Origin of the sequence: Enterococcus avium (assembly GCF_002891025.1) — a bacterium.
GTDB classification, from domain to species: Bacteria; Bacillota; Bacilli; order Lactobacillales; family Enterococcaceae; genus Enterococcus_A; species Enterococcus_A avium.
The window spans coordinates 749728-862781 of the sequence record NZ_NBSL01000002.1 but is presented as its reverse complement, the minus strand read 5'-3'; the positions used below and the strand labels follow the sequence as shown (position 1 = coordinate 862781).

General features: G+C 37.0%; 129 protein-coding genes, 4 pseudogenes and 1 other annotated feature (2 of these 134 only partly in view). Of the genes and pseudogenes, 40 read left to right on the top strand and 93 right to left on the bottom strand.

Annotated elements, in window-relative coordinates; translation table 11 throughout:
• The 16 genes and pseudogenes from AUF14_RS04535 to AUF14_RS04460 all read right to left on the bottom strand — a co-directional run.
• A protein-coding gene (locus AUF14_RS04535; protein WP_102865903.1) for a nucleoside triphosphate pyrophosphohydrolase family protein crosses the window boundary here: on the bottom strand, positions 1-328 show its 5' portion. The gene continues 5 nt to the left of window position 1, outside the view; 328 of the gene's 333 nt are visible here — the first part of the coding sequence; it begins with the start codon at positions 326-328; the stop codon falls past the left edge of the window.
• A gap of 32 nt (positions 329-360) precedes the next feature.
• Complete coding sequence (locus AUF14_RS04530; RefSeq protein ID WP_193756240.1) at positions 361-666, bottom strand: hypothetical protein; 306 nt, start codon at positions 664-666, stop codon at positions 361-363.
• A 27-nt stretch (positions 667-693) separates the two neighbouring features.
• Positions 694-981, bottom strand: coding sequence for a hypothetical protein (locus AUF14_RS04525; RefSeq protein ID WP_102865902.1), 288 nt, complete (start codon positions 979-981; stop codon positions 694-696).
• 58 nt (positions 982-1039) lie between these two features.
• Positions 1040-1261 (bottom strand): hypothetical protein, encoded by a 222-nt coding sequence (locus tag AUF14_RS04520; RefSeq protein ID WP_102865901.1) that lies wholly within the window; start codon positions 1259-1261, stop codon positions 1040-1042.
• 47 nt (positions 1262-1308) lie between these two features.
• Positions 1309-1587, bottom strand: a complete 279-nt coding sequence (locus tag AUF14_RS04515; RefSeq protein ID WP_048720570.1) for a hypothetical protein — start codon at positions 1585-1587, stop codon at positions 1309-1311.
• 46 nt (positions 1588-1633) lie between these two features.
• Positions 1634-1944 (bottom strand): annotated as a pseudogene (locus tag AUF14_RS04510) (MazG-like family protein).
• Positions 1944-2300: a hypothetical protein gene (locus tag AUF14_RS04505; RefSeq protein WP_010743600.1), complete on the bottom strand. Its 357-nt coding sequence runs from the start codon at positions 2298-2300 to the stop codon at positions 1944-1946. Before AUF14_RS04505 ends, AUF14_RS04510 begins: the two are co-directional and overlap by 1 nt.
• 17 nt (positions 2301-2317) lie before the next feature.
• The gene (locus AUF14_RS04500; RefSeq protein ID WP_102865900.1) at positions 2318-2581 is read right to left on the bottom strand and encodes a hypothetical protein; all 264 of its coding nucleotides are present in this window, start codon (positions 2579-2581) and stop codon (positions 2318-2320) included.
• 4 nt (positions 2582-2585) lie between these two features.
• Entirely contained in the window at positions 2586-3524 is a 939-nt protein-coding gene (locus AUF14_RS04495; RefSeq protein ID WP_048720572.1) for a Lin1244/Lin1753 domain-containing protein, read from the bottom strand.
• Between the two features lie 39 nt (positions 3525-3563).
• Positions 3564-4412: a recombinase RecT gene (locus tag AUF14_RS04490; RefSeq protein WP_048720574.1), complete on the bottom strand. Its 849-nt coding sequence runs from the start codon at positions 4410-4412 to the stop codon at positions 3564-3566.
• A gap of 1 nt (position 4413) precedes the next feature.
• A complete protein-coding gene (locus AUF14_RS04485) occupies positions 4414-5355 on the bottom strand; it encodes a YqaJ viral recombinase family nuclease (RefSeq protein ID WP_102865899.1) in 942 nt (313 codons plus the stop codon).
• A gap of 105 nt (positions 5356-5460) precedes the next feature.
• Positions 5461-5790, bottom strand: a complete 330-nt coding sequence (locus AUF14_RS04480; RefSeq protein WP_102865898.1) for a hypothetical protein — start codon at positions 5788-5790, stop codon at positions 5461-5463.
• Between the two features lie 73 nt (positions 5791-5863).
• Positions 5864-6607, bottom strand: coding sequence for a hypothetical protein (locus AUF14_RS04475; RefSeq protein WP_070509299.1), 744 nt, complete (start codon positions 6605-6607; stop codon positions 5864-5866).
• A gap of 12 nt (positions 6608-6619) precedes the next feature.
• Positions 6620-7033 (bottom strand): hypothetical protein, encoded by a 414-nt coding sequence (locus tag AUF14_RS04470; protein WP_102865897.1) that lies wholly within the window; start codon positions 7031-7033, stop codon positions 6620-6622.
• A gap of 65 nt (positions 7034-7098) precedes the next feature.
• Entirely contained in the window at positions 7099-7290 is a 192-nt protein-coding gene (locus tag AUF14_RS04465; protein WP_102865896.1) for a hypothetical protein, read from the bottom strand.
• A 101-nt stretch (positions 7291-7391) separates the two neighbouring features.
• The gene (locus AUF14_RS04460; RefSeq protein ID WP_102865895.1) at positions 7392-7619 is read right to left on the bottom strand and encodes a hypothetical protein; all 228 of its coding nucleotides are present in this window, start codon (positions 7617-7619) and stop codon (positions 7392-7394) included.
• Positions 7620-7690: 71 nt separating this feature from the next.
• Between AUF14_RS04460 and AUF14_RS22465 the strand changes: the two genes are divergently transcribed.
• Complete coding sequence (locus AUF14_RS22465) at positions 7691-7852, top strand: hypothetical protein (protein ID WP_161349363.1); 162 nt, start codon at positions 7691-7693, stop codon at positions 7850-7852.
• Here the strand turns inward: AUF14_RS22465 and AUF14_RS04455 are convergent.
• The 3 genes from AUF14_RS04455 to AUF14_RS04445 are packed head-to-tail and all read right to left on the bottom strand — an operon-like array spanning position 7849 to position 8539.
• Positions 7849-8076 (bottom strand): hypothetical protein, encoded by a 228-nt coding sequence (locus AUF14_RS04455; RefSeq protein ID WP_102865894.1) that lies wholly within the window; start codon positions 8074-8076, stop codon positions 7849-7851. The genes AUF14_RS22465 and AUF14_RS04455 overlap by 4 nt on opposite strands.
• The gene (locus AUF14_RS04450; protein WP_102865893.1) at positions 8073-8336 is read right to left on the bottom strand and encodes a DNA-binding protein; all 264 of its coding nucleotides are present in this window, start codon (positions 8334-8336) and stop codon (positions 8073-8075) included. The genes AUF14_RS04455 and AUF14_RS04450 overlap by 4 nt, the downstream gene beginning before the upstream one ends.
• 11 nt (positions 8337-8347) lie before the next feature.
• Positions 8348-8539, bottom strand: coding sequence for an antirepressor (locus tag AUF14_RS04445; RefSeq protein WP_070558248.1), 192 nt, complete (start codon positions 8537-8539; stop codon positions 8348-8350).
• 282 nt (positions 8540-8821) lie between these two features.
• On the opposite strand from AUF14_RS04445, the gene AUF14_RS04440 reads away from it, so the two are divergent.
• The 7 genes from AUF14_RS04440 (at position 8822) to AUF14_RS04405 (ending at position 14007) form a co-directional block, all read left to right on the top strand.
• Positions 8822-9220, top strand: a complete 399-nt coding sequence (locus tag AUF14_RS04440; RefSeq protein WP_407643960.1) for a helix-turn-helix domain-containing protein — start codon at positions 8822-8824, stop codon at positions 9218-9220.
• A gap of 13 nt (positions 9221-9233) precedes the next feature.
• On the top strand, positions 9234-9911 hold the full coding sequence (locus tag AUF14_RS04435) for an ImmA/IrrE family metallo-endopeptidase (RefSeq protein ID WP_102865892.1): 678 nt from the start codon (positions 9234-9236) through the stop codon (positions 9909-9911).
• 81 nt (positions 9912-9992) lie between these two features.
• Positions 9993-10454 carry a DUF4429 domain-containing protein gene (locus AUF14_RS04430; RefSeq protein WP_102865891.1) on the top strand — a complete coding sequence of 154 codons (462 nt, stop codon included), beginning with the start codon at positions 9993-9995 and terminating at the stop codon, positions 10452-10454.
• A 33-nt stretch (positions 10455-10487) separates the two neighbouring features.
• Entirely contained in the window at positions 10488-11123 is a 636-nt protein-coding gene (locus tag AUF14_RS04425) for a DUF3221 domain-containing protein (protein ID WP_102865890.1), read from the top strand.
• Positions 11124-11229: 106 nt separating this feature from the next.
• Entirely contained in the window at positions 11230-12372 is a 1143-nt protein-coding gene (locus tag AUF14_RS04420) for a tyrosine-type recombinase/integrase (protein WP_102865889.1), read from the top strand.
• Between the two features lie 385 nt (positions 12373-12757).
• A complete protein-coding gene (locus AUF14_RS04410; RefSeq protein ID WP_016182140.1) occupies positions 12758-13444 on the top strand; it encodes a phosphoribosylaminoimidazolesuccinocarboxamide synthase in 687 nt (228 codons plus the stop codon).
• Positions 13445-13653: 209 nt separating this feature from the next.
• Positions 13654-14007, top strand: a complete 354-nt coding sequence (locus tag AUF14_RS04405) for a nuclear transport factor 2 family protein (protein ID WP_016182139.1) — start codon at positions 13654-13656, stop codon at positions 14005-14007.
• Positions 14008-14184: 177 nt separating this feature from the next.
• On the opposite strand, the gene AUF14_RS04400 is transcribed toward AUF14_RS04405, so the two are convergent.
• On the bottom strand, positions 14185-14400 hold the full coding sequence (locus tag AUF14_RS04400) for a hypothetical protein (protein WP_016182138.1): 216 nt from the start codon (positions 14398-14400) through the stop codon (positions 14185-14187).
• Between the two features lie 659 nt (positions 14401-15059).
• Here AUF14_RS04400 and AUF14_RS04395 point away from each other — a divergent pair.
• Positions 15060-15266, top strand: a complete 207-nt coding sequence (locus tag AUF14_RS04395) for a DUF378 domain-containing protein (RefSeq protein WP_016182137.1) — start codon at positions 15060-15062, stop codon at positions 15264-15266.
• An 88-nt stretch (positions 15267-15354) separates the two neighbouring features.
• Here the strand turns inward: AUF14_RS04395 and AUF14_RS04390 are convergent, their stop codons facing one another.
• The 14 genes from AUF14_RS04390 to AUF14_RS04325 form a co-directional block, all read right to left on the bottom strand.
• On the bottom strand, positions 15355-16188 hold the full coding sequence (locus AUF14_RS04390; protein ID WP_016182136.1) for an energy-coupling factor transporter transmembrane component T family protein: 834 nt from the start codon (positions 16186-16188) through the stop codon (positions 15355-15357).
• Positions 16175-17866, bottom strand: a complete 1692-nt coding sequence (locus AUF14_RS04385) for an ABC transporter ATP-binding protein (RefSeq protein WP_016182135.1) — start codon at positions 17864-17866, stop codon at positions 16175-16177. The genes AUF14_RS04390 and AUF14_RS04385 overlap by 14 nt, the downstream gene beginning before the upstream one ends.
• Before the next feature lie 16 nt (positions 17867-17882).
• Positions 17883-18434, bottom strand: coding sequence for an ECF-type riboflavin transporter substrate-binding protein (locus AUF14_RS04380; protein WP_016182134.1), 552 nt, complete (start codon positions 18432-18434; stop codon positions 17883-17885).
• 31 nt (positions 18435-18465) lie between these two features.
• Positions 18466-19314, bottom strand: a complete 849-nt coding sequence (locus AUF14_RS04375) for an SAM hydrolase/SAM-dependent halogenase family protein (protein ID WP_016182133.1) — start codon at positions 19312-19314, stop codon at positions 18466-18468.
• A 118-nt stretch (positions 19315-19432) separates the two neighbouring features.
• Positions 19433-19676: a binding site (T-box leader), on the bottom strand.
• A 123-nt stretch (positions 19677-19799) separates the two neighbouring features.
• On the bottom strand, positions 19800-20438 hold the full coding sequence (locus AUF14_RS04370; protein WP_016182132.1) for a bifunctional 4-hydroxy-2-oxoglutarate aldolase/2-dehydro-3-deoxy-phosphogluconate aldolase: 639 nt from the start codon (positions 20436-20438) through the stop codon (positions 19800-19802).
• 9 nt (positions 20439-20447) lie between these two features.
• Positions 20448-20990 (bottom strand): 6-phospho-3-hexuloisomerase, encoded by a 543-nt coding sequence (gene hxlB, locus AUF14_RS04365; protein ID WP_016182131.1) that lies wholly within the window; start codon positions 20988-20990, stop codon positions 20448-20450.
• Complete coding sequence (locus AUF14_RS04360; protein ID WP_016182130.1) at positions 20987-21613, bottom strand: orotidine 5'-phosphate decarboxylase / HUMPS family protein; 627 nt, start codon at positions 21611-21613, stop codon at positions 20987-20989. Before AUF14_RS04360 ends, hxlB begins: the two co-directional genes overlap by 4 nt.
• On the bottom strand, positions 21610-22572 hold the full coding sequence (locus AUF14_RS04355) for a sugar kinase (RefSeq protein WP_016182129.1): 963 nt from the start codon (positions 22570-22572) through the stop codon (positions 21610-21612). Before AUF14_RS04355 ends, AUF14_RS04360 begins: the two co-directional genes overlap by 4 nt.
• Before the next feature lie 78 nt (positions 22573-22650).
• Entirely contained in the window at positions 22651-23922 is a 1272-nt protein-coding gene (locus tag AUF14_RS04350) for a hypothetical protein (protein ID WP_016182128.1), read from the bottom strand.
• Positions 23923-23935: 13 nt separating this feature from the next.
• Positions 23936-24181, bottom strand: coding sequence for a hypothetical protein (locus tag AUF14_RS04345; protein WP_016182127.1), 246 nt, complete (start codon positions 24179-24181; stop codon positions 23936-23938).
• Positions 24181-24918, bottom strand: coding sequence for a sugar phosphate isomerase/epimerase family protein (locus AUF14_RS04340; RefSeq protein ID WP_016182126.1), 738 nt, complete (start codon positions 24916-24918; stop codon positions 24181-24183). Before AUF14_RS04340 ends, AUF14_RS04345 begins: the two co-directional genes overlap by 1 nt.
• A gap of 185 nt (positions 24919-25103) precedes the next feature.
• Complete coding sequence (locus AUF14_RS04335) at positions 25104-26090, bottom strand: LacI family DNA-binding transcriptional regulator (RefSeq protein ID WP_016182125.1); 987 nt, start codon at positions 26088-26090, stop codon at positions 25104-25106.
• 105 nt (positions 26091-26195) lie between these two features.
• Positions 26196-26771 carry a transglutaminase-like domain-containing protein gene (locus AUF14_RS04330; RefSeq protein WP_016182124.1) on the bottom strand — a complete coding sequence of 192 codons (576 nt, stop codon included), beginning with the start codon at positions 26769-26771 and terminating at the stop codon, positions 26196-26198.
• Entirely contained in the window at positions 26752-27282 is a 531-nt protein-coding gene (locus AUF14_RS04325; RefSeq protein ID WP_016182123.1) for an ATP-binding protein, read from the bottom strand. Before AUF14_RS04325 ends, AUF14_RS04330 begins: the two co-directional genes overlap by 20 nt.
• A 161-nt stretch (positions 27283-27443) precedes the next feature.
• Between AUF14_RS04325 and AUF14_RS04320 the strand changes: the two genes are divergently transcribed.
• The gene (locus tag AUF14_RS04320; protein WP_016182122.1) at positions 27444-28232 is read left to right on the top strand and encodes a Cof-type HAD-IIB family hydrolase; all 789 of its coding nucleotides are present in this window, start codon (positions 27444-27446) and stop codon (positions 28230-28232) included.
• 36 nt (positions 28233-28268) lie between these two features.
• Here AUF14_RS04320 and AUF14_RS04315 read toward each other — a convergent pair whose 3' ends face one another.
• A complete protein-coding gene (locus AUF14_RS04315) occupies positions 28269-29594 on the bottom strand; it encodes a citrate/2-methylcitrate synthase (protein WP_369905946.1) in 1326 nt (441 codons plus the stop codon).
• A 187-nt stretch (positions 29595-29781) separates the two neighbouring features.
• On the opposite strand from AUF14_RS04315, the gene acnA reads away from it, so the two are divergent.
• Positions 29782-32433 (top strand): aconitate hydratase AcnA, encoded by a 2652-nt coding sequence (acnA, locus tag AUF14_RS04310; protein WP_049219094.1) that lies wholly within the window; start codon positions 29782-29784, stop codon positions 32431-32433.
• A complete protein-coding gene (icd, locus tag AUF14_RS04305; RefSeq protein ID WP_016182119.1) occupies positions 32433-33668 on the top strand; it encodes an NADP-dependent isocitrate dehydrogenase in 1236 nt (411 codons plus the stop codon). The genes acnA and icd overlap by 1 nt, the downstream gene beginning before the upstream one ends.
• A 212-nt stretch (positions 33669-33880) precedes the next feature.
• On the opposite strand, the gene AUF14_RS04300 is transcribed toward icd, so the two are convergent.
• Positions 33881-34108, bottom strand: a complete 228-nt coding sequence (locus AUF14_RS04300) for a hypothetical protein (RefSeq protein WP_016182118.1) — start codon at positions 34106-34108, stop codon at positions 33881-33883.
• Positions 34109-34226: 118 nt separating this feature from the next.
• Positions 34227-34703 carry a GAF domain-containing protein gene (locus AUF14_RS04295; RefSeq protein ID WP_016182117.1) on the bottom strand — a complete coding sequence of 159 codons (477 nt, stop codon included), beginning with the start codon at positions 34701-34703 and terminating at the stop codon, positions 34227-34229.
• A 322-nt stretch (positions 34704-35025) separates the two neighbouring features.
• On the opposite strand from AUF14_RS04295, the gene AUF14_RS04290 reads away from it, so the two are divergent.
• Complete coding sequence (locus AUF14_RS04290; RefSeq protein ID WP_016182116.1) at positions 35026-36435, top strand: peptidoglycan DD-metalloendopeptidase family protein; 1410 nt, start codon at positions 35026-35028, stop codon at positions 36433-36435.
• Between the two features lie 146 nt (positions 36436-36581).
• On the opposite strand, the gene AUF14_RS04285 is transcribed toward AUF14_RS04290, so the two are convergent.
• Positions 36582-37898, bottom strand: coding sequence for an ISL3 family transposase (locus AUF14_RS04285; protein ID WP_102865887.1), 1317 nt, complete (start codon positions 37896-37898; stop codon positions 36582-36584).
• A gap of 150 nt (positions 37899-38048) precedes the next feature.
• Between AUF14_RS04285 and AUF14_RS04280 the strand changes: the two genes are divergently transcribed.
• Positions 38049-38765 (top strand): DNA alkylation repair protein, encoded by a 717-nt coding sequence (locus AUF14_RS04280; protein ID WP_225844258.1) that lies wholly within the window; start codon positions 38049-38051, stop codon positions 38763-38765.
• 73 nt (positions 38766-38838) lie between these two features.
• Here AUF14_RS04280 and budA read toward each other — a convergent pair whose 3' ends face one another.
• From budA to AUF14_RS04260, 4 genes are all read right to left on the bottom strand, one after another.
• The gene (budA, locus tag AUF14_RS04275) at positions 38839-39552 is read right to left on the bottom strand and encodes an acetolactate decarboxylase (RefSeq protein ID WP_016182114.1); all 714 of its coding nucleotides are present in this window, start codon (positions 39550-39552) and stop codon (positions 38839-38841) included.
• 49 nt (positions 39553-39601) lie between these two features.
• Positions 39602-41254 (bottom strand): acetolactate synthase AlsS, encoded by a 1653-nt coding sequence (alsS, locus tag AUF14_RS04270; RefSeq protein WP_016182113.1) that lies wholly within the window; start codon positions 41252-41254, stop codon positions 39602-39604.
• Positions 41255-41489: 235 nt separating this feature from the next.
• A complete protein-coding gene (gene tsaA, locus AUF14_RS04265; protein WP_016182112.1) occupies positions 41490-41954 on the bottom strand; it encodes a tRNA (N6-threonylcarbamoyladenosine(37)-N6)-methyltransferase TrmO in 465 nt (154 codons plus the stop codon).
• Between the two features lie 35 nt (positions 41955-41989).
• A complete protein-coding gene (locus AUF14_RS04260) occupies positions 41990-42838 on the bottom strand; it encodes a MerR family transcriptional regulator (RefSeq protein ID WP_225844257.1) in 849 nt (282 codons plus the stop codon).
• Positions 42839-42982: 144 nt separating this feature from the next.
• Here AUF14_RS04260 and AUF14_RS04255 point away from each other — a divergent pair, with 144 nt between their 5' ends.
• The 5 genes from AUF14_RS04255 (at position 42983) to AUF14_RS04235 (ending at position 45914) form a co-directional block, all read left to right on the top strand.
• Entirely contained in the window at positions 42983-43846 is an 864-nt protein-coding gene (locus AUF14_RS04255; RefSeq protein WP_016182110.1) for an SPL family radical SAM protein, read from the top strand.
• A gap of 80 nt (positions 43847-43926) precedes the next feature.
• Positions 43927-44199, top strand: coding sequence for a hypothetical protein (locus AUF14_RS04250; protein WP_016182109.1), 273 nt, complete (start codon positions 43927-43929; stop codon positions 44197-44199).
• A gap of 17 nt (positions 44200-44216) precedes the next feature.
• Positions 44217-45137: a LacI family DNA-binding transcriptional regulator gene (locus tag AUF14_RS04245; protein ID WP_016182108.1), complete on the top strand. Its 921-nt coding sequence runs from the start codon at positions 44217-44219 to the stop codon at positions 45135-45137.
• A gap of 130 nt (positions 45138-45267) precedes the next feature.
• Positions 45268-45471, top strand: a complete 204-nt coding sequence (locus tag AUF14_RS04240) for a helix-turn-helix transcriptional regulator (protein WP_016182107.1) — start codon at positions 45268-45270, stop codon at positions 45469-45471.
• Positions 45468-45914 (top strand): hypothetical protein, encoded by a 447-nt coding sequence (locus AUF14_RS04235; protein WP_016182106.1) that lies wholly within the window; start codon positions 45468-45470, stop codon positions 45912-45914. Before AUF14_RS04240 ends, AUF14_RS04235 begins: the two co-directional genes overlap by 4 nt.
• A gap of 38 nt (positions 45915-45952) precedes the next feature.
• Here AUF14_RS04235 and abc-f read toward each other — a convergent pair whose 3' ends face one another.
• Together abc-f and AUF14_RS04225 are read right to left on the bottom strand one after the other, a co-directional pair.
• Positions 45953-47449: a ribosomal protection-like ABC-F family protein gene (gene abc-f, locus AUF14_RS04230; protein WP_016182105.1), complete on the bottom strand. Its 1497-nt coding sequence runs from the start codon at positions 47447-47449 to the stop codon at positions 45953-45955.
• Positions 47450-47887: 438 nt separating this feature from the next.
• The gene (locus tag AUF14_RS04225) at positions 47888-48322 is read right to left on the bottom strand and encodes a GFA family protein (RefSeq protein ID WP_034876332.1); all 435 of its coding nucleotides are present in this window, start codon (positions 48320-48322) and stop codon (positions 47888-47890) included.
• Between the two features lie 275 nt (positions 48323-48597).
• Between AUF14_RS04225 and AUF14_RS04220 the strand changes: the two genes are divergently transcribed.
• Positions 48598-49806, top strand: a complete 1209-nt coding sequence (locus AUF14_RS04220; protein WP_049220023.1) for an IS110 family RNA-guided transposase — start codon at positions 48598-48600, stop codon at positions 49804-49806.
• 139 nt (positions 49807-49945) lie between these two features.
• On the opposite strand, the gene AUF14_RS04215 is transcribed toward AUF14_RS04220, so the two are convergent.
• From AUF14_RS04215 to AUF14_RS04200, 4 genes are all read right to left on the bottom strand, one after another.
• The gene (locus AUF14_RS04215; RefSeq protein ID WP_016182103.1) at positions 49946-50737 is read right to left on the bottom strand and encodes a MerR family transcriptional regulator; all 792 of its coding nucleotides are present in this window, start codon (positions 50735-50737) and stop codon (positions 49946-49948) included.
• 21 nt (positions 50738-50758) lie between these two features.
• Positions 50759-51949 carry an MFS transporter gene (locus AUF14_RS04210; protein WP_016182102.1) on the bottom strand — a complete coding sequence of 397 codons (1191 nt, stop codon included), beginning with the start codon at positions 51947-51949 and terminating at the stop codon, positions 50759-50761.
• Between the two features lie 162 nt (positions 51950-52111).
• The gene (locus tag AUF14_RS04205) at positions 52112-53002 is read right to left on the bottom strand and encodes an AraC family transcriptional regulator (RefSeq protein WP_016182101.1); all 891 of its coding nucleotides are present in this window, start codon (positions 53000-53002) and stop codon (positions 52112-52114) included.
• A 77-nt stretch (positions 53003-53079) separates the two neighbouring features.
• The gene (locus tag AUF14_RS04200; RefSeq protein WP_016182100.1) at positions 53080-53577 is read right to left on the bottom strand and encodes a GyrI-like domain-containing protein; all 498 of its coding nucleotides are present in this window, start codon (positions 53575-53577) and stop codon (positions 53080-53082) included.
• A gap of 205 nt (positions 53578-53782) precedes the next feature.
• Here AUF14_RS04200 and AUF14_RS04195 point away from each other — a divergent pair, with 205 nt between their 5' ends.
• A complete protein-coding gene (locus AUF14_RS04195) occupies positions 53783-54757 on the top strand; it encodes a serine hydrolase domain-containing protein (RefSeq protein WP_016182099.1) in 975 nt (324 codons plus the stop codon).
• A gap of 167 nt (positions 54758-54924) precedes the next feature.
• Here the strand turns inward: AUF14_RS04195 and AUF14_RS04190 are convergent, their stop codons facing one another.
• The 3 genes from AUF14_RS04190 to AUF14_RS04180 form a co-directional block, all read right to left on the bottom strand.
• Positions 54925-55464 (bottom strand): DUF1697 domain-containing protein, encoded by a 540-nt coding sequence (locus AUF14_RS04190; RefSeq protein WP_016182098.1) that lies wholly within the window; start codon positions 55462-55464, stop codon positions 54925-54927.
• A gap of 9 nt (positions 55465-55473) precedes the next feature.
• Entirely contained in the window at positions 55474-56223 is a 750-nt protein-coding gene (locus tag AUF14_RS04185; protein WP_016182097.1) for a GNAT family N-acetyltransferase, read from the bottom strand.
• A 118-nt stretch (positions 56224-56341) separates the two neighbouring features.
• Positions 56342-56761 carry a GNAT family N-acetyltransferase gene (locus AUF14_RS04180; RefSeq protein ID WP_016182096.1) on the bottom strand — a complete coding sequence of 140 codons (420 nt, stop codon included), beginning with the start codon at positions 56759-56761 and terminating at the stop codon, positions 56342-56344.
• Between the two features lie 417 nt (positions 56762-57178).
• Here AUF14_RS04180 and AUF14_RS04175 point away from each other — a divergent pair, with 417 nt between their 5' ends.
• From AUF14_RS04175 to AUF14_RS04160, 4 genes are all read left to right on the top strand, one after another.
• Positions 57179-57820: a DUF3796 domain-containing protein gene (locus AUF14_RS04175; protein WP_016182095.1), complete on the top strand. Its 642-nt coding sequence runs from the start codon at positions 57179-57181 to the stop codon at positions 57818-57820.
• A gap of 3 nt (positions 57821-57823) precedes the next feature.
• Positions 57824-58027, top strand: a complete 204-nt coding sequence (locus tag AUF14_RS04170) for a helix-turn-helix transcriptional regulator (RefSeq protein WP_016182094.1) — start codon at positions 57824-57826, stop codon at positions 58025-58027.
• Between the two features lie 209 nt (positions 58028-58236).
• Positions 58237-58533, top strand: a complete 297-nt coding sequence (locus AUF14_RS04165) for a hypothetical protein (protein ID WP_016182093.1) — start codon at positions 58237-58239, stop codon at positions 58531-58533.
• A 146-nt stretch (positions 58534-58679) separates the two neighbouring features.
• Positions 58680-59996, top strand: a complete 1317-nt coding sequence (locus tag AUF14_RS04160) for an ISL3 family transposase (protein ID WP_102865886.1) — start codon at positions 58680-58682, stop codon at positions 59994-59996.
• A gap of 92 nt (positions 59997-60088) precedes the next feature.
• Here the strand turns inward: AUF14_RS04160 and AUF14_RS04155 are convergent, their stop codons facing one another.
• Positions 60089-60580 (bottom strand): GNAT family N-acetyltransferase, encoded by a 492-nt coding sequence (locus AUF14_RS04155; RefSeq protein WP_016182091.1) that lies wholly within the window; start codon positions 60578-60580, stop codon positions 60089-60091.
• Positions 60581-60597: 17 nt separating this feature from the next.
• Positions 60598-61329: a TraX family protein gene (locus AUF14_RS04150; RefSeq protein WP_016182090.1), complete on the bottom strand. Its 732-nt coding sequence runs from the start codon at positions 61327-61329 to the stop codon at positions 60598-60600.
• A gap of 184 nt (positions 61330-61513) precedes the next feature.
• On the opposite strand from AUF14_RS04150, the gene AUF14_RS04145 reads away from it, so the two are divergent.
• Positions 61514-62989: a helix-turn-helix domain-containing protein gene (locus AUF14_RS04145; protein WP_016182089.1), complete on the top strand. Its 1476-nt coding sequence runs from the start codon at positions 61514-61516 to the stop codon at positions 62987-62989.
• A 52-nt stretch (positions 62990-63041) separates the two neighbouring features.
• On the opposite strand, the gene AUF14_RS04140 is transcribed toward AUF14_RS04145, so the two are convergent.
• From AUF14_RS04140 to AUF14_RS04130, 3 genes are all read right to left on the bottom strand, one after another.
• On the bottom strand, positions 63042-63803 hold the full coding sequence (locus tag AUF14_RS04140) for a BtrH N-terminal domain-containing protein (RefSeq protein ID WP_229078977.1): 762 nt from the start codon (positions 63801-63803) through the stop codon (positions 63042-63044).
• Entirely contained in the window at positions 63685-64089 is a 405-nt protein-coding gene (locus AUF14_RS04135; protein ID WP_102865885.1) for a BtrH N-terminal domain-containing protein, read from the bottom strand. Before AUF14_RS04135 ends, AUF14_RS04140 begins: the two co-directional genes overlap by 119 nt.
• A gap of 63 nt (positions 64090-64152) precedes the next feature.
• On the bottom strand, positions 64153-64974 hold the full coding sequence (locus AUF14_RS04130; protein ID WP_016182086.1) for a MerR family transcriptional regulator: 822 nt from the start codon (positions 64972-64974) through the stop codon (positions 64153-64155).
• Positions 64975-65136: 162 nt separating this feature from the next.
• Here AUF14_RS04130 and AUF14_RS04125 point away from each other — a divergent pair, with 162 nt between their 5' ends.
• On the top strand, positions 65137-65508 hold the full coding sequence (locus AUF14_RS04125; RefSeq protein ID WP_034876421.1) for a hypothetical protein: 372 nt from the start codon (positions 65137-65139) through the stop codon (positions 65506-65508).
• 25 nt (positions 65509-65533) lie between these two features.
• The gene (locus AUF14_RS04120; protein ID WP_016182084.1) at positions 65534-66130 is read left to right on the top strand and encodes a PadR family transcriptional regulator; all 597 of its coding nucleotides are present in this window, start codon (positions 65534-65536) and stop codon (positions 66128-66130) included.
• Positions 66131-66222: 92 nt separating this feature from the next.
• Here AUF14_RS04120 and AUF14_RS04115 read toward each other — a convergent pair whose 3' ends face one another.
• Positions 66223-66912 (bottom strand): GntR family transcriptional regulator, encoded by a 690-nt coding sequence (locus AUF14_RS04115; protein ID WP_016182083.1) that lies wholly within the window; start codon positions 66910-66912, stop codon positions 66223-66225.
• 223 nt (positions 66913-67135) lie between these two features.
• Between AUF14_RS04115 and AUF14_RS04110 the strand changes: the two genes are divergently transcribed.
• On the top strand, positions 67136-68359 hold the full coding sequence (locus AUF14_RS04110; protein ID WP_016182082.1) for a cysteine desulfurase-like protein: 1224 nt from the start codon (positions 67136-67138) through the stop codon (positions 68357-68359).
• A 15-nt stretch (positions 68360-68374) separates the two neighbouring features.
• A complete protein-coding gene (locus AUF14_RS04105) occupies positions 68375-69115 on the top strand; it encodes a cyclase family protein (RefSeq protein WP_016182081.1) in 741 nt (246 codons plus the stop codon).
• A gap of 38 nt (positions 69116-69153) precedes the next feature.
• Here the strand turns inward: AUF14_RS04105 and AUF14_RS04100 are convergent, their stop codons facing one another.
• Both AUF14_RS04100 and AUF14_RS04095 read right to left on the bottom strand, forming a co-directional pair.
• On the bottom strand, positions 69154-69618 hold the full coding sequence (locus tag AUF14_RS04100) for a VOC family protein (protein WP_016182080.1): 465 nt from the start codon (positions 69616-69618) through the stop codon (positions 69154-69156).
• Positions 69619-69720: 102 nt separating this feature from the next.
• Positions 69721-70308, bottom strand: a complete 588-nt coding sequence (locus AUF14_RS04095; RefSeq protein WP_016182079.1) for a DJ-1/PfpI family protein — start codon at positions 70306-70308, stop codon at positions 69721-69723.
• Positions 70309-70452: 144 nt separating this feature from the next.
• Between AUF14_RS04095 and AUF14_RS04090 the strand changes: the two genes are divergently transcribed.
• A complete protein-coding gene (locus tag AUF14_RS04090) occupies positions 70453-70869 on the top strand; it encodes an Lrp/AsnC family transcriptional regulator (RefSeq protein ID WP_016182078.1) in 417 nt (138 codons plus the stop codon).
• A 45-nt stretch (positions 70870-70914) separates the two neighbouring features.
• Here the strand turns inward: AUF14_RS04090 and rsgA are convergent, their stop codons facing one another.
• The 6 genes from rsgA to AUF14_RS04060 all read right to left on the bottom strand — a co-directional run bounded on the left by rsgA (position 70915) and on the right by AUF14_RS04060 (position 76540).
• Positions 70915-72255 carry a ribosome small subunit-dependent GTPase A gene (gene rsgA / locus AUF14_RS04085; RefSeq protein ID WP_016182077.1) on the bottom strand — a complete coding sequence of 447 codons (1341 nt, stop codon included), beginning with the start codon at positions 72253-72255 and terminating at the stop codon, positions 70915-70917.
• 406 nt (positions 72256-72661) lie between these two features.
• On the bottom strand, positions 72662-72988 hold the full coding sequence (locus AUF14_RS04080) for a carboxymuconolactone decarboxylase family protein (protein ID WP_016182076.1): 327 nt from the start codon (positions 72986-72988) through the stop codon (positions 72662-72664).
• A gap of 111 nt (positions 72989-73099) precedes the next feature.
• Positions 73100-73480, bottom strand: coding sequence for a VOC family protein (locus AUF14_RS04075; protein ID WP_016182075.1), 381 nt, complete (start codon positions 73478-73480; stop codon positions 73100-73102).
• On the bottom strand, positions 73470-74450 hold the full coding sequence (locus AUF14_RS04070; protein ID WP_016182074.1) for a LacI family DNA-binding transcriptional regulator: 981 nt from the start codon (positions 74448-74450) through the stop codon (positions 73470-73472). The genes AUF14_RS04075 and AUF14_RS04070 overlap by 11 nt, the downstream gene beginning before the upstream one ends.
• A 119-nt stretch (positions 74451-74569) precedes the next feature.
• A complete protein-coding gene (locus tag AUF14_RS04065; RefSeq protein ID WP_016182073.1) occupies positions 74570-75238 on the bottom strand; it encodes an MmcQ/YjbR family DNA-binding protein in 669 nt (222 codons plus the stop codon).
• 216 nt (positions 75239-75454) lie between these two features.
• Positions 75455-76540, bottom strand: coding sequence for a hypothetical protein (locus tag AUF14_RS04060; protein WP_016182072.1), 1086 nt, complete (start codon positions 76538-76540; stop codon positions 75455-75457).
• A 503-nt stretch (positions 76541-77043) separates the two neighbouring features.
• On the opposite strand from AUF14_RS04060, the gene AUF14_RS04055 reads away from it, so the two are divergent.
• The 3 genes from AUF14_RS04055 (at position 77044) to AUF14_RS04045 (ending at position 81299) form a co-directional block, all read left to right on the top strand.
• Entirely contained in the window at positions 77044-77547 is a 504-nt protein-coding gene (locus tag AUF14_RS04055) for an NADH-quinone oxidoreductase subunit NuoE family protein (protein WP_016182071.1), read from the top strand.
• Between the two features lie 113 nt (positions 77548-77660).
• Complete coding sequence (gene nuoF / locus AUF14_RS04050) at positions 77661-79538, top strand: NADH-quinone oxidoreductase subunit NuoF (RefSeq protein ID WP_016182070.1); 1878 nt, start codon at positions 77661-77663, stop codon at positions 79536-79538.
• A 12-nt stretch (positions 79539-79550) separates the two neighbouring features.
• On the top strand, positions 79551-81299 hold the full coding sequence (locus AUF14_RS04045; RefSeq protein WP_016182069.1) for an NADH-dependent [FeFe] hydrogenase, group A6: 1749 nt from the start codon (positions 79551-79553) through the stop codon (positions 81297-81299).
• Positions 81300-81396: 97 nt separating this feature from the next.
• Here AUF14_RS04045 and AUF14_RS04040 read toward each other — a convergent pair whose 3' ends face one another.
• The gene (locus AUF14_RS04040) at positions 81397-82095 is read right to left on the bottom strand and encodes a winged helix-turn-helix domain-containing protein (protein ID WP_016182068.1); all 699 of its coding nucleotides are present in this window, start codon (positions 82093-82095) and stop codon (positions 81397-81399) included.
• A 320-nt stretch (positions 82096-82415) separates the two neighbouring features.
• The gene (locus tag AUF14_RS04035) at positions 82416-83963 is read right to left on the bottom strand and encodes a helix-turn-helix domain-containing protein (protein ID WP_016182067.1); all 1548 of its coding nucleotides are present in this window, start codon (positions 83961-83963) and stop codon (positions 82416-82418) included.
• A gap of 451 nt (positions 83964-84414) precedes the next feature.
• Here AUF14_RS04035 and AUF14_RS04030 point away from each other — a divergent pair, with 451 nt between their 5' ends.
• Positions 84415-85950, top strand: coding sequence for a helix-turn-helix domain-containing protein (locus AUF14_RS04030; RefSeq protein WP_102865884.1), 1536 nt, complete (start codon positions 84415-84417; stop codon positions 85948-85950).
• A gap of 112 nt (positions 85951-86062) precedes the next feature.
• Here AUF14_RS04030 and AUF14_RS04025 read toward each other — a convergent pair whose 3' ends face one another.
• A complete protein-coding gene (locus tag AUF14_RS04025) occupies positions 86063-86608 on the bottom strand; it encodes a hypothetical protein (RefSeq protein WP_016182065.1) in 546 nt (181 codons plus the stop codon).
• Positions 86609-86939: 331 nt separating this feature from the next.
• On the opposite strand from AUF14_RS04025, the gene AUF14_RS04020 reads away from it, so the two are divergent.
• The gene (locus tag AUF14_RS04020; protein WP_016182064.1) at positions 86940-87545 is read left to right on the top strand and encodes a DUF1349 domain-containing protein; all 606 of its coding nucleotides are present in this window, start codon (positions 86940-86942) and stop codon (positions 87543-87545) included.
• 222 nt (positions 87546-87767) lie between these two features.
• Here the strand turns inward: AUF14_RS04020 and AUF14_RS04015 are convergent, their stop codons facing one another.
• The 14 genes from AUF14_RS04015 to AUF14_RS03955 form a co-directional block, all read right to left on the bottom strand.
• Complete coding sequence (locus AUF14_RS04015) at positions 87768-88946, bottom strand: site-specific integrase (RefSeq protein ID WP_028021254.1); 1179 nt, start codon at positions 88944-88946, stop codon at positions 87768-87770.
• 104 nt (positions 88947-89050) lie between these two features.
• Positions 89051-89359, bottom strand: coding sequence for a helix-turn-helix domain-containing protein (locus AUF14_RS04010; RefSeq protein ID WP_035019937.1), 309 nt, complete (start codon positions 89357-89359; stop codon positions 89051-89053).
• 435 nt (positions 89360-89794) lie between these two features.
• A complete protein-coding gene (locus AUF14_RS04005; protein WP_102865883.1) occupies positions 89795-90037 on the bottom strand; it encodes a helix-turn-helix domain-containing protein in 243 nt (80 codons plus the stop codon).
• Complete coding sequence (locus AUF14_RS04000; protein ID WP_016182060.1) at positions 90024-90452, bottom strand: RNA polymerase sigma factor; 429 nt, start codon at positions 90450-90452, stop codon at positions 90024-90026. Before AUF14_RS04000 ends, AUF14_RS04005 begins: the two co-directional genes overlap by 14 nt.
• A gap of 319 nt (positions 90453-90771) precedes the next feature.
• Positions 90772-90945 (bottom strand): hypothetical protein, encoded by a 174-nt coding sequence (locus AUF14_RS22460; protein ID WP_193756239.1) that lies wholly within the window; start codon positions 90943-90945, stop codon positions 90772-90774.
• Positions 90946-91169: 224 nt separating this feature from the next.
• Positions 91170-91286: a copper homeostasis protein CutC gene (locus AUF14_RS03995; protein ID WP_016182059.1), complete on the bottom strand. Its 117-nt coding sequence runs from the start codon at positions 91284-91286 to the stop codon at positions 91170-91172.
• Positions 91287-91313: 27 nt separating this feature from the next.
• The gene (locus AUF14_RS03990) at positions 91314-92489 is read right to left on the bottom strand and encodes an SIS domain-containing protein (protein ID WP_016182058.1); all 1176 of its coding nucleotides are present in this window, start codon (positions 92487-92489) and stop codon (positions 91314-91316) included.
• A 15-nt stretch (positions 92490-92504) separates the two neighbouring features.
• Positions 92505-93515 (bottom strand): Gfo/Idh/MocA family protein, encoded by a 1011-nt coding sequence (locus AUF14_RS03985; protein WP_016182057.1) that lies wholly within the window; start codon positions 93513-93515, stop codon positions 92505-92507.
• 19 nt (positions 93516-93534) lie between these two features.
• Positions 93535-94908 carry a PTS galactitol transporter subunit IIC gene (locus AUF14_RS03980; protein ID WP_016182056.1) on the bottom strand — a complete coding sequence of 458 codons (1374 nt, stop codon included), beginning with the start codon at positions 94906-94908 and terminating at the stop codon, positions 93535-93537.
• Positions 94909-94919: 11 nt separating this feature from the next.
• A complete protein-coding gene (locus AUF14_RS03975; protein WP_028021250.1) occupies positions 94920-95198 on the bottom strand; it encodes a PTS sugar transporter subunit IIB in 279 nt (92 codons plus the stop codon).
• Positions 95199-95214: 16 nt separating this feature from the next.
• Positions 95215-95673, bottom strand: coding sequence for a PTS sugar transporter subunit IIA (locus AUF14_RS03970; RefSeq protein WP_016182054.1), 459 nt, complete (start codon positions 95671-95673; stop codon positions 95215-95217).
• A gap of 26 nt (positions 95674-95699) precedes the next feature.
• Positions 95700-96095, bottom strand: a complete 396-nt coding sequence (locus tag AUF14_RS03965) for a PTS sugar transporter subunit IIA (protein WP_071875980.1) — start codon at positions 96093-96095, stop codon at positions 95700-95702.
• Between the two features lie 147 nt (positions 96096-96242).
• Entirely contained in the window at positions 96243-97688 is a 1446-nt protein-coding gene (locus tag AUF14_RS03960) for an IS1182-like element ISEfa7 family transposase (RefSeq protein WP_028021249.1), read from the bottom strand.
• 87 nt (positions 97689-97775) lie between these two features.
• Positions 97776-99797 carry a BglG family transcription antiterminator gene (locus AUF14_RS03955; RefSeq protein WP_016182052.1) on the bottom strand — a complete coding sequence of 674 codons (2022 nt, stop codon included), beginning with the start codon at positions 99795-99797 and terminating at the stop codon, positions 97776-97778.
• Positions 99798-99848: 51 nt separating this feature from the next.
• On the opposite strand from AUF14_RS03955, the pseudogene AUF14_RS03950 reads away from it, so the two are divergent.
• Positions 99849-99995 (top strand): annotated as a pseudogene (locus tag AUF14_RS03950) (ISL3 family transposase); the annotation flags it as partial.
• A 1252-nt stretch (positions 99996-101247) separates the two neighbouring features.
• A complete protein-coding gene (locus AUF14_RS03940) occupies positions 101248-102654 on the top strand; it encodes an IS5 family transposase (RefSeq protein WP_102865882.1) in 1407 nt (468 codons plus the stop codon).
• Positions 102655-102682: 28 nt separating this feature from the next.
• On the opposite strand, the gene AUF14_RS22760 is transcribed toward AUF14_RS03940, so the two are convergent.
• The 3 genes from AUF14_RS22760 to AUF14_RS03930 all read right to left on the bottom strand — a co-directional run bounded on the left by AUF14_RS22760 (position 102683) and on the right by AUF14_RS03930 (position 104123).
• A complete protein-coding gene (locus tag AUF14_RS22760; RefSeq protein WP_229078945.1) occupies positions 102683-102925 on the bottom strand; it encodes a hypothetical protein in 243 nt (80 codons plus the stop codon).
• Entirely contained in the window at positions 102859-103395 is a 537-nt protein-coding gene (locus AUF14_RS03935) for a helix-turn-helix domain-containing protein (protein ID WP_227656327.1), read from the bottom strand. Before AUF14_RS03935 ends, AUF14_RS22760 begins: the two co-directional genes overlap by 67 nt.
• Positions 103396-103982: 587 nt before the next feature.
• Entirely contained in the window at positions 103983-104123 is a 141-nt protein-coding gene (locus AUF14_RS03930) for a hypothetical protein (protein WP_174906124.1), read from the bottom strand.
• A 73-nt stretch (positions 104124-104196) separates the two neighbouring features.
• On the opposite strand from AUF14_RS03930, the gene AUF14_RS03925 reads away from it, so the two are divergent.
• Positions 104197-105359, top strand: a protein-coding gene (locus AUF14_RS03925; protein WP_102865879.1) for an IS3-like element ISEfa8 family transposase whose coding sequence is annotated in 2 segments (ribosomal slippage) — positions 104197-104473 and positions 104473-105359 — 1164 coding nt in all. Because the reading frame shifts where the segments join, the coding sequence is not laid out codon by codon here.
• 149 nt (positions 105360-105508) lie between these two features.
• Here AUF14_RS03925 and bsh read toward each other — a convergent pair.
• Positions 105509-106483, bottom strand: a complete 975-nt coding sequence (bsh, locus tag AUF14_RS03915) for a choloylglycine hydrolase (RefSeq protein WP_002287105.1) — start codon at positions 106481-106483, stop codon at positions 105509-105511.
• A gap of 162 nt (positions 106484-106645) precedes the next feature.
• Here bsh and AUF14_RS03910 point away from each other — a divergent pair, with 162 nt between their 5' ends.
• A complete protein-coding gene (locus AUF14_RS03910) occupies positions 106646-106903 on the top strand; it encodes a hypothetical protein (protein WP_002295273.1) in 258 nt (85 codons plus the stop codon).
• A gap of 231 nt (positions 106904-107134) precedes the next feature.
• Here AUF14_RS03910 and AUF14_RS03905 read toward each other — a convergent pair whose 3' ends face one another.
• The 7 genes and pseudogenes from AUF14_RS03905 to AUF14_RS03870 all read right to left on the bottom strand — a co-directional run.
• On the bottom strand, positions 107135-107566 hold the full coding sequence (locus AUF14_RS03905) for a DUF4231 domain-containing protein (protein ID WP_002308843.1): 432 nt from the start codon (positions 107564-107566) through the stop codon (positions 107135-107137).
• Between the two features lie 314 nt (positions 107567-107880).
• A protein-coding gene (locus tag AUF14_RS03900) for an IS3 family transposase (RefSeq protein WP_102865881.1) occupies positions 107881-109043 on the bottom strand; the annotation gives its coding sequence in 2 pieces (ribosomal slippage) (positions 107881-108767 and positions 108767-109043; 1164 coding nt in all).
• A 74-nt stretch (positions 109044-109117) separates the two neighbouring features.
• Positions 109118-109414 (bottom strand): annotated as a pseudogene (locus tag AUF14_RS03895) (transposase); the annotation flags it as partial.
• Positions 109415-109687: 273 nt separating this feature from the next.
• The gene (locus AUF14_RS03890) at positions 109688-109948 is read right to left on the bottom strand and encodes a hypothetical protein (RefSeq protein WP_002313174.1); all 261 of its coding nucleotides are present in this window, start codon (positions 109946-109948) and stop codon (positions 109688-109690) included.
• 1027 nt (positions 109949-110975) lie between these two features.
• A pseudogene (locus AUF14_RS03880) lies at positions 110976-111053 on the bottom strand (IS200/IS605 family transposase); the annotation flags it as partial.
• Positions 111054-111243: 190 nt separating this feature from the next.
• Positions 111244-112701, bottom strand: coding sequence for a manganese-dependent arylsulfatase (locus AUF14_RS03875; RefSeq protein WP_010818874.1), 1458 nt, complete (start codon positions 112699-112701; stop codon positions 111244-111246).
• A 318-nt stretch (positions 112702-113019) separates the two neighbouring features.
• Positions 113020-113054, bottom strand: the 3' portion of a protein-coding gene (locus AUF14_RS03870; RefSeq protein WP_014748785.1) for a PTS system mannose/fructose/sorbose family transporter subunit IID. It continues 784 nt past the right edge of the window; the window shows 35 of its 819 coding nt (coding positions 785-819); its start codon lies off the right edge, out of view; its stop codon occupies positions 113020-113022.

Here is a 113054-nt window from a genome sequence, read left to right as displayed (position 1 = left end):
ATTTCTTTCCGCCATGCTTGTACGGTCTACTTTTATTAAATTCATGTTTTTGTTCAATAATGTCTTGCAAATCAATTTCGTATCTTTCGCACATGTCCATGATCCTAATAACAACATCGGCAAGTTCGGACGGCACGCCTTCAAGTTTTCCGTTTTCGCCCAAGTAAGTTTCGTTTAATTCGCGACCATTTCTAGACTCTTCTAGCGCCTCTGATAATTCCGAATGGCAAAGGGCTACTAGTGTACCGAACTCTCTTTCTTCATCCCACCAACCGTGCTTCACCGCGTTCTCATGTACTTCAATTTGTAATTGCTTAATTGTTTTCAAATCAAATCCTCCTACTTTGCTGTTGTGGTCGCTTATTTACACCACAATTTTTGATATTTCAGTACCAGCTCCGTGTATTCTTCATCACTTTCAACGTTCTTGACAGCAACTAAAGCTGTTAAATCTTCTGGATGGAACAGTAAAGGACTTGGCTTTACAGCACTCCATCTGATATTTTCAACCTTCCCCTTAGAACGAACTACGCCTATTTGGATAATGTTTTCTCTTTTGTTATAGTAAAATGCAAATTTTTCAGGAAATGTTACTGCCCCGTTCAGGCGTTCCAACCATTCTTTTGATCCGACTTTCAAGCCTTGTGTCTTTTCCACTAAAATCATTCCTTTCCTAGTGTTTGATTTCCTCCGTTAGCTGATCATTCTAGTCTGTTCTAAAATACGATTGATGAATTTCATTGTTTCTTTGGAATCCAGTTTTTCTTTTTTTATTTGATCAGCAATTCCTTTTAGCAGTGTATTTTGTACTTCTAGTAACACTAACAGGCTATCAGGCATTTTCTCGCTTGATTCTCCGCTTAAAACTAACTCCAGCGATAAATCATTCTCTAGCGTAATGACTTCGATCCTAGTTCGTACCATTCCAAAAATGGACGCAATTTCAGCTAAATCATCTGGTAACTCAACTACTTCACTCATATTTTTTTACTCCTTTTCTATGCTAATGCTCCAGCTTCGGTTGTAGAGCTTGCTTTTTTTAAATCTTGTCAACGAATAACCGCCAATTGTTCATTTCATTGATACTATTTTGACGCCAATCTGTGTTATGTCTCCACACTTGATTTGGATATGTTAAATGAAAATCTTCACGAATTTCTCGATCAAACTCAGCATACCAACGAATGTCTTTTCGACAATGCTTGCCCTCAAGCCACAAAATTCGCCTCCATCTCCGTTTACCATTCTGTTTTTTAAACAAAATATTACCTCCTTTTTCCTCTGCTAATGCCCCAGTTAGCAGAACTTTTATTTCTCATTAACAACGGCTGTACTAGCACCGAGATAAATAATGTGAAGCTTACCCTTTTCATCAATGTACTTCACGCGATAATCGTTTACTTCAACATCGAACTTACCTGAGTCTTCATAAACCACTTTGCCTGTTTGGTCTGTAATGACGACCTCTCTTTCAAGACCGTTGCCTAATTCACTGGACCAACTCTTTTTCAAACGATCCCAACTAGCGCATCCTGATAAAGCCAAAGCGGTAATAATTAATACTGCTGTAATTTTTACTTTGTTCAATTCGTATTCCTCCTAATTTTTGTCCAAAAAAATACAAGGCTTACTGCTAACCGATCCTCATATCGTCAGATTTAACGAACATGCCGTTGATCATTTTGCCGTCTCGCCCTTTGATTTCTCCATAAGCGTGCATCACGCACTCATACAGGCTCATATCGTTCTGCAAAGCTAGATTGAGTAAAATGTTATGACCGAATCACCTATCGCGTCTCTGAGGGCTTCTTTATCGTCCCTGACGACAGCCGCTGACGTTTCACCGATCTCCTCGTACAGTTTAAGCATCTGTTTTTGAGGATCTGCTTTATTGATTCCGCGTTCTTTCGACCACTCTTCGATCATTTGTATTAGTTCGTCCATCATGTTCTCCTAACTCTTTTCGTACGTATTTTCGGATTCAAATTGTATTTTCTCCGACAAAATGCGATCACTTTAAAATCCATTTTTAATTCGTCTCGAATTTCTTTGCTTAACTTCTTTTCAAGCAACATCTTTACGACAGCAGCCTCTAAACCTGGGCGTTTGTCTAAATAGCGTTGATACTTTTCATCGTCGCTCATTACAACCGGTTCACGATATTCGATAATTCCCAGCAATTCATCCCGACGTTTTACTTTTTCTGGATCATTGAACCACTCTGGATTTAGTTCCTCGTCAGTTAGCATAAAAAGTTCACGTCTAGCCTGTCGTTGTTCTGGTGTTTTCTTACGCCTCATGCGGTCACCGCCTTACGTTACAATCTTTGTAGCATCTCTTTTGCACGTTTGCGCCATTCGGAATACTCTAGCTTTTGCAACGCACTGTATTCGTATCGCCCGTTATAAACCGCTAGCCAATAAATCTCCATGTATCGACAAAAACATTCGTTCGATTCTTTGGTGTCTAGTTTCGTTTGCTCCATGGTCTTTTCAAAGCGTTCTTGTGTTCCCCTCAACTTTTCTCGATAGTCATCGGGTAACAACGAAGTGATTGCGTCTGCCAATTCTAAATCAGTCATTCTATCACTCCCCCAGACTGTGAACGTATTGTTCTAATGCTTGTCGGTCACGCTCATTTAGGCGCTTCTTAGCGACATACTCATCGAACGTCATATTTGGCGAAAAGCGGAGTTCCTGCTCGTAATACGTGTACAATGTCTCGCCGTAGTTTGTTACTTGCTTGAACGAGTTGCGGCTCTTAGTCTTATTGCTTGGCTTAGCATAATGACTTTCAAGCTGGCGCTTCACTTTCTCAACGGTATCTAATTGCTTGTTTTCCCAGCTTCTTAGCACAGCGTCAAGATATTTATAGCTTCTAGCGCCATGCTTCAACATGTCATCAATCGCTAAAATGATAATTTCGTCCTGACCTCCAAAGTCATTTACCCAATGCTGAATGGATTGAGTAATGAATGGTGCTTCTGCTGGGTTGACTTGATTGAGCCAATAACGCACAGCACTATCTTCTGAATTTTTAGTAATACTAGTTTCAGAAGCTTTAGTTTTATTTACTTTAGTTTTATTTACTTTACTTTGTGGATTAATGTCTACATTAACTCCCTTTACTTGTGAGTTATTGTCAGCATTAATAACGTATTGTGTTGGTTTTGGCATTTTCCTTCTTTTCGTTGCTTCAAAATAGTTGTCTTGGATTTTTTTGCTGGTCAATACCTTAGCCGAGTTAAACAGGTCTTTATTAAAAAATTCCCATGTAACTAAGCGGTTGACAACTTGCTCTAACAAATCCTTGCTGGTGCCCGGTAGTCTTTTCAAAAGTTTAGCTTTGGTCAGGTCATTCCATACAACGAAGTATCCTTTTTCATATACCGCGCATAACAGTTTGATTACTGCAAGCTCACCTTTGATACCAAATTCACCAGCAATGGCTTCTATTTTTTCATCTTCAAAAATGTGAACATCAAGAGGAAAATAATCAAGACCGTTCTTTGTTGGTCTTGCCACAGCTTCACCTCCAATTCAGAGGGAGAATTATCTCCCTCGTTATTTAAGTGGTGGCTTTGTATCATCAAATAAAGCCGTCTGTTCTTCTGTTTGATCATTTGATTGATCAATAATAGGCTCCGCTTCTTTTCTTTCAGAGCCATCTTCTATTTCTGTCTCAGAAATGATGCTGCCATCTTCTGTAACATCATTAACAATCGTTTCGTCAGTAATCGTCGCTTTCTGCATCTCAATAGATAATATTCCCCATTTAGAAAGCATATTTCGTAATACTGTCTTCTTGGCCATAGCATCGTAATCGTTTTTCCATCCAAAATCTGATTTGCTAAACTTCTGTTTGTGCCGTTCGATTTCTTGCTTCGTCCAATAAACAGTCTTTTTGAATCCGTTTAGTAACTCAAAATATCCTACATAACCGATTACCTGATTTGACTGTCGTCCGCTTTGATCAAACTCAAATTCTTCTGTTAGACGATTCCAACCTTTCAATTCACCTTCATAGACTTCAATCACATTAAGTGCTTTATACTGTCCTGATCGTTGGGCTAATTGAATGTATCCTTTGTATCCGAGCTGAAATTGAGCTTTTCCACGATAAGGAACGATCCATGCATAACCTAAATTTTTATCTACAGGTAAATCTAATGATGCTGCTACCATTGCACTAGTTATAATGCTCATAGGTTCTACTGAAGATAAATAGGAATCATTGCTTACTAAATTAAGAACACTGGCCATAAAACCATCTGACTTATCTTTTAATACATCTTCAAATTTTTTTCGCATCGTCGGCGTATTCATTAATGCTTTCAGACCCAATTTGCTTGGATTAACTTGCTTCTGACTATTTTCTGCAAGCTGATTTTTTAACGAACTGTTCGTTGCCATATTAGCCAATCTCCTTTTCAACTAATTTTTTATAACTTGATGTTTTGTATATGCTGGAATCATTTGCAACTTCAGGGTATTTCTCAGTCAATAGTTTCTTGTCTAATGTCATTCTATTTTGTTGTTTCCAAGAGATGACATGTTTAGGAGAAATCCCTATTACTGCATTCCTTTTCCCTAGCTCTGATTTAATTTGATTATCAATTTCTTGTATTTGGATCTTGATTGATTTTTCAGTTTCTTTTAGTTGCTTTTTACTTTCAATTAATTCATCAAAATGATTTGAAAGAGTAATTTCGTTCAATCCTTCTTCGTTATAATGAGCATTCAAGAATTTTTTAGTGGCATCACTGCCATCAATAGATGGTTCTATGCCTTTAATTACATTTTCTTCCCAAAATCCAATTAAGCGTTTGGTGATTGAGTCAATCAATTCTTGATCTCGTTCAATGCGTTTCCAGATGAATTTTTGACCACCGATCAATACAGCAAAATAGCAATAATCTCTATCAAGAACATTCATATAATGTTGTACTTGACACAGATAACTGAGCGGGACTTCCTCACCATCCCATTCTTTGCTAAGAAATTGATTCGCTGTTTTGCACTCCAATATCGCATTTTCTCCTACTACATCACGATCAATATTCGCTCTAAGAAATGGATATTCTGGATGCTCAAATACTTGATTACGCCGACGGACTTTTTTTCCAGTCCGCACGGCGAATTCTTTTGCTACAACCTCTTCCAAAACCGTTCCCCAATAAGCTGGCTCGCTGTCTGATTCAGATAATTCAACCTGTCCTGTTTTTTCTAACCAAATTTGATAGGCAGATTTCCATTTATTTAACCCCAGAATGGCTGATACATCTGAACCGCCTATTCCTTTTCTGCGGTCTAACAACCAATCTATACGAGCCATTTTCATTGTTGAACTAATCATCAGCCCATCCCTCCATGTTCTCTGGCTTATCCTCTGACCCAGATTGACTGACATTTATGAAAACGTGGCTATCAGAATCAGCCATTGCAGTGTCATAATCGAAACTCATTCGAATTCACCTTTCCTAATACGTTCAAGGACATCTGGAATATCGTTTACATCATTAAGAACAAAGGTATGATCGGGCATAGTTTTCCCCGTTTCCATCCCCAATGCCTCTAATCCTGCATTCCTTAATAGTTTCACGGGAACCAGTAACTCGTTGTCTAATTCACTTTCTTGAATCGCTAAGAGTGCAGCTACATCGGGTAATCCACCAACAAGCAGTTGTAAAGCATTCGCTTCTTTATGGAGTGTACAAAGTGCTGATACACCTTCCTTTTCACATTCCCGTTGTAATTCCTTTAACATTCGTTGAATTTTCTCGTTAATCATGTTATTCTCTCCTTAGATAGGTAATCCTTTTATTCGCTCGCTTATGATCGTTGAATCAGGGCGAGTTTTTGGGTTACGCAATAATTGTTAAACTTCCACTATCAATCAATTCTTTTAATTCATTTACTAAATACTGACTCACGTTTTCCATTGCTTCGTGCTTCCAAATGCCGCCATCAGCTTCAAATAGAGCACATTCACCCAGTCTATTAATTCTAAAAACAAAAGGACTGGATGGTTGTTCCACTTCTAAAAATGTCCGATATGGTCTCAATTCTGCTGGGCTTGGTACTTCTGCTTGCATAAGCGTCGCTGCACCTTCTTTAACAGTCACCGTTTGAGAAATTCCGTTGTCTGTTAAATCGCCGCCACCTTCAATTCGAATAGAACTTGCACATGCCAAAATTGCTTCTGCGTCAAGATCACGTTGGATTAATGATTGAACATTGATAATAAAATCTTCGGAATTCATGAAACGACCATACGGAAATTTATCTAGCAACGCTGTTGCTTCAATTACACTTTCACGTTTTCGATCATCGTCCAATTCAGAATAAATCACTACTTTTGTTGGGCCTTCTACATGCAACAATAATTTTTTATCATTCTCCATCGAACGAAATTCTGATTTCATATAATCAACCAAACCTGATAAGGAATTAACCTCCAATGGTTCCGCTCTTTTTATTGGACTTAATTCAGCTAGTGTTGCCTTGTTCCGATCATAGAAAGTTTTCCCATCTTCATAAAAAATTACATCTTGTTTTTCCCGAAGCTCAACTGCATACTCTAAAGCTTCTCTACTTGTTTCTGTCATAAAAGATCACTCCTAATTCGTTTTAAATTTTTTTATTTTGTCAGTTTCTTGGATTTTTTCAATCTCAGTAACTGGCGTTCCTTTATCATCTTTTAGTTCTGAATCTTCTGGATCAAAATACATTTGGCCTCGCTGTCCACTTTTCAATTCGTTTGTCACAACTTCACCTTTTGCATTTTTCCCAATAAGCACTCTTGAAGATACATTCTCTCGTGGCGCAAGTTTGGATTTAATTTGACAATCAAACACCATATCTTCACGATATTCATCAGATAAAACAGTAATATCAATTGTGATCTTTCGCTTCTTATCTGGGTCTGTATTTGGGTCTAAGATGTTTTTTGTTACCTGTTCCAATTCAAAATCGAACCGTTCTTGAAGCGCTCCTTCGTTCAACTCACTCAGCAGAACTTTGTTTTTAACCAATTACTCCTACCTCCTATTTAAAAAATGTGATATACTTCCGTGTAGATAGACTTATTAACCTTTGCTTACTTCGGTTGCCGCCGAGGTAGGCTTTTTTGTTGTTCATACTCGAACTCTGCCATCAAAAGTAAGTAGCCGCCACCTCCAGCAATTAAAATGAATTTGATCCATGTAGGCGTTACTCCTGTCGCTGCAGCTCCGACTCCGAACATTGTAATAAGTAGCAATAGTCGTCGTAGCCAATAGATTTTTTTCATTTCCAGTTTCCTTTCTGTTGTATACTTTCCTTATCAGCAAGTGGCCTGCTGAAATAACTGATTCCTACTCTAGGATTTGTAAGTATAGGAGATACTGATGATTAACCGCGATCGATAATTCCTTTAGCGTACCCTTGTAAATAGCTTATTTGTACGCCTAAGTTGGAACGTTCTTTATCAGTCATTCCACTTTTTTCTCCTAAGCCATTCAAATAAAAACAAATACCAACTAATAGATTCATACAATCCTCTACAGAAGCATCATTTTCTTTCAAAAAATGTTCAGCTTCTGTTTTGCTTTTTAATACTTTTTTGTTAAATTCTGTCATTTTGGTTCCTCCTTTGTTTTTTGTTCATCCCACCTCGTTTGATATAATCAGACTGATTGGAGGTGAAAAGTATGAGTGTTGATGCTGAAAAATTTGCTCAATCTGTAGTTTCTTCTTCTGACTCAAAACTTGATCTACAGGAAAAATTAAACATGTATATCGAAGCTAAGAAACTTGCAGAGGAATTTAACCAGCGTGATGAGAATAATTCGAGTACGTTTATACCTTACTAACTATTAAGAACCTTCATCGACTCGATAAGCCCTGAAACTGCTGCAACAGTTTTTGGGTTTTTCTTTTTCTTAGCGTAATCAATTACCTCTGCTAGGTATTCGTTTAGAGCCACTACATTTTCTCTGTCAATTAACGAGGTAACCCGATTGCCATTGCTTAACAAGTTCAATTCTTTGCCATTTTCTTTTTCCATCCTCTTCACCTCCTCGTGTAGTTGGTTCATTTTGGTTCCTCCTTTGTTTTGTGTTTTTCCATCCAACTATCTAAATCCTTAATGTCATACTTTGGATTGCTGGTTTCTGAAAAAAGAATAATTCTCAGTCCATCATCTACCCACTGATTAATGGTTTTTGGTGAAGCTCCTGTATAGATAACTGCTTGTTTTTGATTCAGATATCTTCTTGGAATAAACCCCGATAAAAGAGAAGTTAGCTTTAATTCAAGATAATCATTAACCAGCTTTTTGATGTCCGACCAATTCATCTTTATACCTCCTATCTGATCTTGTAATCTGAAATTATTTGAAGGACAACTTGATTCGACTTTTTATTCTTTAATTTCCCATTCAAGTAATTTGTCATATCCTGTGGCGTTAGTCCGTAAACAACTGCCAAATCGCGAATTGAGATATTGTTTTCTTCAATAAAGCGAAGAATTTTTTCTCGACCTATGTCAGTACTCGGCATGTTTTCCAGCTCCTTTTCTGTTATTTATAAGACAAACAGTAAGAAATCAGCGGTAAACTATTGACATTTTTATAGAAAACTATAGAATGGAGTCATAGTTAAATAAGCGTAGTTAACCCTATAAAATTAACGTTCTAAGTTTGGCGACCTCGAATTGTTTATTTTTTATTAGGTGTCTTTGCTTCTGCTTTTTTCTTACTATTTATCTTACGAGGTCTATATTATAGCAAACTATAATTTATGTCAACAATATTCTATAGTTTTCTGTAAAATAGTTCCTCGATGAAAGGAATCGTTGATATGACAGTCTTTGATCGGATAAAAGAATTGGCTGACAAACAAGGAATTAGTGTTTCTAAGGTAGCTATTGATTTAGGTTTTAGTGAAAATCTTTTTTATCAATGGAAGAAGGCAAGTCCAAAATCAGACAGATTAGAAAAAGTAGCCGACTACTTTGATGTATCTGTCGACTATCTATTAGGAAGAACCGACGACCCGCATTTTAATCCTGCAACTGTTAATGATGAAGATGATTACGAACAGGAACTTATCATGATGTTTCGTAAAGGAGAGAAGGAAGTCGCTCCTGAGAAACGTGACCTTTACAGAAAACAAACTAAGGACCTAATGAGTTTTATTTCAAAAACCATGAAAGAATTAGACGATGAGGAAAATGAGTAACTCGGGAGTGTAAATGTTGGAAGATTTAAAAGGCAATCGTTTGTCACTTATTAACTTAGTAGTTAATCAATTTTTATTAAAAGAAAATATTGAGCCTGAAGAATATACTTTTTCTGACTTTATATCTTCTTATATTAAAAAAAACAGAATAAAAATAATTTCAGAAATTCCTGTAATTGATGAGGAGTTTTTTCTCGGAGTTACTGTTAGAAGTAAAAAAAGTATATGTATTTTTTTAAATCCTGATGTTTATAAAAGACGGTTTAACTTTAGCACTTGTCATGAGATAATTCACTGTATTTTCGACATGAATATGAAAAAAAGAACACAAAAATTTTTCAATGTAGATAACAATCCATCATTCTATAATGAAGAGGAATGGATTCTTGAAAAATTAGCAAATGGTGCCGCTGGTGTAATAATGATTCCAGATATAAAGTTAGTCAAATATATGAAAACGAACAAATCATTTCGTTTGATATCTGACGAATGTCAGATTAGCCAACAAGCTCTGTATAATAGATTTGTTGATTTCGGCATATATAGTTGCGGTATGAGAGAACTAACAGCAGTAAGAGCGACTAAAAATTTACAAAACTATGGCGATCGATCTTTATTCAGAATGTACCTTACAGGCGTGCATTCAACAAAAGAGAAGCAGATAATTTATGATTATGAGAATTCAATGTAAAAAAGCCCGTGCTGGCACACGGACTCTTTCCTCATATATGAGCTTCTACAAAAAAATCATATCACAGAAATGAGGAAAAAAATGGAAAAAGAGATTTTAATAAAATCTCCAGGAAAAACCTTGATTAAAGTAACTGATGATTCTATTTCAATTATTAGAAAAGGATTTATAAATTTAGTTAATCAAGGTATTAAAGGAGAAAAAACTATCCCCTTTAAAAATATATCAGCCGTACAATTAAAAAAACCAGGTATGAGTAATGGTTATATACAATTTACCTTGCTAGGCGGAAACGAAAGTCGCGGAGGTATATTAGCGGCCACGAAAGATGAAAACACCGTTATGTTTACAAAAAAATATTGGAATGAAATGGAAAATTTAAAAAAATATATAGAGAAGCAACAATCTATATTAGATAATAATTCCAAAGAAACACAAATTTCAAGTGTAGATGAAATTAAAAAGTATAAAGAGTTGTTAGATGAAGGGATTATTAATCAAGAAGAATTCGATTTTAAGAAAAAAGAATTGCTTGGTTTATAATATTCAATATCGAAAGAGAAAGAGGATCTATTAATGGACGGTATATTTGGTTTTACTGGTATTGTTTTATTTATTATAGGTTTAATCATGTTAATTGTAAGATTTATCAAAAAAACAAATAAGAAAACACCTATGATTCTCCTTATTATCGGGATTATTTTTACTACCGTAGGTTTCTCGCTTTCCTCATCAAACGAGGCAAATGACAATAACAAACAGGAAAGCTCATCATCTGAGACTCAAACTACTACATCTAACAGCAGCAATAAAAGCCTAACTCAATTTGAAGAATTTTTAGAGACAAATAATCATGACTGGGGTGCTTTCTTAGATAGTTATTATTCTATTACTCCAGCTACTGAGCAAAATACAGCTTTTACTAAATATATTAGTGGTAAAACATATACTTTTGAAGGAACTGTTATCGAATCAATGACTACTAGAATAGCCATTATAGCAGACAAAGAGTACGATGATAAAAGTTGGAATGATATTTCTGCAACACCTAAAGTTTCATATGTAATTTTTGCGAAGGACTTAAACAATGCGGATACCTTTACAAAGGGAGATAAAGTAACTTTTACAGGAGAAATTAGTTCAAGAGGATCGAACATAGAAAAATCCTATGCTCAATGGGATATGATTAATAGTAAAGTAAGTAAAAAATAATAAAAACACGCCCACCGTCCAAAGCTAGCGTGTTCTAAGAAAAAACAAACCTACACAATAGGCTTATTCACGTGTCTATTGTATCAGAGAAAGAGAGTAGATTCAATTGGCAAAATTTGAACAATATAAGAAAAAGAACGGTGAAAAAGCGTGGAAGTTCCAAGCTTATTTAGGAATTAATCCAGAAACAGGAAAGTCTGTTAAAACTACTCGTCGAAATTTTAAAACTCAACGTGAAGCAAAATTAGCGCTCGCAAGATTGCAAAGTGAATATGAAAACAATTTATTAAAAAAAGAAAAGCCGAAAACATATAAAGACGTATATGATTTATGGATGACTGAATACAAAAGAACAGTACGAGGATCTACATTGTTAAAAACAGAAAGAATTTTTAAAAATCATGTATTAGAAGAACTCGGCTACATATATATTTCTGAAATCACGCCTATCAAAATTCAAAAATTAATGGATAAATGGGCAAATAAATATGATACAGCTCCTAAAATGATGAATTACACAGGACTAGTTTTTAAATACGCCGTTCGATTTGGTATAATAGAGTCCAATCCTACAGATGCCATACGCAAACCGAAAAGAAGAAAAAAAACTACTACTGAAGAACCGTTTTATGATAAGAAGCAATTAAAATTATTTCTCGACGCACTATATGAGCAACCGAATATCAAAGTTCAGGCTTTTTTTAGATTACTTGCCATGACTGGTATGCGAAAACAAGAAGCAGGTGCTCTTGAATGGAGAGATATAGATTTCAAGGCTAAAACAGTCAATATCTATAAAGCCGTTACTAGAACAGCAAATGGACTAGAAATTGACACCACTAAAACGGTTGGATCTAGCCGAATAATTTCAATCGATCAAGGTACTTTAGATAAGCTTCTTGAATGGAAAGAAGTAGCACTTCCCCCATCTGATGATTGGTTGATTTTCGGTCAAACTAATGCTAAAAATCCACACGATATAATGAGCCTTGATACTTCACGAAAATGGCTTTTAAACATCCAAGATCAAATGGATAAAAAACAAAAGAAAAAACTTCCTAGAATCACCGTACATGGCTTCAGACATACTCAAGCTAGCTTATTAATAGAAATGGGCGCCTCGCTAAAAGAGGTGCAATTTCGTTTAGGTCATGAGGACATCCAAACTACTATGAATACCTATGCTCATGTATCTAAACTTGCTAAAGAACAATTAGCAGATAAGTTTAATAAATTTATAGATTTCTAGCTATGTGGCATTCAAAATGGCATTCAATTAAATTTAAGTATTGATATAATAGTATTTAAGCAACTCCCGCCGTCTCCATACTATTATCTTCATAGAAAAGCCAAAGTGTTGATTTAACAGCACTTTGGCTTTTTACTATAGATAAAAATGCGAAACTTTTTGTACTCCGATTAAGAAACAGTAGTTTTATGAATGCAGACAGTAGTGTTAAATTCTGAAAAAAGCACTTTATATTTAAATTCAAATGCATTTTACACCCTTTCCTCAAAGAAATCCGAACATTAGACGTGTTTTTTAAAATAAAATCCGAAAAATCATCGACACTAAAAATATCCAATGTTATCATTTTTTAAAACACTGGATATTTCAGAGAAGGCGGTAAAAAATGAAAGAATTGTACGATGGGAAAACAAAAACAGTATTACTAGATGAGGAAAACAAGGAAGTCTATTTACTATTTAAAGATAGCGCAACTGGTGAAGATGGCGTCTTTGACCCAGGCTCAAACACTGTTGGCGGAAGTGTTGAAGGAAAGGGGAAAATTGGCTTAATTATTTCCAAATATTTTTTTGAATTGATGGAAAAAAATGGTATTCCGACCCATTATCTTGACGCAGACATCGACAAAGGAATAATGAAGGTTCGGCAGTTAACCGTTCCTAATTTAGAATTTGTATTACGCTATTTCACTGCTGGCAGTATGTGTCGTCGTTTTACCCTGCCAGAAGGATTACCCTTCGATCCACCCTATTTAGAAGTTACCTTAAAAGATGACGAACAAGGTGATCCGCTAATTACAGATCGCTTATGTCAAATGAAGGGTATTTTGAAGCCCGATCAGTACGATGAAGGGCTGGATATCTTAACTAGAGTCGGTTCTGTTCTTAAAGAGGCATTGGCGGAAATGAACTTGACTTTGATTGATTTCAAAATTGAAATTGGTTACGACGATGAAGGAAAAATGTACGTCGTCGATGAGATCACTCCCGATATCTGGCGTGTGAAGGATGAAGCAGGCACTATTCCCAACCAAATTGATTGTGCCCAATTAATCTTAGACAAAATTCAATAATAAAAAAGGTGAGACTCGATTATGAGTACCTCACCTTTTTAACTAAATGTTCAAATCGATAAACTATAGATTTCAAAGACCGTGAACCTGTATATGTTTAATATATAGATTGTCTTGAAATTAAGTGCAAAAGTAGAATATATTAATACAATTAGACACTCGTTTTATATTGCAAATAGAAATTATTACATACCAAGGAGGTAAATTATGTGACACCAAAAGAAATACTTTGCCAATGGGTCGATGCGTTTAATAATGCAGATGTAGAAATCATTTCAGAATTATATGATGATAATGCAACAAACCATCAGGTTGCCAATGAGCCAGTTATTGGGAAAGAAGCTATAAAGAAAATGTTTGAACAAGATTTTTCTAACGCAAAAATGGTTTGTATCGTTGAAAACATTTTCGAAGATGGCCAATGGGCAATTTTAGAGTGGCGTGACCCATTAGGTTTGAGAGGTTGCGGTTTTTTTCAAATAGTAAATAATAAAATTTTATTTCAAAGAGGCTACTGGGATAAGCTATCTTTCTTAAAACAGCACAACTTGCCTATTGAATAAAATGAATATATACCTTATATAAAATAGTTTGCAAATTTCCTAAAAAGTACGATTAAGGGAAGTATAACAACTTCCCTTAAAAATTTGTTATAATACCAACACTGTATTAAAATATGACCTTAAATAAAATGCCCTTTCAAGACGAAAACTGCTTCTTTCTTAATTTAACCTCTTCTTTCACCGCTCTTCTTCATTTAGAGCCAGCTGCTCTAAGGCTTCTTGCTCCTGATCAACAAAAACAAATTTCAAGCTATTAGGATAGACATAAACAATCAAACGCTCTTTACACACATCGGTAGCAGTAGCAGGGTAAACTTGGCCAGTAGTGTATTTATCCCGAAAAAGGTCTTTTAAAGCAACTTCTAGTCCTGTATTGATAAACGGATTCAACATTTAGCTCGCTTCCTTTCTGCCTACAGACTCTCTTACTTACATTATACGCGCACAATCGCAAGATAGTTCCCATAATTTAAAAAAGTTCAGTTTTTAAACTAAATGGATTTGATTTCTCCAAAAAGGTACTGCCATCGGCCTGATTGACAAATTGATAAGACAACCATTTCTTTTAACATTATTCCTCCCTCGACACTTCTCTCTGAACAATTTGTTCCATAAGAATATCGGTAAAAGTCAATATATCACTGACGATGTCTGTGTGTTCTTCGGATAATCCAGTTTTATAGACTTTCTCTTGGAACAATTGATGCAATTTTGACTATGTTACTCCCATTTTTCAACTTTTCCTTCTTCGCTTTATTGATTTCGAGCAAACTTTTACATCTATAAGAGAAAGCGTTTCGCGAAAAAAACACCTCGTTTAAAATGCACAATATCTAAAAAGAATTTGTCTGTTGGATGCATCATTAAATGGAGTTCCTACCTCTTATCTATAAGATAAAAAAACAATTTTCAACTAGGAAAACAAAAGCTCTCATTTGTTTAAAGTATTTTCCCATTACATAAAATAAGAAAAAACAATTTTTGAGCAGATAAATATGGTAGGACATCCAACTATGGTACTGTTAAACAAATCAGAAGGGAGGGTTTTACAGATGAAATATCTAGATATTATCGCGCTTATTTTGTTGATCGTTGGTGGAATCAACTGGTTATTAGTAGGTCTTTTTGAATATGATTTAGTTGCAGCGATATCTGGTGGAAGCACAGCGATTCTCGCAAAAATCATCTATATCATTGTTGGACTATGCGCTCTTTACTGTTTGAAATTTATACCTGGAATTGCGAATCGTGCTGAATAAAATCAGTAAATTATGATCTGATAAGATCGTACAATTTATAATATAAAAAAACAGAGCTTTCTGCGTTTGTGCAGAAAGTTCTGTTTTTTTAGCGAAATGGATTATAAAAGCGGCCGCCATTGACAACTAATAAGACGATTCCAACCGAACACAAAATAACAACTAATAGTAACGCTAAATAATCATTACGTTTTAGCGGCTTAGCCAACAGCCACGTTCGCCCCTTTTTCTTCCCAAATCGACGCAGCTCCATAGCGGATGAAATGGTTTCGATTCGCTCTAAACTTGAAAAGATCAATGGCATCGCGATCGTTAAATTTCCCCGTACCCGCTTCATTAGTGAAGCCTTTTTAGAAAGCTCGTTTCCTCGGGCCTGCTGCGCTTTAGAAATCGTTCGAAAATCTTCTTGGATATCTGGAATGTAACGCAATGCTAGAGAAAACGCATAAGCGATCTTATAAGACCCGCCAACCCGATGAATACTTGAGGCAAGCTCGCTAGGATTCGTAGTCAGAATGAAGATTAAACCTGGCGGAATGGTCACAAAATACTTGATCAATAAGTTAAATTCATAAAAAAGCTGCTCTTGCGTCACGGTGTAGCGTCCAATCCCTTCAAAAATGACATGACGCGTGCCATAAATCGTTACTCCATATTCTGGTGCAAATAAATAAACCGTCAACAGATTTAGAAGTGAGAAAAAGGCGATAAATTTCACCACAAACGAAATTTCGCGGTAACTAATTCGCGCTGTGCGAAATAAAATTATTGAAAAAATCGCCAGCCCTAATAGAAAGCGTGTATCATAAGAAATCATCCCAACCACAGAGATCAGCAAAAAGCATAAAAGTTTAGTGAAACCGCTGAGTTGATGGATCACAGTTTTCTTCGGCAAATAGCCGATTAAATTACTTCCCTCCATAGGCTCCTCCCTTGTCGTACCGGATAAAGGCTGATACAAAACCAGTCGCATCTGTTAAATCATTATTTTTTGCTAAATGATAGAGACTTGTTTGACGCAAGCTCGCTGAATTGACAAGCTCTGCTGAAGATAACACTTTGGCGGGTGTTTCATCAGCGATGATTTCTCCCTCTTTTAAGACCAATGTTCGTTGCGTATGTTCAAGCATTAAATGCATGTCGTGGGTAATCATTAAAATCGTAATTCCCCGCTGATTCAATTTGCGCAAGAAGTTCATCATCTCATTATAATGATAATAATCTTGTCCCGCAGTTGGTTCGTCTAAAATTAATAGCTCCGGCTCCAACACTAAAATGGCAGCAATCGCTACACGACGCTTTTGTCCATGACTCAACGCAGAAATCGGCCAGTTACGAAACTCATAAAGACCACAAACCTTTAGCGTATCGAATACTCGCTCTTTGATCTTGTCCGCTTCAATTCCTCGATTTTCTAATCCTAAGGCAACTTCTTCAAAGATCATATTCTTCGACAGCATTTGATTACTATTTTGCAGCACGTAACCAATTTTGTCCGCACGTTCTTTGATGCTTTCATAGGCAATTGATTGATTTTTCCATAATAACTCCCCTGTTTGCAATGGGTAGAAACCAGTAATCAGGTTGGATAAAGTTGATTTGCCAGCACCGTTATGTCCGACTAAACTGACCATTTCACCTTGATAAAGCGTCAAATCAATCTCCTTAATCACTAGTTCTTTGCCAAAACCAAAGGAAATTTTCTTCAATGCTAATAATGGAACCTCTTTTATTGGGATAGGTTTAAATTCACCTTGCGACTTTGCCAAAGCAGCAGAAATTTCTGGTGAAACCAATTGATCGACTTGCGTTAGATCAGAAAAATCCTTCAAAGAAATTCCTGCACGCTTCAACGCGGTGATATAAAGCGGCTCACGAATCCCGTAACTGGCTAATAAATCACTTTTAAGTAATTCAGTCGGTGTCATATCCGCAACAATTTCCCCTTCGTTCATCAAAACAACACGATCGATGGGTGCCGCTAAAACCTCTTCCAAACGGTGCTCAATAATGATCGTTGTAAATTTTTGCGATTGATATAACTGATCAATCATTTGGATTGCTTCATAGCCGGTCTGAGGATCAAGATTGGCTAGCGGCTCATCAAATAGTAGGATCGGTGTTTCATCGATGAGCACCCCCGCCATTGTCACCCGCTGCTTTTGACCACCAGAAAGATCCTGCGGCCGTTTTTCTAACTGCGTTAATAAATTAGTTTTTTCCGCCCAATGATTGACTGCTTCTCGCATTTCTGCTTGTTGAATCATTTCATTTTCCAGAGAAAAGGCGATATCTTCTGCAACGGTCAAGCCGACAAACTGACTATCTGTATCTTGCAATACCGTACCGACATCAAGAGAAAGATCATAAATTGATGATTCGCTAAAAGTCTTCCCATTGATCATCAAACTGCCGGTAAAAGTGCCCTTTTCATTTTGCGGAATGATCCCATTCAAGCATTTTCCCAAAGTCGATTTTCCTGAGCCGCTGGGCCCCATGATCAAAATTTTTTCTCCCTGATTGATCGTCAAATTGATCTTTTTCAATGTCGGTTCAGCTTGGCTGTCATATTGAAATGTAAAATCACGAAACTCGATCATTTTATATCCTCACGTTCTAAGCTTCTTTGTTCAAACTGCCCTTTTTCGTCTTCGTTTGTGCGTACGCTTTTAATAAAATAAAGCCAATAATTCCTGTTACGATTGAATTCGTGATTCCGGCAACGACACCTTGAGTAAAGACTTTACTTGGTGCTTCCGCGTAGATCAAGATATCCCCAATCGGTGCGATAACCACCCAAGTGACTAAATTAGCAATCGTTTCACCAACTAAAAAGGTTCCGATTTCTTTCTTGCCGAAAATGCCTTGTTCAATTGGAATTCGCTTTGCTAACAAACCGAAAAATACACCTAAAATTCCTGAAGCAACGATCCAAGACCACCATGCTCCATACGTTGTTAAATCACCTAATGCATGACCGATAAACCCTGCCAATCCAGCAACAATTGGCCCATAAACGACACCTAATAATGCTAAGAAAGGATATGCCGTTGCAATATCCGTATTAGGAATGCCTGTAGGAATCGTCACGAATCGTTTTAAAATGAAGAAAACCGCCGCACCGATCCCAATTGCTACAATGTGTTTTACCGTAAATCTCTTATTCATACTTTATACCCCTTTTTTATTTGATAAATGCTTAATACCCTAAATTTTTAGTCAATTCAATCGTCCAATCGTTGCCAGTACCAATTTTATAAACTGCGGAGAATGAATCCAAATTAATCCCTAATCCAACATTTAATAATGAATTAATATAAAGAACTGCTTCATTCGGTGCCACTTGAGCGAAGGAACGCCCGAAAACAACTTCATCTTGATAACGGACCACACCTTGATAGTATATTTTTACTAGCAGGCTTTGTCCATATTCAACTTGCCAGTTTTTGAAATAATCCACAGGAATGTTCGTCCACAACGAGCCAAATCGAATATCGGTGATATCAATCGTTCCCGTAATTTTATCTTGTGTTTGTTCTGGAGCGATCAAGGGGAACGTCACTAATTCGCTGCTTGGAATAATCGTTCCTAATTCAGCAAAACCTACTTTACCGCTAGCTAATCGGGCACCGTTATAGACATAGACATCTCGACCATGGAATGTGTGACTTTCAGATGAGCCGGGCAGACGTTGACTCTCCTCATCAATTTGTCGAACTTCCTTAATTCCGACATATTGAGCTAAATACGTCAATGTTCCGTTATCTGGCGTAATTACATATTGCCCATCCTTCAACTCTGCGACGACACTGCGACGGGTTGAGCCAACGCCGGGGTCAACCACAGATACAAAAACAGTTCCTGCTGGCCAATAAGTGACCGCCTGTAATAAACGATAGCTTGCATCATGAATGTTATAAGGTTCAATCTCATGTGTTAAATTATTGATGTTTAGAGTCGGTTCAACTTGATAAGCTACTCCATACATCGCGTTGACTGCGCCATCCTGCAAACCAAAATCCGTTTGAACTACTAAAAATCCTGCCATTATTCTTCCACCTTCCAATTTTACACTTATTGTTGAAGTTATCAGTGATTCAATTTCCTACCAAGATCGTCATCCCAGTTAAGGAAGAAACACAAAAAAGCCCTCAGCAAATATAATTGCTAAGGGCATAGACTATGCGTTACCACCTTTAATCGTAAAATCCTCACAGATTCCACCTCGATCAGTACCCAAAATTTTTCTTGGAGACTGTGCCTGGTTAACGGGGGCATCCGTATTTCCTTAAATTTTCGGGAAATCCGCTCAAAAGCCATTTTCAAGTAATTGCTCTGCATCCCCTCTCACCAAACAGGAACTCTCTTTAACAAAGATGATTACTTTACTTTCTTTATCAACGCGTTTCATCAATTGCTAATAAAATATCAGAGATATTTCAGCTTGTCAATGGAGAAAAAATATCTGCAAAGTGATTCTTACCTATTTATTTCACGATTTATCTAAAAAAACGATAGAAGAATGTTAAGCAATTAGTTTTCTCGCCACACCTCAATATATTGTTTAGCGGTTTGAGAAACTAATTCGTAATTTTCATCTTTGACACCCTTAAATAGGTTGCCGCCAACACCAACAACAATTGCTCCCGCTTGCTTCCAGGCTGCTATATTTTCTAAATTCACTCCGCCAGTCGGCATAATGTTCACATGTGGAAGTGGGGCCTTTGCTGCTTTAATCATTTGGGGAGTAAAATTATTCGCAGGAAAAAGTTTTACAATATCTGCGCCGCTTTTCATTGCCTGCTGCATCTCAGTAATTGTCATACAACCTGGCATATAAGGAACTTGATAAAAATTACACATTTCTGCCGTAGCCTGATCAAAACAAGGGCTAACAATAAACTCTGCACCTGCTAGGATCGCTAAACGAGCAGTAACGGCATCCAAAACTGTTCCTGCACCAATCACTACGCTGGAATCATTTTGATATTCTTCTTTCAATTGAGCAATTACTTGATCTGCTTGCGGTACAGAAAAAGTAACTTCAATCCCCTTAATCCCGCCTTTTATGACGGCGCGTGCTGCCTCAATGGCACGTTTTTGAGAATCTTCCCTGACAACTGCCACTACACCAGCATGTTCAATTCGTGTTAATCGTTCCATTTTTTTCATCTTGCTCACCTACTCTACATTGACATGCTCATGAAGAGCATCTTCATTGGAAGTTTGATCACGCTGAGCAAGCTTCAAGGTTAAGGCATCCAAGGTGATGTGCACTGTCTGGTCAAATAAACTTGATAATAACTGAACAGATTTTACTCCAGCACCAGTCTTTGTTGCGCCAGGTACCACAATAACTTTGTCAGCAAGCTTGGCTAATGGAGACTCTTTGGCACTCGTTAACACAACAATATCAAGTCCCATTTTTTTTGCTGTTTCGGTATCTGAAACAATTCCTTTAGTGGTACCTGATCCGGAAATAGCCACCCAAGTATCTCCTTTTTGAATCGAAGGAGTGATCGTTTCACCCATTACATAATCGGTGTAACCGATATGCATCAAACGCATCGCAAAGCCCTTCGCTTGAAATCCACTGCGACCCGCTCCAATTACAAAGATTCGCTTATTTTTTTGAAACAGTGGCAAGGCCTGTTCCAGTTCCGTTTCATCAACTAGCTCCATTACTTGATTGATTTCTTGTATGATTGTTTCGATTGTTTTCATTTGTGAACAGCTCCCATGAATTCATTTACTGCTTTCAGCGGGTTTTCCGCTTTAGTGATTTTTGATCCGACAATGACAACTTCAATTAATCCTTGATCTGCTAACAACCCCGCCTGTGTCAAATCGATTCCGCCTGCGATCGCCAAGCGTTTGATTTCGGGGAATTTTTGGTGAAAAGCTTCGACACTTGCAGTCGCATCAAACGAATCTTTCCGATCAACTGAGTGATGCAAGGCATAGATAGCATTAGGAAATATCTGGATTTTTTTAATTTTTTCATCCGTTACTTCAAGTAAATCGATCATCATTGTTTTATTCTGTTTTTCGGCGACTTCATAGCAAACATTCAAAGTATCAATTGAGGCTGCGCCCATCACAGTTACAATGTCTCCACCGTGACGAAAAGCTTGATTAAATTCATACGCGCCTTCATCGATGGTCTTACTGTCTACAAGTAAATCGGTCTTGGTCAAAACTGTTCTTAATTTCTCGATAGCTAGATTGCCATAATCCTTAACTAAGGAGGTTCCCATTTCTAAAATGTCTGTTTTACCATCTAGTTGTTCGGCTAACGCAACCGCCTCTTCCAATGATACACGGTCAATTGCTGCTTGTAATCTCATGCTTCCACTTCCTGTTGTTGTAAAAATTCTTCTAATTCTTGCGGAGTTGGATATCCATCGTTATCTCCAGGGGATTGAACTGCCATCGCCCCAATGGCATTAGCACGAATAACCGCTTGTTTTAAAGATTTCCCTTCGATCAAGCCAGTGATCAACCCAACTGCAAAGCCATCGCCAGCACCGACGGTATCTACAACTTCCGCTACTTTAAACCCTGGTACAGTAAAGGAAGTACCATCCTTTTGTTTTACATAAGCCCCTTCAGTTCCTAACTTGACGATCACTGTTTTCGTTACTTCTCCATTGTTCAAATAGAAGTCAGCAATTGCTTCCGGATCACGACTGCCCATCAAAATTTCACCCTCATTGATTCCTGGAAGGACAATTTCAGCATGTGATGCTAAATCATTGATCGTTTCCACCATCTCTTCCTGACTCGCCCAAAGCTGCGGACGAAGATTAGGATCAAAGGTTGTACGGATATTGTTCTTTTCTAATAAATGAATCAAATAGCGGAAGGCTTCTTGGGCCTCAGCTGAAATAGCTGGAAAAATTCCGGATAAGTGGGCCATTTTCACCTCTGAAAAGTCAATTTTATCTAGTATTTCTTGATCAAAATGGGCGGCAGCCGAACCCTTGCGGAAGTAAAAAATACTTGGGTCTCCTTGACTAACGCGATCCTTTAATTGAAAAGCTGTCCAAAAGTCAGCCGTTTCAGAAATATAATCTGTCCCAATTTTATTTTCATGCAGGCGATCAATAATAAACTCGCCAAAGGGATCTTTCCCGACTTGTGTAATGTATTCACTGCTATGACCTAAACGAGAAACGCCGACAGCGACATTAACCTCCGCTCCTGCTAAAAATTTTTGAAAATGACAAGCATCCTTTAAGGATTTGTCGACTTCCTCAGATCCGAACAATGCAATTGGCTCACCAATAGTTAAAAACTCACTCATGTTAATTACTCCTTTTTTAGTTATTTTTTAACAGCTTACTATTAAAACTAATTTGCAACTAAAATTCATTGATTTCCTTTAAAGTAAGATATAGGCAACAATCAAATTCAAAACAGTTGCTGCCCACGCCCATGGCAGTCCTGTCATTAAGAACGTTTTAGTATCCAAACCGGCATATTGTACAGACCATAAATTCCATGATTGAGTAATACAAGCTGAGACACCCATCATAGATGGTACGACTAACAGACCGTATAAGAAATATTGGTCAAACATTCCCGTTCCAACTAAAATTGCTGCAGTTGCAGCACCAGCACCATAGAGCATTAGTGGGCCACGGAAATAAGAAAGCGGTGCGATAATCGCTACGATAATAATTAAGACAAGCTTGCTGCTTGGTATGACTTCTTGAAAGACACTCGTAAAACCTGACATTGCATGCACTGCTGCCGATTGAAACATAGTTAAGACAAACAACATAATCAATAAACCAGCAATATCGCTAATCGCATGTTTAGCCGTCTCATTCATCATCGTCACAAATTTGCTGTAGCGTTTCATATTACCTGTCGCAGCAAAAGCAATGATGGTCGAAAGCAAAAGGGCTGGTACAGCGTCCCATTTAGCAAAAATACTTAAGGCTACAGGCATAACTGGCAATACATACGTCCAAATCGGAACTTCCACTACCTCTTCTTTCAAATCGCTTTCGACAATTTCAGGTTTGCCGTTTCGAATTTTCTTCGCGTTAAACAAAATGAACAGTATCAGAATCACCATTTGCACACCCATCGCCACAAAACCGAAGCGTTGGTAATGAGGGCCCCATGCTACTTTCGGAAAGAACACTTGAAATTGTACAAACAGCACATTATTGACATACATTGCGGCACCAATAGCAATCGTAAAAACGGAAACAGCAATATTTTTTGGTACCCCAATCGAAAACATAATTGGAAACAGAATGACTCCAACCGCAATAGCCGATCCAACTCCATAAGAGCTTGTAAAGATTAAAGCGATTACAAGAGTGATCAAAACAGTGGCTAAGACAGGACTTTTCTTTCCGACTTTTTCAGTGCGACGACTAATACTTCCTGCGATTCCAGTATCAACTAACACTCGTCCAAACCAGGAACCAAAGATAATATACGCAGCCGTTTTTCCATAATTTAAAACAGGCTCGGTAAAGATTTCTTTTACAGCTATGTTAAACGGCACCATTCCGATGATCGTCCATAAGATTGCCATTACGAAGAACCCAACAGTCAAGTTACCGCCCTTCATCGCATAGAGTACAAAAATAATGAAAGTTACGGCTAATAATATTCCTGTTATCGCGCTACCCATGTTCCTTCACCTCCTAATATTTGTTTAGCTCACTTAAGATGCGCTGGTATTTTGAAATTGGTTTTGCATGATCTTCAACAAAGAAATCATTTTCCAAATGATTGAATTTTTGGATCAAATAATAACCAGTCAGATAAGCAGCTAAAGCTTCTTTTGCCGCTACCTCCATATCTTCCTTATCTATTTCAGGTCGATGAATCGTTTCCATAAAATGATAAGCAAATGTTTCTGGATCGATTTTTGTTTGTTGTTCAGTCATTAGAATTCACTCTCCAATAATTCTTTGGCTTCTAAAATTTCGTCATTTGCGGTTGTAGGATACTCGATTGCAACCGGTACATCCTGAGGTAGTATTTGTAAAACTTTACGCCAATCAATATCACCATGATCAAGTCCTATTGCTTGTGGCTGTCCCTTTTCAACTTCTACATCCTTTACATGAATATAGCGAACATAGTCTTTTAATAATTCTGCAGCTTTTATTTCATCCTCACCAACAAACCGCCAGTTACCAAGGTCATAAACGTAACCAATTGATAAATCAGTATTTTTAATAGCATTCATAAAAGTATTGATAGCACTAATCGTTCCCGAAGTTTGAGTTTGATCATTTTCAATTGAGATAGCAACTCCAGAATCAACAAGCGTTTTCAATTCTTTTTCATGAAGTTCTCCATTAAAATCGCCAATATTCCATTTGATATGCTGAACATTCATTTGTTTAGCTTCAATCAAATATTGTTGCAACTTAGGATTGAGTTCTCCATTCACATAGACCTCATCAGGAACACTGTAAAATAACTTCAAATCCAATCGTTCTGCCTCTGATTGGATAACAGGAATCTCTTTTTTAATATCTTTAAAGTACTCTCTCCGAATCTCAACTTGGGTAAAACCTAAATCAGATATTTCCTGTAATAAATCGCTTTGTAAAGCACCATTAGCTACTCTATCTGCATAAACTAAAAAATTAAGCACAAGCTTTTTATCTCTCATAAAATCGCGTCCTTTCAGTTAGTTAACCGGTTTCTATATTTGTATAGTAAACCGGTTCCCAAAAAATGTCAACGATTTCAAAATTAAAAAACATCTGCCTTACAGCAAAATAAATAAGCCTTGTTTAGTAACCGGTTTCCAAACAAGGCTTATCTGTTAAGATTTATTTTATAAAATAACTTCGATTATACTGACTTCCGCCAACGAACAGTTGAAGGTACGATTATTTCTTGAACCTCTTCTGATTTCGTCGTCATTTTTTGCAATAATTGCTCGGCTACAACTTCACCAATCTTTTTTGAAGGCTGTTCCACACTGGTGATTCCAGGACCGACAAGTTCTGTTAAATTCCAATCATCGAATCCAGTCACGCCTACTTTTTCTGGAATGGCGATTTCTTGGTGAATCAACCACGTCAAGACATCCATCAGCATTCGACCGTTGGAAGCAAACAGCAAAGTCTGTAAATCCTCTTCAAGAATAGTTGATAAACTATCACTGATTTGCTCTTCCTGACTAATTTCGATCAGTTGGCATTGCTTTCCTGCTTCCTTTACCACTTGATCGACTGTTTCGTAGCGTAATTGTCGAGTGCTGACGTCTTTAATCGGTTCACTGATGACAACTACCTGTTCATAGCCCTTTGCCAACGCTTTTACCAATACCTCTCTTGTCGCAGCACGATTATTGGTCAACACAGAGGTCCATTGCACTGGATCCGTTTGCCTATCCACCAATAGCAGTGGAATGTTACGCTCTGAAATAAATGTATAATTTGCCGATTGTCTTGAAGAAGGCTGTAAAATAATTCCTTCAACACTTTGATCTAACAGCTTTTCCAATAGTTCTTTTTCCTGAGTGATTGAGTTTGCCGCATCCATGATAATCATTTGATACCCGCTTTTTTCTAAAACCTCTCCGATTCCCTTCAAAAGTAATGAAGAAAACATATTAGAAATATCCGCTACTACGACTCCAATCAAATAGCTATGTTTTGATTTCAACGCTTGGGCCTGTTTGCTAGGCCGATAGTTTAAGCGTTCAATCACCTCTGCGATTCTTTCTTTTGTCTCCTTCGACATATTACCGTAATTTTTATTTAAAAAGCGCGAGATCGTTGTTTTCGAAACACCCGCTTCTTCAGCAACTTCTTTAATTGTAATCTTCTTCATCTTGTCTTCTCCAACTATCTTTTTTATCATTGTAGCGAATTTCCAAGCGATTGGAAAGACAACAACTTAGCTTCTCTCCTAAAGCGAATCCGGCGGTTCATTTCCTTACATTCTCAATGCATCTTTGCTTTTATCCAAAACAAGCATAGTTTCTCTATTTGGTCTTGTAAAGATCACATTGTAATCTTGCTCACCTAGATTGGTATTGGGTTCGAAGGCTAATTGTTCTCTATCCAAAAAAAATTGAGCATTGATTCCCGGTTTATTTCCCCGCGCATCAATCCTGACCCACTTTTCCAATATCTCGAAATAAACAGCATTTAACGCATGAATACAATAGCGCTTTTCTTCATCATCAAAGAGCCGCAACTTTTGATAGCAATAACCTGTAGGAATACCCACGTTTCGCAATAATCCTGTTAGCAGATTTGCCTTGGCATAACAAATTCCGTGTCCACTCCTCAGTACCTCGACAGAAGTTTTGGTTACCTCATCTGCTTGGATATCCCAAGAATGATCGATCTGATCTCTGACATATAGAAAGGCTCTTTGAATGATTTCTATTTCATTTTTAGTATTGTTAAAGAGCTTCTGACTTAATCTTTTCAGTAAAGGGTGAGACAAACATATCTCTGGTAAATCCTGTAAGTAATCTTCACGCTTATTTGATTCTACTCTCATGTAAGTCCTCCTCAAAATTATAGGTTTCATCAATCAATAAATAATTACAGGCATATTTTTTACACATCGCTAGATTTTCACTGTTGGTTTTAATCAAATCTTCCATCGTCAAATCCGAATCATCCAGCCTTTTTTCAATGGTATTTGCATACTTTTTAATATCAGAAAAGTGAGTCTCAATATAGTTTTTCGTCATAATCAAACAGTAATAACTAATCTGATCCAAATATTCTTCAGAAAAAGACTGTTTCCAATTAAAGGGAACATATATGCCTTCAGTGATTAAATTTTGTTCGTTTTCAATCGCTGTTTTAATGATTTCTTTTAAAATATTCCACAGATAAAATGTAAGTTCTTCATCATCCGCTGGAGTTAAATCTATTTCGCCACTTCGGATCAAGCCCATCTTCAGATGATCAATTGACAAATAAGGATAATGATAGGTCTCCAATAATCTTTGTGCTAAAACTGTCTTACCCGTATGAGTCGCTCCCGTGATGATTACAATCATTTTCCACATTCCTTTCATTAAATCATTGCTGATTAAAAATTTGAGCTGATGTTTCTTTAACTTTCTTTTATACTAATTGTAAAAGAAAATATTTAAAGTTTTAGTTTCGATTTTTTACAGAGTAATTACTAGCTCTGAAATATATTACGAGGAGTGTTCGCATGAAAAATTATCGAGTAGCTTTTTTTGATATTGATGGTACCCTGGCCGATAACAACTTACCTCATGGTTTGTCCTTTGAAAAACGAATTCCCGATTCTGCAAAGCTGGCTTTACGCAGATTAAAAGAAAACCAGATCGAACCCGTGATTGCTTCCGGTCGGCATTATGGTACTTTAGCTGAAATGGCCGATAAATTAGGCGTGGACAGCATTATTTCATCCAATGGAAATTGTGTACATTATCAAGGAACAATGATTCATCAAAATGTAATCCCTCAACCGCTATTAGCAGAGCTCTTAGATCATTTAGAAAAGCTGAATATAGAATGTTTAATCGAAACTCCTCATGAATTGTATTGCTTCGAGACAAATCAATATATAGGAGACCCTTCCTCTAAAAAGACCTTGCTGAAAAAAACAGATCCGCTCCCGAAAAATGTCATCCAATTGATCGTTCCTTGGAGTGAGAAAACAGAGTTCAAATTAGGGATAGATTCCCCGCTTATCGCAGAAAAGGTCGCTCCAGTTGCGGCTAATATCCATTTGAAAACTGGGACAAAGGCAGAAGGAATTCATAAAATCTGTGACTCAATGAAGATCACGGCCAAACAAGCACTAGCCTTCGGTGATGAAGAAAATGACTTTACCATGTTTGATGCTGTAGGGTTTCCTGTTGCCATGGGAAATGCTGCGCCAGCTCTAAAAGAAAAAGCCGCTTATGTGACAACTGCTGTAAATGACGATGGTATTTGGAAAGCTTGTGTTGACTTAGGATTGATTACAGAATAGAAAACATCCGCCAGAAGAAGATTCTGACGGATGTTTTTAGCGCTCAGTAATATTTTGATATTCACGGTCTTCGGAAACTTCCATATAAGCAGGCCGAATGATTTTTTGAACATTAATCAGCTCTTCGATACGGTGTGCTGACCAACCAACGATTCGCGCGATCGCAAACATCGGTGTATACAATTCTTGGGGTAAATCCAACATGTGATAAACAAAACCACTAAAGAAATCAATATTGGCACTGACTCCCTTGTAAACTTTACGTCTTTCAGAAATGATTTCAGGGGCCAAACGCTCCACTTTACGATATAAGTTAAATTCAGCAGAGGCTTCAGATCCCTTTTCTGCCGCTAATTTTTCCACATATCTTTTAAAAATTTCAGCCCGCGGATCAGACTCAGCATAAATCGCATGACCCATACCGTAGATTAGTCCTTGTTTATCAAAGGCTTCCTTATTTAAAATCTTTTCTAAATAATCTCGAATTTCGTTCTCATCTTCACAATCATTTACGTTCTCTTTTAAGTCCTCCATCATTTGGGTCACCTTAATGTTGGCCCCACCATGCTTAGGTCCCTTTAATGAGCCTAAGGCCGCTGCGATTGTTGAATAAGTATCTGTGCCGCTAGAAGTAACGACTCGAGTTGTGAAAGTCGAGTTGTTCCCTCCGCCGTGTTCCATATGTAACACCAATGCCATATCTAATGTTTGGGCTTCTTGGCTGGTATATTTTTTATCTGGACGCAGCATTGTCAAAATAGCCTCTGCAGTACTCAAGTTTTCATCCGGACGATGGATGTACATGCTATCGCCCTTACTGTAGTGATTGTAAGCATGGTAAGAATAGACAGCAATCATTGGAAACGTTGCGATCAACGATAAACTTTGATCTAAAACATTCTCAATACTGATATCATCCGTTTTATCATCGTAACATCCCAATGTTAGGACACTCCGAGAAATCATATTCATGATATTATGTGACGGCGCCTTCATAATAACATCACGTACAAAGTTGGTGGGAAGTGTTCGTCTTTTGCCAATTAAAGCTTTAAATTCAGCTAGTTCAACTTCGGTTGGTAAAGTACCAAATAATAACAGATAACTCACTTCTTCAAAGCCCAGACGCTCTTCTGAAACAAAGCCATTAACCAATTCATTAATATCAATTCCGCGATAACGCAATTCACCATATTTGGAAATAACCTTATCACCGGACATGATTTGCGGATGAATCGTGGAGATATTGGTCAAACCAGCCAAAACTCCCTTACCGTCTAGATCGCGTAATCCTCTTTTTACATTATGTTTCTTATATAAAGAAGCATCTAAATAGTCCTCTTTTCGGCATACCTCGGCCATTTGGTTCAAATCTAACATCATTATGTCCTCCTAACCTTATTTAATTTAACAATCGGGTTAAGAAACATTATAACACCATTGGCGTAAAATGAAATACTTTTAATAATTTCATTTACTTTCTTTTTCTTTATTCGTATAATAAACCCAACTGATTTTAAACGATAACGTACTTAGGAGGGATTTGGGATTGAATTGGAAAAAAGAACTTTTTATCAAAAACGAACATTATATATACTTTGATCTTTCGGCTATTGTCAATACGTATCAAAAAAATATCGCTGATTATCCATTCAGCATTCGAGTACTTTTAGAAAGCTTAGCACGACATCAGGAGCTCGCTGATTTAGAGAATTTGATCACCTTTGACGCGAAACAACCATCAGGAGTGGTACCTTTTCGACCATCAAGAGTCGTTCTACAAGACTTTACAGGTGTCCCCGCAGTGGTTGATCTCGCTGCGATGCGTGATGCTGTCGTAAAGCTTGGCGGTGATCCAAAGCTCATTAACCCGGAAATTCCGGTAACTTTAGTTGTAGATCATTCTGTTCAAGTCGATTGTGCCGGCACCTCAGAAAGCTTGGCTTACAACACGGAGAAAGAATTTGAACGAAATCACGAACGTTATCAATTTCTAAAATGGGCGCAGCAAGCGTTTGACAATTTCGAAGTTGTTCCTCCAGAAACAGGAATCATTCATCAAGTCAATTTGGAATATTTATCTGATGTCATTTTGAAGAATGATGAAAATCTGCTGTTTCCTGACTCATTAGAAGGGACAGATTCTCATACAACGATGATCAACGGTCTAGGCGTACTTGGTTGGGGTGTCGGCGGTATTGAAGCTGAAGCTGCAATCTTAGGAGAAGCCTCCTATTTTCCAACGCCTGAAGTAATCGGGGTAGAGCTGACTGGCACATTGAATCCAGGAGCAACAGCAACAGATTTAGCTCTTTACCTAACTGAACTTTTACGTAATGAAAAAGTTGTTGGTAAATTTGTTGAGTATTTCGGAACTGGTTACAAAACTTTAAGTCTTTCTGACCGTGCAACAATTGCTAATATGGCGCCTGAATACGGTGCAACCTGCGGCTTCTGCCCAATCGACGAAGAAACACTGAACTATCTACGTTTAACTGGTCGTTCAGAAGAACAGATCGCGTTAGTTGAAGCCTACGCGAAACAAAATAAACTCTTTTACGATGGATCTGAAACACCTATCTATACACGTGTGATTCAATTAGATCTATCAATTGTTCAATCTTCTGTTGCAGGTCCAAAACGACCACAGGATCGGATTCAATTAGCAGAAGTGGCAGAAAATTTCCAAACTTCTTTAACTAATCCAAGTGGGCCTAAAGGATTTGGTTTGGATTCTGATGAAATAGATCGCAGAGTAACTATCCAAGGAACAAACAATACAATTGAAACTGGTGATTTAACCTTGGCTGCAATCACTAGTTGTACCAACACGAGCAATCCTTCTGTCATGGTAGCTGCTGGCCTACTGGCTAAAAAGGCTGTATCCCTTGGATTGAAGGTTCCAGAAACAATTAAAACTTCGTTAGCGCCTGGCTCAAAAATTGTGACCCAATATTTAGAAAAAGGCAACTTGTTAGAGCCGTTAGCTGAATTAGGATTTGATATCGTTGGTTATGGATGTACGACTTGTATCGGCAATTCTGGTCCTTTAGCAGAGGAGATTGAAACGACCTTAAAAGATAGTGAACTGGTAGTTTCAGCAGTTCTATCAGGGAACAGAAATTTTGAAGGCCGGATTCATCCATTAATTAAGGCAAATTACTTAGCCTCTCCTCCTTTAGTGATCGCCTACGCTCTAGCCGGTACGATTAAAAAGGATTTAACAAAAGAAGCATTGGCTACAGTCGCTGGTAAAGACATTTATTTAAAAGATTTATGGCCTACACAAGAAGAAGTGAATGACTATATCAATGATTTCTTAAATCCAGATGATTTCCGTAAGGCGTACAAGAACGTCTATCAATCCAATGAACGCTGGAATCAGATCGAAACCTCAGAGGGTGATTGTTACGAGTGGGACGATGCATCAACATACATTGCCAATCCACCGTTCTTCACAAATCTTGGACAAGAAGCAGACGAGACAAATCCATTAAACAATTTACGTGTCTTAGCCAAATTTGGTGACTCTGTAACAACTGACCATATTTCTCCAGCCGGAAATATCGGCCTTCAATCTCCTGCTGGTAAATACTTGAAAGATCGCGGTTTATCGTATAAAGATTTCAATTCCTTTGGTTCTAGACGAGGCAACCACGAAGTAATGATGCGGGGAACTTTTGGAAATATTCGAATTCAAAACCAATTAACTCCGGAAACAACTGGTGGGTACACAAAACTGGCGACAACTGGTGAAGAGCTATCCATTTACGATGCAGCAATGCAATACCAAAAAGAACAGATTGGTACATTGATTCTTACAGGAAAAGACTACGGGATGGGTTCTTCTCGAGACTGGGCAGCTAAAGGAACGAATCTTTTAGGTGTCAAAGCAGTTTTAGCAGAAAGCTACGAACGAATCCATCGCAGTAACCTAGTGATGATGGGCGTGATTCCGTTTGAATACCTTCCTGGAGAAACCGCTGAATCACTTGGTTTGACTGGCTTGGAAAGCTACAGCTTCGAATTTCCAACGGAACCGGCAATCAATCAAATCATTGATGTGACTGCCAGTGGTGAAAAGGATATCCACTTCCAGGCAAAATTGCGCTTTGATTCCGAAGCTGATATTGCTTATTGGAAGAATCAGGGAATTTTACCGCTAGTGATAAACAAAAAAATGCAAAAGGAGCAGGCATAATGACGAACACTTTGACTCCAATTATTCCATATATAGAGGGCGATGGTATCGGACCAGAAATTTGGCAGGCGACAAAAAAGGTTGTTGATGCGGCCGTTTCTTCTGCTTACTCAAATGATCGAAAAATTGAATGGCTTGAGATTCTTGCGGGTGAAAAAGCGTTTAACCAAACAGGTACCTGGCTTCCCGATGAAACATTAGAGGCAATCAAACAACATAAAATTGCTATTAAAGGACCGTTGACAACACCAATCGGGGAAGGGTTCCGTTCTCTAAATGTAACCTTGCGTCAAGAATTAGATCTATACGCCTGTGTAAGACCTGTCCGCTATTTTAGTGGGGTTCCTTCACCTTTAAAGGAACCTGAAAAAACGGATATGACGATCTTTCGAGAAAATACGGAGGACGTTTATGCTGGAATTGAGTTTGCTAATAATTCTGCCGAGGTCAAACAGCTTTTAGACTTTTTAGCAGAACAATTAGCCGTTACTAAAGTTCGTTTTCCAGACACCAGTTCGTTAGGGATTAAACCTATCTCTCAAGAAGGCAGTGAGCGTTTAATTGCGGCTGCTCTAGATTACGCCATCCAGCAAGGAAAAAAACGGGTCACCCTTGTTCATAAGGGAAATATTATGAAATTTACTGAAGGCGGCTTTAAAAATTGGGGTTATGATTTAATTGAAAAGAACTATCCTCAGGCTTTTACGATGAATCAGTACAAAGAAATCACTGCTGAATCCGGTACTGAAAAAGCGAATGAAGCATTAGAAAAAGCGAAAAATGCAGGGAAAATTATTGTGGATGACGTAATTGCTGATAACTTCCTGCAACAAATTCTGCTTTATCCAGAAAAATACCAAGTAGTCGCAACAACTAACTTGAATGGTGATTATATTTCTGATGCTTTAGCTGCACAAGTTGGCGGGATCGGCATTTCTCCAGGCGCAAATATCAATTACAAAACAGGACATGCGATTTTTGAGGCTACCCATGGAACCGCACCTGATATTGCTGGTAAAGGCTGGGCTAATCCTTGTTCATTACTACTCTCCGCATCAATGATGTTGGATCATCTTGGCTGGTTTGAGGCCAGCGAAAAAATTATGGCTGCCATTGAAAAAGCGTTGCAGAACAATCAGATGACACACGATTTTGCACAGATGATTGATATCGAAGAGTTATCTACTTCAGAGTTTGCTGAGTATCTAATCAAAACAATTGAAAAAACTAATTAACTAGTAAATCCCATGGAATAGCCTTCCATGGGATTTTAAGTGCGTATTCCAATCATTAAGTTCTTAATTAATAAGCAAAAACTATTTTTTTGAAAAAAACTAAAAAATATGGCTATGTTATTCAATAATTGTAAATCTTATTTACCTAAAAAATTGACACAAAAAATCACTCAGAGATATTCTCGGAGTGATTTTTTAAACAGGACGGTCCGTTAACTAAAGAAACATTCTTTGGAAACAATTCCTGCTACTTCACTGTATTTAATTAATACTTGCCCATTTACTTGGTCAATCTTATCTGCATCCAATCCGTAAAAACGTTCAACGTTCACAATGCATCCATTATTTTCTTTACGAATTACTTCTCCGATGATCGGCCGAGCAAAATCAGTTTTACGGCATTCATAGCTTTCTCCAACAATAATCGCTTCTTTATTCATTCAACCACCTCATTAATGTTTTATACTACACTTATATAGTAGCATTAAGCGAAGTAAAATACCACATTAAGGGTGTTATTTATCAAATAACCATCTTTTTAGATAAAAATTAAAAATTTTAGTTCAAATTTTCCAGTAATAATGAGACGTATTGTTCCAAGTAAAATTGATCAATTTGATCGTACATAGCTATCTCGGAACTATCTAAATCCAATACGCCTATCAATTGTTCCCCCTTCTTCATTGGAACAACAATTTCTGATCGTGCGGCTGAATCACAAGCAATATAATTTTTGTGCTCCAGTACATTTTCGACAATTAATGTTTGGTTTTTCTCAGCCGCTTCCCCACATACACCTTTCCCCATTGCGATATGAACACACGAAACATTTCCTTGAAATGGGCCCAAGATTAATTCATCGTTTCTAAAAAGGTAATACCCTGCAAAAACTGTCTCTTGTAATGTCTGATTTAATAAGGCAGATGAATTAGCCAAATTAGCTATCAAATCCGTTTCACCTTCTAATAATGCTTTTTGTTGCATCAACATTAATTTATAAGCCTCTTCTTTTGCTTCTTGATTTTTCCAACCCATGCGGATTCCTCCCAATTTAAATACGTAATAAGTGTATCAATTTCTCCAGATTGAGTATATAGAGTATTAATAACTTTCGGTTTATTCTACCGTAACTCTTTGAAATTCTCCATTGATTAAAATATAAGTGATCACAGACAAAAATAGTATTCAAATCATTAAAAGAGCGGCTTGTCAAGCGTTTTCACGATTAATTCCTCGTTGAAATATTTCATTATCGTTACAATCTATACGGTTACATAAAAATTCAAATACTTTAAACTTTTTCTTCATAGTTTCTTATATAATTGAACCCGAAAGCTGAAAAAAGTGAGGGAATCCATTGATTAAGTTGAAAAAATATACGGCACTAACTTTATGTGCCTTAACACTAACCACTACCCCATTAAGCGCATTAGCAGATGAGTACGATCAAAAAATTGCTGATCAAGATAAAAAAATCTCTGATTTACAACAAACTGAGCAATCTGCTGAGGATCAAAAAGCAGCATTAGAGCAGCAAGTTGCTGCCGTGGAACAAGAAGTGAATGCTGTTTTAAAAGAAAAGACAAATGAGGAAAAGAAATTAAGCGATTTAACAGCAAAGATTGCTACCCTTCAAGAAAAAATTCAAAAACGGGAAGAACAAATCAGAAATCAAGCTCGCGATGTTCAAACGAAACAGGATTCTGGTTCAATCGTTGATGCAGTGATCAATTCTAAATCACTTGGTGAAGCGGTTAAAAAGACAATGGCTGTCTCTACTATCTTAACAGCAAGCAAAAACATTATGGAACAACAAACCAAAGATAAAGCTGAGCTTGAAAAGCTTGAAAAAGAAGCCGAACAACGTCTTCAAGTGATCAACAAGAAAACAACGGAACTAAAAGCCAAACAAGAGCAATTAGTTCAAACAAAATTGGATCAGCAAGTGAAAATTAATGAAATCCAAGCAAGTATCGCGACTGAAAAAGATCAAAAAGATAAATTTGAAAAACAAAAAGAAGATGCCGAAAAGAAACGTCAAGCGGCTTTGAAAGCTTTAGAGGAACAACGCAAAAAAGAAGAAGAAGCTCGTGAAAAAGCACAAGCTGAAGCAGAAAAACAAGCGAAGAAAGCGGCAGAAGAAGCTCAAGAAGCAGCAGAAGAAGCGGAGAAACAGGCTGCTGAGGCTGAAACAGCCAAGCAAAAACAAGAAGCGGAAATTGCTCAGTTAGAAGCTCAAAAACAAGAACAAGAAGCGAAACAGCAACAGGAACAGGCTCAAACAGTTACCGATGCAGGTGCTAGTCAGGTGACAACCAATCCGACGACCTCAACATCGAATACCTCTAAGCCTGCGGCTACTAGCAGTGGTTGGGCCTCTCCATTATCAATTGGGTTAGTCGTTACAAGTCCATTTGGTCCACGCCAAGATCCAACAGGCGCATCTGGTACACAACACGACGGCATTGATTTTGCTGGTTCTGCCGGCACTCCAATCATGGCTTCTAAAGGTGGAACAGTCGTTGAAGCTGGTTTCCATTGGTCAGCTGGGAATCATGTAGTGATTCAGCATCCAGATGGCTACTACTCTTACTACATGCACATGGTTTCTGCACCAAGTGTTGGTGTTGGTTCATCAGTCAGTGCTGGTCAAGTATTAGGCGGTATGGGAACAACGGGTAATTCAACAGGCGTTCATTTACACTTTGGGGTTTCAACAGCGTTATGGTCAGGCTTTGTAAACCCTGCCTCACTATTAGGAATTTAATAAACGATTCAAAAAATGCAGAACAACAATCAGAATATCTCTGATCATTGTTCTGCATTTTTGGCTCTAAGTCAAATCGTGTTGTTCTCATTAAATCACTGAAAGGAAATGCTTCGGCGTTTCCTTTTTTCTTTTTGTTTTTTTGCTCAAATAATGTCGCAAAGATTCTGTTGAATCAGAATTCGCATACGAAGGTGGCGAAAGGTTCTAAAACCAAATGCCACTCTCTTGATCACTTTAATCAGGTTATTCTTCCCCTCAAGTTTCCCGTTTGAATAAGGGTATTTTAACGCATTGATAATCGCTTGCTTGTGTTTGTTTAAGTAAAGAATCGCTTTTTTAAATGCTGGATCAAGTAACGCCGGTAAGTGATCAATGCATTCGTAAAATCCTTTATAATCTTTGGCATCGAAGGCATCTAACAAATTCTGATACACATCATAGCTTGTCCGTAAGTGCTCGTCAATTGATAATAAATAATCCAATACTTCCGATTCTGTCAGGTATTTCCGTTGGAAAAGCGGGTATTGTTTAAGCGAAGAATAATTGATTTTTCTATTTTTCTTCAGAATGGTTCGCCAATATTTCTTAAGCTTGCGATACTTTTTCATGGCTTGCGGGTCGCTCTTTTTCAAGTGATTCATGGTTTTTATCCGTTGCTTATTAAATGCACGATTAAGTTGTTGGATCACATGAAATCGATCAATGGAAATCCGAGCATTTGGGAAAACGACCTTTGTCACAGACTCATAGCCCGCATTCATATCCATCACGACATGAGAAACGTTTTTCCGAGCGTGATAAGTAAAGCGCATGAAATAGGCGATCAGCTTGAAGCTTCTTCGATCCTCTAAAATATCAAAGATTTTCCCCGTGTCCGCGTCACTGAGAATAAAACACATGGCGCCCTGACAGTCCTTAGTTCCTTTGAATTCATCAATCAATAGATGTTTGGGTAAGTAATTGGGCTTCAGTCGTGGTTCTTCAAAAAAAGAATCCAAGACCCGTTCGACCGTTTTAGCGGAAACCAAGTAACGTTGAGCGATATCTTTCATCGAAATTTTCTTCTTTAAATCAACAGCGATCGCAAACTTGAGCGCTTGGGAGAGATAACAGTTTTCTGCGACATAATAGGTTTTAGCTGAAAAGGTATGGTGACACTGTTTACAATAAAACCGTTGTTTATAGAGATGAAGATAGGTAGACACCTCTTGATAAGGGAGTAATTGAATCCAGCTATCTTTGTAGCCATGATGGATGACGGAGTCGTAGCCGCAACACTCACACCGAGGAGACGGATAGCTCAGTCGACCAGTAAAGACGGTGGCCATTCTGTCATGGACTTTTTCTTTTGAAACGGCGTCTTTAGAAAAAGTAATGTTGGAATCGTGAATATTTAGGATTTGTTTGATGGTTTTGTCTAGGCAATTATCTTTATATTTGATATTCTTAATACTGGACATTTGGTTCGCCTCCTATGATTGGGTTCAGCGATTTAATTATAGGACAACCAAATGTCTTTTTGTATAAAAAAATACTTGGTGTTCTCACTCAGAAAGAGTAACAACACCAAATATTATAGAACCGCATTTTTTATTTTATGGAAAAAGGTGATGAATATGACGATTGATGAGATTCTGATTTATTTAAAAGAAGCGGCATCAGAGAAATTTAGGAAGAATATCATCAAACTCGGAATTCCGGCTGAACAAACACTTGGGGTTTCAACTGCTGAATTACGTAAGTTCGCTCGAAAAATTCCAAAAGAAAAAGATTTCTTAATGCAGCTATGGCAAACCAATTACCATGAATGTAGAATACTTACCGTGTTAGCACTAAAGCCTAAAGACTGTAATGATCAAGACATCAACTATTTAATGGATGGCATCATTTCTTGGGATCTCTGTGATTTGTTGTGTAAAAATATTCTGATTAAACAAAAAGACTTCGATCATTTCATTCAAAGTTGGATAAATTCTGACAAATTGTATTTCAAACGAGCGGCTTTTACATTGATTGCAAGCACCTCAACACATGCCTCCCTTACAATCGCTGAAATAAAAAACTATTTAGAGTTGATTGAGAGCTATTCAGATGATGAACGTTTGTTAGTGAAAAAGGCCGCCTCTTGGGCTTTGAGAGAACTTGGCAAAACCAATTTAGAAGCCAAAGAGTTAGCGATTAATACTGCCGAGACAATGCAAAGACAAACATCTAAACCACAGCAGTGGATCGCTAAGGATGCCCTGAAAGAATTGACCGTTTTAGTTCAAGCCCCTGGTCGCTCTCGCCTGATCTCAGCAAAATCGAAAATGGGAAAGAATGCGTAAAAAAGACAGAAGCAAAATGATATGCTCTCCCTAAACAAGGGTAGCATATCATTTTTTTGCTTCTGACTTTTTACTATTCTGCTTCTTCAATATCTTTTGAGATTTCGTCCAATTTGATCTCATTTGAGAGATAATCTGCATTCTCGGTTGGAAAATGTTGTCGGAATTCGGCTAATTCCATAAGATCAACCGTTCCATCTGACAACTTAAAGTCCAATACGTGACCGCCAAATTTCCGATCATCGCTAATGAAATGTAAATGGAATCCAGCAGCAGCGGCACCGTGAAATAATCTTGGTGTAAAGAAACCGACAATCGTTCCAGAAATATTATCGGCCTCAAATTCTGGTTGATTGCGCGCAATTTCAACGAAACGCGGATATGGTTTTTCTTGTTTTGGCGCGACCCGCACATGCATATGTTTAAACTTGCCATTTATTTTGACAGCCGCAAATAAATTGTGGCTGATTTTTTCTAAAATGTCCTCTTTTACAACATCATCAGAAACGTTCATTAAAGTAAATCGTTCATCTGATTCAAAATTAGTGACTGCTGCATAAGGTGTTAACTCATCACCAACTAATTGATTGATTTTTCCTGTTTCATCAGCGTGGTAAATGACACCATCTAGGAAAATGACTTCACCGTTGGAGCCTTCTAATGTTCCCAAACCAAAATCACCGTAATTTGATAAAGTACCGATTTTTTCGGTTCCATCCATTAAATCTTGCATCAAACCACCCAGTGTTCCATGCTGATAGATATAGCTTTTTGTTTTCACTGTCATGAGTAATCCCCTTCTTTTGTTTTATTTCACAGATATTCACTAAGAAGGTCTAATAGAATTGATCAGGTAAAATTGTTTTACCTAATTCCTTATTATCTGAATAATCAATCGGAATATCGATGATTACCGGCCCTTCTGTGGCTAGCCCCTCTTGAATGGCTGTTTCTAATTCTGCTTTTGATGTTGCACGTAATCCTTTTGCTCCAAAAGCCTCTGCATATTTCACAAAATCCACAGGCCCAAAATGTACACCTGAAGAACGATCGTATTTCATTTCTTCCTGAAATTCAACCATGTTGTAGCTACCATCATTCCAAATTAAGTGGATAATTTTTTGCTTCAAGCGAACAGCTGTTTCTAATTCTTGCGCTGAGAATAAGAAGCCGCCATCTCCGGAAACTGAGAATATTTGAGTATTTGGACGTACTAGTGCAGAAGAAATTGCCCATGGCAAAGCTACCCCTAATGTTTGCATCCCGTTACTGAATAGCAGATGACGTGGTTCATAGCTACGAAAGTGACGAGCCATCCAAATATAGTGACTACCGACATCCACGGTTACAGTCATTTCATCTGTTACATTTTGTTGCAGTGTATCAATGACTTCTAAGGGATGGACGCGACCTTCTGCCGTTTCACTTTTATGTCTGCCGTTTGTTAGTTTATCTTGCAATGTCGATAAATAATGATCAGCATCCGTTGATAATTGGTAACTATCAATCGAATCACTCAATTTTTCAATCGTTTTGGCGATGCTGCCAATTAACTCAGCTTCTGGCTGCATGTATTGATCGATTTCCATAGGGACTTCATCAATTACTACAATACGTGCATCTTTCTCTGCATTCCAGTTTCTTGCTTCATACTCGATTGGGTCATAGCCAATTGCTAGGACTAAATCACTACGCTTCAGCAGCATATCTCCTGGTTGATTGCGAAATAGTCCAACGCGGCCAAAGAAATGATTCTCTAACTCTCGTGAAATAATTCCCGCCCCTTGGAAGGTTTCAACGACTGGTAAACCAGTTTTTTCAACCAACTTCCGAATCGCAGCTGTTTCTTTTTTTCCGGATGCTCGCATACCGACTAATAATGTTGGTAATTTTGCATCACGAATTCGTTTAGTTAAGTCCGCAATATCTTCCTCTGAGGCCGCACCTAAAATCGGAGCAGATAGTGGCTTAATCGCTTCTCCTTGCACTTCCCCATCCGTTACATCTTGAGGAATAGAGAGAAAACTAGCACCCTTTTTAGCTGTTTTTGCAATTCGAAACGCATTCGCAATATTTTCTGATAAGGTTTCTGGATCTTGAATCTCAGAACTATATTTTGTGATAGGTGCAAACAGTGCTGCATTATCCATACTTTGATGAGTCAACTTTGAAAGGTCAGAACGTTTTACCTGTCCGGCTAAAGCTAAAACTGGATCTCCTTCAGCTGTTGCGGTAACTAAACCTGTTGCTAAATTACTTGCTCCAGGGCCGCTGGTGGCGATCACAACCCCCGGTTCTCCAGTCAAACGACCAATTGCTTGAGCCATAAACGCTGCGTTTTGTTCATGACGAGCTAAAATTAGTTGTGGTCCGTGATCCTCTAATGTATCAAAGACGCCATCAATCTTGGCACCAGGAATCCCAAAAATAAATGGAACATTATGATTTTCTAAACTACTTACAATGATTTCTGAACCCTTCTTACTCACTGTATTACATCTCCTTAAAATCTGTATCAATTATATTTGATAATATAGCACCATTTCATTTATTTATCAACAATGAAACATCAACAGAAGTTGTTTTATCAGAAAAGCACTGAAATTTTCATTATTCTTGATTTTTTTGTTTGAAAACGAAAAATGAACGATCATGCTCATTCAAAAAGACAAGCATCATCGTTCGTTTGTTAAAGTGAAAATATTTTTTAAAAAAGCTTCTACCCTATTCAGAAAAATTGAATTCTGCTCCCCAGTCAAAATTTCCCGAGCGTTCAAAGGATTGCGGCCAATGTGCGCACCACTCAGGCCCTTGAAAGGTTTCTAATACGTCAAAGCTTGCTGTATAAGGCTTGATATCTAAAATTGGACTGTTATCCTCTGCATCCAGATATTCAAGATACACTTTGTTACCTTGGATACTGGTAATTTTTGCTGCCGACAGCGCGATTGGATTTGGTCTAACCGGACCTCTTGTAGCAAAGGTTCCCAGTTCTTCTGGTCCGTTTGTATAGGGCTTGCTGACCGTTGTTCCTCTAAGTTCAGGTATATCTAAATGATGGAACCAATACAAAACATACAAATGACTAAAATCATCCAAACCGATTAATCCGTCTTGATACTCTGGCAATAACTCTAAATAAACACCTGCATCCGTTTGTTTCACTTTGCCGATTTCTTTAATTTCCATGTTGATTCCCCCAATTATTTTTTGAGTCGCGACCTCTAATTAGAAGATAAATCCTCACGTTGCGTGAGAGTCAAGGAAATTAATGGAATTTGTAACTCAGTCAGGTATTCCTCAGGATTTTCTGTATGTTCTGGACCCACATGACAAATTTGTCGCGTGGCTTTTACCATGCTGAATTCAGGATGTTCCTCCAGCCACTTAGCAAATGCTTGATAAGCTTCTGGAAGCTGATGGTAATTTCCTTCGACATACATGATTGCCGCATGCTCCAGTGCAGGAAGCTCTCGCATTTTCAGTGGTGCCTCTGCTACGATATCTGAAATAATCGCTACCTCAACATCTACGCCTTCCTCCAGATATTCCTTATCATGAAAAATTGTTAAATTCTCATCAGGGCTAGTCGGAAAAGCAATTCCTTGTTTTTTTAACAGAGACATAAACTCTTTCCAAAGTAATCCTTCATGATAAAAGCTCTTAATTCTCTTTCTCAAACTGACGATGGAGAAAGCTGGAATTTTCTTGATCGACACTTGGTATTTTCCTTTATGCTGCATCCGTTGAATCATTTGATGGATTTGCTGCTGACGAAATTGATCACGTTGGATTTCTTTTTCAATTTCACGATCTTTTTTTAATAAAGCTGCGGTAAAAATCTTCGGATCTTGTTGAATCAAGCTTTTGATTTCTTTCAAAGAAAACTTTAGCTCCCTCAGTAACACAATCTGGGCTAAAACTTCTAATTGTTTTACTGAGTAATAACGATAACCTGATTCTTCATCAACTACTTGCGGATGAAGCAGATCGATCTCATCATAATGACGCAAGGTTCGAATCGACACCTGACCAAGCTGGGAAAACTCACCAATTTTCAGCAATAAAAACACCTCCATTGCTCATTATACCGATACTTAAGATTGTTATCAGCAAAAATTTATGGGATAATAGATACGAACTCTTGTTCTTCTTTTGCTCTTGTAAATTCAGGAAAAAATGCTCAGGCAAAAGCAAATTAGAATGGATGGTGTACAATGCATTATAAAGAATATAAAACGATTTTATCAGCAAAAAACGGCTTGAATCTCTTTCGCGGCTGTACACATGGCTGCATTTATTGCGATAGCCGCAGTGACTGCTACCAAATCAATCATCCCTTCGAGGACATTGAAGTAAAAGCGAATGCATTAGAGATTTTCGAACATGAGCTGCAAAGACGGCGAAAACCCTGTATGATTGGTACCGGAGCAATGACCGATCCTTACATTCAATTAGAGCCTCGATTAAAAATGACACGTGGAGCTTTGGAATTGATCGACAAGTATGAATTTGGTGTAGCAATCCAAACGAAATCTGCACGAATTTTACGGGATCTCGAATTATTAACATCAATTAATCAAAAAACCAAAGCCGTTGTTGAAATGACTCTGACAACTTATGATGAAGAGATATGCAAAATCTTAGAGCCTTATGTTTCTACTACTAAAGAGCGATATGAAACTTTGCTGAGGTTTAAAGAGGTCGGCGTACCAACTCTTGTTTGGCTCTCCCCTATTTTGCCTTTTATTAACGACAGCGAAGAAAATATTCGCGGTATTTTAGATTATTGTGTTCAAGCCGGAGTCAAGGGGATTCTTTGTTTTGGTTTTGGGGTAACCATGCGTTCAGGAAATCGTGAATATTTCTACGATCAACTAGATAAGCACTTTCCAGGAATGAAGAAAAAGTATCAATTTGCTTTTGGTGATAATTACGTATGTAACAGTCCTAATAATGATCGGTTAATGAGCATTTTCATCGAAACCTGTCAAAAACACAATATCCTTTGGCGAACAGAGGAAGTTTTCGGATATTTACATGAATTTGAAGATAAACGTGAACAGCTTTCACTATTTTAGAAAAATAAGCTAAAACGCTTGCTATGAAACTCGTTTCATAAATTATACTTCCTTTGTAAAGAAAATAAGGAGGAATTTTTATGAATACGTATGTGAAGGTCCAACAAGCTGAAACACAAGAACATTTTATCGTTTCCCTGCATTTTTCCGAAGACCAATTGAGACTTGTACGAAATCGTGGTTTCAAACGTCCAATCATTGAGAATCTTCAAAAAAGTAAAATCAAACATTTACTTATCAACGAAATGTTAGGTTGTCCAATCGTTAGTTTCTTTTATCAGGATCGTCGCTATACATTCTATCAATTCGGTCCTGCTGTCATCGAATATTTAAAGGAAAATTTAGCTGCTTAAACTAAAGAGGTGTTTCTATGGCAAATATCCGCGATATCGCAAAAATTACTGGCTACTCTGTCTCCACAATTTCTCGTGTCATCAACAATCATCCTTACGTTGACGATAAAAAACGAGAAAAAGTACTGAAGGTAATGGCGGAGCTGAATTACGTGCCAAATCGTTCCGCTCAAAATCTGAGCTTTGGTAAAACCAAAAATATCGGTGTGATCCTACCTTTTGTGAACCATGAATATTACGATCAGATGCTCAGCGGTATCATGCAAGCGGCTTTTGACCATGGTTATCAAATCAGTTTGCTACCGACCAACTACGATCAGGAATTAGAGAAACGCTATTTAGCGGAATTTGCGAAACGAGCCTTTGATGGATTAATTGTCACAACTAAGGCGAACTCAATTAAAGAGTTTTTTGACTATTTTAAATACGGACCTATTATTTTTTGCGAAGAAATTCCGAATGCTGATGCCAGCTGTGTTTACATCAATCTGAAGCAATCCACCAAAGAAGCTTTTTCTTATATGAAGGAAAAAGGTATCAAACGTCCTGGAATGACTTTGGGAAGAAGCAAAAATATTAGTCACAACTCAGAGTTTTCTATTCGCAGCGCAAAAGAAATCTATTCGGATTTTGATGAAGCAAATATTTTTTGGGATTGCATCGTTTCAGAAGACGGCATTCAAGCTGCTGAATTTTTTAAAGCTCGAAAAGTTGATGGTATTCTCACATTTGGTGATGAAATTGCCGCAACCATTTTACAGCAGTATAAAACAGATCGGCCTTTCATTATTGGACGAGAAAATCTGCTGATTAGTGAAGTAATGGGCTTTTCTACTCTTGATCATCATTTGGCGGAATGCGGTAAGAAGGCCTTCGAAGCGTTTTATCATAACAAGCACGAAAAGCTCTGTATCTCTCACGATTTTATTAAACGTTAAACCGACTGAGGAAATAGTTCAGTCGGTTTTTTCTTTTCACAAAACGAATGGAAAGGAAGCTTTACATAAAAACGAAAAGGGTTTATACTTATAGTATGGAAAGGAAGCTTTCCCTAAATGAGGTGAAGAAATGAAGAACCGCTTAGAAGAAATGCGCAAAGAACGCGGAATCAAGCAAGAGGAACTCGCTATTTCACTGGAAGTTTCTAGACAAACAATCGGATCATTGGAAAATGGCAGGTACAATCCCTCGATCCTTTTAGCATTTAAGATTGCTCGCTATTTTAATGTCAGTATAGAAGATATTTTCATATATGAGGAGGAGGAAAAATGAAAAAGTCAATGCTTTATACCGGATTTGTTTACTTCTTTGTCGGTATTATGAGCTTGGTTATTGCCTTAACGACCGCATATCCACTCGAGCCTTTACTGTGGGGAATCACAGGAGCCGGAATCGCGCCTGGTGTTCTTTTGATCGCAAAATACTTTTACTGGACGAACCCCGCACGCAGAGCTGACTATGAAGCACGGTTAAAAAACGAAGCGATTCAATTAAATGACGAGCGAAAAATTATGCTTCGAGATAAAAGTGGTCGACTTGCCTATATTGCTATGATGCTTTTACAGTTGGTATTAACCTTCGTTTTTTCCATTTTGAGCATCCTTGAGTATTTTTATCCTTTCTCTAAATATGCCTGTATCGGCTTGAGCATTCTCTTGATTATTCAATATGTCTTTGGGATTGTTGCTTATCGACGTTTGAGTAAATCTTTATAAAAATAACCAGCTGAAAAAAACTTCAGCTGGTTGTTTCCTTATAGACTGATTATCTTATTGCTAACCTCTTTGACGAAATACGCATCATGCTCGATCAGGATCATTGTTGGTTTAACTCGTTGTAATAGCTCCAAAATTTGCTTTTGATTGAAAACATCGAGATAGTTCAACGGTTCATCCCAAATATATAAATGTGCCGATTGCGACAAAGATTTTGCCAGTTCCACCTTCTTCCGCTGCCCCATGCTCATGTTTTGAATACAATTAGCAAAAACGTGCCGTTCCATCCCTAGTTTCCTCAGGTTGTTTAAGAACTGTGAATAATTCAACCCCTCTTTTTCTGCAAAATCCTCCAGCGTTCCTTGATTGCTTTCGTAATTCTGTCGAACACGACTGATTTTCAATCCATTTGCTCGATGAATCGTTCCTTTAATCTCTCCACTAAATTCTCCTAACAACGCGTCGATCAATGATGTCTTTCCACTGCCGTTTTTTCCCGTAATTGCTAAACATTCATTAAGTAATAACTCAAAACTCTTTCCATTGAATAAGCTTTTTCCAGAATAACTTAACGATAGCTCCTCTACCTGCAAAATTCGACGATGATAATTTGGTTCATAGGACATTTTTAATGCATCCACCGTTTCGATATTTTTTAACAGCTTTTCCTTTTCAGTAATCTGTCCCTCTACCCGTTGAACGATTGCTTTTGAGCGTTTCATCATTCGGGCAGCATCCGCTCCAATTGCTCCGGGACTGACGCGACGATATTCGGTATCGATAAAGCCCTTTGGTTTATTGGTTTTATCTTTCTCCCTAGAAAAGGACCATTCTGCTTTTTCCTTCGCTGTTTTTTGCAATCTGATGATTTCCTTCTTCAATTTACTATTTTGCGCCTGTTCATAGGCATCACGTTGAGCCTTTTGCTCTTCATAGGTTGTAAAGTTTCCTTGATAAAGAATTAATTGACTCTTCTCAATCGCTAGAATATGGTCCACGGTTTGATTTAAAAAGGTTCGATCATGGCTGACCAAAATATATCCTTGCTTTTTCTTTTGAAGGTAAGCTGCAACTTGTTGGCGGCCCTTCATATCCAAATGATTCGTTGGTTCATCGATTAATGGAAAGGAATAATCATCTAGAAATAACAGTGCCAAAAGAACTTTGGTCTGCTCCCCGCCTGACAATGTTGAGTACGGTCGCCAAAGCACATTTAAGTCGCATTGTAGCAACGTGAGTTCCCGCTCAATTTTCCAAATCTCTAACTCTTCATTTTCTGATAGTGCATAATAAGTTAATTGATTGGGATCGTTTATTTGTTTAGGGAAATAATTCATTTCCAACTGATGAATAATCTGCCCTTGATAGGGAATTTTTCCACTTAACAAATTTAGCAATGTGGTTTTCCCTCGCCCATTCCGACCAACAAGACCCAATTTCCAATCAGCTGAAATAGTTAATTTTGCATCGTTGAACAGCAGCGTTCCTAATTGATCATATCCAAATGTTAAACGTTCGATTTTTATGTTTGTCATTATAAACACCTCGCAATGACTTCAAATGAAGCCAAAAAAGACCCAGTTATTTCCGAAAAACTGGGTCGACGAGCTATTTTTAGACATTCGGGCCTTCAGAAAATAAGCCCTTTATGCACAAAAAGGAATCTCGCTGATTATCCACCAATTTTTCGAAAATCTGCACACTGCTCCCTTAGTCTCCAGAGGTACAGTCTTAATGCAGCTTCTCTACTTCACTGATGAATCAATCATGCGTGATCCCTCACTTTCCTTTTTGTAATTTTACGATAGCATGAAAACGTTCTATCGTCAAAATTTCTTAAGATTTTCTAGTGAAATATTACTAAAGGAGCTTGTCTAATTTAAATTGCTTTTTGATTACGGTGGTTGTTTACCTATTGAGTATCGAATGAAAACCTCTCCTCCATAGAAGCTAAGGATAGGTCAAACAAGTTTTTATTCATTTGTTTCGTGGAAATATTTTTCCTGAACCATTTGCATGATTTCGGCTTCAGTCAGCTTCTTCGTTTCATTAGCAAAATCATAATATTCTGGCTTTTGATCGTAATACACTTCTGTCGTTAAAGTAGCATCTGGCAAATCATCGAACAAATCAATGGGAATACTGTATGCATCCGTTGGCAGCAAATGGTAAAAAAGATTTGAGCCGCAGTTTGAACAAAATCCTCTTTCAGCCCATTCTGACGATTTATATCTGCTGACCAAGTCTTCAGAATGAATGCGAATATCCTTTGCCGTTCCTGCTTCAACCGTCAAAAGCGGACCTGATCCCCATTTCCGGCACATCAAGCAGTGACAAGCACCTACTTCTGAATGTACATCTATTACTTCAATCGATACTTTCCCACATAAACAAGTTGCTGTTTTCATTCTCTTTCCTCCTCGTATATTAATATTGTCAGATACATTCTGACTGGTTATTCCTTTAAACCTTCTTTTTGGTTTAAACTTGTAGTAAGCAGATAGAGGTCGTAGTTTTCCTCCTTGAAGCCTTGTCTTCCTCAAAAAGACTGACGCCTCTTCTCTTGCGACAGTATATGAATGAGCTAGATAGAACCTGGTTTCTGAATATCTAACGAGGCTATATCGTCCAAGAGCAGAGAGGATAACCGCTATCTGACAAATCCTTGAAAGGATCTGATTGAATGTTTTTTCTCGGTATTGATATTGGTAAGCAACACCATGAAGTTGGAGTGATTGATCAACACGGAAAATCGATCGGAAAAACCATCCGTATCTCCAATACCAAATTTGGCAGTGAACAACTGCTTGCTTTCTTCAATAAACACGCGTTACTTCCAGAAAACACCATGGTCGGAATGGAAGCCACTGGTCATTACTGGCTGTCCATCTACACTTTCGTGCATAAGCTAGGCTTTCATACCACTGTTTTCAATCCAATACAGTCCGATGTATTACGCGATTTTTACATTCGGAAAACAAAAACTGATACGATTGATGCTTTATTGATCGCCCAAGTCATTCGATTGGACTTGCCTGATAAAACCGAACTTCCCGCAGAAGATATTTTCCGATTGAAACAGCTGGAACGATTCCGCTATGGTTTAGTGGATCGGTGTTCTGACTTAAAAAGAAAAATTCTTGCTTGTTTAGATCAGGTCTTTCCTGAATACGATCAGATTTTTTCGGATGTGTTTGGTTGTTCTTCCACGCAAGTCTTACTAAATTCTCCTATTCCAGAAGATCTTCTTGAGATTGATGCCGAACGTCTCATTGAAACCATCAATACCGCAAGTGAGAAACGGTTAGGAATCGCTCGCTCAGAAGAAAAAGTGATGAAATTGAAAGAAGCTGCGGCACATTCTTTTGGCATTTCAATTGCTTCTGATGTCTTCAAGTTAGAGATTCAAATCATGTTGGAACAGATTCAGTTGCTTGATTCTCAAATCAAGATCATTGAAGCAGAAATTCAAGAAATCGTTTCAAAACAAGAAAACTATTTGACGACCATTACAGGGATTGGTGACATTACTGCCGCTGTCCTCATGGCAGAAGTCGGGGATATCAAACGTTTTGAACGCCCCAATCAGCTCCTTGCTTTTGCTGGACTGGATGCCTCTGTTCATCAGTCTGGAGATTTTACAGGAACCAAAAACAGACTTTCTAAGCGTGGTTCTCCTTATCTTAGAAGAGCCATTTGGCAAGCTGCTTTTGTCGCCGCATTTAAAGATCCTGCCCTTTCCTTGTATTATCAAAAATTGAGAAAACGAGGAAAGTCACATGGAACCGCCATTGGTGCAGTTGCCAGAAAACTCGTGAATATCATTTTTGCCGTTTGGACACAAAACAAACCTTACGAAGTTCATTTTCCCGAAGATATCTCCGAAAAATAAATTTTTCATTCGATTTTTGGAGGTCTATTTGGTGTGTTTTCTTAAAGATAAAAGAAATTCCTTTTTCACTTGACTAATTCATAGCTAGCTTTTTCTTCCATTGTAATAAAAATATCGTTTGCAAACTTGATCTCATTTGTCATTTTTTTGTTGAAGTTTGCGAATTTTCTTTTGACCAAGTAATAAGCTGATTAATAATATTAGGAATTTGTATTCCTTCATTTTCTAGTTTTCTCAACTCATAGAGCCATCGATCTCCGACTGAGAATAACTCGTCTTGTTCAGGTTGATGCAAAGAAACCACTACATTTGTTTCTTTGCTATGATCGAAATCACTCATACTTCGATGAATGGCTGAGATACTATAGCCTGCTTGACGCAGCATGTAGATAACATGAAACCTAACTAGCATTTTCTCCGAATAGTAAGTAGTCTTCGCTGATTCGCAATGATTTGCATGGACGAGCCCGTTTCTTTCCCAATTCCTCACCGCTTCAACAGTCACCCCAAAAATTTCAGCAACTTCTTTTCTGTTATATCTTTTCTCTTCTGTGTTGTCGTCTTGCGTGTTTGATGTATTGCTCCAATCCAATAGTATTTTACCTGCCTGCTCAGCAAGCTGGATTTCATTTCTGATAGCGGCAATATAGTCTTCATAACGTCTTTGACTCATTTGCCAGTCTTGTTTAGCGATCGCATGCAATAGAGCATCACCTGTTTTTCTAATAGCTCTTTTTGTAAATGGATAGCCAAAGATTTTTCGGCATATTTGCAACTGCAGTACGTGAAGCTCAGTAAATTCTCGATAACCATTTTTACTTCGCTGGGCTTTGCTGATATACGACAATTTTTCATATAAACGGATGGTATTAGGATGAACAGCAAACATTCTTGCTAAATCGATTACTCTATAAATGTTTCCTTTAGTCATTTTACCCCTCCCGTTAGTCGTTTATCTTTGCATAGTAATGATCTTTTTTAAATAGCTTATCCCCATTATAACCAAAACAGCTCCTGTAATGAGTAATATCTGTTGAACACGCACAATATCTGCCAAAGGACCAAAGAAAAGAATAGCGATCGGCATTGCACTGGCTGTAATTACTTGAACTATTGAGAAAACCCTGCCCAAAAGCTTTGGATTTGCGGTTTGTTGAATTCTAACAGTTTGCAAGGTCACGATAATTGGTAGCAGAATTCCTGTGAGTCCTACTAAAATTTGATACAGCCAAAAGTTGGAGACTGCACCTTCTAAAATCAACAATAGACCAAAGGTTATCAGCAGGTAGGAAATTACTCTTGCTTTTTGTTTGACATCTCCAAAAAACGAGAGAGATAGACCGCCAATGATTGAACCAAGTCCCCAAATGATTTGGTTGAAACTTAAACGCCAAAGCTCATTTCCAAAACTGCGTTCAATTAGCAATGGAGCTAGCGTAGCAGCAGGTGTAAACAGCACAAATGAAAGTGCATAAGCCAACATGATTTGTCTCAATTGACGATGATGAAAGGTATAGGTTAGTCCCTTCTTTAAATCTGTTAAAATATCTGATCGCTGATCTTTAGAGATCTTTTTCTCTATTTTTAATCGAAACATAATCAGAACAGCTGCTGCAGCCGATAAAATATCAATAATAAATGTCCAAACAAGACCAAACTGATTTAACACTAGTCCGCCTAGTGCAGGAGCCAACAACATCATCGCGGAACCTAACGCTTGATTAATCCCTTGTACTCGAGCTAATTGATTCTCAGGTACTAATTCAGGAAAAAATGAGGTCACCGCAGGAGTCTGAACACCAGCGCCAATCGAGCGCAGCATCGAAACAATTAAAATCAAATAAAGGTTTTTAAACGCTGAAATAAAAGCAACGACTAAAATCAATGTTGCTATAGCAATGAATGTGTCAGAAAGTATGATCAGCGTTTTCTTGTTATATCGATCTGCTAAAACACCGCCCCATAAAGAAATCAAAGCCTGAGGCATCATCGAGCACACGGTAATCATTGTCAGCCATCCCCCCGATGAAGTCTCTAAAGTTATATACCAAATGATGGCGTAACTAACTAGCTGCGAGCCAAAGAGAGAAATATTTTGACTCGCTAAAAATAAGCCGATTACTTTATTCATAAATATATTCACTAAGCCACCTCCAATACTTTGATAAAAGATTAGCATGCCACTACGAGGTGGTGTATGACTGTAAGCTTTGTTTTTTTTTGCTTATTGATACAGGGTTTTAAAATGACTAACAACTGCAAAAAAACAAGGATATCTTATACATATCCTTGCTCACGTATCTATTTATTTTTTGATTGGCAACCAGATTTCTAAACAAGCTTGACCCTCTAAAGACACATAGGTCTCTAATTCCGGTCCATCGCATTTTTGATAGTTTGTTTGCGGCAACCATGTATTGAAGATTTGCTGCTGTAACTGATAATAGGCATTTGAGACATTTTCTGTCTTGTGATAATCATAGGGATCACTTACAAAAACAGCATACGTCTGATCAGGAATTTCCAACGTTACATATTCAGTTGAAATATCCTGATTTAAAACAAAGCCGGTAAAATAATTTAAGTATCCCGACTTTGCTGGGGCGGGATTAGCAATGGCAAAATAAGGTTCTCGCTTTAACCCAAAAAAATTCTTACGGATCGCATCACTTTCAGCAAACGTTCGTAATGCTTGATCTCTGAAAAACTGTTCCCACTGCTTTCCAGTATTTTTGAACAGCTCATCTTCTAAAAGAAGCTCCTTCATTTTCCCAACCACCGTAAAACTCGACAAATGCTCAATATGATAATTTAGTGTTTTACCACCGTTAACCTGGATATCCAAACGAATCGGCGGAAAGAAATTAATCGCTGCATGAATCGATTTTGTCTGGCTTGGTGTGAGACCATGAAATTTAGAAAAGGCACGATTAAAAGCAGAACGATTGGCATAACCGCATAAGTCAGACACTTCATCAATTGGAATTTCCTGACGTAATAAATCCACAGCTTCAGAAAGACGACGATTACGCAAATAAGTTGAAAAAGAAAAACCCGTTAAATAAGTAAAAAAGCGATGGAAAGTATATTCTGATAGTAATGCTTTTTTCGCTAAGTCCTTAAGGATGATATCTTCAAATAAATGATTTTCAATATACGCTAAAGTAGCCGAAAAACGTTCAAGGTCTTTTGACATGAAACTCCTCCTGTAATTCTCTTTAATCAGAATAGCATATCAAGGAAAAGTTACGAACCTCTACTTGTTTATTTCACCTATTTTTTTCGTACAGGCACCCAAATTTCAACCTCATCGCCTTGACCGTAAACTTCCAAATCCGGTCCAGCAGAAACCATCTCACCTGTTGCATAGCCTGTATTTAACAATTCATAGTCATTTGTCTGTGCTGCCCATTGGGTTACAATCGCAAACTGTGTCTTTCCAGAAGTTTTTCTGGTACATGGAAAAACGGCCCAACTATTTGCCGGTACTTCTACTTCTGTTAATTCTTCAGGTATCTCACTGGTGGTTGCGACTGCAATATAATAGTCGAACTTTTTAGCATCCGTAGTATCCACGTTATAAAAACTTGCACCAATCAAACCATAGGGTTCATGGTTGATCAACGGCAACAGTAGCTCATGCTTTCCAGAAGACATAACTTCATTCCAAAGAGCTGGACAATCCTTCATACCCTGCTGTTTTTCATTGGTGGAGGCTTTTTTAAATCCTGCTAACTTAAAATTGTCTAATTCTACGATTCGATAGTCCATAACTAATCCCTCTCTTTCTTTTCACCACTATAGCAAACCCTTCTTGATTTCCTTTTATCCTTTTTGAAGCAAAAAAAGAGAAAGACATACTCGCTATTTATCACAATAATCAACTATTTGAAGAAATTTTAAAATAACACTTGATTATGATTTTTAATGATATTACTCTAACTATAGAAGGCGCCTTCGGAAATGGAGGAAAACAATGAACGAAGAAAAATTCAAGACAATTCAACAAAAGATCGAAAAGGATTATGAAAATATCACAGGGATCATTGTGCAAAAAAATAACCAACTACTGTATGAACACTATTTTAATGACTGTGATGTTTCAAGCAAGATCCATGTCTATTCCATCTCCAAAAGTATTCTTTCCCTATTATTGGGAATCGCTCAAGGACAAGGTTCTATCAGTGAAATGGATCGCCCAATTTTAGACTACTTTCCAGAGTTTCAACCGAAGGATTCAACCGTCAGGGAGATTACCTTGGAAAACTTACTGACGATGACTACACCCTATAAATACAAGAATGGACCACTAGCTTATATCAAGTATTTCACTAGTAAAGATTGGACTAAATTTACTTTAAAGCAGCTCGGCGGAAAACAGCCGATCGGGCAATTCAACTATACTCCTTTGATTGGTCCTGATCTATTATCAGCGATTCTAGCTCGTTCAACGAATCAGAGTGTCTTAGAATTTGCACGTAAAGAACTATTCAAACCGCTAGGAATCAATGTTGAAAAAGCAATTCGCTTAAAAAGTGCGAAGGAGCAAACCAAATTCAATCAATCCACTACCGAAAATGGCTGGGTAGAAGATACAACCGGTCTGAATTCTGGCGGATGGGGTCTAACGCTTTCGACTCGTGACATGAGTAAAATTGGTCAACTGATCTTAAATCAAGGCAACTGGGGAAATCAACAGCTGGTTCCTAAAGATTGGTTAGAGAAGATGCAGCAAAAGCACAGTCACTGGGAACAAGAACAGCTAGATTACGGATATCTGTGGTGGATCATTGATCCTGCTAAGCCCATCATTGCAGCTATGGGGGATGGTGGTAATGTCATCTATATTGACCATGAGCAGCAACTGGTTATTGCGATCACCGCTCTTTTCAAAGAGAATGTCTATGACCGCATTGCGTTTATTCAGCAGGATATTTTACCTTTGGTATAAAATAGGAAAGGCTTCACGAACTCGCTCAGCTTTTGCTTATTGCCGATAAAGCTAGTTTGTGAAGCCAGACATGGATATTCCCGTTGTAAAGCAATTAATTCATGTGAAAATTTTACACTTTCTATACATGTCAAAAAAATCAAGCAGCGTCTAAACTGCTTGATTTTTTATTTGCTCATAGCTAAAAGCTTTTTGACTGTATTGGCGTTTCGGATGGTCACATGATGATTAACAGCCGTGCTGGCAATCTTTGACCAGCGAGCTTTATTAAAGGTCTTGCGCGGTGCTGACCAAAAAATCACTTCACCATGATGAGCGATTTTTTCGTATTCGGGTTTTACTTCCCCGACTATTTCTAAGACCTCTGTTATCGTCATCGGAGGGATCATAAAAATGGCATAATGGACCGTTTCTTCTGTTTGATCCCACCATTCAGGTGCATGTATTAAGATTTCAGCCAACTCATCAACTGCAACAATAGCCACCGAAATGTTTAAATCAAAGTGCTCTAGTATCAATGCTTCGCAAATGTCGATTAATCTTTTTTTCTCTTGAATATCACTAGAAAAAAGGACATTGCCGCTATTGATATACGTCATAACCTTAGTGAAGCCTTTTTGTTCAAAAGCGGCTCGTAATTGCGGCATCGCGATTTTGTTCCTACCACTCACATTGATTCCCCGTAGCAAAGCAATATATTTTACCAAATCATTCCCTCACTGACTCGCTAATATTTTTTTAAGAACATTTTTGTTCAGCATGTGTACTGTCAAAAACTTTCCTTGATAATAGACCGCCCAATTGTTAAAAATACCAGGAAGCTTTTTAGCCTTTTCTACGCTGTCCACTGGGATCAGGGTCAAAGGCAGATTTTCCTCTTCACAATAGGCCTCGACTTCCTTTAAACCATGGGGAATAAAGGGACATTGGCGTCCAAAATAAATCGTCAACTCTTGATTATCAATCGTTTGCTTTCTTGCGGTATCAGAAAAAGCCGGCGCAGTTCCATCAAAGGATAACGCTAATAATTGATAACCACCTTCGATTTCATCAACAGCCTTGAAGCCATTTTTTTCCATAAACTTCTTATCCGATAAAAATGGCGACTTCTTTTTAGAACTGATAACACAAATGCCAGATTTATTTTGACGTCTCGCATCCTCGATACAATAGTTCAATAAATTTTTCCCATGACCTTGTCCCTTGTAGCTGCCCGAAACCCATAGACAATAAATATACAAATAATTCTCGCCGATTACCGGCACCCATGCTGTTTCTAGCGGCGCATATTCGATAAAAACTTTTCCATTCGCATCCAGCTTGCGGAAGACATGCCCCTCGGACAAACGTTCACCGATCCAAGCTCGTTTAGTGTCTACACCTTTTTGATGCTTCTTACCGGAAATCGCACAGCACAAATGTTCATTTGCCAGATTTTCCGTTGTAACATTCACGTACTCAACCATCAAACCCCTCCCCTAGCTTATTCACTTAAGTATAGCATTAAGTAACATTTGAACATCTATAATATTTTTTAAATCCGTTCTCAGAAAAAGCACACTTCAATATTAGATAATAAAAGGTCTATAAAACCATTGCATATTTAAGACTGTTTTCCTTCGTAAATCCGACACTTTCATAGAGCTTATGTGCAGGATAAGCGGTATCTAAACAGGTTAATGAAATTGAATGGTAACCTTCATTTCTGGCATTTTCAATAATATGTGATAAAAGGTATTTCGCAATCTGCTTTTCGCGATAATCCATTCTTACAGCGACGTTAAATAGCATCAGACAGGGTTGGAAATCAAAGGTGAATAAATCAAGCGCATATTGAGTAGCACTGCCAATAATTGTAGTCCCTTCTTTGACAACAAAAATTTTGTAAGCTTGATTTTCATTATACTTCTGATATTTTTCTAAATCATTGCTTGTACCAAAACACTCATCAATCAGCTCTTTGTATGACTTCAAATCTATTGGCTTTAAGATTTCAATTTCCATAAACCTTTCCTTTCTCAATAGGCAATAAATCCTTCCAACTGCTTAACTAATTTAAATACAGAATACATAATACTCGCTCCCAACCCTTATGTTCTGAAATAACTATAGCAAGGCAACCTTTCTTGAATGTACACGTAGTATTAACCTAAGATTAAAATTTTAAAATCATTCTTTTTTTCACCAGCTTAGCCGCTGACACAGAGCCTGTCGCATTTCAACCAACTTGAAAACACTCATGAGCAAGTTAGTAAAAACTGCCGCAAAGCAAATTTTTCATATTGTCTTGAGATCGCATATTGGATTTTGCATGGCCTTCTCAAAAAGTGACTTATTTATCTCTTTTCTATTGACTTCAATCCTCAATGTGATATATTTATCTCATAAAGAGACAAATTCATCACATTGAAGGAGTATAAAATGAAAAAAGAAAAAAATAGAAAGATAGTTTTTGCTGGTATTTTTTGTGCGTTGGTATTAGGAGCAGCATCTATTCACTCTGTCCTGTACAATGACAGCCGTTTAATTAAACCAACAGTCATTTCAGAGTATGTCTTTCAAATAAAGGACGTGCCTATGTGGATTGCACTGATTCTTACAATCGCCTATGTACTTCATTTAGTAGGCACGATCTTCAGTGTAATCTGGCAGAATAAAGCATTGGAAAAGAAATGGACGCGAAAGATTCATCCAATGTTAGGTTTACTTGGCTTTGCTGGTTTTTTTGGCTTTTTTGGTTTTTGGACTTATAGTGAATGGGGAATCATTTATCCATTTTTCGCTTTTATTTTCTTCGGATTTTTTGGTTTCTTTTTTGAGGGCAAGTTGTCTGATACTTTAAAGGATGAACTCTATGAGGAAAATGAGAAAAAGGCTGAATTAAAAGCCTATAAAATTGGTTTTCTTCTACTATTTTTAGCAATTTGGGCAATTGCTAGAGGAATGCTTTCGTGGAATCTTGAATGGTGTGCGATCTTTATGTTAAGCTCAATGTCACTGATCTATGGAATTGTATTGTTTCTCAGCAAGTATTTCTTATATCGATTTGAAACCGAGGCTTAAAAAATGAATATAAAGTTTGAATGTCACTTAAAAAAGTATCGAACCTTGAAGGGCTTAACTCAGGAACAGCTGGCCGAACTAGTTGGCGTACGACGTGAAACCATTATGCGGTTAGAAAAAGCGCAATACAACCCTTCACTAAAACTTGCTTTAGACATTGCGAAGGTTGTTGATACCCCAGTCACAGAATTGTTTATTTTCGAGTAAAAAAGTACAGTCCACAGACGTTTGATCTTGGACTGTACTTTTATTTGTTACTCTAAAGATACAAGACAAAATTCATTAATTCTCTTAAGTATCCTTTAGATGATTCTTTTGAATTTTTTTACCGTCATAATCATCGAATACTCATACTTAAGTAGGACGACAATGAAATCGTTTTTAGTTAAACTAAAGAAAACTTCTGGGAGGAAATTATGCTGAAAAATGATCACGAAGAAAGTAAATCTAGTCAATGGGATACAGCTGCAGCTTCTTCTATTAAAGAATTTCCCGCTATGAGAGTGAAAAGAGGAAAAACATTCTTCTTCGTTTCCTCCATCTTTTCAACAGCGTTTATCCTGATGCTGCTTTTCATTAATACTATTTTGAATTTGAATCTTGATTTCACTGGATTTCTAAATATTGCTTGGCTGGCAGCAACTTGTATTATCGGCTTCATTCCATGGCTGTTCTTTTATCTTATTGACAAATATCGAATGATTACAGCCTAAAAAAACCTTCACTCAGTAAAGTTGGTTCTATAATATTTGGTGTTGTTACTCTTTCTGAGTGAGAACACCAAGTATTTTTTTATACAAAAAGACATTTGGTTGTCCTATAATTAAATCGCTGAACCCAATCATAGGAGGCGAACCAAATGTCCAGTATTAAGAATATCAAATATAAAGATAATTGCCTAGACAAAACCATCAAACAAATCCTAAATATTCACGATTCCAACATTACTTTTTCTAAAGACGCCGTTTCAAAAGAAAAAGTCCATGACAGAATGGCCACCGTCTTTACTGGTCGACTGAGCTATCCGTCTCCTCGATGTGAGTGTTGCGGCTACGACTCCGTCATCCATCATGGCTACAAAGATAGCTGGATTCAATTACTCCCTTATCAAGAGGTGTCTACCTATCTTCATCTCTATAAACAACGGTTTTATTGTAAACAGTGTCACCATACCTTTTCAGCTAAAACCTATTATGTCGCAGAAAACTGTTATCTCTCCCAAGCACTCAAGTTTGCGATCGCTGTTGATTTAAAGAAGAAAATTTCGATGAAAGATATCGCTCAGCGTTATTTGGTTTCCGCTAAAACGGTCGAACGGGTCTTGGATTCTTTTTTTGAAGAACCACGACTGAAGCCCAATTACTTACCCAAACATCTATTGATTGATGAATTCAAAGGAACTAAGGACTGTCAGGGCGCCATGTGTTTTATTCTCAGTGACGCGGATACGGGGAAAATCTTTGATATTTTAGAGGATCGAAGAAGCTTCAAGCTGATCGCTTATTTTATGCGCTTTACTTATCACGCACGGAAAAACGTTTCTCATGTCGTGATGGATATGAATGCGGGCTATGATTCTGTGACAAAGGTCGTTTTCCCAAATGCTCGGGTTTCCATTGATCGGTTCCATGTGATCCAACAACTCAATCGTGCGTTTAACAAACAACGGATAAAAACCATGAATCACTTGAAAAAGAGCGACCCGCAAGCCATGAAAAAGTATCGCAAGCTTAAGAAATATTGGCGAACCATTCTGAAGAAAAATAGAAAAATCAATTATTCTTCGCTCAAACAATACCCGCTTTTCCAACGGAAATACCTGACGGAATCGGAAGTATTGGACTATTTATTATCGATTGACGAGCACTTACGGACAAGCTATGATGTGTATCAAAATTTGTTGGATGCCTTTGATGCCAAAGATTATAAAGACTTTTACGAACGCATTGATCACTTACCCACGATGCTTGATCCAGCATTTAAAAAAGCGATTCTTTACTTAAACAAACACAAACAAGCGATTATCAATGCATTAAAATACCCCTATTCGAACGGAAAACTTGAAGGGAAGAATAACTTGATTAAAGTGATCAAGAGAGTGGCATTCGGTTTTAGAACCTTTCGCCACCTTCGTATGCGAATTCTAATTCAACAGAACCTTTGCGACATTATTTGAACAAGAAAACAAAAAGAAAAAAGGAAACGCCGAAGCATTTCCTTTCAGTGATTTAATGAGAACAACACGATTTGACTTAGAGCCGTAAAGTTTTACGAGTGAAGGTTTTTATTCAATTGACAAACCATAATATACTCTTCCTCATTTTCATCAACAATCTCAAAACCAATCTGTAGATACATGTTCAACGCATAATTATCTTTTTGAACAGCCAATGAGATTTTTGCATAGCCTTCTCTGTTCATTTTTCCAATCATTGCTTTCATCAAGGCAGTACCAAGCCCCCGCCCACGATATTCTGGTAAAAGTGAAATAGCCAACTCAGGCGTCTGATCATCTATGGCAGCAAATCCCGCAATGTTTCTAACCCAAACGGCTCCCACAATTTTATCACCAAGTTGAGTACATAAACAAAAATCTGTCTGATACTTGCCAAAATCTTGAATATAAACAGCAATATTCGGATCATCAATGATCGTTCTAGGGATAGACTTCTCTTGATCACGCTGATAAATTGCCTGATACAAAAACTCTCTTAGTAATGGGTATTCAGATACATGCATTTCTCGAATGAGATACTCCATTAAAGCCTCCCCTTAACTTACTGAATCAACATATGAATAACTGCCAAGACAATTAAATGTATCGGATAGAAGCCGTAAAATCCCCACTTGACCCACTTAGGCGAATAGCCTCTTTCACCACTATAGGCCTTCAATAACGGAATCACCATCAGCATACCAAGCCCCGAGAAAACCTGATAAAGCGGAACCGATTGTCCATCAGTAATGTGCATTAAAGCGTAAAGAAGTATTAAAAAGGCGGTTGTATAAAGTATTGGCAGCCAGATTCCGATTTTTTTATTCTTCCATTTGTAGAATCCGTAGATCAATAATACACCAATTAAAGACCAGTCAGATACAACCGTTATCATTGAAAAGAAAAAGACGAGTAGAAATTTTAAAAATGATGATTTTGTCTTCTCACAAGCCATCATTAATAATAAGCCCATGAGTAAGGTGAAAAAGATATTATTGACCAATTCGATTGCACGAAAAGGATGATTTCCACCAAACAGCAGGTGAAAAGGATAAATTGATAACAACCAGAAAACAGTCATTCTTCCAGCGTATTTTTTTCGATCGTGAGTATAATAAAAGCCTTCAACTAACAGATAGGCCATAATTGGAAAAGTTAATTTCCCAATAAACTCAGTGAAGAAAAAGAGCACACTCGACTGTTCATAAAGACTAAAGCCGCTGCCAATATGATTCAGCAGCATTGCGATAATTGCGATTACTTTTAACTTGAAGCCATCAATGGAGAAATTCATTTGCCACTTCCTTTTTCAAATAATAACTATAGTATGCCACAATAAATTCGTGAAGTCTTCCTCCTTTAGTAGGATAATTCACAAGCTGTTAAAAATATTTCTTCTTTTTCAATCGACGAATCATTTTCAGTGACTCTTTTTTCCTTTATACTAAGAGTATCAATCGATTGAAAGAAGGTTTAACATGAGACATGCCTTATCTTCTACTAATAATCGTCAAATCGAAATAATTGAACTTCTAAGATCTGCTAATAATTATGTATCCGTGAAAAATTTAGCAGACAAAGTAAAAGCGGTTCCAAAAACTATTGTGAATGATTGTCAAGAAATTGAAGATCAGTGGGGAGACATTGTCCAAATAGAGAAAAATAGCACCGGGGAATTACATTTAACTGAAAAGGATAATCATACAGTTCATGAGATTTTTTCAGATATTCTGAAGGAGTCTCCCACCTTTCAACTACTTGAGATACTTTTCTACCATCCCGGGATATTACGGTCGGATTTAGAAAAAGAACTATTTTTAAGTTCCTCAAGTCTATATCGACGAATCGTTAAGTTAAACGATGGCTTGGAAAAACGCGGACTGAAAATTGATCGTAATGATCTAACCCTTGTCGGTGAAGATGAACGGCATGTTCGAATGTTCATGGCTGAATATTTTTTAGAAGTGTATGATGTCTATGAATGGCCCTTCGAATTAGACCAGAAAATGATTTTCACAACCGTTGCTCGTTTAAATGAAAATTTTGATTTAAAGCTCAACTTTCTTCAAAAAACGGAGTTTGCTTTCTTAATAGCAGTCAGCTTGATCCGCCAAAACCAAGGCTTTCTCAGCAAGCCGAAACGAAATTTAGTATCTGCACAAAATTTAGAGAATTACACTGCTTTAATCAATGATTTAATGCTGCAATGCTCTGTGCCCATTACTCAAGAGCGACAAACTGATTTGATCCAAACTATTTTTTGGTATGATTTTGCTTGGGATAATCTTGAAGAAGATGCGCGCATCGATCGTCTTTGTCACTCGATGCTTTCCTTAATGGTCAATGCACTGGGAATCACACTTTCCGATCTGAGCCGCAGAAATTGTGCTTTACTTTTGAAATCCGTCTACACTTCCTACAAGACCTACCCTTATGAAAAATATATCGCCTATAATCGCGAACTGTACAATAGTTTGGCGATTCAAAGAGACTTTGCTGTTTTTACGAAGGTTCTAGAAAAAACCTTAAAGGATCAAGAAGCAAAGAGCCGTTTTCCTTGGTACTCGCTGTACTTCCATTTGATTCTATTCAGACTATTCATCTATTGGGATGACCTGCCGAAACAATTAGATGAACTGCGTCAACCAGTTTCTACTGAAGTTTGCAGCGACTTAGGAGCCAAACACGCTCAGCTTTTGGCCTATTATTTGGAGAAAAATTATCACGAGAAAATTATATTAGATGTTCAACCGGATAAAGTGTACGCTGAGGTAGCAGCCAGCTCACTCACATCTGATCTGTATGTTACTAATTTTTCTACTCCGATCATTCCAAAGGAAAAATTATTCGTACTAGAAGATATTCCCTCTGCCAAGAAATTAGCCAGTTTAGGCAGGAAAATCGAAGAATATCGAATGAATACACTGATCCAACAACTAGCTTACTTAAATTAAGATGGAAGAGACTAAATCAAAACGAAATTTTCGTTTGAGCTAGTCTCTTCATTTACGCATTAATCACTATCTGCAGTCTTTCCAGTGCAATTCTTTCAAGATCACCTAGCCTCGCAATTTCTACACTCATCGAGCGAAGCAACTCTTGGTTTCCTGTACTTCCCAGCTGCCAAAAGAGTTCAGCTAACTGATCCCAAGCTTCAGCGATATTAATAAATTGGCGTCCGATCTCCCCAAGCTCTTCCTTAGATAAAATCGGTTCAACTTCCAGTAAAAACTCGCCATAGATTCTCCGAAAGATGCCTCCTCCGGTTCCACCATCTTTGCTGATCTGAAAATAGCTGGTGATTCCTGCTGTCTTTAATTTCTTCTGATCAAAGGTTCGCCATTTGATGATTTCCCGTGAAAACTTAGTTATCCCATTAATACCTAATAATTGGGCGGGAGGCCTCAACATCGTTTCGCAAGTTTCGTTGATTGCTGCGCTGATTGTCTCAGCACTCGGTGCTTTATAGGTTGAAAAATCAAAGGTCAAATACTTATTATTTGCTGGAAAAGGTCTGAAGCTGCTGCTTCGCGCGTTTTCCATTTCCTGATAACTGACTAGATGATAATCATTGGCAATCGTGCCTTTTGGTGTACGTATCGGAAAATTCGAATGATCACGGTCACTTACGTAAAATATCTGTCGTTCATCATCGTAACCAAATAGCACCACCGCATGGCCGCCAAAGTGACTCGCCGAATTCATTCCTAAATACTTCAAATAAGGCATATCCACATAGACCATGACTGGTTGGTTTTGTTGAAGCAGCTTCTTCGCTTTTGCAAAGCCTGTAGCCGCATTTTTTTGGCTGTCGGCAGTTGATTTCGATTTGCAAACGTTCCGCTAGTTTCTGCTCAAACTCGATTGGCTTTGATCGACCAGAGATCATTGGAGAATGCGCCAAATTAATGTAAGCAAACCCCAAGGCTGTCCCCATTCCAAAAAGCATTGCCTCTGTCATTGGTATCTGATAATACTCGAACACCTGCTTCAAAGCATTTGTGATACAGTACTTGCCGCCCATAGGTTTAAACTCGCTTATCACATACTCCATTTTTTTGCTCCCTTCATAAAAGCAGCCATTTACCTTCTTACGAATAAATGACTGCTCGCCAACTTAATTTGTTCTTTTTGCTACAACAAACCCAGATTCGGTGACCCAATTCTCTGGGTTTGGATCTTCTCCTGGTGAAACATGACCGATGTTAATCATTGGTCCGACGATCTGGTACTCGTTGGCTTCTAACCATTCAGCGATTGTTTGGGTTACCTTTGGCATTTGATCAAAGCTGCCACTAAAAGTCACTGACGCCATGATAAAAGCAGGTGCTGTTTTAAATTCGGCAATTTTTGCCTCTGGGTATTCACCAATGACAGTTGTTTGTACCTCTACATCTGCATCCTTTTCAACATACTCTACATCATGGAAAAGAGTTATATTCACTGGTGGTTGAGCCATTTTTGCCTGGACCTCTGTAACACCTTTCTGCAATTTTTGCCATAGCTCTCCTTCAAGTGTATAGGCTGCTAGGACTCCACGAACACTGAGGACGTTTCGTTCAGGTATTTCTTTTACTACTACATTATATTGTGTCATATTTTTCCCTTCTTTCACATTTTGTTTGAGGAGGGAAATCATCCGTTGCTTCTTCAACAGCTCATCTAGATCCTCCTCCAATTTCTTTTCTTGGAGATTGTAATGCTGTTCTAAAAAATCCAAATCGTCTGTAGTGATGATTTCTTTAATCGTTTTTAATGGCAAGCCTGTTTGCTGCAGCAGTTTGATTTGATTCAGCCTAGATAATTGACTGGCTGAGTAATAACGATAGTTTGTTTTACTATCGATTGTTTCAGGCTCTAATAAGCCTAAAGAGGCATAATGATCCAACGTGCGGACAGTGGTATTTGATAGTTTTGAGAATTCTCCAATTTTAAACATCGATGTATGCTCCTTTTATTTTGCTAGCTTACTTATAGTATAGAGTCACACGTAACGTGGGAGTCAATAAAAATTCAAAAGATGTTAATATAAACTTGTACATTACTTTTAGTAATGTTACTATTAGTAATATAAATATGGCTAGGAGGAACGAAAATGGAAATTTTTTCGATTGTTGGTGCGATGATTTTTGGACTGATAGCAATCTTAACATTATTAGTGACATTAGGGCTGCCTTTAGGGGAATTTACAATGGGCGGCAAACATAAAGTTCTTCCTATTGAGATGCGTTTTGCTAGTGGAAGTGCATTTATTTTTCAATTAATCGCTATCGTTAGTATCTTATATGTGGGTGAGATTATTTCGTTAGCTGTTCCCTTTTCAATTGCTCGGGGTATTTGTATTTTCTTTGGATTTTATTTATTGTTAAATACAGGGATGAATCTGATGTCCTTTAGTAAAAAGGAAAAATACGTTATGACACCATTAGCCCTGATTGGGTCTATCTGTTTTTTTGTTACAGCATTTTTATAGTAGAAGCTTTTTTAGGAGTGAGAAATTGGATATCATCATTTTAGGTTTTCTAATGATTCAAGGATCAACAATTTACGAGCTGCGTCAATCAATTAAGAATTCTCTTTCAACGGTCAGCAGTGATAGTACCGGCAGCATTCAAGCTGCTTTAAAGAAGCTGCTGAATAAACAGATGATCACCTTTAAGGAACAGGTTGAAGGCGGCTTAAATAAAAAGGTGTATTTCATTACAGATTTGGGTAAGGAACATTTTCAACAATCAATCACTCAGCCGATGCTTTATAAAGAAAAAAATATGGAGTTAAGCAAATTTTTCTTTATGGGTTTTACTGACAAAGACAAAAGATCTGAAATGCTAGCAGATTATATTCAAGTATTAGAAGATGAATTAGCATCGCTAGAACAAATCAATGCAGCAAGCAGTCCTCGCTATTCTTTTGACGAACCCTTTCTACAAAGCTTAAAAGAGCGTGGCGGTGCCGTTGAATACATGGATTTAGAAAACGTGAAAGACATTGCTCAGTTCCAATATGCAACGTTGGATCTTGGAATTGAGAAGGCAAAATTTGAGATCGAATGGTTTAAGAAGTTTAGAGAACGACTATCTTCTGAAGAATGTTAAGGTTAACCAAAAAAAGACAGCAAGTTGCTGCCTCTGAAATGTTACGAATAGAAAGTACTCAGTGAAGTCTCTTTCTATTTGTAATTTTTTTGTTAGCGCCATTCGAAAAAGACTTCATACATTCCCTTTATGTCTTTTTCGATCAATGCTTTCGCTTGATCCGCAAACCCCAGCTTAATCGCATTCAAGATTGCTCGATGATTTCTAGCCGACTTATCGAGAATCGGGCGTAATTGTTCTTTGCCGATTTCACTGATTAGGCAATGGCGATAATGACGCAAGCGTAATTCCATCGTTTCATACATCTGAGAAATATGCAGATTCTCAGCGGCTTCAATTAGGAGATTATGAAAATCATGATCACACTCCGCATATTCCCAACTACCATCCTCAAGATTTACTTGTTCGTAAGTAACCGTCAATTCTTCTAATCTTTTTAACTGAGACGGATTAATATTACTCGTGGCTAAAAATACTGCGTGTCCTTCAATTGCAATCCGGGCCTCACACAACATAAGGCTTTCCGATTTGCTCATGCTGGAAACGGTATAAAGCTTGCCGTTTTTTTCTACTAAAAATTCCTCTAGTAATTGATCTAACGCTTTTCGAACAGGTGTCCTACTAATCGCTAGGCTACTGGCAATTCGGCTTTCGTTTAATTTTTGTTTTGGTGGCAAGTGTAAATGAATAATTTCCTCTCGAAGAAATAAATAGGTTAGTTCAGTGATTGAGAAAAACGGATGTTCTTTTTTTATTTTCTCAAATTTTTCAGCATCAATCATACACGTCTCTCCAATCCCTTCATTTAAATTATAAGTATAGATCAATCCAACAAACTATGCAATCGCTTTCATAAATAAACAAATTTACTCCTTTAATTGAGCGACTGTTTTATTTTAAAACCTAAAATTGCTTGACGCTCGCTGAAAGAACTTATTTAGACACCGCCCCCATCTATTGTTTAAAATTAAGATGAACCAAAATTCTTTTTGGAGGATGATAGTAATGGAAAAAGAGTTCCCAATTGAAGAAGTTCGAAAGATGTTCCCTGCTTTAAAACGAGTGCACAATGGCCAACAAGTTGTTTATTTTGACGGACCCGGAGGATCACAATTTTTAGAAAGCTCAATTACAGCGATCAGTCAGTATATGCGAATTGGTGTTGCCAACCTCCATGGAAATTTTCCTACGAGCCAAGAAACTGAAGCACTTATTCAAAAAGCGAAAGAAGACATTGCTGTATTATTTAATGCACAAGCAAACGAAATTGCCTTTGGACCCAATGCCACTACTATGATGTTTCACACTAGTCGAGCTCTGGCAAACCAGTGGGAAGCTGGTGATGAGATTATCTTAACGGAGCTTGAACATCACTCAAACATTGACTCTTGGCGCAGAGCAGCCGAGGACCGCGGTGTAATCGTCAAGTACATTCCGTTAAATACAGAATCATTGGAACTTGAATTAGATAAATTAGATGACTTGATTAGTCCAAAAACCAAGCTGATTGCGGTAGGTCACGCATCAAACTGTGTGGGCACAATTACTGATATCAAGGCCGTTTCAGCAAAAGCTAAAGAGGTTGGAGCTTTAGTTGCGGTCGATTCTGTTCACAGCATTCCTCATATGTACGTTGATATGCAGGAGCTAGGGATTGATATGCTGTTCTCCTCTGCTTACAAATTCTTCGCTTCTCATGTTGGGATGGCGGTGATTCGAAAAGAGCTATTTGAAAGCCTCGATATTTATAAAGTAGTACCAGCGCCTGGAGGTGTTCCTGATCGATTGGAAATCGGCACGCAAAACCATGAAGGAATTCCAGCTGTTTCTGAGGCCATTCATTTTATTGCCCGCTTGGGTGAAGGTGAAACACTCAAAGAACAGTTAATCAGCGGTTATCACGCAATTGAAGTATATGAGAATATGCTTGCAGAAAAAATTCGTGATGGATTAGCAGAGATACCGGGAATCAAACTTTACCAAAGTAACAAAAAGAAAACTCCAACCATCGCCTTTCGTGCGGAAGGAATCTCACCGATCGATTTTTGTACCCGAATGTGTAAAGAACACAGCGTTTTTATTGCGGAAGGGCATTTTTACGCGTTAACCTTGGTCGAACGTTTAGGTATTGATCAGACAGGCGGATTTATTCGAGCTGGTATCGCTCCTTACAACACGATTGAAGAAGTCGAGCGTTTCTTAAATGCCGTCAAACAAATCATGGCTTAGAAAGGTGGAAAAAACATGAGCAGCAAATTATGGGAATTGTTAGACGAATTGAAGTCACCGGCATACGAATGGGTCGATTTGAGTCATCCAGTCAATGAGGAAACACCACATTATGCTGGATACAATAAACTTGAAATGACAGAAGTCTTTACCTACGATGAACACACTGTTTGCGCCAGCGAGTACAAAATGGTCAGCCAATATGGCACCCATATTGATCCACCCTCACATTTTGTTGAAGGCGGAAGAACCCTAGATCAAATCACAGTGAAAGAAACAGTCTTGCCTCTTTGTGTCATCGACCTGACAGAAAAAGTCGCTGAGGATGTCGACTATGCTATTACGGTTGAAGACTTAACCGCTTGGGAAGAAAATTATGGGAGATTTCCTGATGATTGTTTCGTAGCCGTTCGGACAGATTGGTCCAAACGAAAAGGCGAAGATTTCTTTGCTCCTGATGAAGCGGGCCAGCCCCATTATCCTGGCTGGTCGTTAGAAGCACTCAAGTTTTTGAGCGAAGAACGAACGATCACCGCAGTGGGTCACGAAACCCCTGATACTGATCCTGCAATTGCCAACTTAATCGTTCCTTGGCAGGGAGAACGCTATCTCTTGGAGCAAGACAAGTATCAAATTGAGATGCTGTGCAATTTGGATCAGCTACCAGCAACTGGAGCGATCATCGCCTGCAGCTTCCCAAACGTACTAGATGCTCCCGGTTATACAGCTAGATGTATCGCAGTGTATCAAAAATAAAAGGTAAAACAGCGGTTGTGTAACCGCTGTTTTACCTTTTATTTCAACATTCGCTCAACCATTTTTGTCGACATATAAGTTTTTTCGGAAAGTTGTTCAACTGTCAAACCAATGGCATGCAGACGTTTCATCATGACCTTCATATCTTCGCCGATTTCAACAACGTGCTTATCTGGATCATATAATCGTACAACTCTTTGTCCCCAAGGCATTTCCAGGTCTTCACCGACACGTTCTACTTCTAATGCCGCGATTTTTTCTAGAAAGCCGTCGAAATCTTCTTCTTCGAAATACATCTCGGCATCATTTCCATGGTAACGGAAAAAATCTGTTTCACAATTCGTAAACGTCGCCCATGAGTTTTCCGTTTGCAGGGCTAATCCACCTGTCAAGGTGATATTCTCTCCTAAATCAGCAATTACGCGGATGCCGATTACTTCAGTGTAAAATTTTTTTGCTTTTTCCATATCCTTTACCACTAACATTGGTCCTTTAAATTTCATTCTCGTTCCTCCTATCAACTTCCTTCCATCATAATTTTATCATGAGATTTTTTTTCGATGCTCGCTAAATGTGCCCAATTATGCGAGGTTTTATTGATCCGTTTATGCAAAGCCCATTCTTCTTTTGACCTCTGCTGTATTCTCTTCATTCGTCAAAAGCTCCAGTAAACGAAAAGCAACATCTAAGGCAGTTTCCGGAGACGACGAAGTAATAATATTACGATCTTCTACGATCCGTTCGTTTGACTGAACAAGTACACCATATTCTTTCATTTGATCCTGTCTGGGATTATTTTTGAAGCGATAGGTGGTTCCAAAGCGGTCAGTCAAAACGCCGCTTTTAGCAACTGCCAACCCGGCAACACAAATAGCCGCAATTGGTTTATTTGCTTTATCAAAATGCTGAATGATTGATAAGAAATCCTCACTGAAAGCATCTTCATAAAAGTTGGCCTGCTCAAAACCGCCCGGAATCGCCAACGCATCAAAGTCATTCAAATCGACTTCCTCAATTTGCCTCATCGGAATGCAAGAATACCCCCAAGTACAAGACAAAACAGGATGCAATCCCACCGAGACAAGCTCGGTATTCTGATCACCTTCATAAAGATTCCAGCCAAACACATCAGTAAAAACACTCGCTTCATAGGATTCAAAACCATTGGCTAATAATAAAAGAACTTTTTTCATTTGTTTTCCCCCTTATTCGTTTCATTTTATGATAAAGTATAACCACTTCAAGTGACAGTCAGTTTGTAAAGTCTTTCCGCTCATTTACCTTACTAAGCAAAAGATTTTTCTGATTTAGCTTAATATTTGAAAGGTTGGTTCAAAATGGATGAGACAGATAAAAAAATACTAAATCTTTTGAAGGAAAACGCTCGGGCACCATATAGTGAAATCGCTCAGCAGGTAGCACTTAGTTCCCCCGCCGTAAAGGAACGAATCACAAAAATGGAATATCTAGGTATTATTGAAAAATACACCATCAATATCAATTATCAGAAGATGGGAAAAAGTATTACAGCCTTCATTCTATTTGAAACAGTAAATTGTCAAGCCTTCCGCGAATTTTGTGCGCAGCAGAAAATGGTATTAAAATACTACCGCATTGCTGGGCATTACAGCTATCTCGTAAAAGTGGTTGCTGAGAACATGGAACATTTGGAAGAATTCATCGATGAGACTATGCGTTTTGGGGTTCCTTCCACTCATATTGTTTTTTCATCCGCAGCCAATGATTCCATTTAAATCACAGAAAAATTCGCTCAGAAATTATTCTCTGAGCGAATTTTTTTATCCAAATCTAAATGGCGGGTGCTTCATTGCTTTTTCTGCTAACTCAATCAACCGTTGCTGATTATCATCTGCGGCAACGCGATTCGTTTTTAAAGTTCCGCAGGCTTGACAGCGATGAACAAGTGCCCATTCACCATCTTCTTTTGACCAGATACTAATCGGCTCCATTTGACCATGGCACATAGAAGAACGATCCCCCGGGCGATTATCAACATGAAGACTCACCAAACAATGTGGACAATGATTCCGGTGTTTACTCCCAGCACTTTCAGGATTTGCTGGCATCCCACATCTCTGACAAACAAAGCTTTCTTTACAAGCAGTATGTTGATAATCTTTTTTGATTTGTCGGGCAAACTTGCTGATACTCTTTTGCCAAATTTCCTTTTCCCGTAAATAAGCTGTTTTATCACTGGTGTATTTCGCCTCTGCATGAAGCTTGAGATAACTTTCCCAACGTTCTAATGAAAGCTCATGATTCTGTAAGGCTTCTTTAACAGCACAGCCTGGTTCACTTTGATGTCGGCAATCCCTGAATCGACAACTTTCAAAATAAAACTCAATATCTGCAAAGCTTTCCTGTAGCCCGCGAGTAACACTCCACATACCAACTTCTCGCATACCGGGAGTATCAATTATCTTCGCGCCATTGGCTAATTCAAATAATTGACGATGACTCGTAGTATGTCGGCCGCGTCCGTCCCTTTTGCGAATCTCTTGAGTTTCCATAATTTCTTTTCCCAACAAATAATTAATTAAAGTGGATTTCCCAACACCTGATGAACCCACTAATACAATTGTTTTATTCGGTGAAAGATAATGATTTAGCGCTGAGATTCCTTCGCCAGTTTTCACACTGACTGCATGAACTTCGGTTCCTAATGCAACCTCTCTGGCGGCTCTTATTTGCTCCAAGTAGTTGTCCATTTGATCAGCCTTTGTCAGCAGAACAATCGGCATTCCGCCAGACTGCCAAGCAAGTGTCAGATAGCGTTCCAAACGTCGAATATTAAAATCGCCATTCAACGATTGTAAAATAAAAACATAATCAAAATTCGCCGCTATCATTTGTTCTTTTCCTTTAGCGGAATCTAAGCGAGATAATGCCGAAGTTCTCGGTAATGTTGTTAAGATGAGGCTATGATCTTTTCCTTGCCAATCAATGACAACACGATCTCCTGTCGTTGGGTATTTCTCTTGTTTATTGTCATAGCAGCCGCGCTTTACTCTGGCTAGCCCCTGTCCTTTTTCACAAGTAAATTCAAATAAATCTTTATAAACAGCTGTAATTTGAGCAATTGTTTCAGCTGGGTGGTTTCCAATAATTGTCGTCTTCATCGTTTTGTTTTTCTCCTATTGTTAGTCTCTCTCCTTTTCAATGAAACATTTATTTCCGATAGCATACACCATTCTCCTTCTTATCAATCTTTTATTCAGAGATATCTGCCTCGAAAATAAATGTCTCACCTATAAAAATCCTGTAAAAGACACTTACAGATTTTTTCAGAAAAACAAAAAAGACGATAGTCATACTATCGTCAGAGAATACAAACATACGATTCATTCGACAGATATCACTTCTACAAGCACGCCAAATAAACCTGAGTTTATCTGACTATTCAGCTTATTGATTAGATACCTGTGACACTCACAAAACATACTCCATTCATCTATAGGTGCGTAATTTATTTTCATCACCAGTATAGCAAACCACGTAAAGACAAATCAATAAAATACTTATTGATTATTCATACTTTAATTCATCTAGCAGCTTCAAAACTTTCCGTGCAAAAGGATACAGCACGGAGCCACCTCCGATTACAGTCATTTTAACAACCTCCATCACTTCATCCCGTGTCACATCTGCTTTTTGACATTCCTCCAGATGATAGAGAATACATTCTTCACATCTCGACATGATTGAAATCGTTAATCCGATTAACTCTTTTTGACGCTTATCCAATACATTTGCTTGATAGGTTTCATTATCCAATGCTGAGAATTTCTTAAAAAAATCATCCTCTTCACCCAACCGTTTATTATAGACTTTTCGATCCTTGCTTTGCTCCATCCAAACACTCCTTGTCAGTCATTATATGTTCAATCATACAGAAATAAAAAATTTTTTCAAAAAAAGCAGCAATCGTTTTGATTGCTGCATACAAACAATACTACTTCTTAATTAATCCGTCGTCAGTTCAATCAGATTTCCCTCTGGGTCCTGGATCACTGCTTCATAGTATCCGTCCCCAGTTGTTCTTGGTCCATTTAATAACGGAAAGCCATCAGCTAAAAAACTTTCAACATAGCTATCGACATCTTCTTTCGATCCCACGGAAATCGCCAAATGAGTATAGCCTAGACTGTCAGCCACTCGATTCGACAAATGCTGTTTTGAAGTGAGCTCTAACCGACTGCCTGAATCAAAACTGAGAAAGTAAGAGCGAAAGCCTGTCTTTTTATTGTGGTAAAGCTCTGTACTGCTGGTATTGAAATAATTTTCGTAAAATTCCTTCATCGCCTCTAAATCCTTAGTCCAAATTGCTACGTGTTCAATATGCATGTCCATTTTTCCTTTCTTGATTCAATCTTTCAATAAAGCGCGGCTCCTTCGCCACATTTACCATTCCCTGATCCGATAAAATATAATTGATAACTTCTGCTCCGATTTCTTGCGGCAGAAAATCGATCGTTGAAAAATTTAAAAGCTGACTATATGGTTGATTTCCTTCGCCAATCATTTGGAAATCTTTTTTATGGGTAATACCGAGTTCCTGCAAGCCGTTAATAATTCCGGCAGCAGTATCATCGGCATTGGCATAAATCACCTCTGGAATCGCTAATTCTTTAAAGGTTTCCTTCGCCCAATAATACCCACTGTCATAATCCTCAATACCAGTAAAGAAATTTTGCCCTTCAATCACTTCACCAAAATAGTTTTGGTAGCAGGCGGCTTTATCTTGAGCACTGGTACTTTCAGAAAGACTGCGTTTATTTGTAAAAATAACCTTAGAGAAACCCTGTTTTTTTAGCATGCTGAACAATTCTTCATAGGCTTTCTTTCGATCTGGAAAGATCATCGGAATTTTAGGATTGGTGACCTTTTCGGTTGAAACGATCCGCCCTTTTGACTTAAGCTTCGTCCAATTATCCAAATTACTCGCTCTAGATGTTAAAATAAGCCCATCAATCATCCGTTTTTCTAGCAATGAATAGTACTCACTCTCGATTTTCTCATCATAATAGGTAGGTAAGAGCAGGACCTGATAGCCCTTTTCTCGCGCGTGAAACAGCAAACTATTAACCAAACGATCGTAGCAGGAGTTATTGTAAGGCAGGGTAACACCTAACGTATAGTTTTTTCCCATACTCAATTTTACCGCATTGCCATTAACCACATAACCAGTTTCCTCAATCGCCGCCTGAACCTTTTTTCGGATATCTTCAGAAACATATTGCTGATTATTGATGACTCTTGAAACTGTTGTTTTAGAGACTCCCGTCATCTCAGCAATATCACGAATATTTACCAAAACTACCACCTCATTCCGTCCTAATACTACTATAGGTTATGGGACGCGTCCCATGTCAATAGGTAAATTTATTGATAGAAAAACAGTAGCTGTTCCCCAACTACTGTCTTCTTTCATTTTTATTTCAACGCAAGCTGATAGCTTTCATCAATCAGTAGTTTAATCTCTTTAAAAGGGACCGTTCCGTCAAGACAGATCGTTAGCCAGTATTTTTTATTCATATGATAGCCTGGAAAATAGTTTTTCTCCTTTACAAGTGCTGCGACCTTTTCTGGTTGATTTCTTAAATCTAGAATTTCGATCTGCTCATCTGATGGCAAACCAAGTTTATTTCTCTGAACCGTTAATAATACTGCATACCATTTTTTTGTCTCTTTTCTTCTGAAAATGGCATTGCCCGGAGTTTTAGGCCAGAGAAATTCCAATTCATCTTGATACGTATCGCGGATATAATTGATGACTTCTTTTGCTGACTCATTTTTGAAAGAATCTGATTCAAAGCATTTATCGGCAATATCTTGCAGGATTGACTGATACTCCGACCTGACTGCACCCACAAAGGAACCAGCTGCTGAGGTTCGGTGCAGGATGTACTCTTCCTCACTGGCAAGTTCCAGCAGGTTTGTCTCTACTTGTCCTTTTTTTGAAATGGTCACAGTCAATTGAAAATCCCCTTGCATGATTTTCGTATCATAAGAATAAACTCCCCCATTTTCTTTAAAACCGTAAGCCTGTAATTTCCTGCTATTCACTTTTTTTCCTTGAAAAAATCCATCTTCCTGAGTCATGATACGTCTTCTCCCGTCGCTGTTTTTTCTATTATATAGGATTTCTTTCAGCTTAGGCAAAAATGAGCGCATTACTCCATTGCTTAAAAAACAATTCTTTATATCTATGGGCTAAAAAAAAGATACTCTTCATCCTGAAATCTGATTCATGATCACAGACTTACTGATAGAAAAACAGTTTCCATGCCAAATAAACTCCTTAACAATAGTTCTAAATTATTTTCCTTTACTAAACCTTTTCAGCATATTTAGCAAGTTTTTACTAACCTTCTTCTTTGTTGGAGTCACTTGGTCGAGTTTTGAAGGGCTTTCTGTATCTTCAGCGGATGCTTCGATCGTCGCTAAAGCTGGTTCTAGCTCTTTTTCCGATAGGTTCTGTGAACTTTGATCCAAGTAATGCTCTGGTACTTCCTGTGTTGCTATCGGAATCGTGGTGATTTTATCAGTCTGCGAGTCAGCGTTTTCAATGTGAAACGCTGTCAAATCTGTTTCTAACGGTATCGTTGTTTTGGCTGATTGCCTCAAAGCTTTAGAGTCCATTTTTCTTGGATCAATATTAGTAGGCATACTTGTCCGAACCGTTTGCTGATCTTTTAGTTGCTTCGTTTCAGTAGTTGAATGCTGTGCAGACTCCTGCTGTTCTTTTTTCGCAGCAGTTTTTTTACCCTTTACTTTCTTCGGTGCCGCTTTTTGCTTAACTAATTCTTCCTCTTCACTAACAATCCGCTTAGATTTAACTAGCTGTGCAAAGCGACGCACGCCATTTACTTCAAAAATGGACAGCAGTGTTAAGACCTCAAGAATATGTTCAATTTCTTCCTTCTTTTTTGAAGGATCTGCATCCCGCAGAATCCATTTATGCTTCTTCCCGCTCTTATCTTCAAAAATGGATTCAATAGAAACTTTCTGGTTATCTGGAAGAACTATTTGAGAGGTTGATTTATTTAGATATTTGCTATATTCACGAGCGGTTTTAGTATGTTGATAATATGATGTTTTATTCTTAAACAGACGTAGAATAATTTGATTGTATTCCTTGTCTGAAAAGTACGAAATGAAAAAAGGCAAAAACTTTCGCATCGCTTCATTGGGTTTAGCAGTAAAGAATACTTCACAGATCTGTTCTTTTAAGAAAAATGAATAGTCGCCAAGCACAAGTGCATTCCTCACGAGAACCGCAACAGCATATTCTAACAACGTTGCTTCATCATGAAACTCATCAAATTGCTTAAGTGCTTTGGCTTCTAGGTTCTTTCTTATTACTCCAAAGATTTGGCGTTGGCTCAGTCCGTGTTCAGTCATTTGATTTCCTACTTTCTATTTTCTATTAAAGCGCTTTTATTTCTAAACTTTAAAATAATAATTTCTATAAAATAAGCATAGCGTTAATCACCATACAATACCAATTTATTTTTTTTATTTTTTTAAAATAATTTTGGATATATAGGTATTATTAACTTTGCGAGACAATTAGAAGCTTTTTTTCTCTATTAAAAGAACAGTTTATGAAAGAGATAAATATATTATTCTTTGTTTTAAAAAGCTAAAGACGCTATATCCCCTATTTATAATAACGAAATTATTTTTAATGTCGATTCTCATTTATCTCCGATAATAGTTCATTTCTCTTATGCCAAATTCAATTTTTAAGTCCGAGAACAGTTATCATTCTCATTTGTATAATTAATCACAAACTTGACGTCATTTTTGATATACTTAATCTATATAACCAGCTTTGCTTGATAAACAATGTTGTGAGTATTTAGAGAATTTGGTTGAGCGTAGAAAGGAGGACACAGAATTATATGAGTACAAAAGTAGCGTTTGATTTTATCGAAACCGAAAGTCAGTACCAAGAGTTCCAAAATTGCATAGAGGCACTAAAGGGGCAGCGTGGCGCACAGATGCCTGCTTTGCAGGAAGCTCAAAGAATCTATGGTTATTTGCCAATCGATATTTTGAAAAGGCTTTCTAAAGAATTGGAGATTCCTATGGAAGAGCTTTACAGCACCGCAACCTTTTATGCCCAATTCACCTTCGTGCCCAAAGGAGAATATACGATCAGTATATGTATGGGAACCGCCTGCTATGTGAAAGGAGCTGGGGATATCTTAGATTCGTATTCCTCTGAATTAAAGATTGAACCTGGTGAAACCACTGCAGATCGCAAATTTACTTTAGAATCTTGCCGTTGTATTGGTGCCTGCGGGTTAGCACCTGTATTAACAGTCAATGAAGAAGTCTATGGTCGTTTGTCTAAGAAAAAAGCTGATAAAGTGCTCGTCACATATCAAAAAGAGAATAACTGATTATTGATCCTCCCTCTCCAGAAATCTACTACATATTTAAAAGCCAATTGAAAAAAGATTTGTGGAAAAATTGTTTTTTGTTATACAAAACTTCAAGAGTCAGGAGAAAAAATATGAAAGATTGGAATGAGTTAAACGAACTTCGAAATACTTATCGTCAGATGATTACGATGCGTTTAGATGATGAAGTTATCGAAGGACAGCAATATGAGAAAGAGATTCTTATATGTGCTGGAACCGGCTGTATTTCATCTAAAAGCGGCGAGTTTGTCAATGCTCTTAAAGAGGAATTAGCGAAGAATGAATTGACGAATAAAGTAAATATCGTAAAAACGGGATGTTTTGGTTTATGTGCTCAAGGTCCGATTGTTATTATTTATCCAGAAGCCGTTTTCTATCATCAAGTTCAACCAAAACACGCGAAAAAAATTGTTTCAGATCATTTAATCAATGGGAAATTAGTTGAGAAATTACTCTATCATGACTCCGACACCAAAGAGATTATTAACAAATTAATGGACACTCCCTTCTATCACAAGCAAAAACGAGTTGCTCTGCGAAATTGTGGACGGATCAACCCGGAAAAAATCGAAGAATATTTCGCCTTCGATGGTTATCAAGCTTTAGCTACTGTTGTAAATGAATACTCTCGCGATGATGTGTTGAGTCTTTTAGAAACTTCAGGCTTGCGAGGCCGTGGTGGTGCTGGCTTTCCTACTTTCATGAAATGGTCTTTCGCCAAAGCCAGCCAATCGGATCAAAAATACGTTATCTGTAACGCCGATGAAGGCGACCCGGGTGCCTTTATGGACCGTTCCGTATTGGAAGGTGATCCTCATGCAATCATCGAAGCCATGGCCATCGCGGGTTATACAATCGGTGCGAACCAGGGCTATATCTATGTCCGAGCAGAGTATCCCATTGCTGTAAATCGTTTGCGTATCGCCATCAAGCAAGCACGTGAAAAGGGACTTTTAGGCAAAAATATTTTTGGTAGCGGTTTCTCTTTTGATCTGGATTTGCGCTTAGGTGCTGGCGCTTTCGTTTGCGGGGAAGAAACCGCTTTGCTCGAAAGTATTGAAGGTCATCGCGGCGAGCCTCGTCCACGTCCGCCTTTTCCTGCCGTCAAGGGACTGTTTGGAAAACCGACGATCGTTAATAACGTTGAGACATTAGCGAATATTCCTCAAATCATTCTTAAAGGGCCTGAATGGTTTGCCAGCTTCGGAACAGAAAAATCAAAAGGAACTAAAGTCTTTGCTCTTGGCGGAAAAATCCAGAATACTGGACTAGTGGAAATTCCAATGGGAACTACTTTACGAGAAATCGTTGAAGATATCGGCGGAGGAATTCCTGCTGGCAAGAAATTCAAAGCAGCTCAAACAGGCGGTCCCTCTGGCGGCTGTATCCCAGCAGAGCATTATGATGTACCAATTGATTATGAAAACCTGAAGAAAATCGGTTCAATGATGGGTTCGGGCGGTTTGATCGTCATGGATGAAGACAACTGTATGGTGGACATCGCCAAATTTTTCTTAGAATTTACTGTTGAGGAAAGCTGCGGAAAATGTGTCCCATGTCGTGTCGGAACAAAACGTCTTTTAGAAATCCTAGAAAAAATTACTCTGGGTAAGGCAACGCTAGACGATTTGGATCGGATGGAAGAACTCTGTCATCATATCCAAGAGAACTCACTTTGCGGCCTAGGACAGACAGCACCGAATCCTGTGCTTTCTACCCTGCGCTATTTTAGAGAAGAATATGAAGCTCATGTCTTAGAGCGCCGTTGTCCTTCTGGCGTATGTAAAAACTTGATTCAATACCGTATTCTGCCAGATAAATGTACAGGATGCAGAGCCTGTGCCAAAGGTTGTCCAGTAAGTGCGATCAGTGGTGAAGTGAAACAAGCACACGAAATTGATCAGTCGATCTGTACGAAATGTGGCTTATGTATTGATACCTGTCGCTACGATGCGATTACAGTCATATAGGAGGTGGAGCAAGTGAAAGAAGTTATGATTACCATCAACGGAAAAGTCTGTACTGCTCCAGAAGGATCGACTATTCTTGAAGCAGCACGGGTGAATAATATCGAAATACCTACCTTATGCTTTTTAAAGGAAATCAATGAAATCGGTGCCTGCCGCATGTGTGTGGTAGAAGTCAAAGGTGCCCGTAGTTTAGTAACAGCCTGTGTCTATCCAATTTCTGAAGGTATGGATATCAAGACTAACTCGAAAAAAGTCTTTGAATCAAGAAAGACGACTCTGGAGCTGATTCTCTCGACTCACGAGCGGAAATGCCTCTCTTGTATCCGCAGCGGAAATTGTGAACTGCAAAAGCTTTGTAAAGAATTCAATGTTGCCGACGAAGATTACTTCAACGGGGAAAACTGTGAATACGAGTTTGATGACAGCGCAGTTCATATGGTTCGAAATAATAATAAATGTATTCTCTGCCGCAGATGCGTCGCTGCTTGTTCAAAATGGCAGGCAGTTGGTGTAATTGGTCCGAATAATCGCGGATTTGAAACCCATATCGGCAGCGCTTATGAACAAAATCTCAGTGAAGTTCCATGTATTTCCTGTGGACAATGTATCGTAGTTTGTCCGACGGGCGCAATCCATGAAAAAGACCAGACACAAGAAGTTTGGGATGCCTTGGAAGATCCAACCAAACATGTGATTGTTCAGACTGCTCCTTCGATTCGTGTGACTTTAGGAGAAGCCTTTAATATGCCGATTGGTACCAACGTGGAAGGAAAAATGATCGCCGCTTTACGTCAAATTGGTTTTGACAGAGTCTTTGATACCAATGTAGCCGCTGACTTTACAATCATGGAAGAAGCCAACGAATTCTTAGAGCGTGTGGGAAATAATGGGCCATTCCCAATGTTCACCTCCTGTTCGCCGGGCTGGGTCAAATATTGTGAGCACTATCATCCAGAATTGATTCCCAATCTGTCGACTTGTAAATCACCGCAGCAAATGTTCGGTGCCCTTGCGAAGACTTGGTATGCTGAAAAAGAAGGCATCGATCCAAAGGATATCTTTGTGGTGGGAATTATGCCTTGTACTGCTAAGAAATTCGAAGTCACGCGGGAGGACGAAGCAGCGGCTGGCTATTCCGACTGTGATGTTGCGTTGACCACTCGCGAATTAGCTCGAATGATCGACAAAGCTGGTGTTCGCTTCGTGGATTTAGAAGACGAAGCCTTCGATAATCCACTGGATGAAGCGACAGGAGCTGGATATATCTTCGGAGCTACCGGAGGTGTCATGGAAGCGGCCTTAAGAACTGCGGCTGAAACATTAGCCGGACAATCACTGGAACAAGTAGAATTTACAGAGGTGCGTGGAATGTCCGGCATTAAAGAAGCAACCTACGAAATGAGTGGTGCAACGATCAATGTTGCAGTCGCCTCCGGAATCGGCAATGCAAAGAAATTACTGGAACAGATTCAATCCGGTGAAAAATTCTACCACTTTGTTGAGATCATGGGGTGTCCTGGTGGGTGTATCAACGGTGGCGGTCAACCTGTTCAACCTGCATCAGTCCGTAATTTCGTTGATCTAAAAACAAAACGAGCAGCTGCATTATATGCCGAAGACAAAGGTAAAGGACTGCGGAAATCAAACGAAAGCCCAATCGTCCAAAAAATCTATCAAGAGTTCTTGGAAAAACCGGGCAGTTTAAAAGCGCATCATATTCTTCATACCAGTTATCGTGATCGTACAAAAGTCAAAGTTTAACTCCCTGTATAAAGATAGAGCTGACCCAAAAGTCTCATAGACTTTCGGGTCAGCTCTTTTTTACGAATGAACGAAAACTCATTTTATTTAGTTACTTTTAAATTTTTATTTCAGTTGTTATTTGTTTAAAGAAGGTGTCACTTAACCGATAACCCTGTCCCCAAACTGTAAGGATCGATTCCCCTTCGACTCCTTGGTCATTAAGTTTTTTTCTTAATAGTTTCACTAAGCAAGACAATTGAGATAAGTTGGAGGCATTACCGGGGCGTTCCCAAAGTAATTCGCACATTTTTTCCCGAGAGATGATTTGATCGTGTTCCCGATAAAGAATTTGTAAAAAACGTAACTGCGTTGAATTTAGTGCTAAACTACTCAATGATCGTTTTTCATTCTCCTCCTCTTCCGTGAAGATCTGCCTCTCCTTTGAAGAATCAATGTAGCCATCCAGCATTTCTCTTATTTCTTCCAGCATCATATCCTTTACAAGCCATTCATTGATGCCTCTTTCAGTCCAAAGTTGTTGCTCCTTTTTAGTCGGCAGCCTTTCTACTTCTCTAAAAATGCTTAACGATTGCCCCTTAAAGCTTTTCAATAATAAAAGAACTTCTTGATTCGTTAATGTCTCACTCAAAACAATTATTTTAAAAAAATCAGTTAATGAAGCAACTGTGTCTCTTTTTATATGAAGAGTTAAAAACTGATCAGAAAGAAAAACCTCATGCCCTAATTGTCTAAAAGCGCCTTCTAAAAAACGCTCTCGTTCGATACATTTTGTAATAAATAATATTTGTCCCATCGTTTTGCTCCTTTACTTATGGTTAATCCATCTTAGTTTCTCTTCTTCATTAGAATGTTAAAAAGAAGAGAAAAGCATTGATCTTCTAAGCGTATCTATTAGCTAGATGAAGAAATCATTCTATTTTTCGTTGTTTATATAGCAGAATAGATCTACATTATATTTTTTAATCATTCAAACTATGACAAATGTTAAACAAGAGAATCTAAAAGATGTGTTCCTATAAATCTCTAATAGATTCGCTCCTGCAACTGATGCTTAATTTTGCAAATTCGAATAAAGTATTAATCTAATTTGCTCCTAGTAACGTCCTATTTTTATCAAAATCTCTTTTCATGCCCAATTTTTTTAATTTCACGATATTTTTTATCCGCAATTTTGGGCAATATTTCTTGAAGTAGTTTATTGTCACTTGGACAATATCCCTCAGTTAGATAAAGAATCGGAATTTTTCTTGGTAAAAATGATTTTGTTTGATTCGACAAAGCGATGTCCGTAAGAATTAAATCTACTTCTCTGCAAAGAGAATCAGCTATTTCAATGTAAAAATAGTCTCCAATCGTCTGTAGCTTCGTGCTAACTAGCATTTCCGGTGTTCGATTACTAATAATAAAAATACGAATCTTAGGATGAAACAATTGCCTATCCAATTCAAAGAACAGAATTTTATAATAGGCTACACAGAAATACTCAATATATTCCGCTTCAAATGCGTTCAAATTTCTACTACATTTACTCATAAAAATTTGATAGAAAGTCCGCTCTCGCTCTTTATTAGCAGGAAAATCAAAAGGATGATAGACATAAAGGTCAATCAGCCGTTGATGCAGAGCCTCTTGGTAAATCAAAATTTGATAAAATACACCCACCAGTCGAGCAAATAGTTTATCACGTTCTTTAGTTGTCATTTCACGCAATGCAAATCTTTCAACCATATGTACTTTTTCGTTTATCATATGTAGGAAGCCAATTTCTTTTAGCTTCGGAGATTCATTAAAGAAAACAGGAAGGCTGCCATCATGGTGTCCAAGATCGCTGGCGATGATGCAACTGATAATGAATTTAACCTCTCGTTTTAAAATAGTTGGATGAATCATAGCCATTTTCTTTTTTAGTAACGAAAATAAATGGTCATACATTTTCTTTTCCTGAATACTAATGGGCTCCCAGTAATAAACATTGTCGGGAATCGAGCGTTTGTTTGCTCGCAATAACGAGATCGCTAATCCATAATGAATACTTACAAATCTTGCTGAGAATTTTCGATATATTCCAACATCTAAACTCTCTAATAAATTTATTATTTCATTCGTGCTGATAAAAACAAATGGCCATTTATACCCACCGTAAACTTGTTGAAAAATCCCTGTATAAAACAAGCGAATCGTTACCTCGTCTCCTAATAAAGTCAGCCTGCGGTCTGTTCTTAGATGAAGATTATTGGCATTTATAGTAATAAATCGCTCCAAATAGATGAGTTCTTTTTTGACCATTGTATATGTAGTATTTATTTTTTTCGTTATTTCAGAAATCGTCCATTCTTTTGGTTCTAAAAATAATGAAAACAACTGGAAACGGTAAGAATTCTCTAAATAATAAAGTCGAAAAATCATTAATGAGAAATTTTTCTTCACATTCCAAATCACTTTGTTCTGCTCCGGCAAATCAATCAATTCCACATACTCGCTATAGCCTAAATCAATAATATCCATCCGTATATCAGTAATGATTTTTTTAACAGTGGGATAAGAAACCTGTGATAACTTTACTAATTCCATTAGTTCAATTGAATGGTTTTGATTGATATGTAAATAATCGAGTAACAAAAAACGTTTTAAATAACGACTATCCATTAGCTCAAGAATCATTTCCAACCACTCCCTTCGAACTAGAAATTCATTCTTACCATATTCTACAAAAGATAGCGTTACTATTAATTACATTCTTTTCTTAATATTAGAAAAATAAATTAATTTTAGATTAAAAAAGCTTATTTTGCAAGAAATTAAAATTTAGTAATAAAAAAATTCCTTTTTCTATCCCTTTATTTTTAAATTATTATTGAGTTTAGGTTACAAGAATTTATTTCTGTGATTTGTTCAATTTTTCTTGATATGTAATAAAAAAAGAACACTTGCGATAATTATTATTACTTGTTGGTATCTCTCCTATTTAATATTTTTCCATATAAAAACAAACACTATTATTAAAAATATTTTTAAAGTCCCTTCACTTAAAGTGCTTTCAAACTTAATTTCTATCGCTAATAAGTGTTATATGATACTCTTCATCTAAATATGATGACAAAAGGAGAATAAAATGGATTTTTTAGTCGATAAGCTTGATAAAAAGAAACTGCTTTTCATTCAAACAATCTTTGATTCTGATTATCATATCTGTACTTTGGAAACACTTTTGCAATCTTTAAACATCAATAATCAAACTGCTATTTCTATTTTCCATTCGATTCTTGAAGATATTCGTCTTTCTGAGAGTTCTAGTTTTATCGATTTAAGCTATTCTAAATCAAACCAGTTATTTAAATTACAGCTTTCTGAATCCTTTAATATTCAAAATTTTATAAACTTCTATATCAAGCGATCGGCTAAGTTTAAGTTGATTGAATCATTGTTAATGACCTCGTTTGATACCCTGCAAGACACAGCAAACAGCCTACACGTATCTTACTCTCACGTCCGCAGGATCATTACCGAATTGAACCACTACTTCAAACCAATGGGCTTAAGGATTCATTCACGACGAAAAGTCAATCTAGACGGTAATGAAGTCAGTCTAAGATTTTTCTATACTGCGTTATATCTCGCGACTTACGGTGCTGGGTACTGGCCATTTCCATCCTTCAGTTATTTAGACCTGTCCTCACTCTTAGACGATTGTCCTGATGAAGTTTACAACGTTAGATCACTGGACAAAAATGTACTAACTCATTATTACTTAGCCATTCACCTTTTAAGAGAACGGCGGGGCTTTAGTATTGATAAAGAAACTATTTCGATCTCCCTTTACAAACCATACTCGCTTTCTAATACAGAAGCCTTTAGTACCTTCGCTACCTCTATTGGTAGATATCTGCCTCATCATTCAGAGAAGAAGCTGAAGGTTGAGACGCAGCTGATTTGTAGCAGTCTGCTTGCTATTGGCAGTTTCTCTTCTATTGATACACCTCCTGATTTTTTTCTTTTAGATGAACGGCTTAACGACCAACAATTCGCTCACAATGCTTTTCAAATTATGGATCGAATAAATTATCATTTAGATATTCCGTTAACTAAAAAAGAACAAAATAAAATTTTCTACTCCATATTGTGCTTACATTATCGAGTTGCTTTTATTGGTGCACCGCTGAATTATACTCTGACGCTGCTTCCATATTATTCACATGAAGCAATTGATTCTCGAAAGAAATATAAGATTGAACATATTCAATCGCTCGTTGAAGCTGAAATGAGATCAATCGAATATGATTGCGACGATGATTTTTATAATTATCTTCTTTCTCAATATTGCTTAATCTATGATAAAAGCATTGAATTTGGTAAACATACAGCACCAATTACAGTCGCTTTTCTTTCGATCATTTCAAATCAAGCATTGCAAAATGACGTGTGTCAATATTTCTCATCTTATTTCAATTTAAAAACGGCCAATAGTCTCGATGACAGTGTTGACATCATCATTAGTGAGATTCCTATTTCGGTTGATACTATCTCTGCTCTGCGTTTGCATCAACCGATCATCTATTGTCATCAAAAACTTGTTCAATCTGACTACGAAAAAATCACCGAAGCTTTAGTCAAGATTGCTAAAAAAAAATTTAAGTCAACTAGTTCTTAATCACATCTGATAACTAAAAAAATCCTCTCAGTTATAAAAAATCTAGAAAGATTTTATAACTGAAAGGATTTATCTTGAAATCTATTTAGCAAAAATATTTGTAAAAAACGTCTTAGCTCACTCTTTGACGGCCTAGCGCTTTAGAAAGGACAGGAACGACTAAAATAGATAATGCGCCGCCGATCAAAGCTGTAATCAGCTGTGGAAACGAAAATGCTCCGGAAACCATTGCAGCTTTAGGAGCTGGCATTTTTAATAAGATCGGAACAACGAATTGAACAATTGACAAATATAATACCCCAAACTTCGCAAGGGCACCAATCACCGTCGCTAATGCGAAATTCGCAATTCCCTGTTTTTTATTGAATCCAGCGATAAAATGCCAGATAGTTACTAAAACTGCGTTTCCAATTGCTATACAAAATACAATTTGTGGAAATGCCGGCCCAATACCAAGCATAAATGCAAAAATCGGTGATAACAACGCAATTGATAATCCACTAGCTAATCCGCCTGTAGTTACAGCGACAATCAAAATCAAATTGACTAAAGAACCCGTGACTAAGGTATTTCCCAATCCAGCTGTTACTGCCTGTACGACAATCAATAATGCCAATAAAACGCCTGTTTGTGTTACCCATAGTGCTTTTCGATTCATATCTTCGGAGCCCTATTTGTTTATGGATTCACAAATAGTTATCCTTCACTTCCTTTCTCTTTTCATTTTAAAAAATGCGAAAATAAGTAAACGATAAATACCATACCTAATTGTACCAGATTTGGTTCCGAGATAGAAAACCAAATTCAACAGTCATTTATCATTTATTTGCATGAAAGGAATCAAAGTAAAAATTAGGACGTTATCAAATATTTGCAAAGATTGTTCATACAGTTGTATTCAAATTTCTCTTTGCATAGTCTTTTTCTTAGAACACTAGCTGCTTTTTTGATACCCTTTTATTAAGACAGAATCTATGGAGGGTAAAAATATGAACTTGCAGGATTTTAAGTGGACTCGTTTGCCAGAAAGCTACGAGCTGTTGGATGACAAAATAGAGGTTCTTACAAAACCGCATACGGATCTGTGGCAAAATACATATTATCATTTTCAAAATGATAACGCGCCCGTTTTCCAGATGGAAACGGATGAAAAGTATTTTAGCTTTGTCGTAAAAACAGATTTTACTGAAAGTTACCATCGTTTTGATCAATGTGGGATTGTCATGTATTTAGATAGTGAAAATTGGCTAAAAGGTTCGATTGAATATGAAAATGAAGAGTTTCAGCATTTGGGAAGTGTCGTCACAAATCATGGGTTTTCTGACTGGGCAACAACCGAAATCGATGCTTCGATTAAGTCTATGTGGTACCGCCTAAGCAGACGCGAAGACGACTATTGTATTGAGTGCTCACCTGATGGCAAAACATTTCAGCAAATGCGCATTTGCCACATGTTCAATGGAAAGAATAAAATCCGCTTTGGAATTTACGCCTGCTCTCCTGAAGCATCTTCTTTCAAAGCTATCTTTACGAATATGCAGTTGCTGGATTGTCAATGGCCGGCTCATGATGGACAACAGCCGGATGAATCATAAGCGTCGCTGCTTTTCAAAGATTTTCTAAAAAACAAAAAACCCTTGATTCCTCAAGGGTTCGAAATACATCTTTAGGATTAACGACGGATTTCTTTGATACTTGTGAAAAGTCGTTAAAGTGTTGATATAAAAGGATTTTTATTACTTCTGACTACATATTGACTACTTCTAAAAAAATGCAGTTTTCAAGAATCTTTTAATACCAGTGTTTTTACCGTTTTTTTAACTTTCTAAAGAACTAAAAGCAATCAGAGGTTTTACCTTTTCAGTTGATGTTAAATGGCGGTAAATTTTAGAAGTTGTTCGATCTGTGTGACCTAATCGATCCTTTAAGACATCCCAACTACAATACTCAGCTACTAAACTTGCCATTGTGTGGCGAGCCAGATGAGTATGAAAGGGTTTATTAATTCCCGAACGATTAACACACCGTTTGACATGATCATTTACATACTCTCGACGATAAGGAACACCACGTTTACTAGAATCAAGATAAACAAACAAATATGTTTCTTCTATATTAAACCTGTGATATTGTCTCATCTCATCCAAAGCCTCAATCAAGTGTTGCAGTTTTTCCATAACCAGAGGCGTTACCGGAACTCGCCTAGCAGAACTAATTGTCTTAGTAGTTTCAATCCGAAAATCCTTACTTTTACCCTTAACTACTGTTTGCTTATAGAATAGAATTTCATTTCTTTTGAAATCTATATCTTCAGGCTGTAGAGCAAGAGCCTCGCTGACGCGGCAACCAGTGTAAAACAAAACATGGAAAAGGACAGACATCGGTAATTCCTCATGAACAAGGCCATAATTCAAAAAAGTTCTCAATTCATCGACAGTAAGAAACTTGTCCTCAATATTATTCACGGCTTCTTTTAAATCATTTACCGTCAACTGATATTTTGGCATTCTCACAGACTTCATTGGGTTTTCACTTATCAAATTCTTCCTTTGACAATATTTGAAAACCATATTCAAAACTTGAATAAGTGATTGCAAACTATTTTTTGCATAGCCCACATTTGCTCCATTAACACCACGTTCTTTCAAATTGAAAAGTAGTTCTTGAAGGCACTCTGGTGATAAATCAGATAACTTTTTATCACCAATCCATCGAACAATAATTTTTAATTGTTCTTCTCGCTTATCATAAGTTGTTTCTTTTTGCTCATTTAACGAACGATAATATTTAAACCATTGCTCACCTACAACACTGAACTTATCGTTACTCGCAATGATTTTTTTCTTAATCCTTTGTTGCTTCTCCATTTCAAGATATGCAAGTTGTGCCTCACGTTTTGACTTAAAACCACGTCTTGTTGTCCGAAACGCTTGGAAATACCACGTGACTCTACCAGTAGAACTAATGTGCTTCTTAAATCGATCTTTTGTTTTCAATTACAGATTCCTCCTTTTGAAAGAAGAACCCCTTAATCGGAAAAACACAAAATCTCTTATTCTCTCTATATAAATAGTACCGCAAGTATAGAAAAAATGGAATATTATAAAGAACGCAAAAGTCGAAGTTTTTCACGATAATCATTCGAATCACTCTTTCTCATCCATTGTAAAATATCATCACGAAGATAATGTCCCCGAATCCCATACCAGCAAGATGGAAAATCACCAAGTTTTATTAAACGATTCAGTGTACTATCACTGATCTGGAAAAGTTTCTTTAAATCAGAGTTTGTTAAGACTAACGGTAACTGACTTATTGCAAGCAATTCTTCTGTGTAGTTTTCTAGTTTTTTTTGTAAAATTGAATAGAATTCTATTTCAAAAGAATTAACATTTGTTTTAACCTCCAACTCTTTCACCCTCCTCTGTCAGATTTGTATCACTCAACATAGTTTCCCTCTAATAGTAGACTTTAAAAAAGAATTTTCTTATATAACTAGGAATCTCAAATATGAATATAATTAATTACATTCATATAAAATCACATCTAACGGTATACCATCTTAATACAGATACTTAAATAGTAGTTTTTCTTATCTATCAGCTGCTTTACTCAAGCACATAGGAATTTCACCTCCCCCCAGTAATGGCGGGCCAATTTGGTTACGGAAGTATCATTATTGAAATCACGATTTCCATTTCAAAAACTGTCGCTCAAAGTATAATCTTGTCATGGCGAAACTAATTAGAAACTCGTAATCTACATGTACTGATAGATTTACTATTCACTTGTCAAAGATCGTCAGGCTATTTTCAGCCTATGAAAAGGAAAGGGAAAAAATACGTTAACGAGTTGTGTCAAATTCAAGTATCTTCTCAATCAGTTTTGTCTCCAGTTGTCTACGCATATGTTCATCTACGTACATAACTACTCCTTTTTCTTCTTCATATATTGATTTCATGGCTAATCGTGAAATATAATTTTGATATTTTGACAGAACAATGGACATGGCGAGCGAATCACCAGAAGCTGCAGCTTTAATAGTGGTAACTGGTATGAACGGTACATATCGTTTATTTTTCTTCATAATTACCGCCTAAATATTTTTCTAAATCTTTCAAAGCTGTTTGTCGTTGATACCAAACACTACCGATACTTTTCCCAATAATTTCGCCAATTTCACGATCATTGAGACCGATGAAGAAGGACATCAGAATGATCTTTTGTCTTTGAATAGGTAATTTTGCAATCGCATTTGCCAACTCTTCATTTGATATAAGAATCTCTATACCAAGTACAATAAAACTATCACTACTATTAAAATTGGGTTCAGAATAATTGAACTCTGTACCCAACCCTTTTTGTTCCAATAGTTCCATTGAGACTTGTCGTTGGCGAAATCTAGCATATTTCTTCTGAATATTTAATGCCTCATTACGTATTACCTTCTTACAAAAACTGTCAAATACGTGTTGAATGTGGGTTTCCTCTGAGTCGCCCATAGAATTCTCCTCCTTAAAAAATTCATTCAACTCGTTTTACTTCTATCCCTTTCCATTATTATTACAATCTGGGAGTGAGCATTTTTCGAAAAAAATAAAATTTTTTCAAAACAAAAAAGGCATACAGACAAAAATTGTCTATACACCTCACACAAACAGTTAGGCTAATTCATTATCGTGCACTTTAAGTATTTGACTTTTATAGAATTAAAATTGAAGATTGCCAAACATAACAACTTTAATCAAATCAACATAAATCTACAATCTTAAACCGCCCTTGACAGTATCAACTGATTTTCATCAAGTCTATTCATGAGCATTAAATAAAATTTTTCAATAGTGCGAATTTCATTTGATAAAATAAAATCAAGCCCCCTTTAGTTTTAATATGCTCTTCATTTTCAGATTTTGGTAAATATAGCAGCTCAATCTCTAAACAATGGCGAATAGCAAGTTGAGGAACGAAAACTCTATGTCTTCTATTAACTCCCATGTCCAACGGGAGAATAGGACTCCACTAAAATATCGTTTTGCTCACAAAAATCAATTAGCTCAAAAAGAGTATTAGAAATATGTCTCAAAGAATGAAATCTCTTTCTTCCCCCTGTTAAATCGTGTATTTAATTTACGGTGCCATCCCTTTTAATACATGGCCATTTTGACCTGGTTATTCATAACACGTAATATCTTCTCATTTTATCAGTTTGTATTTACATCTTAGCTTAGTGTCGTTCCGCCAACAGCAATATTGTCATAAAGATTGATTCTCTTCACACCATTTTTAATGGCCTGTTCTATATTCATAAAATTTTCTCCACAAAATTCCTTAATCATTTTTTGCCTACTTTCAATCGTACTTTCTTATCCATTATTAAGGGGATAGATTGTAACTCCTTCAACAACTCGATTGACCTCTCCACTAGGACAGGGATCATCTGGCACAATGCCGACATCCATTGACTTGTGCAAAGCTAGAATTTGCGCAAAAACGATATAACATAGTCCCAAATATACGTTATCCATCGTTCCATCTACTTTATAGCAATAGCGATAATCCACTGTCGTATCAACATCGAAGGGTTGATTGTAAAGGACACAGATCTTGTACCCATTCTTTTGACCTATGACTTCATTTAGAAAATCGATCTCATATTTTCTAGAAAATTCATTGTCACTCAGATAAAGTACCAAGAGTGTCTCGTTGTCTATTGCTGACTTAGGCCCATGTCGAAAGCCTAATAGTGAATCGAACATGGTTACGACCGCTCCTTGAGTCAGCTCCAGCATCTTCAATTGCGATTCCTGAGACACCCCTTTTAACGTGTTGGACCCCAAAAAGATAATGCGCTTGAACTGGAACTCCTTAACAATTCTTGTGATTAAGGAATAATCATTCTTGATGAGATTCGTCACAGAAGGAATTATTTTCTCAACTTCACTCTTCATCTGACTAAAGTCTTCTAAATTTAAAGCAAGATAAGCAGATAAATACATGCAACTATAACTAGAGGTCATTGCAAATCCTTTATCTAAAGTTTCATCTGGAAGCAATAAGGTACATATATTTTCTTTTCCCTTGCCATAGTTCGCTAATTTTCCTTGTTTGTTACAAGTAATGAACAAATGGTAGATATTTTCACAAATTTTGTCCGCATAACTCACACTGCCTAAAGATTCAGGTGAATCGCCAGAGCGAGCGAATGAGATTAGCAATACTGGTTTGTTTTTTGGCAAGTAGCTTCCTGGATCCGTTACAATTTCTGTTGAAGCGTATGAAAAAATGTGCCCGCTATATTTTTTCTCTAAAGAATGTACCAAAGCATTACCGATAAATTCACTCGTTCCTGCACCAGTAAAAATGATCTGGTACTCTTTTTGATCCACAATCTTTTGGATGAATTGCTCCAACTCTTCTTTTTTCTCTGCCAAAATATCTATAGTTCTTTGCCAAACTTTTGGCTGTTGATCGATTTCTGTAGCGGTGAATACTGCTTTTTTTTCTTTTAGCGTTTCATTATCTAATGCAAAAATACTCATAGCTGTGCTCCTTTTTTATAAATTCCCTTCATTTAAAAGGACTACTTCTCCTGTTTCAAGCGATTGATGGACAGCTGCGGCGATCTTCGTTGCCATTAACCCATCGACAGCATCGCAGCGAAAGTCTTTATTCTCAATGATATTACGAATAAACTCTTTCATAGGATCAAGACCAAAGCCGGAAACTTCATCTTCACCAAAGTTCATGAAAATATAGTTTGGCAAGCTGGCCTTTTCGCCATAGCTCTTTACCCCACGATAGGATTCATTTTTTAGGTAATGGTTATCCGTCAACATTACTAGCTGACCATCATTCGATTTAGGAAACGAGTCTGGTAGTATCCACGAACTTTCAACGACCCAATTGCTGCCGTCAGTCATCTGCAAGATTGCTTGAGCGGAATCATACGTATCGATTTCTTTGTCTGCAAGCATCTTCTTGTTGCCTACTGCATAAACAGATTGAACTTCACTATTGGTCATATATCTGATCAGGTCATAACAATGAACTCCTAAAAACCAAACTGGTGAAGATTTAGCCGTCCAAGAGAACCAGTTTAACGGGACAGAGATCACGTCATCCAATGAGATATAGCCACGAATGATTTGATCATTTTTAACAAGATCTTTCATATTGTTGTAAGCAGGATCCCAGCGTTTGTGGAAATCCACCATGATTTTCGTGTCATGTTTTTTAGCCAGCCGAACGATTTCTTCTGCTTCATCGACCGTCGTTGCCAAGGGCTTTTCAACAAAAATGTTCTTGATCCCTGCTTCGATTGCCTCTTTCAAAGGAGCAAAATGATAAGGATCAGAAGTTGCGATGCTAATAGCATCAATGCTTTCTTTTTCCAACATCTCTCCCATATTTGTATACCCCGTAATCCCATAGGAATCTTCCGCTACTTTTAAACGTTCTTCATTCAAATCACAAACGATCACTTTTTCAATGTTGGGGTCTTTCATGTAAGTTCGAATGTGATATGTTCCATAGATTCCAGCACCAATTACACCAATTGTTAGCATTTTATACCTCATCTCTTCTTTATACTTTTTCTGTCGCACTCGTTTCTTCTGCGCTTCGTTTATTTTCGATCATCTTTCCGCCGAATATTACCACTAGAATGACTGCCACCAACAGGATCGGTCCAACCGTTGGAATCTGTGCGATCATTGTTGGGAACCAGATACCAAAATTCCCCAACGCCATGGTCGTTGCTTGCTGCCCTTCCTGAACGAAGCTCAAACCGGCACTATCTGCTAATTGTGTAAACAGTGGCGCCGCCCAGCTAGAAATCCACAAAACGATTGGAATAAAGATCACACTTGATACGATTGTTCTTAAACGATTTCCTCGGTGGATAATTGTAGCAAAACAAACGTAGAACGCTGCGAAAGGTACCTCGCCTAGTGGAAGTGTCGTATTTCCTGGTAAAATTGCTGCAAAAATCATAAATACAGGAATCATTAACATACCAACACTGATAGTAACAGGATGTCCAATAGTAACAGCAGAATCTAAGCCGATATATAACTCACGATCCTTGAATTTAGTAGCAAAGAATTTCTTCGCCTGATTTGAAATTGGGATCAATCCATTCACAATCAATTTGACCATATTAGGGAATAGAACCATGATTCCGGCAGTTTTCATTGTTACTTCAAGAATGCCAGGAACATCATATTGAGCAATGATTCCAAAGACTGCCCCCAGAATTAATCCCAAGAACAACGGATCGCCAAAAATCGTCCCAATAACATTCGCAATCCCTTTTTCATTTTTGATTTCATTTTCGTCTTTGTGATCAAACAATGGTATAAAGTCGTAAATTTTGTCTAATACAATGAACAAAGGCGCACTCATTGCAGCAAAACCATGAGGAATCGAAATGGCTTCGATACCAATAATTTTTTGGGTTTTCTTCGCTGTGATATCTGCGATCTTCAATCCTAATACTGCATGAGTCACACCGGCTAAAATCGCAACGATGAAGCTACCTGTTAACAGATTGACAAACCCGGCTGTAATTGCAAAATACCAAAAGTTATAGATGTCTACATTCACTGTATTCGTTAATTTGAAAAAGACCATCACAATATTCAGAACTAAGATCACCACGATCAGTACTGCGCCTAAGGAAGAACCAAAACCAACGGCTGCTGCAGGTCCGCCCCCTACATCAATTGCAGTCAAATTCAAATTCAAGCGTTCCACCATGATTTGAATGACTGGAGATAAAGATTCTGCTGTCAAGGTACTAACAATCGATACACCAATGAGTCCGATACCAACTGTAGCTCCCGCCTTTAGTGCTTTTAAAAAGCCCAGCCCAAAAATCAACCCAATAATAAACATTAAAATTGGAACAAAAACATAGCTGCCAAGATCAACAATGTATTGAATGATATCTACTAGCATAATTAACCTCCTTATTTTAAGATTCCTACAATTTGTTCAATGACTGTTTCTTCATTAATCCCTGTTAAAAAGGCACTCCCATGGACCACAGGTGTTGTATAGTCTGAATTGATCTTCATTGTTGTGATGAATATATCTGCCTTGTCATCGTATCCTTCCAATTCATTTAGTGTTGTTTGAATGATATTGGCCCGAATATTATTCTCACTCAATACCTCTTCGATCTTATCCCTTACCATTGAAGATGTAGCTAAACCCGCTCCGCACGCAATAACGACTGTTTTTTCCATTGTTTTCCCTCCTTATTTATAAAAAACTATTCAATAGCTGTGCTATCTCTTCTTCGCTCTCTTTTTCTTTCAACAAAAGAATGAATTCTTCCTTACTTAACATTTTCATGATTGTCTGCAGCATCTTCAGTTGCTTATCCGACTCGGAAATCGCAAGTAGCATGACGATTTCAACGTCGATCTCTGTATCACAATCTTCCATAGAATGAAAAATGACAGGTCTATCAAGAACTCCAACGGCTACTCCATTTCCAAAAACTTTGGAGCTTCTGGCATGAGGAATAGCAACGGCCCCGCTTTTGACTGCTATTCCAGTGGGAAATACTTTCTCTCTCGAAAGTACATCCTTTTTGTAATCTCCTCCTACTAATCCACTTTTTTCCAATAATTCTGCTAGACGATTAATCGCCTCTTTTTGATCTGCTACGCGCAGATCAGAATAAATCAGATCTGGTAAAAATTCAAAGTCATTCATTTGCTTCCTCCTTCCTCAAACGATTACTAGAATTCGTGTATTACTTTTTCTATTTCTTCCTTTTTTTTTGCCGACAATATGTCGACAACATTCTGATAAACGTTTAGCTTTTCAACTAAATGCTGAAGCACCTTCAAATGAGCATTTGAATCCTCCGCAGTCATTCCTACGATCAGTTTGACGGGCAAGTTATCTTCAACAGCTGTGAACGCTTTATTCAGTTTCACAATTACTAATGCATTTGAATACTTTTTATCTGGCTTTCCGTGAAACAAGATGACATTAGGCAGTAAATAATAAGGTCCGAATTGTTCTAGGCTTTCGTTAATTTCATCTTTGTAGTTACTTCGTTCCTGTTCATTTTTTATTAGCTGGTCAGCCACGAAACTGGTCAATTGCTTCCAGCCATTCACTTCCTCCAATATTTGTACAATTAGGCTATAAGGTAAGATATTCCTCCCCTCCTTCGTTGTTTTTACATTTCTTACCTGTACTTACAATATAGTGAAAACGCTAGCAAAAAAGAAGTCCAAGATGGTGCACAAAGAGTGTGCACCATCTTGGACTTCTCAGACTGTAGACAAAAGCTGTTCCAAACTCGTAACTCGAGCTTGGAACAGCTTTTTATCTACTTCGTTTCGAAATTTTGAACAAAAAAATAAAGGCTCCTTGCCTTTCCATAGCCAGGTGGCTAATTTCTTTAAATTCATTGCAGCAAACACTAGCATCGTATGCGTCGCGACTTTTTCCAAGCCTCGATACTTGGTCCAACGCATCCCATGCTTTTCTTTTGCATCTGCAAATATTCGTTCAATCGTTTGTTTCCGTTTTTTGTAAATTGATTTATTCAGATCCGTTAGGCGAAGATGTTCCACTTCATCCATCAGATCTCCCCAAACATGTCTCGTGATGACTCGTTGATGATTTTTACTTTTGGTACATTGGTTTAGCAGAGGACAGTTCACACATTCTTTTGGATTGGATTTGTATTCTCGGTACCCTTCTCGAGTAACCGTTGAAAAAGCGAGCATTTGATCCTGCGGACAAATGTAACAATCATAATACTCGTCATAGAGAAACTCGTTTTTTGATAATAGCCCTTTTTTCCCTTTGGGCCTTGAATAAGGCAAACAAGGTCGAAGATTCAAATGAGTCAAAAAGTGAACAAACTTAGGTTTCTTGTACCCAGCATCAGCGACAACACAGTTGATTTCAGGAAAAAGTCTCTTCGATTGTTTGACGAGCTGAAAGGCGACTTGACTGTCATGAATATTTCCAGGAGTGATGATTGTGCTAAGAATAAATCCGTTGTCGTCACATGAAGTATGGGCAGAATAAGCAAATTGTTTTTCTCGTTCGCCTTTGACGTAGTAGCCGCTTTCCGGATCAGCCTTACTTATTTTTCTTTCTTTCAGCTTCACTTCCTTTTCTAAGTCCAAAGTAAAAGGGCGTTTTCCGGCCTCTATTCGTTGACGATTGATCTCATCTTCTAATTCATCCTGATAGGCTTTCGCTTCATCGTGGGTCATTTCCTTCGTAAACTTATGTTTATTGGCGTTAGCTTTGATGTGGGTAGAATCAAGATACAAATTATCCTCTGTTACAAAACCTGCTTTAACTGCTTGTTCTAAAATATAGGCAAAAATATCCTCAAACACCGTCGTTTCTCTAAATCGGCGGACATAATTCTTTCCAAAAGTTGAGAAATGGGGGATTTTCTCCTCGAAGGAATAGCCTAAAAACCAGCGGTAAGCGACATTGGTATCGACTTCCTTAATGGTTTGCCGCATGGAACGGATACCGAATAAATACTGAATAAACACCAATTTGATCAGAATCACTGGATCGATACTTGGGCGACCTAAATCGGAGTAAGTGGCTTCGACGATTGGATAAATAAATTCAAAATCAAGCGCGGCATCAATCTTTCGAACGAGATGATCTTGAGGAACCAGATCATCAATCGTGAGCATCGCAAATTGATTTCTACCGTTCGTATTGTTTTTAGACATCATAACTATCACTCCTTGCATTCGTTTTCATAAATCTATTATAAAAGAAAAGACTGTAGACATCATCCATAAAACGGACTTCTCTAAAAACTAGAACATTCCTTTAGCTAATTCATAGCATTCTGTTACATTTTTTGTTTGAATGATGCTTTTAACAGCATCGGAATTTTTCGCGAATTTCAAAATATCATTCAGGTAATTGAGATGCTCATACTCATTAGGCGACGCGACAACAAATAGAACGTTGATCTCATTTTCCTCATCAAAATAAATGCCTTCTGGACACACCAGCATAGATATCCCTAATCGATTGACACCATTCTCTGGTTTCGCATGGGCCAACGCGACATTTTTCCCTAATACAATATACGGTCCGTATACATCCACTAGGCGGATCATCTCTTCCACGTATTCCTGATCAATCGTTTTGGTCGCTCTTAGCGGTTCTGCTGCCATCGCTACCGCTTCACGCCAACCTAAAGGAGTTGCGGCGATTTGAATATTATGCTGGCCAATTAGTTCCGTTAAAGAATAACGGTATTCATGTTCAACTTTAATGATTGGATTAGAATGATTGACAAAATCAATGATTTCTTTCGTGATAATCGGCATTTTTTCCGATTCCACATATCGAGCAATAATATCAAACAAACCATTGATTTGCTGATCATCCGCATGGTAGCGACTTTGACTCAAAAAAAGAACGGTGGCAATTTTTTCTTTGTCTTCTTTTGTCAAAATCGGATTTACTTTGATAAAAGGAAACTCTGTGTCCAGATCAATGGTCGAGATAATGAAATCAAATTCCGATTCTTTATCCGCTATATCACTGATAGCAGAAGCGCCAACGACCTTGATCTCTGGAGATAGCTTTGTCACTTCCACCTGTAACAAATTTGAAGTTGATTGACCGCTTGGACAAACGATCAGAACTCGTTTGCTAGAGCTCTTTTCAAAAGGATCTCTTAAATGACTCCCTAAATGCAACGTGATATTTGCGATCTCACTTTCAAATATGGGAACAAGAAAATCATTTTTTAAGGATTCACAGACGATTTTTGTTGCGGAGTAAATGCTTGAGTAATTCGTCTTAATCTCTTCCAACAATGGATTCACTGCTTGTATGGATAATTCATGATAATGGAGGGATAAACTCAAATGTAGATAAATTTCGTTGACTAACGTATCTTTATCAAATAGCGTATTATTGGTGACGACTTCAAATTTCTCAACGATCTTTTCTGATAATTTTAATAGCTCAACATTCTTTTCTCTGTCGATTTTGAATTCGGTCGCCGATCGGGTCCCCAACAGATGCACAGTCAAGTAGAAGCGGTCATGGATCGAGAACTCCGTAAAATGTTCATCTACTTTAGCTAATTCTATCGTATCCTGAATAAAATGTAGTTCCTTAATACTGAACTCATAACGTTCATCACCGCGCCTGATGACAGAAAGAAGCGCCGCTAAAGCCAGTAGGGATTCCTCATTGTAACTACTATCTAATTCATTTGATATGATTTTTAACTTATTAAAATTTTCATTTACATCGTTGATATTCAGAAAAGTAAGCAAACGAATATCGACAAACTTTAATAGACGTTCAATGAAAAATAGGAATACCTCTCTCTTATTGATCAATTTTCCTTCGATCTGATAGCCCATTTTAGGAGAATAGCCAATCGTTAATTGATAGTTTTCCAATTCTATTTTCGTTTTCTTAATATCTGAAATGATTGTATTTCGTGAAACCTGACACATTTTTTCAATTGATTCAATCAAAATTTTTTTCTCTGGAAACATTAAGTAACAGGCAATCAAAATCACTCGCTGTTCAGGACAAAGAACCAACTCTGTTTGACTGGACCTCAGCGTGTTCTTTAAGATTCTCTTTTCCTCTGGATCTAAAAACAGTCCTTTTTGCTCCCGAATCGAAAAATCAGAAAATCCTATTTTCTGAAAATATTCGTAGATCACTTTCAAGTTATTATATACAGATCGTTTGGAGAGATGCGTACTATCTTGAATATCGCTAATCATTAGAGGCTCTTCGTTATCTAGTAGCATAGTGACGATTCTTACTTGGCTATCATTTAATACGAATTTTTCCACTTCTAGAAACTCCTTTCATTTTCTGTTTCAATAGATTAAATAATCTACAGATCCTATACGACACGCACTCAGGTGTTGAAATTCAAAGAAAAGCTGACTACTATTTTAGAATTAAAATGCAGTGGTTTTCTCTGCCATGATTGCGGACAAACATTTTCTGCGAAATCGGACTTAGTTGATGAACACCATCAACTAACATTGAAAGTATTTTAATAAATGAAAAATTTTGCTATAATTTTTCTCAAATAAAAATACAATTTGAGGTGACTACATTATGCGATATTTTATTTGTGACAAAAAAGCCAATTATAAAGGACAGCATTTAGTGCACACCTTGTTTTGTCCTTCTCTCCCTCATGAAAACCGCAGACAAATTGTAGGGAGATTTGATAACTGTAAACAAGCTATTGAATATTTGTACAGTCTTAACAAAGATACTGGTTTTAAATTTATTGGTTGCAAACGATGCAATCAATCATGATCTGAACATATCGATTAAATGTAAGTAAAATTATCGAACATCTTTTTGTTAGATGTTCTTTTTTGTAATTTATTTTACACATCTCTATTCTATCCAACTAAAAACGTTATTTCGAGTATATGATTCATTAATAATCTAAGTTAACTAAATCGCTATTTTTTTATACTATATTAATATCATTTTTTAAAACCTCAGTTGTTGTGGTGGTTATCTAACTTATTTATCACCGCTATTTGCTTATTTCCTATTTTTTATAAGCATCAAGATAAATCACTATTAATTGCAAAATTATAATACACGACATCTGAAATAATGCTACTCAATAGTGTTTTGCCATTTTGTTATGCTTTACAAATACAAAAGATAAAAAAACATCTTTTACAGCGATTTTCTTTACTTTTTGCGAACATCTCGAATTGTATTTATGCCATTTAATATCAGTATTTCTTTGTTTACCTTATCAATTTCTATTTTCCCATCAATTTGAAACTTAGAAAGATTTTTCATATTCTTAATTATCTAAATGGCGGATTTGTATCATCAAATAAGGCCATCTGCTGTTGTTGATATTTCACTCCTGCACTTGATAAAATTTACTTGAAAGTAAGGGTTAAAACATGCCGTTTTACTATTTTAATAACTATGTGGATAATCACTATCGACATGAGTTGCATACGGAAAGCAGTTCATGTCGTAGATAGGTTTAATTTGTTTTGTCTCTATGAAAATCATTCTATGATTTGATACTAACACCTGTTTCTTCTGAATAACTTGAACTGAACATTATTTAGTTCTCTAAACAAAATTAGAGGTATCTAATAAATTCATTTTGTTAACTTAATGTCTGCCGATCATTTCTAAAACCTTAACTTACCAGCAACACCCGCTGATATCTGATAAAATTAATGCAGGCCTTTTTCAGTAATATGCTGAAAACCGTGCACTCTTACCCTTTTTGGAGGTTTTTGAATGTATAAACCGCAAATTCACACCCAACTCGCTTTTGAAGATTTTAATCAACCTATCGGTTTAAAAATGAATCCTGAAAATCGCTGGATCAAAAAAGCAGAACGGATTCCTTGGATAGAGTTGGAGAAAGAGTACGCGAAAAACTTTCGAAATAAAAAAGGGAATGTCGCAAAACCGCTGCGCATGGCATTGGGCGCTTTACTCATCCAAAAAGAGTACAGCTACAGTGATGAAGAAACGGTGTTACAAATTCAAGAAAATCCATATCTTCAATTTTTTATCGGGTTACCTGGTTACCAAGATGAACGACCTTTCGATGCCACATCAATGGTCAATTTTCGTAAGCGATTAGACAAGACAACTTTGATTGAGATCAACGAGAAGATTGTCGCTTACAATGAAAAATCGAACCATGACAGCTCAAATGATAACGATGACTCATCATCTGGTACCTTGATTCTTGACGCAACCTGTTCGCCCCAGAATATCAAGTATCCTACGGATACTGAACTTTTAAATGATGCACGAACACATGCCGAAACAATCATTGACACTCTTTGTGCTGAGAACAATTGGAAGAGGCCTCGGATCTATCGTAAAGTAGCACGTAAAGTTTATTTGAACGTCGTTCGACGCAAGAAGAAAGCAAGGAAATGGTTGCGTGCCCAGCTTCGGAAACTTTTAGGATTCTTGAACCGTGATGCGAAAATTATTCGAAAGTTCCTGACCAAGGGCACTACTCTATCTGAAAAGCATCAAACATGGTGGGAAATAATCCAAAAAATCTATGACCAACAAAAGTACATGTACGATCATCGTACCCATTGCGTCTCTGATCGAATCGTCAGCTTTCACCAGCCATGGGTTCGTCCAATTGTGCGCGGAAAAGTCAAAGCTGCAACTGAATTTGGAGCGAAATATGATATGAGCATCGATGGAGGAATCGCCCGCATCGAACGAACTAGTTTTGATGCATACAATGAATCAGAAGTACTCGTTTCAGCAATCCGGCGATATTACGACCGGCATGGATATTATCCAGAACGCGTATTAGCTGATAAAATTTATCGTAATCGGCAAAACGTTCAATACTGTAAAGCACGAAATATCCGACTTTCTGGACCAGCATTAGGTCGACCAAGAAAGAATGAAAATCGAGATAAATTAACCGAATATCAGGACAACACAGACCGAATTGAGGTAGAGCGTGGCTTCAGCCAATTGAAACGCTGTTTTGGCGCGGCTTTAATTACCACAAAACGTCAAGATACGACTTTATCAAGCACCGTGTTGAGTGTTATCGCAATGAATCTGTCAAAATTGACGGCAGATTTTTTACGCCAATTTTTCAGATGGATATCGAAGATATCTCTCTTAGAACTGAATAATCAATCAATCATCATTTAACCAAAATTTGTTAATTATTCAGTAGGCACTAACTTAGATTTTCTCCAACTTCAATAAGTAGCAAATCTCCTAAAAGATATCCTTTATTCCGTAAGTTTATTAACTCCCCCTCTGGAAAATGATTCATTTCAAGTTTCATTTTAATTCGGTTACTTAAATTAGATAACTGACATAACCTTGAATTGGTTACATCTGATCCCCAAATTAAATTACATAGCTCATTACGTGACACAATCCTTCCGTCTTTTTGATACTGATATAAGTAATACAAAAACTTTTTTTCATTTGGTGAAAGGCTGAAAAAAATCCTTTCGAATTATTTTCATTTTTTGAAAAAAGATTATGATTCCTTTCATTCAAGGAAGAAGCGAGCCTTTCTTGATTGTTCATTAATTTGGCTATTTTTTCAATAACCATAATATCTGGCATCTTGGGATCAATCCAGGCACTGATTTCATTAAGCAAGTAGGAAAAATCCGAATTTTTCAAATCTTCCTTATTTCCTTTTCTTAAAATGAGTAATCCTTCTTTTTGAAAAAAAGAATAGTATTTTGAAATTTCAAAATTGGAAACCGTATCGCTGAAAATGACCATTGAAAAACACTTGACAATTTGCGATAAAAAAATGGTATCATTCATCAAATCATTTGAACAATACACTTCAATGTCTGAACGTTGCAGAACATCCTGCAAACTTTGTTCTGCCAACAAATTTTTTGTCACAATTAATACTCTTGTCATAAATTACACTCCTTATTCTAAAATAACAATAAACAACAAGATTTTATTTATTCAAAGTCATACATGTTTCAAATCAATTCAACGCTATAACTTCGTAATCACATCCAAATATTTTTTTAATTTTCTATTTTGGACTATTTTAAAATTTATCAGTTTTTCTGTATTCAATGTTAATGTAATAAGCATTTCTTCGAATTTTTATCTTAGGCGTAGTCAAGAAATCTGAACGCAAAAAATTCTCTTTCACTATATAATCAGAAGTTATCGTAACACGATTATCTGATTAAGTAAGAGAGTTAGATAGCCTCTAAACTTAACATTTTCTAAAAGTGAAAATGAAATACGTTTTTTGAGAAACAGGTATCCATCATAGAAAGTTGATATACTATATCTTATGGTAATTATTTCCCTTCATTGGTTTTCCCCGTAGCTTCTACAGTTCTTGATTCATTCTAAGTAATGAATCAGTTCCCCTTAGCGACATTCACTCCTGACATGTAAAAGCTGGACGCTTTCTGCCTAGTTAAATTGTAATCTAACTATCAGGTGATACATCGAAATAAACTCCTTTACTTTTCTTCAGGTAGCTAAATTTGCTTCTCATTTTCCTTAGAAACTTTATAATTTTTTGATACAAATTCATACCAAGATTCACTAAACTTATGATCCATAAAAGCTCTTTTTAGTCCTGTTACTTGTTTTAAACGAAGAACCTCCTCTGCTTCCATGAATCGGCTACACTAGACTAGACAGAAAAAATAAGGTGTGTAGAATAATAAAAAACACACTGGAGGATTTTTCATGTCAAGACGTCAACGAAGAACCTATTCAAAAGAATTCAAACAACAAATCGTCGATCTCTATCTCGCTGGTAAGCCTCGCGCAGAAATTATTCGAGAGTATGAGCTTACGCCTTCTTCTTTCGATAAATGGATGAAGCAAGCACAATCAACGGGCTCATTCAAAGAAAGAGACAACTTAACACCAGAACAAGCAGAATTGATCGCACTAAGAAAGAAAAATAAGCAACTCGAAATGGAGAATGATATTTTAAAGCAAGCGGCGCTGATATTCGGACGAAAAGACAAGTAATTGATACCAACAAGCATAAATATTCCATATCAGCGATGTGCAAAATTCTAAATATTTCTCGTCAAACCTACTATTATCAAGCGAAACCGATCGAAAATGAGTCCGACTTAGAAGAGATCGTTCAGGAAGAGTTTATTCGAAACCGAAAGGCTTACGGTACCCGAAAATTGAAGAAGTGTTTAGCAAAGCGTGGGCTTCAACTCAGTCGGCGCCGAATCGGTCGAATCATGAAACGCCGCGGATTGACATCTACCTATACGATCGCTCATTTTAAAGGGCAACGAACAGCTTGTAATGAAGCGAAAACAGCGAATGTATTAGATCGGACCTTTACACAAGAACAGCCATTGGAAGCCATCGTTACGGATCTTACTTATGTTCGCGTGGGGAAAAAGTGGCATTATATCTGCTTAATACTTGATTTGTTTAATCGAGAAATTATTGGTTATTCCTGTGGTGAGAAGAAAGATGCCTCATTGGTAAAAGAAGCCTTTGGACGGATACCGTATTCTTTAACAGACGTCAAGCTTTTTCATACAGACCGTGGAAAGGAATTTGATAACCAAACCATTCATGAGATTCTGAATGGTTTTGGAATTACTCGTTCATTGAGTAGGAAGGGTTGTCCGTATGATAATGCCGTTGCGGAATCAACCTATAAATCTGTCAAAGTAGAATTCGTGCATCAATACCAATTTGAGACACTGGCACAGCTACGTCTAGAATTGTTTGATTATGTGCATTGGTGGAACTATCTACGCTTACATGGCACGTTGGCGTATGAAACACCGATCCAAATTCGACAACAGAGATTGGCGAAGCGAATCCTTGATAATGAGCGCGGATCTGATACCTCTGGAGAGGCAGCGTAATTGAATGATTGTGCTTCTGCCGGAGAAAATCAGATCCGAGGATGCTCATTGTCAAGGGCAATCGGAGCCATAACACCGCAGCATTCACAACACCTTATAATTTTTGTCAAAAAAAGTGTTGCCATTCCAACTCAACCACAACATACTAACTAATTTATATATTTAATTTGTTGTTTTTCTATAATTGGATAACTAATTAACTTATGACTATCTAAGTCTTCTTTATTCATATCAATTGCAGTAATTTGGCTGTCTTCATATGTCCGATAATAATAGATTCCTTTGTCAACATTGCAACAAGAAGAATAAATTGTATATTCATATTTTCCATCACCAACATCACACAAACCTTTTTGTTGTTCTACTGAACCTAAGATATGGAAAAATTGACTAATACTTTCTGACTCTGAATCTCCAGATACAGAATTCAGCTTCGTAAAAGTCGCTTTAACAAAACGAGATACTGAGGATAAATCTCCAGGCAAGCCTATCCCTCCCATACCGCGGCTATAGGCATTCAAACTTATTTGATTTGAAAAATTATTTTTAGGAGTTTCACTCGATAAGACACGATAATTGTTTAAATTAAATAATTGATAGTCAAATGAAGGATTATTGGTAAGAACGCCCACAGGGTTATCATATATATGAAGTCCATCTTTCATACTTTCAATGACAATTGATTTTTCTTTATCAGCTAATAGCCAATGTAAAGGGGATAAAGGAAGTTCATCACTATAATTTATATTTGCTAAATTGATATTTTTTAACAATTTTTTAGCTTCTCCTACTGTTGAGCATTGTCCTAAAATCCAAGGAATAAATTCAAAAGGAGATACATTGTCTTTCCCTTCTTGTATTTCTTTATAATCAGCATACCCAGAAAAATTTAGCCCAGCCATACTCAATCCTTTTTCATTTGTCGCATCGTAATAAAGAGGGTAGTCAGCTATACCAGCGGCAATACCAATCATTGCATAATGAGTATCCAAATCATTTACCTTTCGAAAATTCAACTTATAATTTCTTGGAGTAACAGTGACTACTTCGTTGTAAGATATTTCATAATCAAAATTCCTTCCAAAATAATGATCACTTGTTACATAAGTAATAGACGTACACATAGTTTATTCCTCCTAAATATTGTTCTGTCCACGTTCATTTTACTCCAAAGTTTTCCTCATTTCAAAAGAAAATCACAGAATACACGAAGAAGCGTTTCTATTTGTATAAACTATATCAAAGTTCTATACTTAAATTATCAAATAAAAAGGACGTGAAGATAAATGTCAAATTTAGAAAACAAAGAAGAAAAAGTTGTAAACAAAATTGTTTCTGTTGTCAATAAACTGGATAAAGAGTTAGACGAACTTGATACGTTATCTGAAAATCCAGAAAAAAAACATAACCTAAAAAAATGGTTAGTTGAACGAAAGGCTATTCATGAAATTAAAAAAGTTCTTCATGAAGCTGATAAATATGAAAAATATGATGAAAAAGAACTTGATAAAGAATTTAAAGAAATCAATGACTTATTACTATAATTGATTTATACGACTCATTTTTGAGTCGTCAGACTGCAAACAACACTCTAAATTTAGGAGTTTGTCTACAGTCTGAATAAATTTTAAATTTATTGTCCATAATGTTATTATGAATTTATAGCATTAAGAAAAGAGATAAGACTTTACATTTTTTTAGGAATGTAAAGTCTTATCTCTTTTCTTAATTGTACAATTAGTATTATCTGCACTACTTTCTAATTAAATAAATTTTTAGTTATTAACTTGATTAAAATCAGAGATAATATCAATTAATTCAGTTTGAAGGGTTGTAACGATTAAATGGAAATTTTCTTCATCTGTTTTATTATATGGGGATGTTTTCGTTATATATAACAACTTTTCTTTTTCAATTTTCATTAATAACTCTGTCGAAGTCTGTACTTTATCTTGATAATTAAATGCAGACATCCCACTTTGTATAATTGTAATTATTGCTGAAGCAATTGAAACAATCAATAGTAAAGACCTGTGTTCGGAAGCCTGATCAATTAATATTGGGATACTAGCTGATAAGACTATTTTTATAATATTTCCGATACCAATTACTCTATTATAAAATCGAATTTCTTTTTTTAATCTATCGATTGTAGAATCAATAGATTCGATAAACGCTTTTTGATCCATCATTTTCTCTCCAATCATTTTATTAAAATCATTAACAAAAATATTATAATAGGATTTAAGTAAGTTCTAACTAATCACACATAAAAATAAAAAAACATTTGTATTTTATCAAAGTTTTATTATACTTGTCAATTTGTGTACATCCTAAAATATAAGCTATTTGTTTACTTCTGTAGAATATATACTTTGTTGTTAGATAAGTTGTGGAATGGCAACAGTTTTTTTGACAAATTTTATAAGGTGCAGAACTTCTTTCCGTATGCTATTCCGATTGTCCTTGACAATGAGCCTCCTCGGATGTGACGATCTTCGGCAGGAGCTAACAATTAAAGTTAGACTGCCTCGCTAGCGTTAGCACATCCGAGCTCATTATCAAGGATTCGCTGCGCCAATCTCTGGTTACGGTAACCAACCGGTGTCTCGTAGCCAAGTGTACCGTGCAACCGAAGGTGGTTCCACCAATTGACATAGTCAAATAACTCCAAATCCAATTGTTGTAAGGTTTCAAATGTGTATTGATAGACAAATTCTACTTTCAACGACTTATAAGTTGATTCAGCTACGGCATTATCAAAAGGACAGCCTTTATGACTCACTGATCGATTGATGTCAAAAGTTGTTAATAATTCATCAATAGCTTGGTTATCAAACTCTTTTCCACGATCAGTATAAAAAATCTCAACCTCTGTCAGAGGTTGTTTGATACGGCTAAATGCTTTTTTTACTAGAACGGCATCTTTATGTTCTCCACAAGAATAGCCGAGAATTTCTCGATTGAACAGATCCAAAATGAAACAGACATAATTCCATTTTTTCCCGACTCGTACATAAGTCAAGTCTGTTACGATCGCTTCTAATGGGTTGTCTCTTAAGAATTTACGATTCAATACGTTTGTCGTTTTGGCTTCATTGCAAGTAGAATGATGTACTTTAAAATAAGCAACAGTATAGCTCGATTTTAATCCTCTATTTTTCATGATTCTACTAATTTTTCGTCGGCTGATCTGAATGCCTCGTTTTGATAAGGCTTTTTTTATTTTTCTTGAGCCGTAGGCCTTTCGGCTGAGGATAAATTCTTCAGCGACTACTTCTTCAAGTTCTGATTCGTCTTTCTTTGGTTTTGATTGATAATAATAGGACTGACGTGATAGACCTAATATTCTGCACATCGCTGATATAGGGTAAAGATGCTTATTCGCATCGATTACTTGTCTCTTCGTCCGAATATCAGCGCTGCTTGCTTTAAAATATCATTTTCCATTTCTAATTGCTGGTTTCTTTTACGTAGTTCTAACAATTCTTTTTGTTCAGGCGTAAGATTATCTTTTTCTTTGAATGAACCACTCGTTTTAGATTGCTTTACCCATTTGTCAAATGCTGAAGCCGTTAGTTCATATTCTCGAATGATTTCTACACGTGGCTTTCCAGCTAAGTAAAGATTGACGATTTGTTGCTTGAATTCTTGTGAAAAAGTTCTTCGTGTTCTCTTAGACATAAAAATTCCTCCTGGTATGTTTTCTTCTAGTCTACACACCTTAATTTTTCTGTCTAGTTAATTGTAGCCTATCCATCTGGTTCAAAGGAAGCTTCCCGGTCTCTAGGAACATCAATAGCTACTTCACCAAAACTGGTTTTAAGCGTTTTAGTTCCATAGCCATTTCGACGGTTATCGTGTTCCTTAGGCTCTTTAGAATGGGCATCATAACCTAAATGATTATTCAATTCTCCTTGAAGCATTTTTTCAAAAAGGGGCCCAAACACATCTTTCAAAGCATCTTGCATGTCATCGACAGATTCAGGTTGATAGGCATTCAGAATGGATTCAGCTAACTTTTCGGCATCAGGATTTCTTTTCTTTCTAGCCATCGTGTAATCACCTCTTGATCTTATTGTAGAAAAAGAAAAACCGCGAAGCAACCACCTGCCTAGGATTAATGGTTACTTACACGGTTTACATTACACTCTCATCATTAAAAAAGTATCTTTCGATATTACTAAAAAATGAAATTATCTATTTGAAATTTAAATCTGATAATATATTGAGTGTTCCAATGAGGGCTTTGATCCTATTATCCATATCTTTTTCAGTTTTAATATTGATACACATTATAAGAAAAAGAAACTTTTGGTTAATTTATTTCATCCCAGTGCAAAATATAAAAAAGTAAAATAGACCATAGGCAATAGATTAACAATTAATATAATACAAGCAAATATTCTATTCATTGTATTTCTGCTTTCAAAAAGTTCTAATATTGAAAGTATAATTCCACAAATGCCTATAATAAGTATGGGAATAAGATTAGAAAATAACACCCCGAGCCAATCTGTGAAAATTACTATATTTACTAATATCCCTATTAACATACCTATCATATTTATTAAATCAATTTTTTTCATTAGATATTTCTCCTTTATTAAATCTGAAGTACTTATATTAAAATAATTCTAAACTATTTACCTCAAAAAGTGCAATAAATTATTTCTGAACAATAAAATGATAGTCAAAACAAAAAAATATTGTTAATCGTTCAGAGCCATCCACCATTTTTACAATTAATGTATTCATATAAACTATTTACGATACTATAATAAAAGCATTATAGTTATTTATAAATAATTAAAGCAACTAATAATTCATTCAAATCGCCTTTGTTCGCTAGAGTCTTTAGAATTTCTGTAGTAAAATCGTTCATATGGAAGTCCTCTTTTCTGTGAATGTGTTGTGGTAACTCTATTCTACAGAAGGGACTTCCTTTTTTCTATTTACACAAAATATTTTACACTCTCGTAACGAAACATAATATTAATACTATAGTTTTCTATATTTATACTTCGAAAAGAATTATAATACTAATAAAAACTCAAAATCAACACATTTTTGCCAAAGAATTTATATATATTATGGTACTTAGATTGAACACAATAATCACTAAAATTAAATAATCCATCTATGGAAAAATCATTTATTTAAAGTGGGGTTCTTAATACATTGTTTTTATCGGCATTTTTTAAATCAATAAAAATGATAATTCGAAACAAATCTAAAGAACATGTGATCTTTTTATTTTCTATTTTTTCTTTTAAACGCCACTTAAAAGCAAAAACATGATTGGTTGGATTGGAAAAAATTATATCAATTCTAATTATTCTAAAAAACTAATTTTTAGATACATTTATAAATGATTTATAAATTTAAAAATAAAGAAGTAAATATCTACTCTTGAAAAAAAATTCTTTTTAACCTCTCTAGAAGAGCTAATCACTTGATAGTACTTTAAAAGTTTTTTTAAAGTATCAGTAACAGCTCACACCCTTATCTCTTTTTAATCATTTAATAAATAGCTCATAAAACTGGAAATACTAATTTGGGGTGATACTATCACCAACAGTTACTTACTCTTAATTTTCCATAAATCACTTTTCATCGATACTCCGGGGTAAAGACTATGGGATACTTACAATTCCATCTTGTATGTGCTAAACTTTTATCGTCGTTAGACATAAAAAACTGAATCAGAATGAACTTACTCTGACTCAGATCTGATTTTATCCCAAACAAAGTAGTATGTTTGTTACCATCCGAATATTTGATTTTTTTGAAATAAATAAAGACGCAAAGTTTTGCCTGTATCTGAGTATATTTTGACTCAGTATATCCTATGTTGATTTTTTATTGCATCTTCACTTTTAGTTTATTTTTTACTTTTTAAAGTTGAAACGATATTTGAAATTCCTATTTGAATTAACTGTCCGTTTTTGACAAACCCCTCTTCTCTACCTTTTAAATATCCTACTAATTTATGTTTCATTTCATAAATAATAGATTCGTATTTTTTATCATAATATAGGTTTTTCATCTCATTTGGATCATTTATCATATCAAATAATTGATACGTATTTTTTACGGGAAACCATATAAATTTCCATTTCTCCGTTAATATATATTGACTAGAATCCAGCCCTAAACTATGTTCTCCATGAATTTCTCGCCGCCATCCTTCACAGTTTCCAAAGAGCAACTGTTTAACACTTTTTCCATCTGTATTTACATATTGTCCTAATACTAAATCAACTAATGAAGGAAATATATCCTGTATTTTTACAAGCTCTTTAATTCCATGTTTTTTTGCTGAGATCAGATCACCAGGATCGTAAATAAACGACGGGATACGAATACTCCCTTGGTAAGGATACCCTTTTCTGAATAAGTAATGTTCTCCTAATTGATCTCCATGATCTGAAATGAACCAAATGATTGTATCTTTATCATGTCTAAATTCTTTTAAAGCCATTAAAAAGCGATTGATCTGATGATCTATATGAGAAATAAGGCCATAGTATCCAGCAAGCATTCTTCTTTGATCATCCTCTTTTAATTTTCCTCTTAAGGCACAAACATCTGGAACAACATGTTCTAATTTCTCCCAATTACCAATATGCAAATCTAGAGTGTCTGGTAATCTATCCATATACATATCAAAATAATATTTTGGTGGATTCAGAGGAGCATGAGGTTTCTCAAATGATAATTTTAAGAAAAATGGTACTGTAGGATCTTTCCGCCTTAAAAAGTTTATTCCTTCTGAAACCACCCAATTTGTTGGATGAAATTTTTCAGGATACATCCATGGTCGTGCTTCCCATGAATTACAATTTAACCCATCATCAATCAAATCTGCATCTGAGCCCAATGATTCTTTTAGAAACATTAAGTAATCACTAGAATATTCAAACTGCTCTCCATAAGATTTGTCATATTTTCGATCAACATGAAGATACCCGTCATGCAATAGTACATGATCAAATCCCAACCGTTTTCTTGAAGGATACACATGCATTTTCCCAATACACTCAGTTTGATATCCCTGTTCTTTAAAAACTTCTGGAAGAGTATTTTTAAAATTCCATGGAACCTCATCTTCATAACCCACTCTTCCCGAAGTTTCTTGATCTAATCCTGTTAATAACGCTGCTCTTGCTGGAACACAACTTGGAACAGGCGAATAACAATTCTCAAAATTATATCCTTGACTAGCCATCATATCTAATGTAGGCGTACTAATGATTTTATCTTGGCTATTCAAAGATAACGCATCTGCTCTCATCTGATCTACTACAATTAAAACAACATTGGGTTGATTCTTTTTCATATTAAAAACTCCAATCATTCAAAATATCCAAATAATCTCTCTTGATTTAAGAAATTGATATTTCCTTTTGAAAGAATATATTTTTTGTGATAACAAGAAATATAAATGGATTACCAAACTTTATAGCGTATGATTGATTAGTCACGAATACTTTATACTAAAATAAACCTTGATATCAAAATATCTTTAATTTTTTATCTATATAACTTATTATTCATTAAATCTCTAATATCTTCTTTCCACTCATTTAAAAATATAATATTTAGAAAATTAAACAGGGGACATGCCATAAATTAGTTGATCACGCCCCCACATCTATTACAAAACTGCTAAAATATTTAATGAATACATTA

Excerpts from the sequence above, each read along its gene's own strand:
- AUF14_RS04410 (WP_016182140.1), top strand. The coding sequence starts at position 12,758 with ATGAAAGAATTGTACGATGGGAAAACAAAAACAGTATTACTAGATGAG.
- AUF14_RS04025 (WP_016182065.1), bottom strand. The coding sequence starts at position 86,608 with ATGAATCGAAAAGCACTATGGGTAACACAAACAGGCGTTTTATTGGCA.
- AUF14_RS04285 (WP_102865887.1), bottom strand. The coding sequence starts at position 37,898 with ATGTCCAGTATTAAGAATATCAAATATAAAGATAATTGCCTAGACAAA.
- AUF14_RS04195 (WP_016182099.1), top strand. The coding sequence starts at position 53,783 with ATGAACGAAGAAAAATTCAAGACAATTCAACAAAAGATCGAAAAGGAT.
- AUF14_RS04330 (WP_016182124.1), bottom strand. The coding sequence starts at position 26,771 with ATGAGAGTAGAATCAAATAAGCGTGAAGATTACTTACAGGATTTACCA.
- rsgA (WP_016182077.1), bottom strand. The coding sequence starts at position 72,255 with ATGAAGACGACAATTATTGGAAACCACCCAGCTGAAACAATTGCTCAA.
- AUF14_RS04350 (WP_016182128.1), bottom strand. The coding sequence starts at position 23,922 with ATGGGTAGCGCGATAACAGGAATATTATTAGCCGTAACTTTCATTATT.
- AUF14_RS04145 (WP_016182089.1), top strand. The coding sequence starts at position 61,514 with ATGAGACATGCCTTATCTTCTACTAATAATCGTCAAATCGAAATAATT.
- AUF14_RS04020 (WP_016182064.1), top strand. The coding sequence starts at position 86,940 with ATGAACTTGCAGGATTTTAAGTGGACTCGTTTGCCAGAAAGCTACGAG.
- AUF14_RS04380 (WP_016182134.1), bottom strand. The coding sequence starts at position 18,434 with ATGAATAAGAGATTTACGGTAAAACACATTGTAGCAATTGGGATCGGT.
- AUF14_RS04115 (WP_016182083.1), bottom strand. The coding sequence starts at position 66,912 with ATGATTGATGCTGAAAAATTTGAGAAAATAAAAAAAGAACATCCGTTT.
- AUF14_RS04400 (WP_016182138.1), bottom strand. The coding sequence starts at position 14,400 with ATGTTGAATCCGTTTATCAATACAGGACTAGAAGTTGCTTTAAAAGAC.
- AUF14_RS04090 (WP_016182078.1), top strand. The coding sequence starts at position 70,453 with ATGGATGAGACAGATAAAAAAATACTAAATCTTTTGAAGGAAAACGCT.
- AUF14_RS04030 (WP_102865884.1), top strand. The coding sequence starts at position 84,415 with ATGGATTTTTTAGTCGATAAGCTTGATAAAAAGAAACTGCTTTTCATT.
- AUF14_RS03910 (WP_002295273.1), top strand. The coding sequence starts at position 106,646 with ATGTCAAATTTAGAAAACAAAGAAGAAAAAGTTGTAAACAAAATTGTT.
- AUF14_RS04475 (WP_070509299.1), bottom strand. The coding sequence starts at position 6,607 with ATGACAGAAACAAGTAGAGAAGCTTTAGAGTATGCAGTTGAGCTTCGG.
- AUF14_RS04170 (WP_016182094.1), top strand. The coding sequence starts at position 57,824 with ATGAATATAAAGTTTGAATGTCACTTAAAAAAGTATCGAACCTTGAAG.
- AUF14_RS04080 (WP_016182076.1), bottom strand. The coding sequence starts at position 72,988 with ATGGAGCAAAGCAAGGATCGAAAAGTCTATAATAAACGGTTGGGTGAA.
- AUF14_RS04245 (WP_016182108.1), top strand. The coding sequence starts at position 44,217 with ATGGCAAATATCCGCGATATCGCAAAAATTACTGGCTACTCTGTCTCC.
- AUF14_RS04005 (WP_102865883.1), bottom strand. The coding sequence starts at position 90,037 with ATGAAGAAAAATAAACGATATGTACCGTTCATACCAGTTACCACTATT.
- AUF14_RS04060 (WP_016182072.1), bottom strand. The coding sequence starts at position 76,540 with ATGACTGAACACGGACTGAGCCAACGCCAAATCTTTGGAGTAATAAGA.
- AUF14_RS04220 (WP_049220023.1), top strand. The coding sequence starts at position 48,598 with ATGTTTTTTCTCGGTATTGATATTGGTAAGCAACACCATGAAGTTGGA.
- AUF14_RS04105 (WP_016182081.1), top strand. The coding sequence starts at position 68,375 with ATGAGCAGCAAATTATGGGAATTGTTAGACGAATTGAAGTCACCGGCA.
- AUF14_RS04325 (WP_016182123.1), bottom strand. The coding sequence starts at position 27,282 with ATGATTGTAATCATCACGGGAGCGACTCATACGGGTAAGACAGTTTTA.
- AUF14_RS04280 (WP_225844258.1), top strand. The coding sequence starts at position 38,049 with ATGAATATGACGATTGATGAGATTCTGATTTATTTAAAAGAAGCGGCA.
- AUF14_RS04375 (WP_016182133.1), bottom strand. The coding sequence starts at position 19,314 with ATGGCAGGATTTTTAGTAGTTCAAACGGATTTTGGTTTGCAGGATGGC.
- AUF14_RS03970 (WP_016182054.1), bottom strand. The coding sequence starts at position 95,673 with ATGAATGACTTTGAATTTTTACCAGATCTGATTTATTCTGATCTGCGC.
- icd (WP_016182119.1), top strand. The coding sequence starts at position 32,433 with ATGACGAACACTTTGACTCCAATTATTCCATATATAGAGGGCGATGGT.
- AUF14_RS03980 (WP_016182056.1), bottom strand. The coding sequence starts at position 94,908 with ATGCTAGTAGATATCATTCAATACATTGTTGATCTTGGCAGCTATGTT.
- AUF14_RS04250 (WP_016182109.1), top strand. The coding sequence starts at position 43,927 with ATGAATACGTATGTGAAGGTCCAACAAGCTGAAACACAAGAACATTTT.
- AUF14_RS04370 (WP_016182132.1), bottom strand. The coding sequence starts at position 20,438 with ATGAAAAAAATGGAACGATTAACACGAATTGAACATGCTGGTGTAGTG.
- AUF14_RS04135 (WP_102865885.1), bottom strand. The coding sequence starts at position 64,089 with ATGGAGTATGTGATAAGCGAGTTTAAACCTATGGGCGGCAAGTACTGT.
- AUF14_RS04200 (WP_016182100.1), bottom strand. The coding sequence starts at position 53,577 with ATGGACTATCGAATCGTAGAATTAGACAATTTTAAGTTAGCAGGATTT.
- AUF14_RS04035 (WP_016182067.1), bottom strand. The coding sequence starts at position 83,963 with ATGATTCTTGAGCTAATGGATAGTCGTTATTTAAAACGTTTTTTGTTA.
- AUF14_RS04175 (WP_016182095.1), top strand. The coding sequence starts at position 57,179 with ATGAAAAAAGAAAAAAATAGAAAGATAGTTTTTGCTGGTATTTTTTGT.
- AUF14_RS04100 (WP_016182080.1), bottom strand. The coding sequence starts at position 69,618 with ATGAAATTTAAAGGACCAATGTTAGTGGTAAAGGATATGGAAAAAGCA.
- AUF14_RS03930 (WP_174906124.1), bottom strand. The coding sequence starts at position 104,123 with ATGGAAGCAGAGGAGGTTCTTCGTTTAAAACAAGTAACAGGACTAAAA.
- AUF14_RS04130 (WP_016182086.1), bottom strand. The coding sequence starts at position 64,974 with ATGTTTAAAATTGGAGAATTCTCAAAACTATCAAATACCACTGTCCGC.
- AUF14_RS04040 (WP_016182068.1), bottom strand. The coding sequence starts at position 82,095 with ATGGGACAAATATTATTTATTACAAAATGTATCGAACGAGAGCGTTTT.
- AUF14_RS04185 (WP_016182097.1), bottom strand. The coding sequence starts at position 56,223 with ATGGTTGAGTACGTGAATGTTACAACGGAAAATCTGGCAAATGAACAT.
- AUF14_RS04055 (WP_016182071.1), top strand. The coding sequence starts at position 77,044 with ATGAGTACAAAAGTAGCGTTTGATTTTATCGAAACCGAAAGTCAGTAC.
- AUF14_RS22465 (WP_161349363.1), top strand. The coding sequence starts at position 7,691 with ATGAGTGTTGATGCTGAAAAATTTGCTCAATCTGTAGTTTCTTCTTCT.
- AUF14_RS04160 (WP_102865886.1), top strand. The coding sequence starts at position 58,680 with ATGTCCAGTATTAAGAATATCAAATATAAAGATAATTGCCTAGACAAA.
- AUF14_RS03905 (WP_002308843.1), bottom strand. The coding sequence starts at position 107,566 with ATGATTGGAGAGAAAATGATGGATCAAAAAGCGTTTATCGAATCTATT.
- AUF14_RS04215 (WP_016182103.1), bottom strand. The coding sequence starts at position 50,737 with ATGACTAAAGGAAACATTTATAGAGTAATCGATTTAGCAAGAATGTTT.
- AUF14_RS04295 (WP_016182117.1), bottom strand. The coding sequence starts at position 34,703 with ATGGGTTGGAAAAATCAAGAAGCAAAAGAAGAGGCTTATAAATTAATG.
- hxlB (WP_016182131.1), bottom strand. The coding sequence starts at position 20,990 with ATGAAAACAATCGAAACAATCATACAAGAAATCAATCAAGTAATGGAG.
- AUF14_RS04000 (WP_016182060.1), bottom strand. The coding sequence starts at position 90,452 with ATGGGCGACTCAGAGGAAACCCACATTCAACACGTATTTGACAGTTTT.
- nuoF (WP_016182070.1), top strand. The coding sequence starts at position 77,661 with ATGAAAGATTGGAATGAGTTAAACGAACTTCGAAATACTTATCGTCAG.
- AUF14_RS04455 (WP_102865894.1), bottom strand. The coding sequence starts at position 8,076 with ATGAACCAACTACACGAGGAGGTGAAGAGGATGGAAAAAGAAAATGGC.
- AUF14_RS04530 (WP_193756240.1), bottom strand. The coding sequence starts at position 666 with ATGATTTTAGTGGAAAAGACACAAGGCTTGAAAGTCGGATCAAAAGAA.
- AUF14_RS22460 (WP_193756239.1), bottom strand. The coding sequence starts at position 90,945 with ATGGGAGTTAATAGAAGACATAGAGTTTTCGTTCCTCAACTTGCTATT.
- AUF14_RS04525 (WP_102865902.1), bottom strand. The coding sequence starts at position 981 with ATGAGTGAAGTAGTTGAGTTACCAGATGATTTAGCTGAAATTGCGTCC.
- AUF14_RS04300 (WP_016182118.1), bottom strand. The coding sequence starts at position 34,108 with ATGAATAAAGAAGCGATTATTGTTGGAGAAAGCTATGAATGCCGTAAA.
- bsh (WP_002287105.1), bottom strand. The coding sequence starts at position 106,483 with ATGTGTACGTCTATTACTTATGTAACAAGTGATCATTATTTTGGAAGG.
- budA (WP_016182114.1), bottom strand. The coding sequence starts at position 39,552 with ATGACAGTGAAAACAAAAAGCTATATCTATCAGCATGGAACACTGGGT.
- AUF14_RS04435 (WP_102865892.1), top strand. The coding sequence starts at position 9,234 with ATGTTGGAAGATTTAAAAGGCAATCGTTTGTCACTTATTAACTTAGTA.
- AUF14_RS04450 (WP_102865893.1), bottom strand. The coding sequence starts at position 8,336 with ATGAATTGGTCGGACATCAAAAAGCTGGTTAATGATTATCTTGAATTA.
- AUF14_RS04480 (WP_102865898.1), bottom strand. The coding sequence starts at position 5,790 with ATGATTAACGAGAAAATTCAACGAATGTTAAAGGAATTACAACGGGAA.
- AUF14_RS04385 (WP_016182135.1), bottom strand. The coding sequence starts at position 17,866 with ATGATCGAGTTTCGTGATTTTACATTTCAATATGACAGCCAAGCTGAA.
- AUF14_RS04075 (WP_016182075.1), bottom strand. The coding sequence starts at position 73,480 with ATGCATATTGAACACGTAGCAATTTGGACTAAGGATTTAGAGGCGATG.
- abc-f (WP_016182105.1), bottom strand. The coding sequence starts at position 47,449 with ATGACAAACATAAAAATCGAACGTTTAACATTTGGATATGATCAATTA.
- AUF14_RS04500 (WP_102865900.1), bottom strand. The coding sequence starts at position 2,581 with ATGACTGATTTAGAATTGGCAGACGCAATCACTTCGTTGTTACCCGAT.
- AUF14_RS03935 (WP_227656327.1), bottom strand. The coding sequence starts at position 103,395 with ATGACAAGAGTATTAATTGTGACAAAAAATTTGTTGGCAGAACAAAGT.
- AUF14_RS04315 (WP_369905946.1), bottom strand. The coding sequence starts at position 29,594 with ATGGCCGAGGTATGCCGAAAAGAGGACTATTTAGATGCTTCTTTATAT.
- AUF14_RS03985 (WP_016182057.1), bottom strand. The coding sequence starts at position 93,515 with ATGCTAACAATTGGTGTAATTGGTGCTGGAATCTATGGAACATATCAC.
- AUF14_RS04225 (WP_034876332.1), bottom strand. The coding sequence starts at position 48,322 with ATGAAAACAGCAACTTGTTTATGTGGGAAAGTATCGATTGAAGTAATA.
- AUF14_RS04235 (WP_016182106.1), top strand. The coding sequence starts at position 45,468 with ATGAAAAAGTCAATGCTTTATACCGGATTTGTTTACTTCTTTGTCGGT.
- tsaA (WP_016182112.1), bottom strand. The coding sequence starts at position 41,954 with ATGGAAATTAAAGAAATCGGCAAAGTGAAACAAACGGATGCAGGTGTT.
- AUF14_RS03890 (WP_002313174.1), bottom strand. The coding sequence starts at position 109,948 with ATGAAAAAAATTGATTTAATAAATATGATAGGTATGTTAATAGGGATA.
- AUF14_RS04345 (WP_016182127.1), bottom strand. The coding sequence starts at position 24,181 with ATGACTGAACAACAAACAAAAATCGATCCAGAAACATTTGCTTATCAT.
- AUF14_RS04445 (WP_070558248.1), bottom strand. The coding sequence starts at position 8,539 with ATGCCGAGTACTGACATAGGTCGAGAAAAAATTCTTCGCTTTATTGAA.
- AUF14_RS04320 (WP_016182122.1), top strand. The coding sequence starts at position 27,444 with ATGAAAAATTATCGAGTAGCTTTTTTTGATATTGATGGTACCCTGGCC.
- AUF14_RS04240 (WP_016182107.1), top strand. The coding sequence starts at position 45,268 with ATGAAGAACCGCTTAGAAGAAATGCGCAAAGAACGCGGAATCAAGCAA.
- AUF14_RS04440 (WP_407643960.1), top strand. The coding sequence starts at position 8,822 with ATGAAAGGAATCGTTGATATGACAGTCTTTGATCGGATAAAAGAATTG.
- AUF14_RS04150 (WP_016182090.1), bottom strand. The coding sequence starts at position 61,329 with ATGAATTTCTCCATTGATGGCTTCAAGTTAAAAGTAATCGCAATTATC.
- AUF14_RS04390 (WP_016182136.1), bottom strand. The coding sequence starts at position 16,188 with ATGGAGGGAAGTAATTTAATCGGCTATTTGCCGAAGAAAACTGTGATC.
- AUF14_RS04505 (WP_010743600.1), bottom strand. The coding sequence starts at position 2,300 with ATGAGGCGTAAGAAAACACCAGAACAACGACAGGCTAGACGTGAACTT.
- AUF14_RS04490 (WP_048720574.1), bottom strand. The coding sequence starts at position 4,412 with ATGGCAACGAACAGTTCGTTAAAAAATCAGCTTGCAGAAAATAGTCAG.
- AUF14_RS04205 (WP_016182101.1), bottom strand. The coding sequence starts at position 53,002 with ATGTCAAAAGACCTTGAACGTTTTTCGGCTACTTTAGCGTATATTGAA.
- AUF14_RS03960 (WP_028021249.1), bottom strand. The coding sequence starts at position 97,688 with ATGATGTCTAAAAACAATACGAACGGTAGAAATCAATTTGCGATGCTC.
- AUF14_RS04165 (WP_016182093.1), top strand. The coding sequence starts at position 58,237 with ATGCTGAAAAATGATCACGAAGAAAGTAAATCTAGTCAATGGGATACA.
- AUF14_RS04465 (WP_102865896.1), bottom strand. The coding sequence starts at position 7,290 with ATGAAAAAAATCTATTGGCTACGACGACTATTGCTACTTATTACAATG.
- AUF14_RS04485 (WP_102865899.1), bottom strand. The coding sequence starts at position 5,355 with ATGATTAGTTCAACAATGAAAATGGCTCGTATAGATTGGTTGTTAGAC.
- AUF14_RS04180 (WP_016182096.1), bottom strand. The coding sequence starts at position 56,761 with ATGGAAATTGAAATCTTAAAGCCAATAGATTTGAAGTCATACAAAGAG.
- AUF14_RS03875 (WP_010818874.1), bottom strand. The coding sequence starts at position 112,701 with ATGAAAAAGAATCAACCCAATGTTGTTTTAATTGTAGTAGATCAGATG.
- AUF14_RS04335 (WP_016182125.1), bottom strand. The coding sequence starts at position 26,090 with ATGAAGAAGATTACAATTAAAGAAGTTGCTGAAGAAGCGGGTGTTTCG.
- AUF14_RS03940 (WP_102865882.1), top strand. The coding sequence starts at position 101,248 with ATGTATAAACCGCAAATTCACACCCAACTCGCTTTTGAAGATTTTAAT.
- AUF14_RS04355 (WP_016182129.1), bottom strand. The coding sequence starts at position 22,572 with ATGAGTGAGTTTTTAACTATTGGTGAGCCAATTGCATTGTTCGGATCT.
- AUF14_RS04065 (WP_016182073.1), bottom strand. The coding sequence starts at position 75,238 with ATGACTCAGGAAGATGGATTTTTTCAAGGAAAAAAAGTGAATAGCAGG.
- AUF14_RS04110 (WP_016182082.1), top strand. The coding sequence starts at position 67,136 with ATGGAAAAAGAGTTCCCAATTGAAGAAGTTCGAAAGATGTTCCCTGCT.
- AUF14_RS03975 (WP_028021250.1), bottom strand. The coding sequence starts at position 95,198 with ATGGAAAAAACAGTCGTTATTGCGTGCGGAGCGGGTTTAGCTACATCT.
- AUF14_RS04155 (WP_016182091.1), bottom strand. The coding sequence starts at position 60,580 with ATGGAGTATCTCATTCGAGAAATGCATGTATCTGAATACCCATTACTA.
- AUF14_RS04425 (WP_102865890.1), top strand. The coding sequence starts at position 10,488 with ATGGACGGTATATTTGGTTTTACTGGTATTGTTTTATTTATTATAGGT.
- AUF14_RS04395 (WP_016182137.1), top strand. The coding sequence starts at position 15,060 with ATGAAATATCTAGATATTATCGCGCTTATTTTGTTGATCGTTGGTGGA.
- AUF14_RS04255 (WP_016182110.1), top strand. The coding sequence starts at position 42,983 with ATGCATTATAAAGAATATAAAACGATTTTATCAGCAAAAAACGGCTTG.
- AUF14_RS04095 (WP_016182079.1), bottom strand. The coding sequence starts at position 70,308 with ATGAAAAAAGTTCTTTTATTATTAGCCAATGGTTTTGAATCCTATGAA.
- AUF14_RS04360 (WP_016182130.1), bottom strand. The coding sequence starts at position 21,613 with ATGAGATTACAAGCAGCAATTGACCGTGTATCATTGGAAGAGGCGGTT.
- AUF14_RS04340 (WP_016182126.1), bottom strand. The coding sequence starts at position 24,918 with ATGAGAGATAAAAAGCTTGTGCTTAATTTTTTAGTTTATGCAGATAGA.
- AUF14_RS04430 (WP_102865891.1), top strand. The coding sequence starts at position 9,993 with ATGGAAAAAGAGATTTTAATAAAATCTCCAGGAAAAACCTTGATTAAA.
- AUF14_RS04460 (WP_102865895.1), bottom strand. The coding sequence starts at position 7,619 with ATGACAGAATTTAACAAAAAAGTATTAAAAAGCAAAACAGAAGCTGAA.
- AUF14_RS03995 (WP_016182059.1), bottom strand. The coding sequence starts at position 91,286 with ATGATTAAGGAATTTTGTGGAGAAAATTTTATGAATATAGAACAGGCC.
- AUF14_RS03990 (WP_016182058.1), bottom strand. The coding sequence starts at position 92,489 with ATGAGTATTTTTGCATTAGATAATGAAACGCTAAAAGAAAAAAAAGCA.